Annotated in this window: 107 protein-coding genes (2 of these 107 cut by a window edge); 35 read left to right on the forward strand and 72 right to left on the reverse strand. The window is 50.0% G+C overall.

Features of this window, described 5'->3' with window-relative positions; genetic code table 11:
• Together IFO68_RS02165 and mrcB are read right to left on the reverse strand one after the other, a co-directional pair.
• On the reverse strand, positions 1-111 hold the beginning of the coding sequence (locus IFO68_RS02165; protein ID WP_192014221.1) for an NUDIX hydrolase. The gene continues 423 nt to the left of window position 1, outside the view; the window shows 111 of its 534 coding nt (coding positions 1-111); it begins with the start codon at positions 109-111; the stop codon falls past the left edge of the window.
• A gap of 70 nt (positions 112-181) precedes the next feature.
• A complete protein-coding gene (gene mrcB / locus IFO68_RS02170) occupies positions 182-2557 on the reverse strand; it encodes a penicillin-binding protein 1B (protein ID WP_192014223.1) in 2376 nt (791 codons plus the stop codon).
• A gap of 196 nt (positions 2558-2753) precedes the next feature.
• Here mrcB and IFO68_RS02175 point away from each other — a divergent pair, with 196 nt between their 5' ends.
• Positions 2754-3209 (forward strand): exoribonuclease R, encoded by a 456-nt coding sequence (locus tag IFO68_RS02175; RefSeq protein WP_192014225.1) that lies wholly within the window; start codon positions 2754-2756, stop codon positions 3207-3209.
• A 120-nt stretch (positions 3210-3329) separates the two neighbouring features.
• On the opposite strand, the gene IFO68_RS02180 is transcribed toward IFO68_RS02175, so the two are convergent.
• From IFO68_RS02180 to IFO68_RS02205, 6 genes are all read right to left on the reverse strand, one after another.
• Complete coding sequence (locus IFO68_RS02180) at positions 3330-5051, reverse strand: phospho-sugar mutase (RefSeq protein ID WP_192014227.1); 1722 nt, start codon at positions 5049-5051, stop codon at positions 3330-3332.
• 298 nt (positions 5052-5349) lie between these two features.
• The gene (gene astB / locus IFO68_RS02185) at positions 5350-6684 is read right to left on the reverse strand and encodes an N-succinylarginine dihydrolase (protein ID WP_192014229.1); all 1335 of its coding nucleotides are present in this window, start codon (positions 6682-6684) and stop codon (positions 5350-5352) included.
• Positions 6685-7300: 616 nt separating this feature from the next.
• Positions 7301-7645, reverse strand: a complete 345-nt coding sequence (locus IFO68_RS02190; protein ID WP_192014546.1) for a DMT family transporter — start codon at positions 7643-7645, stop codon at positions 7301-7303.
• A gap of 129 nt (positions 7646-7774) precedes the next feature.
• The gene (locus IFO68_RS02195) at positions 7775-8161 is read right to left on the reverse strand and encodes a hypothetical protein (RefSeq protein WP_192014231.1); all 387 of its coding nucleotides are present in this window, start codon (positions 8159-8161) and stop codon (positions 7775-7777) included.
• A gap of 197 nt (positions 8162-8358) precedes the next feature.
• On the reverse strand, positions 8359-9324 hold the full coding sequence (locus tag IFO68_RS02200; RefSeq protein ID WP_192014233.1) for a cation diffusion facilitator family transporter: 966 nt from the start codon (positions 9322-9324) through the stop codon (positions 8359-8361).
• 94 nt (positions 9325-9418) lie between these two features.
• Positions 9419-10027 (reverse strand): DNA-3-methyladenine glycosylase I, encoded by a 609-nt coding sequence (locus tag IFO68_RS02205; RefSeq protein ID WP_192014235.1) that lies wholly within the window; start codon positions 10025-10027, stop codon positions 9419-9421.
• Positions 10028-10372: 345 nt separating this feature from the next.
• On the opposite strand from IFO68_RS02205, the gene IFO68_RS02210 reads away from it, so the two are divergent.
• Positions 10373-10660, forward strand: coding sequence for a hypothetical protein (locus IFO68_RS02210; RefSeq protein WP_192014237.1), 288 nt, complete (start codon positions 10373-10375; stop codon positions 10658-10660).
• A 275-nt stretch (positions 10661-10935) separates the two neighbouring features.
• Here the strand turns inward: IFO68_RS02210 and IFO68_RS02215 are convergent, their stop codons facing one another.
• From IFO68_RS02215 to phhA, 5 genes are all read right to left on the reverse strand, one after another.
• Positions 10936-11292, reverse strand: a complete 357-nt coding sequence (locus tag IFO68_RS02215) for a hypothetical protein (RefSeq protein WP_192014239.1) — start codon at positions 11290-11292, stop codon at positions 10936-10938.
• Between the two features lie 161 nt (positions 11293-11453).
• Entirely contained in the window at positions 11454-12647 is a 1194-nt protein-coding gene (locus tag IFO68_RS02220) for a cystathionine beta-lyase (RefSeq protein WP_192014241.1), read from the reverse strand.
• A 126-nt stretch (positions 12648-12773) separates the two neighbouring features.
• On the reverse strand, positions 12774-13538 hold the full coding sequence (locus IFO68_RS02225) for a hypothetical protein (protein ID WP_192014243.1): 765 nt from the start codon (positions 13536-13538) through the stop codon (positions 12774-12776).
• A 410-nt stretch (positions 13539-13948) separates the two neighbouring features.
• Positions 13949-14290, reverse strand: coding sequence for a 4a-hydroxytetrahydrobiopterin dehydratase (locus IFO68_RS02230; protein WP_027254207.1), 342 nt, complete (start codon positions 14288-14290; stop codon positions 13949-13951).
• The gene (phhA, locus tag IFO68_RS02235; protein WP_192014547.1) at positions 14283-15095 is read right to left on the reverse strand and encodes a phenylalanine 4-monooxygenase; all 813 of its coding nucleotides are present in this window, start codon (positions 15093-15095) and stop codon (positions 14283-14285) included. The genes IFO68_RS02230 and phhA overlap by 8 nt, the downstream gene beginning before the upstream one ends.
• Positions 15096-15611: 516 nt before the next feature.
• Between phhA and IFO68_RS02240 the strand changes: the two genes are divergently transcribed.
• The 4 genes from IFO68_RS02240 to IFO68_RS02255 all read left to right on the forward strand — a co-directional run bounded on the left by IFO68_RS02240 (position 15612) and on the right by IFO68_RS02255 (position 20558).
• Complete coding sequence (locus IFO68_RS02240; RefSeq protein ID WP_192014245.1) at positions 15612-16742, forward strand: homogentisate 1,2-dioxygenase; 1131 nt, start codon at positions 15612-15614, stop codon at positions 16740-16742.
• Between the two features lie 54 nt (positions 16743-16796).
• Positions 16797-17819, forward strand: a complete 1023-nt coding sequence (locus IFO68_RS02245) for a fumarylacetoacetate hydrolase family protein (RefSeq protein WP_192014247.1) — start codon at positions 16797-16799, stop codon at positions 17817-17819.
• A gap of 12 nt (positions 17820-17831) precedes the next feature.
• Entirely contained in the window at positions 17832-18470 is a 639-nt protein-coding gene (gene maiA, locus IFO68_RS02250) for a maleylacetoacetate isomerase (RefSeq protein WP_192014249.1), read from the forward strand.
• Positions 18471-18542: 72 nt separating this feature from the next.
• Entirely contained in the window at positions 18543-20558 is a 2016-nt protein-coding gene (locus IFO68_RS02255) for an acetoacetate--CoA ligase (RefSeq protein ID WP_225445004.1), read from the forward strand.
• Positions 20559-20643: 85 nt separating this feature from the next.
• Here the strand turns inward: IFO68_RS02255 and IFO68_RS02260 are convergent, their stop codons facing one another.
• From IFO68_RS02260 to IFO68_RS02270, 3 genes are all read right to left on the reverse strand, one after another.
• Complete coding sequence (locus IFO68_RS02260; protein ID WP_192014251.1) at positions 20644-21117, reverse strand: NYN domain-containing protein; 474 nt, start codon at positions 21115-21117, stop codon at positions 20644-20646.
• Positions 21118-21265: 148 nt separating this feature from the next.
• Positions 21266-22114 carry an S-formylglutathione hydrolase gene (fghA, locus tag IFO68_RS02265; protein ID WP_192014253.1) on the reverse strand — a complete coding sequence of 283 codons (849 nt, stop codon included), beginning with the start codon at positions 22112-22114 and terminating at the stop codon, positions 21266-21268.
• 75 nt (positions 22115-22189) lie between these two features.
• Positions 22190-23338 carry an S-(hydroxymethyl)glutathione dehydrogenase/class III alcohol dehydrogenase gene (locus IFO68_RS02270; protein ID WP_192014255.1) on the reverse strand — a complete coding sequence of 383 codons (1149 nt, stop codon included), beginning with the start codon at positions 23336-23338 and terminating at the stop codon, positions 22190-22192.
• Between the two features lie 142 nt (positions 23339-23480).
• Between IFO68_RS02270 and IFO68_RS02275 the strand changes: the two genes are divergently transcribed.
• The gene (locus tag IFO68_RS02275) at positions 23481-24383 is read left to right on the forward strand and encodes a LysR family transcriptional regulator (RefSeq protein WP_192014257.1); all 903 of its coding nucleotides are present in this window, start codon (positions 23481-23483) and stop codon (positions 24381-24383) included.
• A gap of 30 nt (positions 24384-24413) precedes the next feature.
• On the opposite strand, the gene IFO68_RS02280 is transcribed toward IFO68_RS02275, so the two are convergent.
• Entirely contained in the window at positions 24414-25187 is a 774-nt protein-coding gene (locus IFO68_RS02280) for a helix-turn-helix domain-containing protein (RefSeq protein WP_192014259.1), read from the reverse strand.
• 126 nt (positions 25188-25313) lie between these two features.
• Here IFO68_RS02280 and IFO68_RS02285 point away from each other — a divergent pair, with 126 nt between their 5' ends.
• A complete protein-coding gene (locus tag IFO68_RS02285) occupies positions 25314-26576 on the forward strand; it encodes an MFS transporter (RefSeq protein ID WP_192014260.1) in 1263 nt (420 codons plus the stop codon).
• Between the two features lie 325 nt (positions 26577-26901).
• On the opposite strand, the gene IFO68_RS02290 is transcribed toward IFO68_RS02285, so the two are convergent.
• Both IFO68_RS02290 and IFO68_RS02295 read right to left on the reverse strand, forming a co-directional pair.
• Positions 26902-27492 (reverse strand): helix-turn-helix domain-containing protein, encoded by a 591-nt coding sequence (locus IFO68_RS02290; protein WP_192014262.1) that lies wholly within the window; start codon positions 27490-27492, stop codon positions 26902-26904.
• A 395-nt stretch (positions 27493-27887) separates the two neighbouring features.
• Positions 27888-29129: an MFS transporter gene (locus IFO68_RS02295; RefSeq protein ID WP_192014264.1), complete on the reverse strand. Its 1242-nt coding sequence runs from the start codon at positions 29127-29129 to the stop codon at positions 27888-27890.
• Positions 29130-29243: 114 nt separating this feature from the next.
• Here IFO68_RS02295 and IFO68_RS02300 point away from each other — a divergent pair, with 114 nt between their 5' ends.
• Positions 29244-30137 carry a LysR family transcriptional regulator gene (locus IFO68_RS02300; RefSeq protein ID WP_192014266.1) on the forward strand — a complete coding sequence of 298 codons (894 nt, stop codon included), beginning with the start codon at positions 29244-29246 and terminating at the stop codon, positions 30135-30137.
• Positions 30138-30435: 298 nt separating this feature from the next.
• On the opposite strand, the gene IFO68_RS02305 is transcribed toward IFO68_RS02300, so the two are convergent.
• The 6 genes from IFO68_RS02305 to IFO68_RS02330 form a co-directional block, all read right to left on the reverse strand.
• Positions 30436-31047: an FMN-dependent NADH-azoreductase gene (locus tag IFO68_RS02305; protein WP_192014268.1), complete on the reverse strand. Its 612-nt coding sequence runs from the start codon at positions 31045-31047 to the stop codon at positions 30436-30438.
• A gap of 331 nt (positions 31048-31378) precedes the next feature.
• On the reverse strand, positions 31379-31810 hold the full coding sequence (locus tag IFO68_RS02310; protein ID WP_192014549.1) for an acetyltransferase: 432 nt from the start codon (positions 31808-31810) through the stop codon (positions 31379-31381).
• A gap of 222 nt (positions 31811-32032) precedes the next feature.
• A complete protein-coding gene (locus tag IFO68_RS02315) occupies positions 32033-32521 on the reverse strand; it encodes a GNAT family N-acetyltransferase (protein WP_192014270.1) in 489 nt (162 codons plus the stop codon).
• 114 nt (positions 32522-32635) lie between these two features.
• Positions 32636-33373 (reverse strand): SDR family NAD(P)-dependent oxidoreductase, encoded by a 738-nt coding sequence (locus IFO68_RS02320; RefSeq protein WP_192014272.1) that lies wholly within the window; start codon positions 33371-33373, stop codon positions 32636-32638.
• Between the two features lie 113 nt (positions 33374-33486).
• On the reverse strand, positions 33487-33861 hold the full coding sequence (locus IFO68_RS02325) for a nuclear transport factor 2 family protein (RefSeq protein WP_192014274.1): 375 nt from the start codon (positions 33859-33861) through the stop codon (positions 33487-33489).
• Between the two features lie 628 nt (positions 33862-34489).
• The gene (locus IFO68_RS02330; protein ID WP_192014276.1) at positions 34490-35278 is read right to left on the reverse strand and encodes a bestrophin-like domain; all 789 of its coding nucleotides are present in this window, start codon (positions 35276-35278) and stop codon (positions 34490-34492) included.
• 293 nt (positions 35279-35571) lie between these two features.
• Between IFO68_RS02330 and IFO68_RS02335 the strand changes: the two genes are divergently transcribed.
• The 3 genes from IFO68_RS02335 to IFO68_RS02345 all read left to right on the forward strand — a co-directional run bounded on the left by IFO68_RS02335 (position 35572) and on the right by IFO68_RS02345 (position 39349).
• Entirely contained in the window at positions 35572-36561 is a 990-nt protein-coding gene (locus IFO68_RS02335) for a CobW family GTP-binding protein (protein ID WP_192014278.1), read from the forward strand.
• Between the two features lie 65 nt (positions 36562-36626).
• Positions 36627-38009, forward strand: coding sequence for a TldD/PmbA family protein (locus IFO68_RS02340; RefSeq protein WP_192014280.1), 1383 nt, complete (start codon positions 36627-36629; stop codon positions 38007-38009).
• The gene (locus IFO68_RS02345) at positions 38009-39349 is read left to right on the forward strand and encodes a TldD/PmbA family protein (RefSeq protein WP_192014282.1); all 1341 of its coding nucleotides are present in this window, start codon (positions 38009-38011) and stop codon (positions 39347-39349) included. The genes IFO68_RS02340 and IFO68_RS02345 overlap by 1 nt, the downstream gene beginning before the upstream one ends.
• A 158-nt stretch (positions 39350-39507) precedes the next feature.
• Here the strand turns inward: IFO68_RS02345 and IFO68_RS02350 are convergent, their stop codons facing one another.
• On the reverse strand, positions 39508-40134 hold the full coding sequence (locus tag IFO68_RS02350; protein WP_192014284.1) for a LysE family translocator: 627 nt from the start codon (positions 40132-40134) through the stop codon (positions 39508-39510).
• A 232-nt stretch (positions 40135-40366) separates the two neighbouring features.
• Here IFO68_RS02350 and IFO68_RS02355 point away from each other — a divergent pair, with 232 nt between their 5' ends.
• Positions 40367-40858 carry an Lrp/AsnC family transcriptional regulator gene (locus IFO68_RS02355; RefSeq protein ID WP_218386993.1) on the forward strand — a complete coding sequence of 164 codons (492 nt, stop codon included), beginning with the start codon at positions 40367-40369 and terminating at the stop codon, positions 40856-40858.
• Between the two features lie 237 nt (positions 40859-41095).
• Positions 41096-41365, forward strand: coding sequence for a hypothetical protein (locus IFO68_RS02360; RefSeq protein WP_192014286.1), 270 nt, complete (start codon positions 41096-41098; stop codon positions 41363-41365).
• Positions 41366-41415: 50 nt separating this feature from the next.
• On the opposite strand, the gene IFO68_RS02365 is transcribed toward IFO68_RS02360, so the two are convergent.
• The 9 genes from IFO68_RS02365 to IFO68_RS02405 all read right to left on the reverse strand — a co-directional run bounded on the left by IFO68_RS02365 (position 41416) and on the right by IFO68_RS02405 (position 49529).
• Entirely contained in the window at positions 41416-42423 is a 1008-nt protein-coding gene (locus IFO68_RS02365) for a substrate-binding domain-containing protein (protein ID WP_192014288.1), read from the reverse strand.
• A gap of 17 nt (positions 42424-42440) precedes the next feature.
• Positions 42441-43373 carry a ribokinase gene (gene rbsK, locus IFO68_RS02370; RefSeq protein WP_192014289.1) on the reverse strand — a complete coding sequence of 311 codons (933 nt, stop codon included), beginning with the start codon at positions 43371-43373 and terminating at the stop codon, positions 42441-42443.
• Positions 43374-43634: 261 nt separating this feature from the next.
• Positions 43635-44516, reverse strand: coding sequence for a ribose ABC transporter substrate-binding protein RbsB (rbsB, locus tag IFO68_RS02375; protein WP_192014551.1), 882 nt, complete (start codon positions 44514-44516; stop codon positions 43635-43637).
• A 73-nt stretch (positions 44517-44589) separates the two neighbouring features.
• Positions 44590-45573, reverse strand: coding sequence for a ribose ABC transporter permease (gene rbsC / locus IFO68_RS02380; protein ID WP_192014290.1), 984 nt, complete (start codon positions 45571-45573; stop codon positions 44590-44592).
• Positions 45570-47075 (reverse strand): ribose ABC transporter ATP-binding protein RbsA, encoded by a 1506-nt coding sequence (gene rbsA, locus IFO68_RS02385; protein ID WP_192014292.1) that lies wholly within the window; start codon positions 47073-47075, stop codon positions 45570-45572. Before rbsA ends, rbsC begins: the two co-directional genes overlap by 4 nt.
• A 25-nt stretch (positions 47076-47100) precedes the next feature.
• On the reverse strand, positions 47101-47520 hold the full coding sequence (rbsD, locus tag IFO68_RS02390) for a D-ribose pyranase (protein WP_192014294.1): 420 nt from the start codon (positions 47518-47520) through the stop codon (positions 47101-47103).
• A gap of 438 nt (positions 47521-47958) precedes the next feature.
• Positions 47959-48207 carry a hypothetical protein gene (locus IFO68_RS02395; RefSeq protein WP_192014296.1) on the reverse strand — a complete coding sequence of 83 codons (249 nt, stop codon included), beginning with the start codon at positions 48205-48207 and terminating at the stop codon, positions 47959-47961.
• Positions 48208-48288: 81 nt separating this feature from the next.
• Positions 48289-48738: an acyl-CoA thioesterase gene (locus IFO68_RS02400; protein WP_192014298.1), complete on the reverse strand. Its 450-nt coding sequence runs from the start codon at positions 48736-48738 to the stop codon at positions 48289-48291.
• A gap of 263 nt (positions 48739-49001) precedes the next feature.
• Positions 49002-49529, reverse strand: coding sequence for a CbrC family protein (locus IFO68_RS02405; protein WP_192014300.1), 528 nt, complete (start codon positions 49527-49529; stop codon positions 49002-49004).
• 432 nt (positions 49530-49961) lie between these two features.
• Between IFO68_RS02405 and IFO68_RS02410 the strand changes: the two genes are divergently transcribed.
• On the forward strand, positions 49962-51026 hold the full coding sequence (locus IFO68_RS02410) for a bZIP transcription factor (protein ID WP_192014552.1): 1065 nt from the start codon (positions 49962-49964) through the stop codon (positions 51024-51026).
• A 156-nt stretch (positions 51027-51182) separates the two neighbouring features.
• Here the strand turns inward: IFO68_RS02410 and IFO68_RS02415 are convergent, their stop codons facing one another.
• Positions 51183-52634 carry a hypothetical protein gene (locus IFO68_RS02415; protein ID WP_225445005.1) on the reverse strand — a complete coding sequence of 484 codons (1452 nt, stop codon included), beginning with the start codon at positions 52632-52634 and terminating at the stop codon, positions 51183-51185.
• A gap of 186 nt (positions 52635-52820) precedes the next feature.
• A complete protein-coding gene (gene hppD, locus IFO68_RS02420; protein ID WP_192014302.1) occupies positions 52821-53900 on the reverse strand; it encodes a 4-hydroxyphenylpyruvate dioxygenase in 1080 nt (359 codons plus the stop codon).
• Between the two features lie 433 nt (positions 53901-54333).
• Here hppD and IFO68_RS02425 point away from each other — a divergent pair, with 433 nt between their 5' ends.
• Both IFO68_RS02425 and IFO68_RS02430 read left to right on the forward strand, forming a co-directional pair.
• Positions 54334-55296: a CHAD domain-containing protein gene (locus IFO68_RS02425; RefSeq protein ID WP_192014303.1), complete on the forward strand. Its 963-nt coding sequence runs from the start codon at positions 54334-54336 to the stop codon at positions 55294-55296.
• A 147-nt stretch (positions 55297-55443) separates the two neighbouring features.
• Positions 55444-55782 carry a hypothetical protein gene (locus IFO68_RS02430; RefSeq protein ID WP_192014308.1) on the forward strand — a complete coding sequence of 113 codons (339 nt, stop codon included), beginning with the start codon at positions 55444-55446 and terminating at the stop codon, positions 55780-55782.
• Positions 55783-55929: 147 nt separating this feature from the next.
• Here IFO68_RS02430 and IFO68_RS02435 read toward each other — a convergent pair whose 3' ends face one another.
• Entirely contained in the window at positions 55930-56418 is a 489-nt protein-coding gene (locus IFO68_RS02435; RefSeq protein WP_192014310.1) for a glutathione peroxidase, read from the reverse strand.
• 145 nt (positions 56419-56563) lie between these two features.
• Between IFO68_RS02435 and IFO68_RS02440 the strand changes: the two genes are divergently transcribed.
• Positions 56564-57151, forward strand: coding sequence for a hypothetical protein (locus IFO68_RS02440; protein ID WP_192014312.1), 588 nt, complete (start codon positions 56564-56566; stop codon positions 57149-57151).
• 387 nt (positions 57152-57538) lie between these two features.
• Here the strand turns inward: IFO68_RS02440 and IFO68_RS02445 are convergent, their stop codons facing one another.
• From IFO68_RS02445 to IFO68_RS02460, 4 genes are all read right to left on the reverse strand, one after another.
• Entirely contained in the window at positions 57539-58558 is a 1020-nt protein-coding gene (locus tag IFO68_RS02445; RefSeq protein ID WP_192014314.1) for an adenosine deaminase, read from the reverse strand.
• 137 nt (positions 58559-58695) lie between these two features.
• Positions 58696-59229: a molybdopterin adenylyltransferase gene (mog, locus tag IFO68_RS02450; RefSeq protein WP_192014316.1), complete on the reverse strand. Its 534-nt coding sequence runs from the start codon at positions 59227-59229 to the stop codon at positions 58696-58698.
• Between the two features lie 104 nt (positions 59230-59333).
• The gene (locus IFO68_RS02455) at positions 59334-60029 is read right to left on the reverse strand and encodes a pirin family protein (RefSeq protein WP_192014318.1); all 696 of its coding nucleotides are present in this window, start codon (positions 60027-60029) and stop codon (positions 59334-59336) included.
• Between the two features lie 53 nt (positions 60030-60082).
• Positions 60083-60529 (reverse strand): DoxX family protein, encoded by a 447-nt coding sequence (locus IFO68_RS02460; RefSeq protein WP_192014319.1) that lies wholly within the window; start codon positions 60527-60529, stop codon positions 60083-60085.
• A 286-nt stretch (positions 60530-60815) separates the two neighbouring features.
• Here IFO68_RS02460 and IFO68_RS02465 point away from each other — a divergent pair, with 286 nt between their 5' ends.
• The gene (locus IFO68_RS02465) at positions 60816-62039 is read left to right on the forward strand and encodes an MDR family MFS transporter (protein ID WP_192014321.1); all 1224 of its coding nucleotides are present in this window, start codon (positions 60816-60818) and stop codon (positions 62037-62039) included.
• A gap of 33 nt (positions 62040-62072) precedes the next feature.
• Here IFO68_RS02465 and IFO68_RS02470 read toward each other — a convergent pair whose 3' ends face one another.
• From IFO68_RS02470 to doeB2, 4 genes are all read right to left on the reverse strand, one after another.
• Entirely contained in the window at positions 62073-63437 is a 1365-nt protein-coding gene (locus IFO68_RS02470) for an NAD-dependent succinate-semialdehyde dehydrogenase (protein ID WP_192014323.1), read from the reverse strand.
• Between the two features lie 18 nt (positions 63438-63455).
• Positions 63456-64727, reverse strand: coding sequence for an ectoine hydrolase (doeA, locus tag IFO68_RS02475; RefSeq protein WP_192014325.1), 1272 nt, complete (start codon positions 64725-64727; stop codon positions 63456-63458).
• On the reverse strand, positions 64724-65983 hold the full coding sequence (locus IFO68_RS02480) for an aspartate aminotransferase family protein (protein WP_192014326.1): 1260 nt from the start codon (positions 65981-65983) through the stop codon (positions 64724-64726). Before IFO68_RS02480 ends, doeA begins: the two co-directional genes overlap by 4 nt.
• Positions 65984-66088: 105 nt before the next feature.
• The gene (gene doeB2 / locus IFO68_RS02485; protein ID WP_192014328.1) at positions 66089-67261 is read right to left on the reverse strand and encodes a N(2)-acetyl-L-2,4-diaminobutanoate deacetylase DoeB2; all 1173 of its coding nucleotides are present in this window, start codon (positions 67259-67261) and stop codon (positions 66089-66091) included.
• 314 nt (positions 67262-67575) lie between these two features.
• Here doeB2 and IFO68_RS02490 point away from each other — a divergent pair, with 314 nt between their 5' ends.
• Positions 67576-68682: an anhydro-N-acetylmuramic acid kinase gene (locus IFO68_RS02490; protein ID WP_192014330.1), complete on the forward strand. Its 1107-nt coding sequence runs from the start codon at positions 67576-67578 to the stop codon at positions 68680-68682.
• A 60-nt stretch (positions 68683-68742) separates the two neighbouring features.
• Here the strand turns inward: IFO68_RS02490 and IFO68_RS02495 are convergent, their stop codons facing one another.
• Positions 68743-69126, reverse strand: coding sequence for an MAPEG family protein (locus tag IFO68_RS02495; RefSeq protein WP_192014332.1), 384 nt, complete (start codon positions 69124-69126; stop codon positions 68743-68745).
• Positions 69127-69375: 249 nt separating this feature from the next.
• Here IFO68_RS02495 and IFO68_RS02500 point away from each other — a divergent pair, with 249 nt between their 5' ends.
• Both IFO68_RS02500 and IFO68_RS02505 read left to right on the forward strand, forming a co-directional pair.
• Complete coding sequence (locus IFO68_RS02500; protein WP_192014334.1) at positions 69376-71964, forward strand: hypothetical protein; 2589 nt, start codon at positions 69376-69378, stop codon at positions 71962-71964.
• Between the two features lie 234 nt (positions 71965-72198).
• The gene (locus IFO68_RS02505) at positions 72199-72861 is read left to right on the forward strand and encodes a GIN domain-containing protein (RefSeq protein ID WP_192014336.1); all 663 of its coding nucleotides are present in this window, start codon (positions 72199-72201) and stop codon (positions 72859-72861) included.
• An 86-nt stretch (positions 72862-72947) separates the two neighbouring features.
• On the opposite strand, the gene IFO68_RS02510 is transcribed toward IFO68_RS02505, so the two are convergent.
• The 8 genes from IFO68_RS02510 to IFO68_RS02545 all read right to left on the reverse strand — a co-directional run bounded on the left by IFO68_RS02510 (position 72948) and on the right by IFO68_RS02545 (position 81690).
• On the reverse strand, positions 72948-73568 hold the full coding sequence (locus tag IFO68_RS02510; protein ID WP_192014338.1) for a LysE family transporter: 621 nt from the start codon (positions 73566-73568) through the stop codon (positions 72948-72950).
• Positions 73565-74812, reverse strand: a complete 1248-nt coding sequence (locus IFO68_RS02515; protein WP_192014340.1) for a propionate CoA-transferase — start codon at positions 74810-74812, stop codon at positions 73565-73567. The genes IFO68_RS02510 and IFO68_RS02515 overlap by 4 nt, the downstream gene beginning before the upstream one ends.
• Positions 74790-76073: an FAD/NAD(P)-binding protein gene (locus IFO68_RS02520; RefSeq protein WP_192014342.1), complete on the reverse strand. Its 1284-nt coding sequence runs from the start codon at positions 76071-76073 to the stop codon at positions 74790-74792. Before IFO68_RS02520 ends, IFO68_RS02515 begins: the two co-directional genes overlap by 23 nt.
• A 10-nt stretch (positions 76074-76083) precedes the next feature.
• The gene (locus IFO68_RS02525; protein WP_192014344.1) at positions 76084-76995 is read right to left on the reverse strand and encodes a PLP-dependent cysteine synthase family protein; all 912 of its coding nucleotides are present in this window, start codon (positions 76993-76995) and stop codon (positions 76084-76086) included.
• Positions 76996-77879: 884 nt separating this feature from the next.
• The gene (locus tag IFO68_RS02530) at positions 77880-78263 is read right to left on the reverse strand and encodes a DUF1090 domain-containing protein (RefSeq protein WP_192014346.1); all 384 of its coding nucleotides are present in this window, start codon (positions 78261-78263) and stop codon (positions 77880-77882) included.
• A gap of 683 nt (positions 78264-78946) precedes the next feature.
• Positions 78947-79798 carry a GNAT family N-acetyltransferase gene (locus tag IFO68_RS02535; protein ID WP_192014348.1) on the reverse strand — a complete coding sequence of 284 codons (852 nt, stop codon included), beginning with the start codon at positions 79796-79798 and terminating at the stop codon, positions 78947-78949.
• A 104-nt stretch (positions 79799-79902) separates the two neighbouring features.
• Positions 79903-80376: a GNAT family N-acetyltransferase gene (locus IFO68_RS02540; RefSeq protein WP_192014554.1), complete on the reverse strand. Its 474-nt coding sequence runs from the start codon at positions 80374-80376 to the stop codon at positions 79903-79905.
• Positions 80377-80781: 405 nt separating this feature from the next.
• A complete protein-coding gene (locus IFO68_RS02545; protein ID WP_192014350.1) occupies positions 80782-81690 on the reverse strand; it encodes an aldo/keto reductase in 909 nt (302 codons plus the stop codon).
• Positions 81691-81802: 112 nt separating this feature from the next.
• Between IFO68_RS02545 and IFO68_RS02550 the strand changes: the two genes are divergently transcribed.
• Positions 81803-82210, forward strand: coding sequence for an XRE family transcriptional regulator (locus IFO68_RS02550; RefSeq protein WP_192014352.1), 408 nt, complete (start codon positions 81803-81805; stop codon positions 82208-82210).
• Positions 82211-82278: 68 nt separating this feature from the next.
• Here the strand turns inward: IFO68_RS02550 and IFO68_RS02555 are convergent, their stop codons facing one another.
• Positions 82279-84648: a Lon protease family protein gene (locus IFO68_RS02555; RefSeq protein WP_192014354.1), complete on the reverse strand. Its 2370-nt coding sequence runs from the start codon at positions 84646-84648 to the stop codon at positions 82279-82281.
• Between the two features lie 320 nt (positions 84649-84968).
• Between IFO68_RS02555 and IFO68_RS02560 the strand changes: the two genes are divergently transcribed.
• Positions 84969-86636 carry a P-loop ATPase, Sll1717 family gene (locus IFO68_RS02560; RefSeq protein WP_192014356.1) on the forward strand — a complete coding sequence of 556 codons (1668 nt, stop codon included), beginning with the start codon at positions 84969-84971 and terminating at the stop codon, positions 86634-86636.
• A gap of 379 nt (positions 86637-87015) precedes the next feature.
• Here IFO68_RS02560 and IFO68_RS02565 read toward each other — a convergent pair whose 3' ends face one another.
• From IFO68_RS02565 to IFO68_RS02575, 3 genes are all read right to left on the reverse strand, one after another.
• Positions 87016-87411 (reverse strand): hypothetical protein, encoded by a 396-nt coding sequence (locus tag IFO68_RS02565; protein WP_192014358.1) that lies wholly within the window; start codon positions 87409-87411, stop codon positions 87016-87018.
• 92 nt (positions 87412-87503) lie between these two features.
• On the reverse strand, positions 87504-87989 hold the full coding sequence (locus IFO68_RS02570; protein ID WP_192014360.1) for a hypothetical protein: 486 nt from the start codon (positions 87987-87989) through the stop codon (positions 87504-87506).
• Positions 87940-88278 (reverse strand): hypothetical protein, encoded by a 339-nt coding sequence (locus tag IFO68_RS02575; protein WP_192014362.1) that lies wholly within the window; start codon positions 88276-88278, stop codon positions 87940-87942. Before IFO68_RS02575 ends, IFO68_RS02570 begins: the two co-directional genes overlap by 50 nt.
• 906 nt (positions 88279-89184) lie before the next feature.
• Here IFO68_RS02575 and IFO68_RS02580 point away from each other — a divergent pair.
• On the forward strand, positions 89185-89478 hold the full coding sequence (locus tag IFO68_RS02580; protein ID WP_192014364.1) for a hypothetical protein: 294 nt from the start codon (positions 89185-89187) through the stop codon (positions 89476-89478).
• A 338-nt stretch (positions 89479-89816) separates the two neighbouring features.
• On the opposite strand, the gene IFO68_RS02585 is transcribed toward IFO68_RS02580, so the two are convergent.
• A complete protein-coding gene (locus IFO68_RS02585) occupies positions 89817-90266 on the reverse strand; it encodes a DUF3850 domain-containing protein (RefSeq protein WP_192014366.1) in 450 nt (149 codons plus the stop codon).
• The gene (locus IFO68_RS02590; protein ID WP_192014368.1) at positions 90263-90481 is read right to left on the reverse strand and encodes a hypothetical protein; all 219 of its coding nucleotides are present in this window, start codon (positions 90479-90481) and stop codon (positions 90263-90265) included. Before IFO68_RS02590 ends, IFO68_RS02585 begins: the two co-directional genes overlap by 4 nt.
• 167 nt (positions 90482-90648) lie before the next feature.
• On the opposite strand from IFO68_RS02590, the gene IFO68_RS02595 reads away from it, so the two are divergent.
• The 4 genes from IFO68_RS02595 to IFO68_RS02610 all read left to right on the forward strand — a co-directional run bounded on the left by IFO68_RS02595 (position 90649) and on the right by IFO68_RS02610 (position 94679).
• Positions 90649-91338, forward strand: a complete 690-nt coding sequence (locus IFO68_RS02595; protein ID WP_192014370.1) for a helix-turn-helix domain-containing protein — start codon at positions 90649-90651, stop codon at positions 91336-91338.
• 333 nt (positions 91339-91671) lie between these two features.
• Positions 91672-92466, forward strand: a complete 795-nt coding sequence (locus IFO68_RS02600; RefSeq protein ID WP_192014372.1) for a nicotianamine synthase family protein — start codon at positions 91672-91674, stop codon at positions 92464-92466.
• Positions 92456-93790, forward strand: coding sequence for an opine metallophore biosynthesis dehydrogenase (locus tag IFO68_RS02605; protein ID WP_192014376.1), 1335 nt, complete (start codon positions 92456-92458; stop codon positions 93788-93790). The genes IFO68_RS02600 and IFO68_RS02605 overlap by 11 nt, the downstream gene beginning before the upstream one ends.
• Positions 93783-94679 (forward strand): DMT family transporter, encoded by an 897-nt coding sequence (locus IFO68_RS02610; RefSeq protein ID WP_192014378.1) that lies wholly within the window; start codon positions 93783-93785, stop codon positions 94677-94679. Before IFO68_RS02605 ends, IFO68_RS02610 begins: the two co-directional genes overlap by 8 nt.
• A 76-nt stretch (positions 94680-94755) precedes the next feature.
• On the opposite strand, the gene IFO68_RS02615 is transcribed toward IFO68_RS02610, so the two are convergent.
• Together IFO68_RS02615 and IFO68_RS02620 are read right to left on the reverse strand one after the other, a co-directional pair.
• Positions 94756-95199, reverse strand: coding sequence for a GFA family protein (locus IFO68_RS02615; RefSeq protein WP_192014380.1), 444 nt, complete (start codon positions 95197-95199; stop codon positions 94756-94758).
• Between the two features lie 41 nt (positions 95200-95240).
• A complete protein-coding gene (locus IFO68_RS02620; protein WP_192014382.1) occupies positions 95241-96818 on the reverse strand; it encodes an ATP-binding cassette domain-containing protein in 1578 nt (525 codons plus the stop codon).
• Between the two features lie 196 nt (positions 96819-97014).
• On the opposite strand from IFO68_RS02620, the gene IFO68_RS02625 reads away from it, so the two are divergent.
• Together IFO68_RS02625 and lhgO are read left to right on the forward strand one after the other, a co-directional pair.
• Positions 97015-97224 carry a hypothetical protein gene (locus tag IFO68_RS02625; protein WP_192014384.1) on the forward strand — a complete coding sequence of 70 codons (210 nt, stop codon included), beginning with the start codon at positions 97015-97017 and terminating at the stop codon, positions 97222-97224.
• A complete protein-coding gene (gene lhgO / locus IFO68_RS02630; RefSeq protein ID WP_192014386.1) occupies positions 97217-98458 on the forward strand; it encodes an L-2-hydroxyglutarate oxidase in 1242 nt (413 codons plus the stop codon). Before IFO68_RS02625 ends, lhgO begins: the two co-directional genes overlap by 8 nt.
• 1303 nt (positions 98459-99761) lie before the next feature.
• On the opposite strand, the gene IFO68_RS02635 is transcribed toward lhgO, so the two are convergent.
• The 5 genes from IFO68_RS02635 to IFO68_RS02655 form a co-directional block, all read right to left on the reverse strand.
• On the reverse strand, positions 99762-100640 hold the full coding sequence (locus tag IFO68_RS02635) for a 6-carboxytetrahydropterin synthase (RefSeq protein ID WP_192014388.1): 879 nt from the start codon (positions 100638-100640) through the stop codon (positions 99762-99764).
• A 123-nt stretch (positions 100641-100763) separates the two neighbouring features.
• Positions 100764-101489, reverse strand: coding sequence for an outer membrane beta-barrel protein (locus IFO68_RS02640; protein WP_192014390.1), 726 nt, complete (start codon positions 101487-101489; stop codon positions 100764-100766).
• Positions 101490-101622: 133 nt separating this feature from the next.
• The gene (locus IFO68_RS02645; RefSeq protein WP_192014392.1) at positions 101623-102003 is read right to left on the reverse strand and encodes a SpoIIAA family protein; all 381 of its coding nucleotides are present in this window, start codon (positions 102001-102003) and stop codon (positions 101623-101625) included.
• Positions 102004-102157: 154 nt separating this feature from the next.
• Positions 102158-103711, reverse strand: coding sequence for a long-chain-fatty-acid--CoA ligase (locus tag IFO68_RS02650; RefSeq protein ID WP_192014394.1), 1554 nt, complete (start codon positions 103709-103711; stop codon positions 102158-102160).
• A gap of 147 nt (positions 103712-103858) precedes the next feature.
• Complete coding sequence (locus tag IFO68_RS02655) at positions 103859-105877, reverse strand: alkaline phosphatase D family protein (RefSeq protein ID WP_192014396.1); 2019 nt, start codon at positions 105875-105877, stop codon at positions 103859-103861.
• 290 nt (positions 105878-106167) lie between these two features.
• On the opposite strand from IFO68_RS02655, the gene IFO68_RS02660 reads away from it, so the two are divergent.
• Together IFO68_RS02660 and IFO68_RS02665 are read left to right on the forward strand one after the other, a co-directional pair.
• Positions 106168-107085: an AraC family transcriptional regulator gene (locus IFO68_RS02660; protein WP_192014398.1), complete on the forward strand. Its 918-nt coding sequence runs from the start codon at positions 106168-106170 to the stop codon at positions 107083-107085.
• A 116-nt stretch (positions 107086-107201) separates the two neighbouring features.
• Positions 107202-109325 (forward strand): TonB-dependent siderophore receptor, encoded by a 2124-nt coding sequence (locus IFO68_RS02665; RefSeq protein WP_192014401.1) that lies wholly within the window; start codon positions 107202-107204, stop codon positions 109323-109325.
• Between the two features lie 124 nt (positions 109326-109449).
• Here IFO68_RS02665 and IFO68_RS02670 read toward each other — a convergent pair whose 3' ends face one another.
• From IFO68_RS02670 to IFO68_RS02680, 3 genes are all read right to left on the reverse strand, one after another.
• Positions 109450-110979, reverse strand: coding sequence for a tripartite tricarboxylate transporter permease (locus IFO68_RS02670; RefSeq protein ID WP_192014403.1), 1530 nt, complete (start codon positions 110977-110979; stop codon positions 109450-109452).
• A 2-nt stretch (positions 110980-110981) separates the two neighbouring features.
• Positions 110982-111455: a tripartite tricarboxylate transporter TctB family protein gene (locus IFO68_RS02675; protein ID WP_192014405.1), complete on the reverse strand. Its 474-nt coding sequence runs from the start codon at positions 111453-111455 to the stop codon at positions 110982-110984.
• Positions 111456-111560: 105 nt separating this feature from the next.
• Positions 111561-112541 (reverse strand): tripartite tricarboxylate transporter substrate binding protein, encoded by a 981-nt coding sequence (locus tag IFO68_RS02680; protein ID WP_192014407.1) that lies wholly within the window; start codon positions 112539-112541, stop codon positions 111561-111563.
• A gap of 268 nt (positions 112542-112809) precedes the next feature.
• Here IFO68_RS02680 and IFO68_RS02685 point away from each other — a divergent pair, with 268 nt between their 5' ends.
• Positions 112810-114471, forward strand: coding sequence for an ATP-binding protein (locus IFO68_RS02685; RefSeq protein ID WP_225445006.1), 1662 nt, complete (start codon positions 112810-112812; stop codon positions 114469-114471).
• Positions 114468-115178 carry a response regulator gene (locus IFO68_RS02690; RefSeq protein WP_192014409.1) on the forward strand — a complete coding sequence of 237 codons (711 nt, stop codon included), beginning with the start codon at positions 114468-114470 and terminating at the stop codon, positions 115176-115178. The genes IFO68_RS02685 and IFO68_RS02690 overlap by 4 nt, the downstream gene beginning before the upstream one ends.
• Positions 115179-115233: 55 nt before the next feature.
• Here the strand turns inward: IFO68_RS02690 and IFO68_RS02695 are convergent, their stop codons facing one another.
• Positions 115234-115343, reverse strand: the 3' portion of a protein-coding gene (locus IFO68_RS02695) for an SDR family oxidoreductase (protein WP_192014411.1). 643 nt of this gene lie beyond the right edge of the window; 110 of the gene's 753 nt are visible here — the last part of the coding sequence; its start codon lies off the right edge, out of view; the stop codon is at positions 115234-115236.

Genomic DNA, 115343 nt, shown 5'->3' on the forward strand with positions numbered 1-115343 from the left:
CATCAGAATATTGTCACCGTCCAGGATTATTGCTCTGGCTGCTTCACGGTAAAACATCGAACCACTTAAATCAGAGACATCAGGATGAACCGTACGCTTGAGAAGCCGCATAAAAGAGTACTCTTCAGATATAAAAACGGGTCGGCATTGTAACCGACCCGCTGATGATTTCCAGTCACTGCTACCAATTAAAGATCGAGCGAATAATGGTAGAGACTTTATTTTCACAGCCTTGCGACTGACGGCCGTCTTTGTCCCAGACAGGCAACTCAACCTGGCCGATGCAGGCCTGTGTCAAACCGCCTTGCTGGTTAACCTGATAGGCAACATCCGTAATATTCTTCGGTTCCTGCAGCTTGACCGGTTCAGGATCACGACGCTGGATGTAATCCGCATACAGACGCAGCGGGCCTGAGGAGCCTGTCAGTTTGACATTTTTATTGTCATCCCTGCCCATCCACACTGTCACAACTTCACGGCCATCAACGCCTACATACCAGGAGTCCCGGCCTTCATCAGAGGTACCGGTTTTACCGGCCAGCTTCAGTGACGGAAGAATCGAGTCCAGATAACGGGCTGTGCCTTCAGAGACCACTTTCTGCATTGCATACATGGTCAGCCAGGCAGATTGCTTGGAGACCACCTGTTTCGCGGTCGGCAATGCCTGATAAATCATCTCACCATCGCTGTCAGTCACAGCACTCAAGGCTGTCAGTTCGCTGCGACGGCCTTCATTGGCAATGGTCTGGTACATTTGCGTTACTTCATACGGCGACAAAGTAAAGGCGCCCAGTAAGATTGCCGGTACCTGAGGGATCTGACCACGATCAACGCCAAGATCAACCAGAGTATCCACCACGTTGTCTAAACCAACCGACATCCCCAGATTCACTGTAGGTATGTTATAGGAGCGTGCCAGTGCCTGAACCAAAGGCACTTCACCACGAAACTGGCGATCATAATTACGGGGAGACCAGGTTTTCCCTTTTTCATCGGTAAGCGTAAGCGGTTTGTCATCCAGATTACTGGCCAGAGTGAATCGCTCTGGTCGTGCCAACGCCGACAAGTAAACCGCTGGTTTCACAACCGAACCGATCTGACGGCGGGCATCAAGTGCGCGGTTGAACCCTTCAAATTCAGGACGGCTGCCGCCGACCATGGCGCGGATTTCACCGGTCTGGCGATCTGCAACTACCATAGCGGTTTCAAGCTGTTTGCCGTGCTGCTTCTTGAGAGCCGACATTTTTGCCCGCACAACGCCCTCAGCACTGGCCTGGGAAATAGGATCCAGTGTGGTATAAACGCGTAAACCCAGACCCGGTTTGTAACCCTGGCTGACACGTTTGTTCAGCTCTTGCTTCAATAAGCTAAAGAATGCTGGCTGCCTGCCGGCGACATGTCCTTTTGGCTGTAAGTCTAAATCTTGCTTGATGGCTTTTTTATACGTCTCATCATCAATCTTCTGAGTATCGTGCAGCAGGCTGAGCACCAGATCCCGGCGCTCTTTCGCACGCTCCGGATAACGCCAGGGATTATAATAAGACGGGCCTTTCACCATGCCGACCAACAGTGCCTGCTGATCAATTCGCAGTTCTGACAGCGGCAAACCAAAGTAGAAACGGGCACCCAGAGCAAAACCGTGCACCGCATCCGAGCCACTTTGTGCCAGATAAACCTGATTCAGATAGGCATCGAGGATTTCATCTTTGTTGTAGCGATAATCAATGATTAACGCCATATAAGCTTCTTTAAACTTCCGCCACAGACTGCGTTCGCTGGATAGAAACAGGTTTTTCGCCAACTGCTGAGTTAGCGTACTGCCGCCCTGCACGGTGCGTCCCGCTTTCATGTTCGCCAGAAACGCGCGCCCGATAGCAACCACAGACACACCGTCATGGGTATAAAAATCACGGTCTTCCGTTGCGAGCAGTGCATCAATCAGCGTAGAAGGCAACTCTGATTTCGGTTTATACAAACGCAGCTCGTTAGAGTCCGTTTCCAGCATACCCAACATTTGCGGTTCAACAGAAAAAATACCGTATTCACGATGCGTGTTCGCATCGGCAACACGTTTAACCGAACTGTAGTTAAACTCAGCAATCACATGACGTGCTTGTTGGGGACCACTGCGTGACTGAAAGGGACGACGAATGAATTCCACTTTCAGGCGGCTGGTGCTGTACTCACCCACCCGGGTCGGCTTGCTGACTTTGCGGTAGTTCAAGGCTTTCAGCTCTTTCACTAAATCTTCATATCGCACCTGTGCTCCAGGTTCCAGCACCAACTCGCGGGCATATACCACAGAGGGTAGCTGCCAAAGCTGACCGGCAAATTTATCCGCTATCTGTTTATTAAGCGTCCAGCCCAGCCCACCTAAGGCAATCAGGCTGCCAACCAGAATAAGGGCAAGCAGAATTTTCCACTTGCTGCGGCGTGGTGGCTCGCCCCCATCAGAATTCTTACCCGGCAAATATCGGGCTGAAGTATGGGCAGATTGTTGTTCAGACTCTGTCATTACCTTCATCTTCGCTAACTGCTGAATATGCACACTCAGCATAATTTGATTACTTTGTGGCATGCAAGATAGCTAAATTTTGCTCATTTTTTGTCAATCCTGTGTCAACTAAATGACGCCAGACCGCATGTATAAAGGGCTTCACGGCTGTAACTGAATGACAGCGGTAGTAATTCTTCACATCATCACGCAAAATACAGGCCATTAGACATTGCAGCCTTACCGGAGAAAGAGAGCGATGCAACGGGATTACACATTAAACTGTCTGCTCACTATGCCCCGCCACGAATTGGAAGAGTTCAGCCAACGCATCCTCAGCCGTATGGTCCCTGAGGATGTCATGGAAGAGTTGTTCACCTTTGAGCCGGAGGAAACCCAGACTGCTGACCGCCAGCGTGCTGCCCAGTTTGACGCCATGCTCCGAATGTCAGCGATAGCTTTAGGGGAAGTGTCTTCCGCCTTTTCCGGCTCTGAACAGGCAAAACAGAATACCGAGAGAATGACACGGCTGCTGCTCTGGCATTTTTATGCCATGGCTTTCCAGATGGAAGAAGTCGTCACTCTGGAGCAACATTGCCAGGAAGTAGAGAAACTGCTGAAGAACGCACCGTCAGACACCTTCGGCTGGATTACAGCACTGACAGAGCTGCTGCACCGTTATGCCAGCCTGAGCGGACACGCGTCAGACTCATAGCCTGCCAGGCCAGTCATTGGCGTAAGCAGCACCTGTATCGCACCTTGCTTTGTGCCACAGCTATCAATAAAAACGCCAGCGGCAAAGCTGGCGTTCTTCCATCCAGACAGCAGCAAATAATTACCTGTCGGTCAGACCCGTCAAGCTGTTCTGATGACGATGCACCAGTTCGTCCATACTGCTTTGAGCACGCTGATAGGCATGCTCCAGAGTGTCGATCTGATCAATGACCTCAACCACCTCGTAGTAGCATTTCAGCTTAGGCTCTGTTCCTGAAGGGCGGACGACCACTCTGGAATCATCTTCCAGGAAATAAATCAGCACATCACTGGCGGGCAAATCGATCGTCTCAACTGAACCATCGGCGTTATAACGTGTGGAGGATTTCAGATCATCAATACGCACAACATTGCGCCCGGCAATTTCCTCAGGCGGTTGCTGACGCAGGGTGTCGCCGATTGGCGGGGAATTCGGTGACAGAGCAATGCTGACCTGTGAATTGAGATACAGACCGTGTTCGCGATAAATGGCTTCGAGCTGATCCCACACGGTGCGACCTTGTAAAGCCAATTCAGCCGTCATTTGTGCAAACGCCAGCATCGCGGATAAACCGTCTTTATCCCACACCATATCGCCCACGGTATAACCGAGTGCTTCTTCATACGCAAACAAGAAACAGCTGTCTTCACGCTGCTTCTCCATCGCAATATTGGTCAGCCATTTAAAGCCAGTGAGTGTCTGGTAGTAATCAGCACCGACACGCGACGCCACTTTTTGCAACAGGCTGGAAGAGACAATAGTGGTGCCGACAAGGCTTGTTTCAGGATTCGCTCTGGTCAGCAGATAGTGCCCCAGTAAGACACCAACCTGATCGCCGGTCAGCATTTTATACTGACCTTCAGAGGTGCGAACCGCCACCGCAAAACGATCAGCGTCCGGATCGTTAGCACATGCGAGCGTCGCTTGGTGTTTCTCCGCTTCCGCAATAACCAGATCCATGGCGCCCGGCTCTTCTGGGTTAGGAAAATTTACCGTCGGGAACGTCCCGTCCGGCTCTCGCTGAGCGGCGACACTGTATACGTGAGTAAATCCGGCGTCCGCGAGCAGAGTTTCTGCCATTTGTGCGCCCACGCCATGCATCGCAGTGTAAGCGATGCTGACCGCATCAGGTTTGGCATGATTTTGCAGTAATGCACTTTGTTTAATCGATGCTCTGTAATCGTTATAAAATTCATCACCCAGCCAAACCAGTAACCCTTGATTGCCGGCGTCATTGAGATCCATCAGATCAAGTGGCTGCAGCGCTGCTTGGTCGATGGCGGCAGCAATCCCTTTATCGTGAGGGGGAATAATCTGTGCGCCATTGCCCCAGTACACTTTAAACCCGTTGTAAGCCGGCGGGTTATGGCTGGCTGTCACGACAATACCTGCGGCCGCCTTTAAAGCTGTGACACCGTAAGCCACCAGCGGGGTTGGCGCGACCGTGACCGTCAGGTAAACCTTGATGCCCTGCGCCGTTAATACTGATGCAGCATCATGGGCAAAGGTTTTTGAATCTGGCCGGCCATCATAACCAATAACAACGCCTTGCTGGGTCGCCTGAGGCACGGTTTGCTGTAAATACTGCCCCAGCCCGGTCGCCGTTTCCTGAATAACCAACCTGTTCATCCGGTTGGGGCCCGCACCCACTATGCCCCTTAAACCCGCGGTACCAAAGGCGAGACGACCAGAGAAGCGTTCGGTCAGTTCCTGTTCATTACCGGCATCAATCAGGTTCTGTAACTCGTCCCGGGTGGCAGGGTCCGGATCTCTTTTTAACCAGCGTGTTATCAACTCTTTCATTCTCTGTCTTCCTAATTGCAGGGTCTGAAAACAAAATATCACAAATGATAGTTATTCGCATTTTAACTGCTTTTGATGTTAACTGTCTGCGCGATATTCATACCGTCCCGGCATCAAAAAGATAGCATCGCCATGGTGAAGAATAACCAGGAAATAGTCGGAATGGCATCACTCTGTCTGACAAGTATAGAGGGATACACAGCTGATGGTGTCAGATTTAAGCGAATGATAAAAAAGAAAAAAGCGGCAGCCTGAATGGCATACCGCTTTAGCTTGGAGAAAACACTTTAACTGAAGCTTAGCGCTGGAACGGGTAAACCGATCCCAAAGCCAGAATCTGGGTCAGTTCATCCAGTGCAGCACGGGATTCATCCAGTAACTGAGGATCAGCCAGATCAGCTTCAACCATCTGATCACGATAATGCTTGTCAACCCACTGATTCAGTCGGCCGTATAAACCATCATTCATCAGGGTTGAAGGATTCACTGCACGTACTTCCTGATCATTAAGCACAACACGTAAACGCAAGCACGCAGGGCCACCGCCGTTAGCCATACTTTGTTTCAGGTCATACACTTTTACCTGATCAATACCGCGTTGGTCTGCCATCAACTGCTCGACATAACGCCAGACATTATCGTTCTTGCGACATTCTTCCGGCAGAACCAACAGAGTTTCACCGTTAGGTGTTTCGATCAGCTGAGAGTTAAACAGGTAACTGGTTACAGCATCATCAACAGACACAGCGCTGGTAGGGACTTCAATAATGTTGAAGCCTTCGCCCATTTTCTCTTTCAGAGAGCGGTAAGTGCCCTGCTGATCTAAAAATGCCTGCTGGTGGCAGAACAGGATATTCTTGTTACCCACTGCGATCACGTCGTTGTGGAATACACCCTGGTCGATCACATCCGGGTTTTGCTGCGCTATCACCACTTTAGCCGGATCCAGCTGATGCAAACGGGCAACCGCTTCGCACGCTTCAAACGTATGGCGGGCCGGGAACACTTTTGGTGCCGGGTGGCGGGTATCGAAAGCGTGACGGCCAAAGACGAAAAACTCAACGCCGTGCTCACCGTATTCATTGCAGAAACGGGTATGGTTCGCCGCACCTTCATCACCAAAGTGTTCTACCGCTGGCAGTGCCGAGTGGTGAGAGAAGTATTCAGGATCGGCAAAGGTGCTGCGCAAAATGCGGCCTGTTACTTCATGCTCAATGGAGCGGTGAAACTTATTGGTCAGGTTTGCCGGTGTGAAATGGATCTTGCCGTCGGCGGTATCTGCCGATGGCGACACAGTGGCTGCATTTGCGGTCCACATACTGGACGCCGAACAACACGCAGCCAGCACTTTAGGCGCTTGTTTCGCAGCCTGTTCAATAATTGACTTGTCGCTGCCTGTGAAACCCAGGCGGCGCAGAGTGTGGACGTCTGGACGCTCTTGCGGTGCCAGCACACCCTGCAACATACCCATGTCGGCCAGGGCCTTCATTTTGTCCAGGCCTTGCTTGGCAGCTTGTTTCGGATTAGATGGCGCCGCCTGATTTTTGGCAGACGCAACATTACCATACGACAGACCACTGTAGTTGTGCGTAGGCCCTACCAATCCGTCAAAATTCGCTTCACGTGCTTTCATAGACTTTCCATCTCAGTTTATCTCGGGCTAAAGATAACAAAGCTTTTACATTAGCAACAAGATCCAGATAAATGTCTAACCAAATGTTATAAATTAGATATTATCACCAATTTGCAGCATGGCTATTCATCGCTCTGGCGTCGTTTGGTGCTGTGAAAGCCCCGGTAAACAGACGCAGCGTTTACAGCCGGTGTGTCTGTACTTTGCAGGTACTTTTCAGATGACAATGAAATGGGATCAGGTAAAACAGGGCGTGCAATCACTTACCCGGCTCAACTTCCCCCTCTGTGAGCAGCCCCCCTTAAGCGACAACCGTTTTCACGTGATCCATGTACAAAACTGGCGCAAATCCATACGGTCAGCCGTTCATTGCTTTAAAAGCATAGACTGTCTGTGGCTGGACAGCATTCAGCCACAAGCCATCTTGCTGGGGCAGGAAAAAAACAGCTTCAGGCCACTGCATATCGAATACATAATTACGCACTTTCCACTGGTGAAAAGTGCGATATTTTTCTTATTCTTTCTTTTGATTTTGTGTGGCTGATCAGGTTTATCAGCCCGGCCAGCCATGCAGATTGATACCACTAAGCAACAAATGCCATGTGATAGCGGATTATCAGTGTGCTAAAGACTTGGAAAATACATTGATGATGAGTGTGCCGGCCATGATAAATGCAATGCCGAGCAAGGCGTACAGATCCAGTTTTTGTCCGTACCACAACCAGCTGATCAGGGCGACCAGAACAATTCCGGCACCACACCAAATGGCATAGGCCACACCAATGGGAACAACTTTTACCGTCACTGAAAGCAAAAAGAATGCAGCACCATACCCGGTTAATACCACTACGGTGGGCACAAGTTGAGTAAATTGCTGCGTTTTAGGCAGCATAGAGGTTGCGATCACCTCACAGACAATCGCCATAAATAATGCCAGCATAGGTGGCAACGCAGAAATCATATGTAGCATGATCAACTCACTTTAATAAAAATCAGCCCATTCTACACACGAATTACCTGCGTTCCATGACATTACAAAAAAATGTTTTGCCTGGCCATCACTGGTACCAGAGCGATAGCACAAGTGTCGTTAACTTTCCCATTCAACCACATGGCCATCGTCATATACACCATCACTGTAAGCCGGGGTGTAATTGATGAAAATGTTGTTCTGCGCAATCGGCAGGGTACGTGACAGACTGCTGGCTATCAGCTCCAGCATGGCTGCAATTTGCGCTTCGGTATTGAAATTGGGGGCAACCATATCCACAAGAACAGGATGCGAATTTGATGGTTGCTGATTCGCCAGTTGCCCGCCATGTACGAAATGGCCCGCAGGTATGTACTCCCACACAATCATAATGTGCTGCTGGGGAATCTGGGTGGCGTCGGCAATGGCCTGGGATAAAATACCCAAGGCAACGTTTACTTCAACATCGCCCGCAAAGGGTAATGATTTTATACGAATAAGCGGCATACATCCCCCGGTATCTCATTAGCCAGTCTGCTACCAACCAGCCGTGAAGGTTCAAAAAAAGCCAAATATACAGCCGGTTAGATGACACGCATATTCGGTATTTTCATTTTAAGCCTAGTGAGATCACTGCAGTAAAAGAGAATCACAAATGAGACGGGAAGATAAAAAAGTACCAAAAGGCTCAAGGAGCGGCGCCCTCAGCGATCTGGTTTCTTCTTCTGCTGATGAAGCTGTTCGTCCAGCGAGCACGGGTTCACCAGTCTCTCTTCACAGGTATATGGTTCAATATGAATCACCACATCAATGACATTGTCCATCTTGGTGATAACGCTCTGCTTGAACCGCTCGCTTATCGCATGGGCATTCTCAATCGACATCTCTGGATCCACCAGAATATGGCAATCCAGTAACAAGCTCCCCCCCGTCTGGCGGCTGCGGATCGCGTGGATTTCACGAATATCTTTGTCTTCTTCAGCCATGTGTACCAAGCGTTTTTCCACTTCTTCACTGCCTCGGGCATCGGTCAGTTCATTAAAAGCCGGCCAGATGATCTCGAATGCCGCTTTCAGAATCATCCCCGTCACCAGCAATGCCGCAATTTGGTCCAGATATTTCAGAGAAGGGAAAATGGCATTGGTAATCACAGCGACAGCAACAGGTACAGAGCTGAGCGCATCACTGCGATGATGCCAGGCATTTGCCCTTAAAACCGCACTATGGATGTGCTTCGCTTCACGCATTGTCCAGCGGTACAGGAGTTCTTTCATCACAATCGCAGCAACAGCAGCATAAAATGCCAGCATTCCTGGCGCTGGTGGAGGTGTGTCGCTGAGCGTTTCAATTGAGTCCCAACCAATACCAATTCCAACCAGTGCCAGCATTAGCCCGATAAAAACATTAGCCAGGGTTTCAAATTTACCATGGCCGTAGGGATGACCGCTGTCTGCTGGTGCCATCCAATATCGGGAGCCCAGCAAAATGACAGCATCTGTTAGTAAATCAGAAAAGCTGTGTACCCCATCCGCTACAAGTGCCTGGCTGCCCGCAAACTTACCTATGCCAATCTTTAATACCGCCAGAAAAACATTCAGAATCGCGCCCACCAGGGTCACGGTCCGAATGGTTTTTCCCTTATCATGATGCTGATCTGAAGGCTCTGGCATACTCATTCCTGCTGCTGACTCCGCACAACCACTTTATTGTCTGTCCTGTCTTTTCATTGACATCGAGAATAAGAAGACGCATTGGATGCTTGTTTTACTGGGTGTTGCTGTTGGCTGCTGCTCCCTGGCTCATGACGGCGCGCTCGTAACAATAGCAGTCAACCAGATGATCATTCACCATACCTACCGCTTGCATGAAAGCATAACAAATGGTCTCACCGACAAACTTAAAGCCTCGCTTTTTGAGAAACTTGCTCATGGCTTTTGATTGCTCACTACTCGCAGGCACCTGATCAATACTCTCCCAGCGATTATTGATCGGCACGCCATCCACAAACTGCCACAATGCAGCCGACAAACTGCCAAACTCTTTTTGTAACGCCAGCGCGGCGTTAGCATTGGTAAAGACAGAATTGACCTTGCCCCTGTGCTTAATAATGTCAAACCCGGTAAGAATTGCTTCTGCTTCTTCATCGCCCCATTCTGCTAACTGCTTAATGTCAAAATCGGCAAAAGCCTGCCGGTATGCCTCTCGCCGTTTTAGTATGGTATACCAGCTTAAACCAGCCTGAGCACCTTCCAACGTAATGAATTCAAACAAGATTTTGTCATCCGTTACAACCAGCCCCCACTCTGTATCATGGTATTCCCGCTCAAGAGGCTGATGCATGGCCCATGCGCATACTTTCGATTCCTCGATCATTAAATATACCCCTTGGCAATAAAAATGAACATGTGATTAAAACAACAACTGAGAAGATAACCGTTATACATCCAAGCACCGAATTCTTTATTCGTTATTATGATTGTATTAAAAAATCAATAAAAGCGATATTTCTTAGCAAGATACGTTTAAAGAACACTCAATAAGAAACACTGTACATATCACTTTCTATACCGATGACAAAATAGGGCAACAAAATTTCACAAAAATATCGCTTAAGTCACAATATCAAATAAATCCCATCAAAGAATTTGAATTTCATTGTGGGTATTTCATAATAGTCGCGTCAATATTCAGATATTGACTCGACAATAAGGACTGGAAATGAAACACATCGTTGATTTCATCGAGCAACTTGAAAGAGACGAACACTCTTTCACCATTTGGGTGTATGCCCGAAATGGAAAATTTAGTCCATTTGCCGAAAAAGGAAAAACATCCACAACAAGAGCGCTTCAGAAAGCAATTGATCAGAATTTACAAGTCGTTGTAGAGCTGCATACACCAGCTGAACACAGCAGTTACTTAATTCTGACTGAAGTACACATTGTTGTGCCGGTGCTGTTCCACCAAGGACAAGTCCATTCAATGGGTAAATCCTTAGCGGCATAAACGCACCAGAATTGTGGAAAAACAAAAAGAAGAACTTGGGCTAGGTTTATTTCTTATCCACATTATTCCCGATGCGTTCTAAAACAGACCGAAAGGTCTGTTTTTTTGCCCCATATCTAACCAAACGGTAAGATATATATTTCACTCAAACAAAAAACTTAGGTAATAAATTTATTACTAACGGTACGTAACGGCAACAATGTATATAAACCATTACTTTACTCTCCTGTGACAGGAAACAATCCGAGAGATGTCCCTGTTTCCGTCACATAAAGTTAATATGTATTTTCCTTTGCCGCTTTAGGTTCACCTGCCAATATGTGGCTACTTTCCATGAGCCGTCGCTGGCCATCATCACACGCCGTTTTACCGTCATCCCAACCTTCGTTATAGCGGGTATCAGAATTATTCAGAGCAATATCTTTCATATATTCAGTATCAACCACACCTTTCAGACTTAATGCACTTTCACAGCCTTGGTTAAACCCAAAGTGATAAATGCTGTCATAAGGTTCTTCATTAACATAAGCCTTAGGGAAAAGTGTGTACTCACCTACACCATATTCTGAATCCATGCTGGTACAACCCGCCAGTACCCATGTCCCAAACAATACTAGAGATAATTTTTTCATGGCCTTTCTCCTTTTCGTTCAGCCACAAGTGACCCAATCAGGTCGTCTGAATAAATTTTAGCCTATTTCAGAAACTTACCTAAAATGTGTTCAGTATTTCTCAACAGCCAGAGACAGAAAAGGCCACATCAAGTGGCCTGTCATCATGAAGGTGAGGAATCTTACTCAGCCGTCAGAACTGCGTTCAGCCTTTCGAATCCTTTTTCCAGATCCCGAATAAGATCATCGCAATCTTCTAATCCGATATGAAGACGTAAAATCGGACCTGCAAAAGCTTTTTTCTTCGCGGTACGCAGTTTATTAACATCTTCACTGGCCAGGATCAGACTTTCGAAGCCACCCCAGGAATAGCCCATACTGAAATGTTCCATGCCATCCAGCAATGCTGTCAGTGCTTCGGTATTGCCCCGGTTAAGCACGACAGAAAATAATCCGTTACACCCTTTAAAGTCCCGAAGATAAAATTCATGCCCTTCACAACTCGGCAGTGCCGGATGGCGTACATGATCAACTTCTGGTCGTTCAGCCAGCCAACGGGCCACTTTCAGGCTGCTCTCCTGATGCTGACGCAGACGCACGCCCAAAGTACGCAGTCCCCGCATCGCCAGATACACGTCATCGGGAGAGGTACACTGTCCCATCAGATAGCTGTGTTCACGTAACTGATCCCAGCAACGTTCATTGGCCGTTGCTGTACCTAACATCACATCTGAGTGCCCGACGATATACTTAGTCGCAGCCTGAATGGAGATATCAACACCATGTTCAAACGGCTGAAAATTGATAGGCGAAGCCCAGGTATTATCCAGCATGACAACAATATCGTGCTCATGGGCGATACGCGCAAGTGTAGGGACATCCTGCACTTCCATGGTGATGGAACAAGGCGACTCTAAAAACAACACTGTAGTATTCGGGCGGATTAAGTCCCGGATTCCTTCGCCAATTACAGGGTCATAATAGGTGGTTTCGACGCCCATTTTCGCAAGCACTTTGTCGCAAAAATCCCGCGTTGGCTCATAAGCGCCATCGACCATCAGAACATGATCGCCCGTTTTTACAAATGACAGAATGGCATTAGAAATTGCAGCTGTACCACAAGGATATAACGCACAACCCACACCGCCTTCCAGCTCAACCATGGCATCCTGAAAAGCAAAATGCGTATTGGTGCCGCGGCGGCCATAAAAAAGCGCTTTATTCGCCCTGTTGGCGGTGGCGTGCTTCATCTCTGCGACGGAATCAAACACTATGGTGGAAGCGCGGCTAACCGGGGGGTTCACTAATTGCTGAGTCCACTTTTTCGAGCGGCCGGCGGTGATGATTTTAGTATCTAATGCTTTCTTTTCTGCCATGCTGTTCCCAATGCCTGTCATTCATCCATTTAACCGATAAAGCCATTGCAATCGCAATGGCTTCTTACATCACATGACGTTATCACACTTGCCTTGTGTTTGGGTACAGCGCAGTGACTGTGTCAGTTATCTTATTGCCGCATAAGATATATCATTCGCGATTGGCGCTGGCGCAGTCTGCGGGCGCGGCTGAGGTTTAGGTTGAGGCATCACCACAGCCTCTGGATCCACCATCTCAAGATGTGCACGATAATTCAGGCATTCGCGCATCACTTCTTGTTCATCAGCCACTTTCGCTGTCAGTACTGTCAACAACACGGCTTTATAGGCAAAGTGTCGATGTAACTCTATGGCCAGATTGGCAGAACAGGGTTTGTCGCCTAACGGACGCAGAACCTGCAACGCCTGCCGCTTCGGGTAAAGCTGAAAAACATTGTGATTGATGCCATTTGCTTCCCTGATCTGGTTTCTGATCTCGCATCGCGACACCGGACTGTAATACCCGTAGTCTTCTTCACCGGCCACACGCTTAAGATAGGCGTAATGCAGATGGGTCATGGTGCCATGCAAGGCGGGCAGGCTGAGAAAGATAATGTCTTCATAGTCTTCACCCAGGGTTTGAAAAATCCCCCGTGTTTGCGGCACAAAGCCATGGTTGAGCAAACAGGTGATAGACTTCAGGCCTGCCATATATTGCGTCAGCACCGCCAGCATAGCCGTATAAAGTTCAGGTGGTTCAGTGATATTTTCGCGGATATTTTCGTGAAGTGTCTGAAGTTTGTACTCCAGAAACTGTACAATCTGATGGTTCAGCTTCATCTCTGCGTCATACATAGCGCCGCCCCCATTTCTGTTATTGTCCGGATCATACCGACCCGTGATACGCCACATTGCTTTACCGGTATTCCTCTTCCTGTCAAATCGCAAAACCAGGACAAGAATGTGATCTTTATCATGCAAATAAAGTGCCGGGTAACGGTTACGGGGAAGCGAGCCTGTTTCAGGTGTGAGCTGTAAATTTTTGTGACTTGCGTCGCATTTTGCAAGGCGAAATGCAAAACACGGTCCAGGCAGGAGCATCAGAGGTACAGCAAGACTTTCTATTCGCGCAGTGTGGATCAAGATGCCTGCTGAATCGGTACACAGACAACTTCGGACAAAAATTCAGCACACCAAAATGTCAATAAACCTGACACAGCAAAACCGTACAACCTGTAGCATAAAACAAAAAAAGCGCCGGCAATCCGGCGCTTAGCGCTTATTCATTACTCACTGACGTGTTTTGCGAATCAATAAGGTGTTTAATTTTCAAACAGACGATCTGTTTTCGCGGCACAGATAAAGTCGTTTTTATGCAGCCCTTTAATTGAGTGACTCCACCAGTTTACCGTCACTTTACCCCACTCAAGTGTAATGGTTGGGTGATGGAATTCTTCTTCAGCCATCTCTGCCACCTGATTGGCAAACGCCCAGGCCAGCTTAAAATTCTTAAACTTATACGCCCTTTCCAGTTGTTTGATACCCTCAACATTGAGCACCTCCCACTCTGGAATCGCTTTCGTCAGCTCAACCATTTCATGGTCTGTCACCATAGGGGCGTCAATTTGACAGGCTTCACACTTCAATTCAGTTAAATCAGACATATTCCCCAACTTGCTCCTTGTTCTTCGGCGGGTACAAAGGTGCATGCAAACCCAAAGACTGGGCCTGATGAACCATACTCATGATGTCTTGATGTGCCAGCTCAAACAGTTGCTGTATACCATCAATCTCAAAATAAATCGGTTGCATGATGTCAATACGATACGGTGTGCGTAACACATCAACAGGATCAAACACTTTGTAAATCGGCTTATCGCTGGTCATCGCATATTCGGTTTCGCCCGGTGAAGACAGAATACCGCCACCGTAAATCCGGCGCTCACCGTGCTGGCGCATCAGACCAAATTCGACCGTAAACCAGTACAAACGCGCAAGATAGACCCGCTCTTCCTTGGAAGCAGCAAAGCCTAAACGACCATAGGTATGAGTAAATTCTGCAAAGGCCGGATTAGTCAACATGGCGCAGTGACCGAACACTTCATGGAAAAAGTCAGGTTCCTGCAGGTAATCAAATTCTTCACGACTACGCAGGAATGTGGCCACTGGAAACTGTTTATTTGCCAGCAGCTTGAAGAAGCGGTCAAAATTAATCAGCGCCGGCACTTCAACACACTGCCAGCCTGTGCTTTTCATCAGCACCTTATTCACTTCCGCCAGTTGCGGTACACGATCAGCAGGCAGATTCAGCAGTTCCAGCCCTTGAATATATTCGTCACAGGCCCGGCCTTTTATACAGCTAAGCTGTCTTGTCACCAAATCGTGCCAGATTTGGTGCTCATCGTCAGACCAGTGAATGAAGCCGTTTTCATCCGGCTGTTTCGATACATACTTTGTCGCTTTGCCCATAAAACAACCTTCTATGTCTCTCTGCCTTGCCTTGGCAATCATCAGCTCAACGGTCTGTTTCTCCGGCTCAACCATTGGCGAGCTGCGAATAAACAACAGATAAGTCTGGAGCTGTCCCTTCTCGTTTAAGGGTAGGCGTTTTAGGGATCGCAATGGAACCACCTGAGTGGAATCGCACAACCCATACAGTGTAACAATAATTTTACATACCCCTGATTGCTCAGCTCCTGTCAGGCCAGATTGAAAAAACGAAGCAGAGCACCGACTTAGACCATCAATAAGAACATACAGTTATGTAAAAAAAACCGCACACTTTGCAAAAGTGAATATTGCTTGAGGGGTTGCTTGTTAAGTCGCTCTCAACCAGAGTTAAAGCAGAAGGTTAACACTATGTTAAGCCAGATATGCCGATACTCGGCCATCAGAGTTTTCAGGGCGTCTGGCACACAAGGATAGGGACAGTGGGTTTGTCGCTGCAGACAAACGCAGGCTGTCATCGTCAATGAGGACCCAAAGATGCGTCACTGGTTTCAATTTCCGATTATAGAAGGTAAAGCCTCACGTCAGGCCCACTGCGACTTGCCGGAAGGTACGTATGAACGTGAATGCGGTAAAGAAGGCTTCTTTGGCCCTGCAAGCCACATGTATCACAGCAATCCGCCTACAGGCTGGGTAGAGTGGGACGGCCCCTTGCGCCCCCGCGCCATAGACACGACCCGCCTTGAGCAGCCGGGTGAATCGCCCTGGGATGCCTCTTTGGTACTGTTCAACAACCAGTTGAAACTCAGAGTCTGGAATACCACCCAAAGCATGAACCATCTGGTCCGTAATGGTGATGGCGATGAAGTGCTTTTCATTCATCAGGGCAGCGGCCAACTGTATTGTGATTATGGCCACCTGACCTTCACAGAAGGTGACTATATCACCATTCCCCGCGCCACCAGCTGGCGCATAGAGGTCGACGAACCTGTCTCGATGCTGTTGATTGAAGCGACCAACGGCGGATACCAGATGCCGGATCGCGGTCTGGCAGGCCAGCATGCCGTGTATGACCCGGCGGTACTGGAATACGCACGCATTGATGACGCCTTTCTCGCACAGCAAAATAATGATCAGCGCTGGCAGGTCAGGCTCAAAGCCCGCGATCAGATGAATACCATCACCTACCCGTACAACCCTCTTGATGCGCAAGGCTGGAAAGGGAATCTGACCGTCTTCAAACTGAACTGGCGTGATATTCGCCCGCTGATGAGCCATCGCTATCACCTGCCGCCGTCAGCACATACCACATTCGTCGCGAATGGTTTCGTCATCTGTACTTTCGTGCCTCGTCCGATCGAGTCTGATCCGGGCGCATTGAAAGTACCTTTCTATCATAACAATGACGACTACGATGAAGTGCTGTTCTACCACAAGGGTAACTTTTTCAGCCGCGACAACATTGAAGCCGGCATGATCACCCACCACCCCTGCGGCTTCTCGCACGGCCCGCACCCGAAGGCTCTGGCGGCCAGCCAGTCGCAGCCGAAAAAAGAAACCGATGAAGTGGCGGTGATGATCGACACCCGATATCCGCTGGAAGTCGCGGATCTGCCGGAAGGCGTTGAAAACAAAGATTATGTCTATTCCTGGATCAACCGTAAGTGATCAACAGGCGAAAAAACAAGCATTAGATTTACATTGTAAAGTAAGGAGTAAAACGTGAAATTAGCTTCTTTAAACCAAGGCCGTGACGGACAACTGATTATCGTTTCACGTGATCTCACTCAAGCCGTACATGCACACGACATCGCGCCGACGCTGCAATTTGCTCTGGATAACTGGGATCAGGTCGAAGCGGATCTGCAACATCTGTATCGCAATTTGAATGACGGCATTGCCAATGATGTCTTCCCGTTTAACCCGGCACATTGTGCCTCTCCGCTGCCACGGGCTTTTCAATGGGCGGACGGCAGTGCCTATGTCAACCATGTGGAATTAGTCCGCAAGGCACGCGGCGCAGAAATGCCGGAAAGCTTCTGGACCGATCCCCTGATGTATCAGGGCATGTCAGATGGTTTTCTTGGCCCGCGTCAGGACATTGAAATGGCCGATGAAAGCTGGGGAATCGATTTTGAAGGTGAGATTGCGGTTATCACCAATGATGTACCAATGGGAACACGCACTGAAGAAGTACACGGCCACATCAAATTGCTGATGCTGGTCAATGATGTGTCGCTGCGCAATCTGATCCCCGCGGAGCTGAGCAAAGGCTTTGGTTTCTTTCAGTCCAAACCGGCTTCGGCCTTCTCTCCTGTGGCTGTCACACCGGATGAACTGGGCGAAAGCTGGCATGACTACAAAGTGCATCAGCGTCTGAGCGTACACCTGAATGATGAGCTGTTCGGTGAACCCAATGCTGGTGTGGACATGACCTTCAACTTCGCAGAGCTGGTGCAACACGTGGCGAAATCCCGTCATATCTGCGCGGGCACCATTATCGGTTCCGGGACTGTTTCTAACGTTGATCGCTCCAGCGGATCCTGCTGTCTGGCCGAACGCCGTATGCTGGAAATTATCGATCAGGGACAAGCCGTTACGCCTTTCATGAAGTTTGGCGACAAAGTCAAAATTGAAATGTTTGACGACAACGGTGACTCCATCTTTGGCGCGATTGAACAGACAGTGGTGAAATACCAGCATCAGTACGATCCTGCCGATCTGAACCACCACCAGCCAGTTTAACCAGGAGGCCGGATGACGCTTTATGACTATTTCCGCTCATCCGCCGCCTACCGGGTGCGTATTGCGCTCAACCTGAAAGGGTTGAGCTATACCAGCCACCCGGTGTCTCTGGTGGATAAAGCGCAACAATCACCGGCTTATCAGGCCATCAATCCGTCTCAGCTGGTGCCGACACTGGATACGGAGACTGGCCAGCTCAGCCAATCACTGGCCATTATAGAATGGCTGGAAGACACCCATCCTGAGCCTGCTCTTCTGCCCCGCGATCCGTGGCAAAAAGCACAATGCCGCGAACTGGCACTGAGTATCGCGTGTGATATTCACCCGGTTAACAACTTGCGCATCCTCAACTATTTAACGCAGGACTTGGGTGTGAGCCAGGAAGATAAGCTAACCTGGTATCACCATTGGCTGCACCAGGGCTTGTCTGCGCTGGAAGCCAGAGTAGCGGCAAGACAAACTCACCAGCCCAGTACCTTCTGTTGTGGCGACACGCCCTCGCTGGCCGATATTTGTCTGGTGCCTCAGCTTTATAATGCGCGCCGGTTCGAGCTTGACTTGTCCCCCTACCCGACGCTGGTCAGAATCGATGCTGCCTGCCAAAAACTGGCTCCTTTTGAGCAGGCTCACCCGGATAATACGCCACAATAAAAGCATCAAGGCGGCATGCAGGACGCCAGGTCTGCGATAAAGACGTAAGCCATCACGATAAGGACGATAACGATGAGCATGCAAGACCATCATCTGGAAGAAGATCAAGCGCCAATTCTCTGGCAGCCGACCAAAGACAGTATTCATGACAGCTTGCTGTACCAGTTCATGGTGAATCTGAGCGAGCAGGAAGACACCCTTTTTCACGACTATCAGCAGCTTCACCATTGGTCTGTCACGCACAGTGAACAGTTCTGGGATCGTCTGTGGGACTTCTGCGGCGTCATTGGTGACAAAGGCAGCAGAGTGACAGACTGCCCCCCAGGCAGCACAGAGCCGGCTAAAGACACCCTCTGGTTCCCGGATGCCCGCCTGAATTTTGCTGAAAACCTGCTGGCCTACGCCAAACAGGCACCGGAAACAGCGGCTATTGTGTTTCATTGTGAAGGACAGGCAGAACAACGCCAGCAGCTAAGCTGGCAGAACTTGTACGATCAGGTCTCCCAACTCAGCCAGTATCTGCGCCAGCAAGGCATCTCACAAGGTGATGTCGTGGCCGGTTATCTGCCTAACCTGCCACAAACGCTGATAGCCATGCTCGCCACCAGCGCAATTGGGGCGATCTGGACTTCTACCTCGCCGGACTTTGGGGTAGATAGCGTGGTTGAGCGCTTCGGCCAGACATGCCCGAAACTCTTGTTCGCGGCCGATGGCTATTTTTACAATGGTAAAAGTCACAGCTGCATCGACAAAGTCAATGCCATGCTGACAGAACTGCACAGCGTAGAGAAAGTGGTGCTGATTCCATTTACTGACATGCCGCCGCCTGCTGCAGAGCCGTTAACTGAACGCTATCAATACTGGGATGACGTGCTAGCCACGTGTCAGCCAGCGGCAATCCTGTATGAACAGGTTGAGTTTAATCATCCGCTTTACATACTCTATTCTTCCGGCACCACGGGAAAGCCCAAGTGTATTGTTCACAGTGTCGGTGGCATTTTGCTGAATCATCTGAAAGAACACATGCTGCACAGCAATGTCAATAAAGGGGATCGCCTGTTCTATTTCACCACCTGTGGCTGGATGATGTGGAACTGGATGGCCAGCGGGCTGGCGGCTGGTGCGACCCTGGTGCTCTACGAAGGTTCTCCTTTCTATCCGGACGGTAATGTGCTGTGGGATATGGCCGATCAGGAAGGCGTTACCCTGTTTGGCACTTCAGCCAAATATCTCGAAGCACTTGAGAAAAAAGGCTACCAGCCTAACCAGACCCATCGGCTGTCTGGCCTGCGAACCCTATGCTCTACCGGCTCTGTGTTAGCGCCGGAACAGTTCGACTATGTGTATCGTGCTGTCAAATCTGACTTGCAGTTAGCCTCTATTGCCGGTGGTACTGACATTTGTGGCTGCTTTGCGATTGGTAACCCTCTCAGCCCTGTGTACCGCGGAGAATGCCAGGGTCGTGCATTAGGCATGGATGTACAGGTTTATGATGACAACGGAAAGCCGGTGATTGACGCTCAGGGCGAACTGGTGTGCTGTAACAGCTTTCCGCATCAGCCTGTCGGATTCTGGAACGACGAAGCGGGTAAACGCTACCACAGTGCGTACTGGGAGGTTTATGCCAACACCTGGCACCACGGTGATTTTGTTCAGCTGACCCGTCACGGCGGCTTAGTCTTCTTTGGCCGGTCCGATGCGGTGCTCAATCCGGGCGGTGTGCGCATCGGGACAGCGGAAATCTACCGTCAGGTCAATCCGATGGACGAGATTACCGACTCCATTGTGATCGGACAAAACTGGCAGAATGACGTCCGTGTAGTGCTCTTTGTTCAGCTTGCCGAAGGACAACAGCTCGACGACACGCTGCAGGCCCGGATTCGTCAGCGCATCAAAGAGCATTGCTCGCCACGTCATGTCCCGGCGGTGATTCTGGCTGTCACCGACATTCCGCGCACTAAATCAGGCAAGCTGGTTGAACTGGCGGTGCGTAATGTGGTGCATCAGCAGCCGGTGAAAAACGTCGGCGCGCTGGCCAACCCGGAGGCGCTGGAACAGTACAAAAATCGTCCAGAGCTGATGCTGTGATCACCCCTGAACATCACTCTGGAAACAAAAAACACGCCTGTAAACCGGGCGTGTTTTTTTATCATCAACCAGTGAACCTGGTTTACTAAAGTAGCAACGCATCATCAATGGGAACGAATGTACTGGCTTCGTTAATCAAAGAGGCTGCCGTCAAGTCAGGCACACCAAACAGCTCAACCTGCTTACCTTTATCAACTCGCAGTTTATTCAGCAACAGATCAAAATCGCCATCACCGGATACCAGCACCACCACATCGGCCATGCCCGTGAGCTCCAGTGCATCAATGGTGATGCCAACGTCCCAATCACCTTTTGCCGAGCCGTCAGAGCGCTGAATAAAAGGCTTCAGTTTAACCTCAAAACCAATGGCCCGCAGGATGTTCTGAAACTCTTGCTGCTTACGATCACCACGGTCAATGGCATACGCGAACGCGGCAACCACTTCCCGGTCTTTGGTCACTTTGGCCCAGAAGGCGTTGTAGTCAAAGTTTCGCTGATAACTCTGCCGGGATGTGTAATATACGTTTTGCACATCCACAAATATGGCCACTTTTTCCATTCAGTTACGTCCTGATTAATGAAAGTTCGCTGCCTGAATCAGCAGCGTTTGGGCAATACTACCTTGTAAGGAAGTCAAGGCATAGCAAACCGCCTGATCAGGGTACGCTGAAAACGTACCCAGCAGTGGCTCGCGCTGTCATCAGGCCTTAGTTGCGGCCGGTCAGCAGATAACGGGCATGAAAGCGCAGATGATCTTCAATGAAGCTGGCAATGAAGTAGTAACTGTGGTCATAACCGGGCTGCATGCGCAGTTCCAGCGCGGAATCATGCAATGCGGCGGCGGCTTGTAACGCCTCAGGGTGCAGCTGCTCTGCCAGGAAGTTGTCTGCATCGCCCTGATCAACCAGCATAGGCAGCGAAGCCTGTCCCTGACGTAACAGCTCACAGGCATCATACTGACGCCAGTCTTCTTTATTGTTGCCCAGATACGCCTGAAAGGCTTTTTGCCCCCAGGGGCACACCATAGGATGGCTGATTGGACTGAACGCCGATATCGAACAGTACTTATCGGCATTTTTCAGCCCTATAGTCAGGGCGCCATGCCCCCCCATACTGTGACCCGATATCGACTTCAGGCTAGATACGGGAAAATGGGCCTCAATGAGCTCAGGCAACTCCTCCACTATGTAATCGTACATCCGGTAATGCTTGTCCCATGGCGCCTGAGTCGCATTCAGATAAAAACCCGCGCCTTTACCCAAATCATAGTTATCATCATCCGCCACATCGTCACCGCGCGGGCTGGTGTCCGGTGCAATCAGGGCAATGCCTAATGCTTCCGCTACACGGAACGCTCCTGCTTTGTGCATAAAGTTTTCATCGCTGCAGGTCAGGCCGGATAACCAGTACAGTGCCGGCACCTTATTGGATGCACTGGCCGACGATGGCAGGTACACAGCAAAACGCATCTGGCAATTCAGCGACGATGATCTGTGAGTATATTGCTTATGCCAACCGCCAAACACTTTGTTCTGACTGAGATTGTCGAGGCTCATAGGTGAATCTCTCCGTATTGGTATCACCGCACCTTGCCGTGCGGTGTGATCGTTAACTTAGAGTAGCAACAGCAATTATTTATCCATATGGACGACACTGCGAATACTCTTGCCTTCATGCATCAGGTCAAACGCCTCATTGATTTCATCCAGTCCCATGGTATGGGTGATGAACTCCTGCAGGCCAAATTCACCCGCCAGATACTGTTCAACAATGCCCGGCAATTGCGAGCGACCTTTCACACCACCAAAGGCAGAACCGCGCCAGACCCGGCCAGTCACCAGCTGGAACGGACGGGTAGAGATTTCCTGTCCGGCACCAGCCACACCAATGATCACCGATTCGCCCCAGCCCTTGTGGCAGCATTCCAGCGCCTGACGCATCACATTCACGTTACCGATACACTCGAACGAGAAATCCACGCCGCCGTCTGTCATTTCAACAATCACTTCCTGAATCGGTTTGTCAAAATGCTGCGGGTTGATCACATCCGTCGCACCCAGTTGCTGTGCCAGCCCGAACTTACTTTCATTGATATCAATGCCGATAATACGGCTGGCGCCGGCCATGCGCGCACCGATAATGGCCGATAAGCCAATGCCACCCAGACCGAAAATTGCAACCGTATCGCCTGCTTTGACTTTCGCCGTATTGAGCACAGCGCCCATACCTGTGGTCACACCACAGCCCAGCAGGCACACTTCTTCCAGCGGTGCCGCTTTGTTCACTTTCGCCAGAGAAATCTCGGGCAGCACAGTGTATTCCGAGAACGTGGAGCAACCCATATAGTGATAAACCGGCTCCCCATTGATAGAGAAACGCGTGGTGCCGTCCGGCATCAGACCTTTGCCCTGGGTTTCACGCACGGCCTGACACAGGTTGGTTTTGCCCGAGGTACAAAATTTACACTCACCGCACTCAGCAGTGTACAGCGGGATCACATGATCACCCACGGCGACGCTGGTCACGCCTTCACCCACCATTTCAACAATACCACCGCCTTCGTGGCCCAGAATCGCCGGGAAAATCCCTTCCGGATCATCACCTGATAACGTAAAGGCATCCGTGTGGCAAACACCTGTCGCCACAATGCGAACCAGCACTTCACCGGCTTTCGGTAACTGGACGTCGACTTCTTCCATTTTCAGCGGTTCACCCGCAGCCCAGGCGACAGCCGCTTTTGATTTGATTGAGGTTTGACCGGGTTTCAGTTCCAGCGTCATGAAATCTTCCTTATTGTTGAATGAGATACACAGCTTTCATTCAGTATATCTCTGAACATCCCAGAAATAATTACCGATTCTGGCAAATCATTTTTACGGTTGTGTAATAATCAACACTTTGGAATCAAGCACGGAATACACCATGGCAAACTGGGAAGGCGTCAGTGAATTCGTCGCCGTGGCAGAATCGAGCAGTTTCACACTGGCCGCCAGAGAACTGTCCACCTCGGTGGCTCAGGTCAGCCGCCGCGTCGCGGCGTTGGAAGATCGGCTCGCCGTCAAACTGCTCAACCGCACCACACGTAAAGTGACGCTGACGGAAGCCGGAATGCTGTATTTTCAGCAATGCAAACATTTGGTGGACGGACTGGAACAGGCAGAGCTGGCTGTCACGCAGATGCAAACCACTCCAAAAGGCTTGGTGCGCGTAACCGCCCCCGTCACCTACGGCGAGCTACACCTCGCGCCCCTGATCAATCAGTTTTTAGAACAATACCCGCAGGTCGACGTCGAGTTGGTGCTTACCAACCAGAAACTCGATCTCATTGAATCCGGCGTTGATCTGGCCATACGCTTAGGGCGGCTGGAAGATTCCACGCTGCTGGCCCGCAGGCTGTCGACCCGGCAATCTTACGTCTGTGCCAGCCGCGATTACCTCGACAGGCACGGCGAACCCCATACTCTGTCGGAGCTGAGTAAACACCAGTGTTTAGTTGGCTCAGTGGATGTCTGGCGCTTCAAAGACAAACAACAATCCAGAGCACTGCGTATTTCAGGCCGGCTCAAGTGCAACAGCGGCTTTGCCCTGCGTGATGCCGCGAAACGGGGGCTGGGCTTAATCCAGTTGCCCGATTATTACATCCAGCAGGATCTGGAATCCGGCGAGCTGATTGAAGTGCTGGCCCAGTACCGCGATGACAAAGAAGGCATCTGGGCATTGTTTCCGTCCAGCGTCCGGCTGTCACCGAAAGTAAGGCTGTTGGTGGATTTTCTGGTGAAGGGCTTGAGTAAAGGCTCATCACCCGATAGCCTTTCACAACACTGAAGTCGGATTGCACTGCGCCTGACAACAGTATCATTGAACTGCATCGGTCAGGTTGGGAATGTCTGGCAGCTTGTCATGAAAAGCTCCCTTAGCCGCCATAAAGCCAAAGGTATAAGGGGCAACTTTCAGACCTTCCCGGGCCCTGACATCCTGACTTTCGCGCAGCTTATTGAACATCCAATCGTCTAACTTATGCATGACTTCCAAAAACTCATCGTGCGTCAGCTCTGCTTTTAACGTCATCAGAAAGGCCTGATTGTCTTCAGCAGGGAGATCAATCACCCGCGCCTGAAGGCGGTTCAGCACCGTTCGGGTGAAATAGATAGGAAACCGGGCCCCTTTTTCAAAAGACGTGTGGCTCGGGACTAATAACTGACAGGTTCGGTTCGCTTTGATCTCAATCAGCTGAATGGATTCCAGTTTTCTCAGATACAGATGAATTGAGGGCTCATTCAGGCCATAGCGTTCAGCAATCTCACTCACTGTCCGGTGTTCAGTTAACTCAGACCAGAAAGTAAATAACGCCGGACATTCATAAAAGGCCTGATCCTGCGCAGGCGTGAAAACGGGAATGGTGTAGATATTTTTTTCTGCTTCTTCAAGCAACTTCGACAATGGGAAGTTCAGCAAACGACTGATACGAATCAGCCGCTGCATCGACAGGGGCTGCGCGTGATTCAGCAGTCGCTTCACACTCACTTCAGAAATTTCCAATGCATCTGCTAAGTGCTGATAGGATATTTTCCTTTTCCTGAGCTCCTTTTTCAGCAAAGCGCACACTTCTTGCGACAACCTGTCATCCATTTGGTGTTCTCCGAATCACATCCCGACACTCAAAGCATCATAATACGACCCTTCATGAGATTACATTGAAACAATGAATCAATATGAGATTCTTTGCGAACATTCAGCATCACAGAGAACATCAGCATGAGCAAAAAAGGACTGACACGCCGATTCGGGATTCAACAATGCCTCCACTGGACGATTGTGGGCATCATGATTCCGGTACTGATACTGATTTTCCAGTCGAGAGGACTCAGCCTGATGGATATCGGGATCGTCATGGCGGTCTGGATTGGCAGCACCGCCCTGCTTGAAATCCCTCTGGGCGGCGTCGCAGATACCTACGGGCGCAGGAAGACTTACCTTATCTCGCTGCTGGTCAACATTCTGGGCTGCATCGTGCTGTACTTTGCAGACGGCCTGCCCTTCATTCTGATTGCAGCCATGCTGCTGGGAACAGCAAAAGCCGTCTATTCCGGTACGCTTGACGCTTGGTTTTACGACAGCTTCCGGCGCCAACCCGGCCAGCAATCTTTTCATTCCGCGATTGCAACCATTCATGTGTTCGTCACGCTCGGACTGGCGGCTGGCTCCCTGATCGGTGGCTGGCTGCCCGACTTTGCATCTCGCTCATTCCCGCCGCCATCAAGGTTCTCAGGGTTAAATATGTATGATCTGAATATCGTATTGGTTGCCATCGCCAGTCTGGTTCTGATAGTGATCACGCTGGCACTGATTCTTGAAGAGGATCAACCTGTGCCTTCACCCGCAGATCAGCATCAAACCGATGCTTTCCAGACAAGTTTGCAAGCCATCAAAACCGCTTTCCGCCATGCGGTGCTTCGCCGGCTGATGCAGACCACGCTGGTGTTTGGCATGGTCTTGAGCGGGATTGAAAACTACTGGCAACCTTATCTGTCAGAACTCATCCATGGCACAGATTATGGGGTCACCTTTTTCGGATGCCTCTCTGCCCTTTACTTTCTGATGTCTGCCGGTTCGTCAATTTTGTCTGTCCGATTACTCAAAATTCTGAAAGGATCACACAAAACCCTGATGTTCTCGACCCGTGTCGCCGCGGGCATCGCGTTCATTGCCCTGGCCAATACCTCGCAGCCCATTAGCTTTGCTTTGTGTTACCTGGTGTTCTTCTTCCTCTTCACTGCTGGTAATAATTCTGAGCGCGTCTTGCTACATGAACAGACAGAAACGCGTGTCCGATCAACCATGTTGTCCATCAGCTCTTTTATGATCACTTGTGGCGGCGTGCTCGCATCGCTGTTTTTCGGAATGATTTCAGAGCATTACGGCATTTCTGCCAGTTGGACCCTTGGTGGTCTGCTGCTTGTCGCGTCTTCTGCGCTGTTTCTCTTCATGCCAGAGAAACTGGCGACTGAAGTGGCATAGGGACAGCGAGTACATGTCTAAACATTGTGCGGGTATGTCGCGCTTGAGTTCAGTGGCAAATTCAGCATTTTTCGAATGCTCGCCGGATACGTTTTGCTGGCACAATGTATGGTCCGCCCCGTTTTTGTTCTTTGGCGTGATCCGGGTCGGTTGTCGGCACTTCCGGCGCCGACAACCTGAAAATTCGTTCTGAATTTTCCCCTCGAATTTTAAACATTTGGGGTTCTGGTTCATTATTGGACAGACACGATTTGAAACTCTTGTGTCAAATCTTTCAGATAAAATTAAAAAATTGAAGCTTTGAACGTTTGTTAGCAGTTTTCTATCATAGTGGCATAGGGTGCAGTTCAGCGTGATCTGTAGTAATTTTTATCCCTTTATCGACTTTGATGATCACACCATCACCTACTACTAATGTCGTCTCATCTAGTTCTACCTTCACACTACCCGTTACAACCGAAGCTGTGTCTGTCCCCCAAAGTTCATCAGATTCGACTTCAAAAGTGATCCCTTCCGGCACAAATATTTCTACATTACCGCTATATAGTTGATAGTTATTTTCATCAGAGCTTTCTATATGATCAGCACTAATTTCTATATCAAAAGCCATTGTAGGCTGCACAATAAACAATATACCACTGACAAAAATGACAATAATTAAAGACCACATTGCAGCCAGTTTCGTTTTGATATTTATCTCGAATGAATTTCTCTTGGTCTCTTCGTGTACAAGTAGTTCATTGGCGTCTAATTCAAAACAAGCCGCTAATGCCTTCACTGTTTCAGGTGAACCTGTACCTTCTTTCTCAACTCGTTGAATTGTTCTTAAACTTAAAGCACTTACATCAGCTAAATGTTGTTGACTCCATGCCCTTGATTTACGTTCATTTAATATTTTTTTAGTATTAACCTTCATCACACATCCATCCAACATCTCATTTTGAGGCCACAGCGTATAATAACTCAAAATTTCATATACGACAGTTTAATGCCAATAATACGTCAAGGGTGTGACAAGCTGCTAACGCCGCACTCAGCCGCAGCTTGCTTTACGCACTGGACAATGCCTGCTTGATACACCGAACCCTGGATTGTGTGAGGATTGGGCCTCAAATTCATGCTTCAAATGCCTCTCTAAATAACCAAGGAGATTCGAATTGCAATCTTTTCACGCAGGTAATGTGGTTTTATTGTAAGTCTGAGAAATACCATTATTGGTTGTTTCGAAGTTTTTTTGTGCAGCGATTATAGACCCACTGAGGAATTACGATAAATAACATCGCATCCCTCGAATGTAGAAATCAAAATAAATCACCGCCCCTTTCTCAAAGAAACCATAACCTGAGCCAGCCCGACCAAAATAGCCGAAATCAGAAACGTAACCCCAAAAGCAGTGGCAGGTTGATTCTGAGTTGCCGGAAAAAAAGTTGATGTAAAAAGGTAGAGCCATCCCATGACCGAAGCCCCAGCCATCAGGCCGAGATTCCGGGAAAAATGAAGCAATGCTGACGTCACTCCTTTTTGCCCTTCCTTAACTTCTGTCATTACAGCCGTATTATTGGCGGCCTGAAACATGGCATAGCCAGCGGTAACCAGAATTAAAGCAAATAGATAGACAGGGACAGAAGTCCAGAATGCGCTGGCGGAAATCAGGAGGCAGCCCAAAAGCATAATCCAGAGGCTGACACGAACCACAGTTCCTGACCCCAGATGATCCGTGAGCTTTCCAGCGGGAGCACCAGTAAGAGCAGAAACAATCGGTCCGACCGACAAAATAGCGCCAATTTGCGCTGGTGAAAGCTGCAGGCCATCAGTGAAGTAAAACGGGCTCACAACCATGGTTGACATAATGATGGCCGAAACGCAGACATTCGCAGTCAGGCTGCCTGCCAATGCCGGATTTTCAGAGAACTGAGCCAGAAAACGTCCTGACTTCACCAATTTGAAGGGCACAGGCGCATTGTCTGGTAACTGCCGGGCCAGTAACAACAAAGCAAAAATACAAAATGGCACGCTGACATAGAACAGCGCATGCCAGTCAAAATGCGAGATCAAATAGCCGCCCAAGACCGGCCCGAGTGCCGTCCCGATTGCAGAGGTTGTGCCTAAAATCCCCATCGCGGTCCCGGTTTTGGTTGCAGGAATAAAGTCACTAACAAAGGTCATCGCCAGGCTGATAAATATCGCGGCCCCAATCCCCTGGACCAAACGCGCCGCGATCAGCTGTGTCAGGCTTTCCGACACAATGCAGGCAATGAGACCGCAGAAAAAGAGGCCGATACCAAAAAGAAACAGTCGCTTCCGGCCAAAGCGATCACCCCATATGCCGGCAATTGGCATAAAGCATGTCATCGCCAGCAGATAAACCACAACCAGCCATTGCACCTCAGACATTGGCACTGAAAAACTGCTGGCCAGCCTGGGCAAAGCCACATTGACGATACTGATATTTAACGAAGAAAGTAGCACAGCAACGGCTAACCCCAGCAGTGAGAACCAGTTTGTCATCGACAGATTCTCTGCCTTTTCTGCCTGTGAAATTTCCGCTTTCATGAAGAACACTCCAATTTGAGACCCGAGATAAAAGCCATCTTAAAATCTGACCTTGTTTTGCGGAAGACGCATCATTTACACTCATTGAATGCATAGAACGCTATAGGTAGACAAATGAAAGCGATCGACTTGAATCTGATTCCGGCCCTGAATGTCCTGTTAGAGGAACGCAACGTTGCCCGCGCAGCAAAACGGATGAATTTAAGTCAGTCTGCAATGAGCAGAACGCTGGCACGATTGCGCATCACCATGGACGATCCGGTGTTAGTCCGGGCCGGACGTCATCTGGTCCCTTCTCCCAGAGCGCTGGAAATTCAGGCGCAGGTCAGCCAGCTGACCATGGATGTCAGAGCCATTCTGACCCCTGCTGTGCCCGTCAACATTGCCAGTCTGGCGCGAACGTTTACGCTGTTCGCCAGCGATGGATTTGTGGAAAGTCTGGGTGGGGCGCTGGTGAAACGCATGACAGAAGAAGCACCACGGAGCCGTGTTCGTTTCATCAGCCAGTCTTCACCACAAGGCGCGGGGCTGCGGGATGGCAGCATAGATATTGAAATCGGAAAACTAAGGGAAACCACCCATCCGGAACTCAGAGTACGACGATTATTTGAAGATCACTTCATCGGTGTGGTGGCCGCACAACACCCCCTCAGCCAGCGTCAGGTAACCGCTGAGCAATACTTCAGCGCCGACCATATTGGCGTGACCAGAATGGACGCAGACAAAAGCCACCTCGAAACCCTGTTGAACGAATCCGGACAACGGCTCAACATCCGTGCCTCCGTCAGCAGTTACACCAGTGCCGTCACGTTAGCCAGCGCCACCGCCTTAGTTGCCACTGTCCCCGCCAAGCACACACAAAGCTTCCGGCAGGGGATGCATTGTTTTCAACTGCCATTCACCGTGCCGCCGATTCCAATATCCATGCTCTGGCACCCCAGAATGAATGCCGATCAGGCCCACGGCTGGCTGAGAAAAACAATCGTCGACATCAGTCATGAGCTCTGAATCTGAGCACCATCACCACGCCGCCCAAACCTCATTCAGATCAAAGCGGTATTTATACGCCATCACCACATTGTGGCCCTGAAAATCGTAATCTTTTTTCGCTGAGTATCGGGCTGAAGTGGCGTAGGGAGATTTTTATTTACACTTGTTCAGCTGAGAGATCCTAAGAGCAATTTGATACCTGAGCCGCGGCTCTATGGGTATTTTCGCCTATGCAACACTCACAGCTTGGCGTTATTTACAAGATCAGGAACGATTAAAAATAATTTACTCTTTGTTAGCATAAAGTATCACCTATCTAAATATTCATATTATCAACTAAGGAGATCGCTTTAGGGACAGCGCATTCACTGGTAAGCGGATCGTGCGTGCCATCTATTCGAACGAATTTCAAATCTGTAATACCAATATATTGAAACGCATATTTTATATAAGGTGTAAACTGATCATGGCTGACAAGCGGTCCATATGAAAAGATGCTTCCGCTTGCCACTACGATATATACCGTTTTATTTGGAACCAACCCCACCTTACTGCCCGCTGCGTCTGTAAACTTGAAGGTCCGCCCTGCCCGAGTGATATGATCAAACCAAGCTTTCAATACTGATGGCAATCCCAAATTCCAGATCGGTGACGATATGACTATCAAATCACTTTCGAACAAGTTATCAATCATTCGATCCGAAAGTTCTACGGCTTTTGTTTGTCTCTCTTTCCGTTCATCTGGTTTTGTTAAGAATGCTTCAACTGTACAAGCATCCAGATGCGGCAAAGGTTCTTGAGACAGGTCAATAATTTTTTCATCTATACCTGGGTATTTCTTTTTCAGCCTGTCGACGAGATAGTCGGAAACTTTTCTCGACGCCGAACCGTCAATATTTGGGCTTACTTTAATGTGTAGTAAATTCATGTACTTATCCTTTGCAATTCAGAACTCAACTGTAGTTGTTGTTCACACATACTTTTGTGCTGACTGCACTTTATTCGGATAACAAGATAAGCTATTCATGAAGGTAATTATTGAATATTTCCGACATCCACCGATTCGGATGTTTAGGGTATGGGGCACATCAATCGACGCTGTAGACTAAATCAGCGTATACTTTTCTTACGGCCAGCTCACTGCTCCTAGAACATGACTCAAGACTACATCAGTGAAAAAAGAGAGCGACACAAGCGGTTCTCTTTTCACTACATAACCGGAACGAAAAGCCGTCTCCGTATCTGGCCTTGGTAAATTTTTACAACGCCAAATGCAACAGCGGATAAGGCTTGCCCTGCCCGTCCACTGATGAACGCCCCGTTATTGAAAAACCCATATGCAGGTAAAAACCCAGTGCCTGCTTATTTTGTTCATTCACGTCAACCTTCGAAGCTCCCTGCACTTTGATTGCATGGGCCACTAACAAAGCACCAATGCCTTTTCCGCGTACATCAGGTGAGATGAACAACATTTCAATATTGCCATCATACACACCGCAGAACCCCAGTATTTCACCCTTGCCATTTCTAGCGCACTTTAAATCAACAGCATCAAAGTATTGATCCAGAATTAACGGTTTTAACTCCTGCAGATCTTCCTCCAACAAAAAATCATGGGTTGCTCTCACTGACGCCTCCCAGATGTCTATCAAACTAAGGTGATCTGCTTTTTCTACGATCTCTATTTTCATCATTAAACCCAGTTACACATTTCACGCTAAAATAAGCGACATCTGATCCCACAGGGCCGAAAAACCAATCAATCAATCAACCAACCAATCATCAATAGCAGGAGCTTTAACTTAGCCCCACCAAAACCGATAAAAAACCGATAGCTTCAATCGTAAATCCACCAGAGAACGCACTACTGGATGTCTGGATTTTTCATTCTCGGAATGTCGCACTCTGTTAGATTAATTCTGCTTCTTACCTGTCAGGCACTCCGCTACGTTGAGCTCATAGGTTGTGAACCTATCGCCTATCATTTCCGTTGGGAACACGCTTTGGGATATTTTACGTAAGAACTCATATTCAGGGCGAGTGTGCAATAAGTGGATATAAACGACTTCATGGCCAAAATCATGAGCCCATGAGATTAGCGATCTAAAAACCATTTTCCCTATGCCCCAACTGCGGTCATCAACGACTATAGCTATCTCATGCCCAAGCTCTGATAATTGAATTCCACACCAACCGACTAGCTCGTCATCGACGATGATGGCTCTTACTATACAACCTTCAAGATCATCAATTTCGATCTTGTCGCAAATCCACTTTTCTGCAAGATCGGAATCAAACTCATCATGGGTAATGAGGTGCTTTCTGGTACTCGCTTTATTGAGTATGGGAATGAACTTGTCTGATTCTATTTCATCAAGAGACACGTACTGAAGATTACTCATTAGTCACCATTTCGCCTAAAGAATGACACCACCGTCTCATCTGCTTTGCCACACACTCGTAAAGCCAGATAAAAGCAGTCGGCTGCGCGACACTTATCATTATCTGTTAACCGCTTATGTCAACGATAACCCACCATCTACGACCAGCGTATGCCCCACAATGTAGCTGGCTTTCTCAGATAATAAAAATTCGATAGCATTGACGATTTCGTCAGTATTGGCAAAACGCTGAATCGGCACAACGTTGGACACATCTGCCCGGATATTGGGAGCATCAATCTGCCGCTCCTCCCAACGAGGCGTCCATGTTACACCGGGAGCAACGGCATTAATACGAATGCCTGAGCTTATATTTTCCAAAGCCAATGAACGAGTTAGCCCTTCAAGTGCGTGTTTGGCTGCACTGTACATTGAAGCATTCGGCGTTGGTCTCAATCCATTTACTGAGCTGACATTGACAATAGAAGCTCCCGTATTCATCAGACTGATTTCGTGCTTTAAACACAAAGCCTGCGACCAGAAATCTACCGACAGCGTTTCTCTTAACAATGAGGTATCAACTTCATGGAAATTTCCTCTTGAGGAAAGAGCGGGTGATGCATTATTCACCGCAACATCCAATACGCCGTACTCAGCACTGATATGACGGAACAAATTTTCAAGATCGGACTCAACGGATATATCTGATTGTTGATGATCAACAACGCTCAACTCAGGAAATATTTCGAGTACAGTTGCCCAGGTTTCTTGTGAACGAGAACATGTAATCACCTTATACTCTGACTCGACCAGTCGCCTGACGGTCTGAAGCCCAATTCCCTTTGTACCTCCTGTTACTAAAGCAATTTTCATTTTTGAATTCCTTTTCATATATTTCGATTAACGGCTAACACCTTATCAGGCGTTGCTACACACTCGTAAAGCCAGCTGAAAACAGTCAACTGCGCGACTCTAATCTTTAACTGTTACGAGATAACGGTCGACTGCGCTGAAATGAGCTGCCACTTGTTGTTTTGCTTTAGCCAAACGCGAGAGAAAGCAAAAACACCATTGGCCTTAGCACCATCATATTTCCCTTTAATGTCTGCGTTTACATGAACCAAAGCGATATTTCCTTGTGGTACTACCTGAAAATCACGTAATTCGATTGATTCAATGCTTAACAAACCAGAACGGTGCAAGGCGATATCATCTTGCTTTGATACCCGTTGGCCAAAGTGATTAATGAATATCAGGGCATCTGATAGCAAATCGGTTAATGCAACAGTATCTGAGCTGAGCATTGAAGCCTTTAGTTTTTCCTCAACAGCAAAAATTTCCTGAACTATGTCACTTTCCATACGAACTACGTCCTATTCATTTCTTTGTATCACACAGCCAGCACGCGTGGCTTTGTAGTGAAGACGATGATGCGCCGAGCCTGTTAATTCGAACTCATTCGGCATATCTACCCGTCCCTTAATCAAGTTCCAGAATGCATAAGCTTTAGCTGTAAGTGTGTATTGAGCAACATGCCGGTTCACGCCGCTGCCAGACTGATCATGTCCGCACACCATGTGCACATAATAGAATATTTTCAGTGAGTAATTCACTGAAACAGACAATCTCTGTCTCGTTAATACCAGACTATTGAATATTAATTAAAGTAATCCCCCAAATCAGGGAAAAATTCAGGACGAATTTTAGGTTGTCGGCGCCGGGAGCGCCTACAACCGACCCGGACAACACCAGAGAACCCAAAGGCATTTCTGGATACATTTGTGCCGGCAAAGAGTATCTGGCGCGCATCCGAAAATGGTGAGACTCTCTCCAAAACAAAGCGCGACATACCAACGCGATTCAATATTTGCACTCTTTCAACTGGCTGGCTGCCGACAGAAAAGGCAGTGAATAGAATAAGAAAGAAAACACGAAACATCGGCGTATTGGATCAGCCAGAATATGACAACACAATCACCTTACCAGACATTAATTACCGCTCTTGTTACCTCCCATACCGCTCTGAAGATCAACCATCGACTGCTGACTCACCTTAATCAGGCCATTTTGAGGCCGGTTGAGATCAACCACCAGCGTGACGAGGACCGCGAAAGCAAGCAGTAACGGGATCACCGCAATCAACCGTCGCTTACCGGAGTAACCCACTTGCGTGCCCAGCGCAATCATCGCAAGCGCTGTAATGGCCGCCAGCGCTACCCAGATACTGGCAGGAATCCGGCTTCGCAATGCCCCTGTTACTCTTTTTTCATGCATATCGATCAGATCATTGGTCGCCTGAACCATCAGCGAACTCAATGGGCTTGGATTTGCAATGGCAGCAGTTGAAACTGCATCCCAAAGCTGGCGATGGATTGCGAGTGATTCTCTCAATGCTTCATTGATATCACTTCCGCTGGCCGCTGCGAGTCGAATCTCGACATAAGATTTGAGCAAATCTTTCACAATACTTTCAGATGACTCATCCAACAGATCAGCCCGAAGATAGGCAGTGCCGATCACATTGGCTTCCTCAAGCACATTGTTGCGTCGAATTTCGTGCTGAGAGGAGGCAATGGAAAACGTAAACGCGAGCACGAACGCCAGCATCCCAAGCAGCCCTCCAACCATAGACCCAAGCGGACCGGGAACTTCCTTATCTTTCCGGGCAAAAGCATGACGGCCAAACTGAAAGCCAATTTCGCAGAACAGCAACATCAGCAAAGCAATGCCGACAAAGATCAGAGTGATCGGCAGGGATTCAAACAGCTCGCCATTCATGGGCCACTCCTGACGCGGGTGCGACTGAATACCGCAGCCGGGGCAACTGAATTTGCCACCGGCTGTTCTATCATCATTATTGATTAAGCATATGTCGCAAATTCCAAAGGTAGCAAAAGGATTTCACCCGGGGTGACCGGCACACAAACACACTGACCGACCGTCCATTTTTGCTTCACTCAGCAGACAGGATTGACCCAAAGCCTAAGAAACCCACACAGTTTCCTTCAATTCACGGCCTGCCATACAGTATGATGACCAGTAACTTAGTTATGCGGTAAGACGGATTCTCAATGACTATCAGCAAACCTATTCCGACCAATATCATCACTGGCTTTCTGGGAGCCGGTAAAACCACAGCCATTTTATCGCTGCTGGCGCGTAAACCTGCCGATGAGAAATGGGCCATTTTGATCAATGAGTTTGGTAACGTAGGTGTCGATGGAGCCATGCTCGACCAGCAGGGTGCCATCGTCAAAGAAGTACCGGGCGGCTGTATGTGCTGTGTCGCCGGACTGCCGATGTCGGTGGGCATCAATGCCCTGCTGGCCCAAAAGCCGGATCGCCTGCTGCTGGAACCCACCGGTCTGGGCCATCCGAAAGAGATCATCAATAAACTGACCTCCGACAGCTATGCCAAATACATCGATCTGAAAGCGACGATCACTCTGGTTGATCCGCGTCAGTTTTCAGACAGCTTATATACCGATAACCAGAATTTTCAGGATCAGATTGCGCTGGCCGATGTGCTGGTTGCTAACAAAATCGATGCCTGTAGCGATTACGATCTGCTGATGTTTGAGCAGTACGCCAGCGAGTGCGAACCAGCCAAACAGATGATCACTCAGGTTGAGCAAGGGCAACTTGATCTGTCTCTGCTGGAACAGCCTCGCATTGCACGTCAGGCTGCACACAGTCATCACCATCATCATGACGATGCGGCCGCGCCCCTGCCGGGCTTAGAGCTGGCCCCCGGTGAAACCTTCATCCGTAAAGAAAACCATGGTCAGGGCTATCACAGTTGCGGCTGGTTCTTTGCGACTGACCTGCACTTTGATTTTTCCCAGCTGTTTACCCTGTTTACTAACCTGAATGCCCAGCGCGTGAAAGCCGTGGTTAACACCGAACGCGGATGTTTTGCTTTTAATGTGGTCAATCGGGTAGTCTCGGTGAATGAACTCACTCTGGAAGGGTTTGAGTCCCGCATTGAAGTCATTGATAAGGACATACTGCCTTGGGATGAATTAGAAGAGATTCTTGTCTCTTTGACAAAAAAAGCCTGATACCGACTATTATTCATCAATGCTTTGGGATCAACTTGCCACCTGAATTTACGCAAGGAGCAATTATGCTAAACCCATCAACGGCGAAAGCCGTCATCGACCATGCGCTGTTTCTCGGCGCAGACTTTGCCGAACTTTTCGTCGAGCACCACCAGTCGGGCTCTGTCGAGTTCAATGCTGGTGATGTCGATAAAATCAACGGCGGTATCGATTTTGGCATCGGTATCCGACTCTTCTTTGGTCACAAAGTGCTGTACGGTTACACCAACAGCACTGAAGAAGAAGAACTGAAACGCGTCACCAGCCTGCTGGCTGCCAAAGATAACCGCGATCAAATCATGCAGGCATCCGCACTGAATTTCAGCCGGCTGACAGACAGACATCCAGTGCGCCAGCCTTTGTCGCAGGACGCCAATCTGGAAGCCAAAATCGCCTTCCTGCGTGCCACCGACAAAGCGGCCCGTGCAGAAAACGACAAAATTGCCCAGTTCATCGGCCGTATTCTGCAGCGTCAGCAGCAGGTAGAAATTTTTAACTCCAATGGCCTGCACACCGGTGATACCCGCCATTACACCCGCATTGCTGCTACCGCTGTTGCGCAAGATGGTAGCGAGCAGTCTACGGGTTTTGAAGCACCGGGGGCACTGACCGGCTGGGAATTTAACTCCCGCATCGATCCCACATCTCTGGGCCAGCAAGTAGCAAAACAGGCGATGATCAAGTTGACGGCAGATAACTGCCCGTCTGGTGAAATGCCGGTGATCATAGGTAATGGCTTTGGTGGCGTGATTTTCCATGAAGCCTGCGGACACCTGCTTGAAACCACCTCGGTAGCCAAAAAAGCCTCGGTTTTCCATGACCAGATGGGCGAAATGATTGCTAACCCTGTGGTCAGCGCCGTGGATGACGGCACCATGGAAAATGAATGGGGTTCCATCAACATTGATGACGAAGGCATGGCAACCCAGCGTACTCAGTTGATCAAAGACGGTAAGCTCACCAGCTTTATGGTCGACCAGATGGGCGCCAAGAAAACCGGTTTTGCGCCAACGGGTTCCGGCCGCCGTGAATCGTATAAGTTCGCGCCTACCTCCCGCATGCGTAACACCTTCATCGAGCCGGGCGACAGCAGTCTGGAGGCGATGATCGCCAGCGTCGAAAAAGGCATTTTCGCCAAGAAAATGGGCGGCGGTTCCGTTCAGCCTGGCACTGGGGAATTCAACTTCGCGGTGCAGGAAGCCTATTTGATCGAAGACGGCAAAATCACCCGTCCACTGAAATCAGCGACGCTGATCAGCACAGGGCCGAAAGTTCTGAAGGAAATCAGCATGGTCGGCCAGGATTTCGAACTGGCAGCCGGTATGTGTGGCTCGGTCAGCGGCTCAGTGCCGACGACAGTTGGTCAGCCAGCACTTAAAGTAGACAATATTCTGGTGGGAGGTAACTAATGGCGGATCAACAAACCCTGCAACACGCCATGGAACAGGTACTGGATCTGGCCACCTCTGCGGGTGCCGAAGCGGATGTCCTTGCCAGCAGCAGCCATAACCTGTCACTGAAAGCCAATAACGGCGAACTGGATGAATACAAAGTCACCTCCGGCCAGGTGATTGGCGTACGCGTTGTCAAAGACGACAAAGTCGCCACCAGCTACTCGGAATCCCTGCATCCGGACAGCCTGAAACTCATGGTTGAGCAAGCACTGCAAAGCGCGCAATTCACCAAAGCAGACTCCCACCAGCGGATCCAGGCAAAGAACAGCCGCTTAACCACTGACTCGCCTGAAATTTATCAGCAAGACGATGTGGATATCGAACAGAAAATCGCTCTATCGCTGGCGCTGGAAAAAGGCGTGATCGAAAAAGGAGCCAAAAGTGCGCCTTACAATGGTTTTGGTGAATCAGACAGCCTGAGTATGCTGGCCAATACCCATGGCGCATTCTGTCAGCATCAGGAGCGTTCCACTTTCTGTTACACCTATGCCCTGATTGATCAGGATGGCAAACAAGCCATGCATGGTGGCATGTCATCCGGACGTCGCTTTGCCGAGCTCGACCCTGACTATTGCATCAATCACGGTGTCGACACGGCGCTGGCACTGCTGGACGGCGGCCCTATAGCGACCGGCAAGTATGCGGTGATCTTTAATCTGAGTGAACTGAGCAGCCTGTTTGGCGCCTTTGGCATGTGTCTGTCCGGCCAGTCGGCCATGAAAGGCATTAACCCGTGGCGCGACACCCTGCATAAGCAGGTCGCCAGCTCACTGCTGACGGTCAGTGACATGGCCTATGTAAAGGGCGGCTCTGCCATCAAAGCCTTCGACAGCGAGGGATTTGCCACCCAGGACACGATTCTGATCGGTGAAGGCCAACTACAAAGCCTGCTGCATAACAGCCACACCGCCAGCTATTTCGACATTACCAACACAGCAAACGCTGCCCGTTCGGCCAAAGGTGGCCTGGGTGTTGCTTCGCGCCATCTGGTGATTGCCGAAGGCCAGAGCAATGACGCCGAAGTGACCGCAGGTGAATACCTGGAACTGGTTGAGCTGCAAGGCGTACACTCAGGCGCCGATGCCATCAGCGGCGACTTTTCTTTCGGTGCCAGTGGCTTTCTGTGCCGCGACGGCAAGCGCATCCAGCCTGTGCGCGGCATCACAGTTGCCGGTAACTTTTACCAGATGATCAAAGCCATCGACGCCGTCGGTAATCAGCTTGAAAATGACTACGAGCGCGATTTCTTCGCACCCAAAATTCGTTTCAGCGGATTGAGTATTGCGGGTAAATAATCAGACTGGTTAAACCGTAGGCTTATTAAAATGACCTCATCAAATGGATGAGGTCATTTTTTATGCTCAACCAGCTTTCCTGTTTCCTCAAAGCCAGTGCTTACCTGGCCCAGTTTTACCTGACCCAGAGTTTACCTGACATATAGCGGGGCTGCGCTTCAGACCATACGCGCCGCCATACTGACAGCTGCCAAAAACATAATGACCCCCGCCCCTTTAAACAGCCAGCTCTGTGCCTGAGAGCTGGCGAGAAAACGCCGGATTTTCAGCGCACCAACGATAAATACCGCGCCGACAAAGACAAGAACCAGTATGGTCAGCGGCACTAAAAGCAAACCCCAGGTTTGGAACGACACAGTATCCAGCGTGATAACCAGCGGCAGAATGGCCAGATAGAATGCGATAGTTTTCGGGTTACCCAGAGTAATCGTTAAGCCGGATAGCCAGGCTGCCGTCAATTCCCGCTTGTTTGTCTGTTTATCTATGTTGATGGCTTCCGGGTTGTGATTCCAGAATTGCCAGGATAACCACGCCAGATAGAGGGATGCACACCAACTGACTGCTGTGAACAAGCCGCCGTAACTATGGGCAACAACAGCAAGGCCAAACACGGCAAAGGACAGGTAAATTAAATCCCCCAGAATTAACCCGCTCAGCATGGTAAACCCGGTGACCGCACCGCCACGTACACTGTGCGCAACCAAGGCTGTCATGCCGGGGCCTGGAATCGCTGCCGCCAGCATAAGCGCTGACATGTATGCCAGGATTTGTGTTGTCTCTAACATGAAAATATCCTTTAAATCAATTGTCTTTGTGTTTATACAGCTTCTGGGATCTGCTGAACTCTGCTTAATAATCCTGCGTGACTCGCGACGCAATAAGCCGCCTCTCTGTCCGGTCATTCACACAGAGTGAAATAGTATGCATTTTATAATAAGAAATGTGTTACCTATATCGCTTAACATTCGGGCTTAAAAAGGTAGAGTCTTGCTTAATACACACATTTAGAGAAAGAAAATGGCAGACTGGATGCTGAATCGGACAGATATTAAAATTCTGACACTTTTGCAAGACGATGCGCGCATCACCAATCAGGCGCTGGCAGATAAAATCGGGCTGTCGCCTTCTCCCTGCTGGCGCAAAGTCCGTAAGCTGGAAGACGATGACATTATTCAGGGATACAGGGCTGTTCTGGACCGGAGGAAGATTGGCCTGGGTGTGATGGTATTCGTTCGGGTGGCAATTGACAGTCACAGCGAATCGGAAGCCAGAAAGTTTGAGGAAGAAGTAACCGCACTGGACGATGTCGTTGCCTGTTACAGCATAGGCGGCGATGCCGACTTTCTGATTCAGGTTGTTTCCCCCGATCTCGATTCCTACGCCGACTTCGCGATGTCAACCATACGGCGTTTACCTGGAATTAAAGAAATGCAGAGTATGTTTGTACTAAAAGAGATTAAGCCGTTTAGCGCATTTCCAATTAAAAATGTTCAAAACGCAACAGGATAGACGCTGTTACCAGTCGGCTTCCGCTTCTGTCCGCTGTTCTTCTTTCAATAGACGGGAACAACAGAGGATTTTTTGAAGTAAGCCGCAAAAATGCCGGAACAAAATAGAAACCAAGTTTCATATGATTCATTGTTCTCAGTGTTTCACGTTAATTGTTCTTTCTTTTTAAGAAAGTTACCAACAACGCTCTGATTATTTGTGATGAAATCAAAATAATCCACTACATTGAGGTGATTTATGGAAAGCTTACTCTCTCTTTTCTTTCGGGGCTATCTGATACTTGGCGCTGCTGCAACACTGTATGTCATCGTTTACTTTTTTCTGTCCGGTTTAACCCTCTTCGATCAGGGTAAAAAACGACCGATGCCATTACGCTATCAGTGCAGCTACATCTTTATTATGTGCCTGATGATGCCGGTGTTTTATCTGATCTTTATTGAAGAGATTTTGTCACTGCCGAGACACTATCAGGCACAGAAACAAAAAACAGCTAAATCGTACCTGTAATCAGGCTGATGATGCCATCCTGCCTGATTCCTCTGAGCGCAATACAATGGTCAGTTTACGACTCGAAGTACACTTTTTCGTACCACCAGCGTCGGTTCCAGCCGCACTACTTGCGGCTCGGTAATTTCTTTATTGATCCGCTTGAGCAAGGTCTCAACAGCCGCCTGACCTAAGCGGTATTTCGGTTGATGAATAGTGGTCAGTGATGGCGTCATAAATTTTGCGATATGTATGTCATCGTACCCGATGAGCGAGAGATCCTCCGGGATACGAATTCCTTTTTCATGGGCGGCATTAATGACCCCCATCGCCATCATATCGTTAGACGCAAAAATAGCGCTGGGCAATGAACCGCTGGCAACAATCTTGTTGAAAGCAGAGTAACCGCCTTCACATTCAAAATCTGACTCCACAATCCAATCGCGCTGAACCGCCAGCCCGGCTTCATTCAGTGCATGCTTAAAACCCTCATAGCGGAACTGTGCCTGATGTTTCATCAATGGCCCGGTAATACAGCCGATCTCACGGTGTCCGCAATCAATCAGATAGCGGGCGGCCAGATAACCGCCCTGGTAAGAGTTGTCCTGAATTTTATCACTGGTAAAGGACATTGGCCCCCAGTCCATCACCACCACAGGAATATCAGGATAGCGTTCAAAAACGTCTATCTGCTCACCTTCCAGTGTCGAACACATTAACAGAAGTCCATCGACCCGCTTTTGCAGCAGCGTATCTATAGAAGCCTTCATGCGCTCACTGTCTCCTTCTGTGTTACACAAAATCAGGTTATAGCCTTTCTGATAACAGCTGCGTTCCACCCCTTTGACCACTTCGCCGAAGAATGGATTGGTGGAGGTCGTCACCAGCATGCCGATAGTTTGGGTGCGATTAACTTTGAGACTGCGGGCCAGCGCAGAAGGTGCATAGTTAAGTTCTTTAGCAGCCCGGTTCACGCGCTCTGCGATTTCGTCGCTGACAAAACGGGATTTGTTGATCACATGGCTCACAGTTGAAGTCGACACGCCTGCCAGTCTTGCAATATCTTTCATTGTGGCCATGTATTTTTCCTGTGTGATTAATCAATGACGGCGAAGCGCTCTGCCAGAAAAGCATCTACCTCTGCACGCGTCGGAATTGACGTCTGGGCACCAAAGCGGGTGACTGAAATGGCAGCAGCAGCGTGTGCAAAGCGAATAGCTGATTCTAAAGACATGTTTTCCAATAAACCAGTCACCAAGGCACCGTTAAAGGTATCTCCGGCCGCCGTTGTATCCACAGCATCCACCCTGTACCCCGGAATGAGCTGACCACGGCCTTTCTGGCTCAGCCAGACTCCCTTAGCACCCAGAGTTATCAGCACAATGTCGATGCCTTTAAGATGCAGCTCGTCCGCCGCAAGCTGAGCAGTCTGATCATCCGTGACTGGGATACCAGTCAATACTTCTGCTTCTGTCTCATTCGGGGTGATCACATCGATACAGGACAACAAACTGTCTGACAATATTCGTGCAGGTGCGGGATTTAAAATGACATTGGTTTGATGGGCCTTTGCTTCACGCGCTGCCCGTTCAATGCCCTCAAGCGGTGTTTCCAGTTGCATCAGCACAAACCGCGCTTCACGAATCCGCACCATATCTGGTTCAATCAGATCAGCCGTCAGGCATTCATTGGCTTCAGGTGACAGACAGATCGTATTTTCACCACTGGCGGATACCTGAATCATGGCAATGCCGGTCGGACAATTCGGTTGTATTTTTACCCCGGCGACATTGATGCCGTCATGCTCAAAGCTTTGCCGGATAGCAATGCCAAAGGCATCATCGCCAACGCAAGCAATGAAGCCAGTATCCGCATTCAGCCGCGCCGCCGCAACCGCCTGGTTTGCCCCCTTCCCACCGGGAATGACCTGATAATCACGGCCATGTAACGTCTCACCCGGACGCGGAAAATCGGGCACCCGCAATACATGGTCAGCATTGACACTGCCTAAAACCACTAGTTTATTCATAGAATTATCCTTGGCCGCTCATAAACCCACTAGAACTCTTACTTTGTTCCTCCCCTTTTCAAGAGGAACATCAAAACTGCTTTTTAGTCCCTCCCCCTTTTCAAAGAGAAGGCTAGGAGGGGTTACTCGGGCACAAAATTCAAACCTGTGCACATTTCACGAACCCCACCCTAACCCTCCCCTTGCCAAGAGGAGGGAATATTCACTGCTGCAACACGCTCATGACCATCCCTCCGCGCTTCATAAAGGGAGGAAAACACGTTATTGCTTCACGACCACTTTCAGCGGCACCGGAATGTATTGCTCAACCGACTCGCCTTTCAGCACTTTCACCGCCGTTTCCACCCCCAGTGCGCCAATTTGATCCGGCTGCTGGGCGATGGTAGCCGCCAGCTTGCCGCGGTTCACCGCCGCAATGCCGTCGTCTGTACCGTCAAAACCGACAATCATCACTTGCTTGCCGGACGCCTGCACGGCGCGCAGCGCACCCAGCGCCATTTCATCGTTCTGCGCAAACACAGCCTGCACATCCGGGTTCGCTGCCAGCAGATTTTCCATTACGTTCAGACCTTTGGTCCGGTCGAAATCCGCAGGCTGGCTGGCCAGCAAATCCATCTGGCTGCTTTTCACCGCTTTCATGAAACCTTCACCCCGCTCGCGGGCTGCAGACGTACCGGCAATCCCTTCCAGCTGAATGACTTTGGCCTGCTCACCCACTTTCTCCATGATGTATTTGCCTGCCATTTCACCACCGGCTACGTTGTCCGAAGCAATATGACTGACCACCTCACCCCGGCTGGCACCGCGATCCAGCGTCAGGACAGGGATCTTGGAACGGTTTGCCATACGAATCGCATTCGATACGGCATCAGAATCTGTCGGGTTGATCAGAATGGCTTTCACACCGCGAATAGTCAGATCTTCCACATTCGACAGCTCTTTACTCGGATCATTTTGCGAGTCCAGCACAATCAGGTCGTAACCCAGAGCTTTTGCCTTGGCTTCCGCGCCGTCTTTCATGGTCACAAAGAAGGGGTTATTCAAGGTCGAGACCACAATCGCCAGCGTGTCCTGTGCCTGTGCAGACACAGAAACGGTGGATGTCAGAAGTGCTGCAGAGATTAACGTTACCAGTTTTTTCATCATGATTATCCTTCGTGTAGGGGGAGCCGGTACACGTCATCCGACTCTCTTGTTGTCCGTAAATCCTCTGGATTTACTTGTTTTTATTGTCCACCAGCACAGCCAGCAAAATCACAACTGCTTTGGCAATCATCTGGTAGTAAGAAGACACATCGAGCAGGTTCAGGGCGTTGTTCAAAAAGCCGATGATCAACGCACCAATCAGGGTGCCCATAATCCGGCCCTTACCGCCCATCAGGCTGGTGCCGCCCAGCACTACAGCCGCAATGGCGTCGAGTTCGTATCCCATGCCTGCCGTCGGCTGTGCTGACGACAAGCGGGAAGTCACGATAATGCCCGCCAGTGCCGCCAGCAGACCACAAATCGCGTATACGCCGATTTTCACCCGGTCCACATTAATACCGGACAGACGCGTGGCCGATTCATTACCCCCCAGCGCATAAACATAACGGCCGAAACGGGTGTGATTGAGCAGGTACCAGACGGCAGCAAAAACCACCACCATCAGCCACACCGGCACTGGGATGCCCAGCACATAGCCAGTGCCGAACCAAGCAAATGCATCCGCGGTGTCCGTAAAGCCGGTCGAAACCGGACGGCCATCGGTATACACCATGGTGACACCGCGCAGCAGCGTCATGGTCACCAGCGTGGCAATAAACGCCTGCACTTTGCCTTTAGCAATAATGATACCGCTGATAGCCCCGAGCGCCGCACCGGCCAATAAAGCAGTAGGTACCGCAATCAATACCGGCACTTCAATAGCGATCAAGCTGGCTGCAAAGGCACCACAAAGCGCGAGGACTGAACCGACGCTCAAGTCGATCCCCGCCGTCAGAATCACCAGGGTCATACCCACAGCGATAATGGCGTTCACCGAGGTCTGGCGCAGAATGTTGAGAATATTATCTGCGGTGAAAAAGTTCGGATTCAGAAAGGACACCACAGCAATCAGTAACAGCAGGGCAATCAGCGATTTCTGCTCAATCAGCCAGGCTTTACTGAACCACTTTTTCTCGCGGGCTTCGGTGGGTTGACTCAAGGTTTTGGTACTCATGCTGCTTCCCCGTTGATAGATTTGCCGACAGCACAGGCCAGCAGTTTTTCCTGATCGGCATCTTTAGCATCAAATTCGCCGCTGATCCGGCCTTCGTGCATCACCAGAATCCGGTCACTCATTCCCAGCACTTCCGGCATTTCGGAAGACACCAGAATGATGCTCATGCCTTCAGCTTTGAACTGATTGATCAGCTGATAGATTTCTTTTTTAGCGCCAACATCGACGCCCCGTGTCGGCTCATCCAGGATCAAAACTTTTGGCCGGGTCATCAGGCCTTTGGCTATTGCCACTTTCTGCTGATTCCCACCCGACAGGTTACCGATGATCTGATCCCGGCCCGGCGTTTTAATGTTGAACAAGCGGATAAAATCCTCCACAGCGATAGCTTCATCGCCATGCTGAATCTGAACGCCTTTACTCAGTTGTGCCAGCGCGCACAGGGACATGTTCTCCTTCACCGACAGGCCCAGAACCAGACCATCGCCTTTGCGATCTTCCGAGATGTAAGCGATGCCATTGGCCAGTCCGTCCTGTGGGCTGACAGGATTAATGGTTTTGCCGTTCAGGTTGATCACGCCCCGCTCGCTGGGCAAGGCACCGTAAATCACCTTCATCAGTTCGGTTCGGCCAGCCCCCATCAAACCAGAAATGCCCAGAATCTCACCGCGTTTGAGGGTAAAACTCACCTCATGTACGCCCGAGCCAGTCAGGCCGATCACTTCAAGACAGGTTTCGCCATGCTTCACATCAATGCGCGGATACTGCTCTTCCAGTTTTCGGCCGACCATCATTTCAATCAGGCCGTTTTCGTTGGTGTCGGCTACCTGACATTCCCCGATGAATTTGCCGTCCCGCAGTACGGTGATGTCGTCGCAGATTTCGAAGATTTCTTTCAGGCGGTGCGAGATATACACAATGCCGCAGCCTTGCGCGCGCAGCTCACGGATCACCGCGAACAGAGAGGCGGTTTCGGTATCCGTCAGCGCGTCGGTCGGCTCATCCATAATGATGACTTTCGACTCGAATGACAGCGCCTTGGCAATCTCAACCATCTGCTGCTCACCCAGACTCAGATCACCCAGTAAGGTTTTCGAACTGTGTTTCACATTCAGCCGGGCCAGCAGCCGGTTTGCTTCAGCGTACATCCGGCCCCACTGAATCCGGCCCAGCGGACCCGTGAATTCACGGCCGAGAAAGATATTCTCGGCAATCGTCAGTTCAGGGATCAGGTTGAGTTCCTGATGGATAATACTGATGCCCGCCTGCTGGGAATCCCGTGGCCCTTTGAACGCTGCAGTCTGGCCCTGATAGTGAACGCTGCCCGCATCTTTGCTGTAGATACCGGTCAGCACTTTCATCAGGGTCGATTTCCCGGCACCGTTTTCTCCCATCAGCGCCATCACCCGTCCCGGATAGACATTCAGGCTGGCTTTATCCAGCGCCTTCACACCCGGAAAGGCTTTTTCAATCTCACTGAGTTGTAAAATGGCTTGCGTCATACGACGTCCTCAATGGTTACTGTGGTCAGAACACCACACCGGCCTGAAAAATCACGTTTGCATACGGGGTGCATTCACCCGTCCGGACCACAGCCCGGCTGTTATGCGTTCGCTGCTTGAACACTTCGTGAGGCAGATAAGTCACCGTAATGTCTCGGCCAATGCGCGCCTGTTCTTCCTGAAGCAATCCCAGCAGCGACGCATGAAGTGCCGGACTCACTTGCCTGAACTCTTCGGCCATCACCACACCTTCAATTTGCGACTCAGACAAGAAGGTTCGAACGGTTTCAATGAAACCGGGCACACCATGAGTGAGTGCCAGATCGATCCGCTGAACGGATGCCGGAACAGGTAGTCCTGCATCACAAATCGTCACTTCATCGGTATGTCCCAACGTCGCAACCAGATAGGACAGTTCCGCGTGCAGTAGAGTGCTTTTTTTCATTCTTCATCACCCTGGCTTGGCAAGCACTGGCTTAAAATCATCAAATAGCGATAAAAATCGCCTAACGTCGTCAAAAATTCGGTTTATCTATCTCAACACAGGCAATAATGCATTTTCGATATTCCGGCATTTTTATGGTTGGTAAAAAGCTATCGAAACGTTTCGATGAATTCTAATCAAGTTTGACTTCTTTGCAGCAGGCGAAAAGATGAACTGTGATTAGGATCGTCAGAATTATCAGTAAGAGACACTGAAAAGGTGATCTACATCGCGGTAGGATGGGGAATAAAGGATAAACAAAACAGCCAAAAGCAGAGACATCCGGTGCCTCTGTGCTTATAGACAACTGATATTATATGGTATCAACGAAGTATTCAGAGGACGGTACTGGCACTCTCTGGCTCGACGATTTTTTTATTGCTGCGGCTGAAACGCTTTTCAACCGATTGCAGTCTCGGGATCGAGCAGGTAATACACGGTAGCGGATGCGGAGCCCAGTTCAGGCTCAAGATAGTTCTGCACACTTTCAATCGAATCCGCCTCCCAGATACAGCGACAGCAGTGATCGTCTCTATCCAGTAATACCGTTTGTAAACGCATGCCCGCAGGGGGCTGCCCCAGTGCCGGGCCGGCTTTTTGCGAAAACGTGTCCAGATCCGTGATCCTGTGCTCTGTCGCAATAAACATAAAAGACTCCTTATTCGCCCTACTTCTGATTATAGAGGCTGAATAAGGCGTCTTTCGTTTCATTCAAAGTCATTGGTCAGATCAGGCGCTTGCCGGTAATTCCTTACGCGCTTCGATGGCTTCGATGGTGTCTCGGAGTTTAGGAGAGATTTTGGCTTTGCTGTTGTTTTTGAAATCAAACATCACAACCTGGGCTGTACCACGGGTCGTAATCGCCCCCATTTTCTTACTGAAAATTTCGTACTCCATAGTAAAACGGTCATCTTCAATTTTGCTGACGCGGGAGCCGACCAGCAAAGTATCAGGATAAGTAACAGGCAGGCGATAACGGGCGCTGGTGTCACTCAGTACCGGGCCGATACCGGTGTCTTTGATGTCGTCCATCAGCGCGGCTTCTTTGAAGTAATCCAGACGGGCGGTTTCAAAGTAACGAAAATAAACCACATTATTGACGTGATTCAGGGCGTCCATCTCCCCCCAGGCAACCGGAATTTCAGTAACCACAGGGTACTGTTGAAGAATTGCGTCCATGATGGCTCCTCAAAGGCAAAATACGTTGTGTTAGAGCATTTAATCTAACTGTTTTGCAACATTACCACAACATCGAACCACAGAAATGAGAAGTAGACAATAGTGCTTCACTGGCCTTATCGGTTGCCGCGATCGGCATGACCCCTCCCCTTGAAAAGAGGAAGGGATCGTACTGAGTGTGCTAAAGCAGCGAATATTCCCTCCCCTATACGAAGGAGAGCGAGAGGATCAGGCTGGAGCTGTTCAGAACGCCGTATTCACAATCAGAGAAAATCCATGCCGTAGAGAATGTCGCCACAATGCCGGCATCTGAACTTATACACCGCCGGGTTACCGCCTTTTTCATAGGTATCCAGGATGTCCTGCCATAAATTCGCTTTAAGCATGTGACGGCTCAAAAATGCCTTTAGTGCCTGTCCGCTTAATGCTTTGAGTTCATCATGCTCGGCAAAACCGTGGAATTCGCAGGCATCACCACAATGATCAAGCCAGACTTCCTGACGCCAGGACTGATAACCAGGCGTGCGCTGGCAAACCTCAGCAATCACTTCCCGCTTCAGGCCAGCGCCGTCCAGCGGAAAATCATCAGAATACGAGGCTTTGAATTCTCTGGCTGCCGAGCCATCAGCGATGCACCATGGGCACAGCCATTCAACATCCCGCTGGGAATAAATACTGCCGCTGTACAGATAGCCTCGCGCCTCGCCACAGCAATCGCACACTTTCATGCTTTTCACTACAGCACCAGTCGCCAGCGGATCGGGGTGATAGGTGAATTTCGGAAGAGTCACTATTTGTATTCCTTTGTCTTAACCGATGGTTTTGTAGCCATTCTTGTCATACACACCAAAGTGAAGAGCCACTCTGGCATCAATCTTATGCGGCAAGATCAGGTTAAGATTTAGCGACAAAGTAAGGTTCAGGCCCTGCGAAGCACCATTTCCGAAGCACGATCACTTTTTGAGCAACGCAGCAATAAAGCCCTGAACGCTGAGATGAACAAGCTTTCACCAGTTATGACAGCGCTGTGCAAATTTCCGGCTCAAGGCACGCGCAACCCCCTTTTTCATGCCGCGTGACCCGGATTTTCCGGTATCCTACCCCGCTAATTAATCACTCTCTTTTTGGGCTGTAAGCCCTGCCGGCATTAAAACACTATTATGGTTTCAGACAACGCTCTACCCGGGACAGGCACTGTTCGCTTTCCGAAAGGCCGGTTCGCCATGTGGACGGTATACAGCTTTACCAGCGCTTCCATTCTGGCTTCCATCATTTTTTCACTGTTGCTATTTTTGTCTATCGACGACAACCCTGTGATGCAGATCCTCTTTGGCGGTCTGGCGGTTATTTTCGAACTGGGTAAATTCTTCGCCTGGTATGAATTTGGCGAACGCCGCGCCAGACGCAGCTACTCAGGGGCCACCTGCGCGTTGGCTTTTTATTCTGTACTGGCGGCGATTTCCATCGGCGGTTCAGTCGGCGGCATTCAAAGTGCCACTAATCAGGCTCAGAGCCATGTCACAGTACAGCAGAGCAAAATCAACGCTTACAACATGCAGATTGACGCCATTGAAAAGCAGATCGATCTGAACAATGAGGCGGCGCAGAAGTACATCAGAATGGAGCGTATCGCCACGGGTGTCACCCGTATTCAGCGAGAAAACAGCAAGCTGCGCGAGCAGCAGCAAGCGCTGGCAATGGAGCGGGACAACCTGCCTGTGGTCAGCCAGGGCTCAGTGCTGGGTTTAATTGACGGTCTGGCAAAAACCCTCAAAGTCAGCAATGAAGCAGCGCAGCTCGGGCTGGTGATCTTTCTCTCTGTTCTGCTGGATTTCTTTGCCGCTTTCTTTGTCGGATTGATCGGTGAAGAGCTGCGTTTTCGTCAGCAATTTAACCAACGCCATGCCATTTATGTCTCAAACACGACTGTCAGGCAATCTGCCGCAGGGTCCAACCCGCCAGGACCTGAAAATAGCCCAGCAAGTGATTATACAGGCACAGCCAGTATGGCAACCTTAGCCATTGAAGCGGCCCGCGAATCTCAGTCTGCAAGCGCCGAAGAAGCGCCCTCCCTGTCGCCCTACGATCGCGTGGTAGATGCACTCACGTCTGATTCCGTCAGCTGCTCAAAACGGGCCATTATACGGGCGCTGAAGCTCTCAGCGGATGACGTCGATGAGGTGTTCCACCGCATGATGGGGGAAGGCCTGGTCAGTAAGAAGCCAAACCACCATTTCCAGTGGCACGGGCTACAGGCTCAAACGGACACTGACGGTCAGCAGGCCTAGTGTCTCAATTGGCAGTCGGACCAACCGCTAGCCAGAGATTCTGTCACCCAAAGTATCAGTTAATAGAGCGGGCGCCCAGGTGCCCGCTTTCTGTTTCGCCAGCACAGATCAGCCACTCTGTACACATCAGATACTCTTACTGCCACCGGCGATCAGCTAAGGTTGCTTAAACAGGGTCTCAAGCAGAAAAGGTTCATCAAAATGACGCTTGCCGATAAACGCGGTCGCATGATGGCCCAGCTGACGCTGAGTCCCCGGCGATTTAACCCCGAGCGGCCAGAGATAAAACCGCTCTGCGCGTACACTGGCCGGTAACATCGCCTGCGAATTGAACAGGCTCTTATTGTGGCTTGTTGCTGCAGGTAAACTGCGCAATTGATCGTAAGGCAATACAGTCAATACGCGTGCCCGGACATCATGCCGCAGCCATTGCACATCTTTCACCATATGCTCGCCAGAGGATAAGGTCACCCCCAGCTTGTCTGTCTGATGCCCGGCATAGACTTGCAGGGTAACAGGCCATTCCGCTTTGTTGCCCGGCGGAGCAAAAGTGAGAGCCGGTGACAGGGCAAACACCATGTGATAACAGCCGCAATGGTGAATACTGTCCAGAATGTAAGGTTGTCCGTCAGCATCCAGCGTTAGCCTCAGCAACACCCCATCAAACTGACCTGCATACGGATCAACCCCTGAGCGTGCGGTGCGGTTGGCGAACCACAGCGTGTAGTTCAGCTGCATCAGGGTCTGTCCATAAAAGCGGGTATAGCTGACATGGGTATACAGGGTCGGCTTCTGGGGAACGACCCCAGGCTGACTGGGGGTGACATAACGGACCTGACCGGGAAAGTCATCCCGCGAGCGGGTTTCAACCTGAAAAACCGGCGCGTAAAAGCTAAGCAGACTTTGCTGCTGCTCTGCGCTTAGCAGCGGCCATGACAGTGCCGACCTCTCCCTTGCCTGACGAAACCACGCCTGTATCTGCAAGCGGTTAAGGGATGGCCTGTCATCTGGCGCGTAACGGATCGCATAACCCTCAACAGGTTGGATAAAATGGCTGATCAGACGCCGCTTTTCTTTGTCCATCGAAGGTCTGGCAAAATGTTGTGTGACCGGGTACAGCCCCAGTACCCGTTGCCAGGTCGCGTAGCCGGATGGCAACTGAGGCGGCTCTGTGATGAGCGCTGACCACAGAGCGGGCTGATACAAGCTGCGGCCGACCAGCTGCTCTGCACACAGATCGAGCGGCTTTAACCCATAAGCGGTGTTATCTGGCAGGTTCTGATATTCCGCCTGCCGCTGTACGGCGGCCTGATGTGACACATAGTCCAGCCATTGGCGTTTGCTTTCGCGATCAGTCAGCTCAAATAGCCAGGACAGACTGAAACGGTCGAAAGCCAGGTGCGGAAATCTCGGGTCCCATGTCAGCTGCGCATCTTGTACGCCCTGTTGCTGAACAGTACGCTTAAAGTCCGTGAGCAGATCAACACAGTCGGCTTGTGAGCGTGTGTAGATTTGCTGCTGGGCAGGAATAGAATCCGGGATCGGCTCGGGCAGGGATGTACAGGCTGTCATCAACAGGAAAGACAACAGAGTCAGCACACGCATCATATCCCCTCTCCTGATAATCCCAGCGTCGATAAATAACTGAACCCGACTCCTGTAAGTGAAGCAGATAATCGCCTGGTTTGGTGTCTGCCGGCTATGAGAACAACGCAAGAAAACCAAAAGAAAAAAGCCCGCACCTGGCCGTGCGGGCTTGCTCATATCTTTGTTTGTGTCAGTGAGCGGATAAAGTTAAGCGTTATCCGGCACCTGAATTACACCACGGCGGATTTGATCCAGTTCAATCGATTCAAACAGCGCCTGGAAGTTACCTTCACCGAAGCCTTCGTTGCCTTTACGCTGAATAATTTCAAAGAACACAGGACCAATAACGGTATCGGTAAAGATCTGCAGCAAAATGCCGGTTTCATCACCATCAATCAGGATTTTCAGATCTTGAAGTTTCGCCAGATCTTCCTGATGACCAGGAATACGCTTATTCACCCCTTCATAGTAGGTATCAGGGGTATCCATGAAGGCCAGACCGTTCTTTTTCAGCCGTGTCACCGTCTCGAAAATATTGTCTGTGCTCAAAGCGATATGCTGGATGCCTTCGCCATTGTATTGATCCAGATACTCTGCAATCTGTGATTTATCGTCACTGGATTCATTGATTGGAATACGGATTTTTCCGCATGGCGCCGTCATAGCGCGAGACAGCAGGCCAGTGACTTTACCTTTGATGTCAAAGTGGCGGATTTCACGGAAGTTGGCAATACGCTCATAAAAGCCCGCCCACAGATCCATGTTCCCTTGCTTCACGTTGTGAGTCAGGTGATCCAGGGTATGTAAACCGGCATCCTGATTAGCCAGGCGTTCCTGATAATCCGGGTAATAGTCGAAGTCGATCTCATAGATATCGTGCTCACCATAACGATCGACCAGATAGATCAGAGATTCGCCGATACCGTACACGGCCGGAATATTCAGTTCCATCGGACCGGCCTGAGCTGGACAAGCTGTCGCCCCGTTGTCCACCGCGTGTTCCAGAGCCAGCGTCGAGTCTTTCACACGAAATGCCATCGCGTTAACGCTCGCACCGTGAACACCGGCAAAACCGGCAGCCTGAGAGTGCTGTTCACCGTTAATGATAAAGTTAATGTCACCCTGGCGGTATAGCCAGACTGATTTATGTTTATGCTTGGCAACTTCAGCGAAGCCCATCAGCCGGAACAGGTTTTTGAGATTGGCAATACCCTCTGGCGTCGGTGCGGTATACTCAACAAACTCGAAGCCGTCCGTGCCCATAGGATTTTTCATCATTTCACTCATCCGTATATCCTCACATATTGGTTACTTTGCTGACGCCTGTTCAGCGATTCCTTACCTATAGAATTAGCACCACAGAGAGGGGTTGAGAAGCCAGTTGTAAAACTAAGGTTAACGCAATGTAAAAATAGTTTGTAAAGCCAGCTTGCCAGCCATTTGAGCTCAATGAGCACCCCATCCATTACAGGTAATGAGAACAGCGTAAGAACCTGAGACACCATGAAATCAAGCCATTTCATAAAATTGAAAAATAGTGTAGAAAGCTTTACATAGGCGTATGCGCTGGAGTACTGCTCTGAAGTGATTGCGTAGCAACCTGCATAAGAGAAGCAACCAACTCTTCGCGGCAATCACAACCGCGAGACTGTGTTGCCGGCTCTGTCGAGATTCGAAAGATAAACAGCCCCTGACTATGGTTATGGAGGAGGTCATTGTAATGAGCGTAAATAAAAGGGATAAACTGCGTTTACCGCAGCGGAAAAAAACGTCAGTTGCCCTGAAAAAAGACAGCGCAATTTACTTGCCGACTTATCATTTTCTGAAAAGCGAATTTCAGCATGCCCGACGCCACGAGGCAGGGCTGATCCGCGATGACGATACAGAATTCCTGCACCAGTACCGTGTGTCACTCCGGCGCTGTCGTGCCTTGCTCAGCCTGCTCAGTGCCATTTTCCTGCCGCAGCAAAAACAGATGATTCAGAACGCCCTGAAAACCTTGATGCAGAAAACCAATGAACTGCGGGATCTGGATGTGTATTTAGGCAACATGGAACCTTATTTCGATGCGCTGGATCATGAGTATCATCAGGGGTTGATCCTGTTCTTTAACGACCTGCAGGACAGGCGGATAGTGTTGCAAAAGCAAATTAAAGAGTGGCTGAAATCTGCCGACTATCAGCAACAATGCGCCCAGATAGTCGGGTTACTGGATGAGCTGACCGTGAAACCGACAGATGCAGGAAAAAAGCCCAGCCTGCCGTTTGCAAAAAAATGTATCTGGAAACACTTCAATAAAACACAGAATGTCTGTCAGTCCATCGGTTACGCCAACCCGGACGAACACATTCACGAGCTCAGAATTTCCTGCAAAAAGCTCCGTTATCTTCTGGAGTATTTTGCCCCGATTTTTCCGCGCAAAGTCATGAAAGATCACATCAAGCAGCTGAAAGCGCTGCAGGATTCCCTTGGTTACTTTAACGACAGTGCGGTACAGATGGATTTTCTCAATCAGTATCTTGAGCAGCAAAAGCCAGGATCAAAACGCCATAACGCAATCTCGCGTTTACTGACATTCAGCCAAAAGCAGCATGCCGATCATAAAATCAGTGTTATCGATCATGTCAATCAGTATGCCTTTGCTGCTCCTCAAAAATCCTTTGAAAAGATATATAAACCCTGAACAGGACATCGGACGGGAGATTTTTTGCGGCATCATGCACATTTCATAAAAGCTTCATTAAACAGCAATACAAGCTGAGAGACCAATCACGCTTTATTTTCAGCGCTTTGCTATTAATGTATGAAACACAAATGAAAGGAAGTGCGTATGAAATCAATCAGAACAATAACACTGACTCTCTCCTCCCTGTTTGCACTGTCTGTAACCCCCCAGGCTGCAGCGGCCGATGCGCAGCAAGCCTTTATGAACGACTGCCTTCGCACTTATCAGAATGAGTCCTTATGTCTGGGTTACGCCCTGGGTGTTTTTAACACCATTTCAGCCATTCAATGCAGCCAGCCAGAGCAGCACCCTATTCATTCCTTAACTCAGCCCGGCACCATGCAGACGGAAGGTGCAAAGCGCGTTCGCCTGTCGATTGAAGCCATGCAACCGGCACTGAGCAAAATCAGCGACTGCCGGGCCAATGCGCCCGCTTCAAGCTGACCAGACAGTCTATAGCTGGCCTGAGAGCCTTTAGCGAATCAGAAAGCCTTTGCTAATCAGAAAACCTTGAGCGATGCCGGCCAGTTTGCTACTGGCCGGAATCAGTTTTCACAACAGACTGACGCGATCTTAGTCTCAGCCTCTGTCTCAGATATCCGCTTTGATGGCAGCTTTAATATCCGCTTCCAGCGCCTCTGGCTTAGTCAGTGGCGCGTAACGTTTAATCGGCTGGCCATCCCGGCCAATCAGGAACTTGGTGAAGTTCCATTTGATATTTTTTCCCAGCAGGCCAGGTAAAGCGCCGGTCAGATAGGCAAACAGCGGATGACTGGTCGCTCCTTTGACATCCACCTTTTCAAACATGGGAAAATCAACGCCATAGTTAATTTCGCAAAACTCACTGATGGCTTCGCTATTACCCGGTTCCTGCTGACCAAACTGATTGCAGGGAAAACCGAGGATCACCAAACCCTGCTCACGGTATGTCTTATAAAGCGACTGCAGGCCCTGATATTGCGGCGTAAAGCCACATTGACTGGCGGTATTCACCACCAACACAACTTTCCCTTTGTAAGTGCTTAATGGCAGTAGCTCGCCTTGCAGGCTGGTGACTGAAAAATCGTAAAATGCCGCCATAACTCTGTTCCTTACCTGTCATGCTTCAAGCATGGTGTCTTTGTGTGGCCAGTTTATCAGGCACAGCTGTTCAACTGGGAATTGTTCTTTAAAACCGTATACTGGCCCCCCACCACATCTGAAACGTAACTGCCAGGGAACCTCAGTGTCTTCATTTAGCCAGCAACTGACCGCTATGGGCCTCAGAAGCTTAGACTTTAACCAGGCTGAAAACGCAAGCTTAGACGTACTGCTCAGCCAGCTTGAAACAGAATTTTCCTCACTGCAGCAGCAACGGCCAAACAGCAAAGGCGACGATCTTTTACTGGGGATGATGACCAAAACGCATTTATCTGCACTTGAGCAATATCAGAGTACGGAGAGCCAAAGTCATGCAATGAATGATCTGTTCGTGCAGCAACTTGGCAAGGAACATGCGGCACGTTTCGACAACCAGCATCATGGCCATTTTCTGCTGGTCACACGCCTGTGGATGCTGGTACTCGGTTATCAGCAGATCGATCTCAGCTATGCGGCCGATCATGCGCTGTCCAGCGCTAGCCTGCTGTTTCCGGATGATGCCACAGGGCCAAGCCACAGCCGCGCTGAGCAAACCCGGCGCCGCTTTATGCAGGCCTATTATCAAGGTAAAGCATCAGCCCGCGACAATGCGAGGGGCACAGAGCAGAATACGTCCTCTGTCAGTTTCATAAACTCACTCAGAGGCTGGTTTCAGCGTATATTTCATCGGTGAAACTGAAAACATACGGCAGATCCCGAAAACCCGGTGTTTACGCTGAGATAAAAAAGTGAAAAAACAGCAAATAAATCATGTTAAATCATACAGCTAGCAGGCTGGCTGCTGTTTTTATGTCTTTGCTAATAAAAAAGTTATCCGCCTAATGTTTTGACAAGGTTGATGTTTAACATTTGACTATACATTTTTTACAAAAGTGATCGTTGCGCGTTTTTTAATCACCCCTATAATACCGCCTACGCTTTAACCAAGTATGTTGTTCCTTTAAAACTCCTGCAGCTAAGATGCCCTGAACGGAAAAAGCCGCCAGGGTCTTTAACGCAGTTTGAGTTGATTTATTTCCCCCGCCTGTCATGCCTTTGACAGGCGTTTTTTTTATCTGTTTTACAGTATCGGATGGAGCTGCACAGACAGGTAATGCTCCAGGCGCTCCTGCAACTGCGCTTTTTCTTCATCCGGCAAAAAGCTGGCCCGGATAGCGTTGGCGGTAAATAAAGCCATTTCTTCTTTTGTTACCTCAAACGCCTCGGCTACAGCCAGAAAATTGTCCGTCATGTAACCTCCAAAATAAGCCGGATCATCGGAATTGATCGTCACGCACACGCCTTTGCGCAGCAGCTCTATGATGTTGTGATCCGCCATGTGATCAAACACCCTGAGTTTAACGTTCGATAAAGGACAAACAGTCAAAGGCATCTGATTGCGGATCAGTTCATCCACCAGCGCCGGATCCTGACTACACTGCACGCCATGATCGATTCGGGACACCCGAAGCAGCGATATCGCATCACGAATATGACTGGCCGGCCCTTCTTCGCCGGCGTGGGCGACAGTCAAAAACCCGGCATCGTGCGCTTTTTCAAACACACGGCGGAATTTTTCCGGCGGATGGCCATTCTCAGAAGAATCCAGCCCAACACCAATAATGTATTCCTGATACGACATCGCCTGAGCCAGAGTTTCAAACGCCGCATCCTCACTGAGATGGCGCAGAAAGCACATGATGAGCCGGCTTGAAATCGACAATTTTTGCTCCCCGTCGGCCAATGCCCGGGTAATGCCGGCCATCACTGTCTGAAATGTCACGCCGCGCTCAGTGTGGGTTTGCGGATCAAAAAAGAGTTCGGTATGCATGACATGATCCTGCTGACAATGCAGCAGATACGCCCAGGTGAGATCGTAAAAGTCCTGCTCGGTCTGCAGGACAGCCGCACCGAGATAATACATATCCAGAAAAGACTGAAGATCATCAAACTGATAGGCGGCCCGGGCTTCTTCAACACTGGCATAGGGCAAAGGGATCTGGTTGCGTTGCGCCAGTTCAAACATCAGTTCTGGCTCTAATGTCCCTTCAATATGGACATGCAGTTCAACTTTCGGCAGGGTTCGGATGAAGCTTTCCATTGCACTGACCTCTTAACTCTCTACACAGGTAATTTGGGGATAGTGTTTAAAGTGTAGATTGCAAAATCAGTAAGATGGAGAAGAAGGGAGATTTTCCCTGCCGGTGTGACGCAGTGACCAACAGGGAAAACAGCGGCTTATTTCTGTTTTGGACGGAACACCTTAATCACGCTTTCATCGCTTTCCAGATAAGGCCCTTCCATCAGATCAATACAATACGGGATGGCCGGGAATACCGCGTCCAGACATTCACGGATAGACTTAGGTTTACCGGGAAGATTCACGATCAGCGTATCGTCGCGCAGTCCTGCCGTCTGGCGTGACAAAATAGCAGTTGGCACAAACTTCAGAGACTCGGCCCGCATCAGTTCACCAAAGCCAGGCATCATGCGATCGCACACAGCTTCTGTCGCTTCAGGGGTAACATCACGTTTTGCCGGGCCAGTTCCGCCGGTTGTGACTATCAGGCAGCACTCTTCTTCATCAGCCATGCGAATTAAGGTGGACTCAATGACATCACGCTCATCAGGAATCACTTCGTAGACAGGTTCCCACGGTGAAGTCAGATACGCTTTCAGCGTCTCAATAATCGCCTGCCCGGAAAGGTCTTCATAGACACCCGCACTCGCCCTGTCACTGACGGTGACAATCCCAATTTTCGCTGTTGTCATTTTTTCTCCTCAGGCCAAAGCCTTGTCATTGCGAACTGGCCACATCACGAACAGATAAGCGGCCCCTGCGCTAGTGTAAGCAATCTTTACCGTTCCGAAAACCTTTAGGGTAAGTCAAACACCAGAGCTGTGACCGAAACATCGCCCTGATTGGATACAATCAGCTCAGGCTGATGATCCACCTTCAGTCCGTCCCCTGGTGATAAGATCTCACCTTCTACCGTCAGCTGGCCTTTGATCTGATGCAGATAAAACCGGCGGCCGGCCTGCTGTGTCAGGATCAGAGATTCACCTGCCGCTAAAATCAGCTGGCTGAGCCGGGCATCCTGCTTAATGGACAACGTGCCGTTCTCACCGTCCGGCGTGATCACTGGGGTCAAGCCTTCACGCTGACCAAAGTCTTTCTGCTGGTAGCCCGGCTCGCCACCAAGCTGATCCGGCTGAATCCAGATTTGCAGAAATTTCAGTGTGTCTTGCTGCGACGCATTGAACTCGCTGTGGTATATCCCTTTACCGGCCGACATCAGCTGAAATTCACCCGCCGGTAAACGCTTGATGTTACCTGCGCTGTCTTTATGGGCAATTTCGCCTTCCAGCACATAGCTGATAATTTCCATGTCTTTATGACCATGGGTATCAAACCCGGCACCGGCGCGGACGGTATCATCATTTATCACCCGCAGCGCCGAATAGCCCATATGCTCAGGATCGTAATAATGACCGAACGAGAAGGTATGACGACTATCAAGCCATCCGAACGAGGCTCTGCCACGCTCTGCAGCACGTCTGATTTTCAGCATAATGTCACCTCTTAAATGATGTCGATAAAGGAATAGTCAGGCTGAGCGCGCCCTTAGCGGACGCGTTTTGCCAGCAGTGAGTCAGCCGACAATTTGCCTGCTCCAGAGAAAACCAGTGATACCGCGATTGCCAGCAGAGACAGACCAAACTCGTAGCCGCCGTTAGACATAAACAGGCCATTCGGTAAGTGAACGCTCACAATAGCCACCACCATAGTGATTGCCAGCACCAAAGCTGCCGGACGTGTCAGTAAACCGATCAGGATAAACAGACCGCCGAAGAACTCACCGCTACCGGCCAGAAACGCCATCAGCATGCCAGGCTCCAGACCTATAGAAGCCATCCACTGGCCCGTGCCTTCCAGACCATAGCCACCGAAAGCACCAAACAGTTTTTGTGCGCCATGGGCCATGAAAATGATACCGGCAGGCACACGCAGCGCCAGAGGGGCAACACTGTCTGAAGACGTTAACAGGCGTTTAATAAAAGAAGTATTCATAAGGGTTTCCTCAAAAAAGTTGAACAATAATAGATATTCAAAGCTGTCATCGTTAAAAGTGACAGAAGCTGTGCTGATTGCTCATGCACTGGCCTTAGCCCTGTCTTCCTCGATTGAAAGCAAGTGTAGTGGCAGTCAAAGCCAAACAACACCGGTTGAAATTGAGTAACTAATTCGAATAAATCGAACAATAGAATAATTTGCTGCCTGAATAGAAAAATTACAGACAAAAATCAGGGGCTATGACACTATGAACGGCTTGATAGTTCAAAGGAAAATCAACGACATGGAGTTGTCTCACGTACGCCGTTTTTCGGCACCTATCTGGGCCGTATTGATCGGCACTCTGCTGACCCGCGCCTCCTTTTTTATGGTCTGGCCCTATATGGCCGTGATGCTGCACCGGAAATTTGGCCTGTCTGAAATTGAAATTGGCACCATAATGAGTCTGGCGGCACTCGGCGGCGCCGTTGTCGCCCTGTATGTGGGCTATCTGTCTGATAAGCTTGGCAGGAAAAATTTACTGATCATCAGCTGCCTGGCCCATGTCGCGACATTTATTATTCTGGCCGAGGCAGATCAAAGCTGGCTGTATGCCGCCGGGGCGCTGATGGCAGGCATCAGCCGGGCTATGCTGGAACCGCCGGCACGGGCGATGATTTCGGACTTACTGCCTGAAATTCCCGTCAGAGAAATGGCGCACCAGGTCCGCTATTACTGCATCAATCTGGGTGCGGCTTTTGGGCCGCTAGTGGGCTTACAGCTTGGCTTTACCGGCGAACAGTCCTCTTTTTATCTGGTCGCGCTGGCTTACTTGATCTACAGCGTGTGTTTTATTCTGGCTTTCTGGCAGATCCGCAACACCCCGCAACCGCCCAAAAACGAGCAGAACTTCAGCCAGACACTGAAAGTATTAGCGCGAGACAAGGCATTCATGGTGCTGATTCTGGCCAACACCCTGGTGATGTACGCTTATCTGCATCAGGAAACTTCGCTGGTGCAGTATCTGAATGGTTTGGGCGATAAAGTCATAGCACTTTACACCAGCATGATTTTTGTCAATGCCAGTGTGATCGTGTTACTGCAATTTCCACTACTGAAACTGCTCAGTAGCTGGTCGCTGTATCGCCGTGTATACCTGGGCGTTGCCCTGTTTGCCAGCGCCTTTGTGCTGTACGCCAGTTTCCCGCTTGATGCCCCTGAGTGGTACTGGCTGCTGGCCACCTTTGTACTGAGTCTGGGCGAAGTGATTCTGTTCCCGACCTTCAATCTGCTGATTGACAGAGCGGCACCAGATCATCTGCGAGGGGCATACTTCGGGGCGGGAAATCTGACGTCTATCGGCGTGAGTTTATCGCCATTGGCTGGCGGTATTATCTTGTCGTTATACGGTGGCCCGGCGTTGTTCCTTTCCACCGCCTGTGTGCTGGTTCTGGCAGGCTATTTATACCGCTGCTCTGCCCGCTTACAACAGCAAAACAGCGATCCGGTACAAGCGACTCAGTCATAGCAGCTTGTACCGGCAGTACGCTTTCAATACCCGTTATTTCACCCAAACCTGCTTGGCATTCACAAACTCGTGAATGCCTTGCGGCCCCAGTTCCCGCCCGTAACCCGAGCGTTTAATGCCGCCACTCGGCAGGCGGGGATCTGTTTTCACAATACCGTTCACGGCAATCTGACCCGCCTGCAATTCGCGAATAAAACGCTGAGCCTGTGCCGGGTTAGCCGTCCAGACCCCGGCCCCCAGTCCGTACGCGGTATCGTTAGCCAGCCGCAGAGCATGTTCCGCATCATCCGCTTTTACCAGCACCATCACTGGGCCAAAGGTTTCTTCCCGAAACGCGCACATCTCAGGTGTCACGTCTGCCAACAAGGTCACCGGATAGAAATAACCCATCCCCGGTTCTGGCTGGCCGCCCATCAGGCACCGTGCACCTGCGTCTATTGTTGCCTGCACCTGACGATGCAGGTTCTGGCGCAGATCATCACGGGCAAGCGGCCCGATATCCGTGTCTGGCGAAGAGGGATCGCCGACTCTCAGCAGCGTCAGCCGTCTTTCCACCAGCTGGGTGAAAATGTCATACACAGGCGCTTCAACAATAATCCGTTTGGCCGCAATACAAGACTGACCGGCGTTGATAATGCGTGACAGTGTCGCGACATCAGCGGCCGTTTCCAGATCAGCATCAGCCAGTACCACCAGAGGATCGGAGCCGCCCAGCTCCAGCACTGCCGGTTTGATCTCACTGGCTGCAGTCGCGGCAACGTTCGCACCTGCGCGGTCTGAACCGGTAAACGAAACCGCCGCAATGTCGGGATGGCGGATCGCCTGCTCGGCAAGTTCATTGCCAACCGGCAGGTTGACCATGATATTGGCGGGCGCACCCGCCAGTGCAAACATTTCTGCGATCGCGCGGGCACAACCTGGTACATGCGGATCGTGCTTCATTACGCAGGTGTTTCCGGCCATCAGCGCCGGTGCCAGAAACCGGAAGGCCAGCCACAGCGGTGCATTCCAGGGCAAAATTCCTAACACAGTACCTAAAGGCTGATAGCAGACATAACTGTGGCTGGCATCAGACGGCAGGCTTTGATCTGCCAGATAGGATTCAGCATGCTCGGCATAATGCTCCGCACACCAGGCCGCTTTTTCCACCTCAGGACCGGCTTCCTTCACCGGCTTACCCATTTCCAGTGTCATCAGTTCGCCCAAGCGGGTTTTATGTTCCCTCAACTGTTCTGCAACGCGGCGCAATACTTCGCCGCGCGCGGCAAAGGTTAAGCGCTGCCAGTCAGGCTGCGCTGCTCTCGCCGCTTTAATCTGGCTGGCCAGCGCATCGGCATTCAGCGTCGGGAATTGCTCAATCAGTGTGCCATTGGCCGGATTGATCGCTTTTAAAGACATATCTCCCCCCTTAAACGGCTATCCGTTAGCCTGTTGCTGTTTGCCTTTACGGGCTTTATCTATGGATGTCGCTTTGTCAGACGACACGCTGGAAGTGGCGGTTTCAGGCTTGGCCGGTTTGCCCTGATCGGGCAACACAGTGAAGTCTTTCGGCAGAGTGAAAAAAGATTCACAGCCATCTGCGGTGATAACTATGGTATCGGAAATACCACAGGTCTTATCGCCATCCACTCCCCACATCCAGGGAATGATGTGGAACGTCATACCTTCTTGCAGCACAGTCGACTCCCCCTGTTTCAGGCTGACAATATAACCCTCGTCCCAGCTGGGCGGAAAAGCGATACCGATAGAATAGCCGGAGCGGGTGATCAATCTGGCCCCCACATCATTGTGTGAAATGATATTGCGGATCAGGTTATCCGCATCCGACACCGTCATACCGGGCTGGATATACGAATGCAGCGATTGCAGCGCCAGCTTCATGGTTTCCTGCGCTTTGTACATGGAATCGGTCAGTTCACCTAAAATCACAGTGCGCATCATAGCGGTGTGATAGCGACGATAGCAGCCTGCCACTTCAAGAAACACGTGCTCGCCCGGTTGCACTACCCGTCCTTCCCAGGTTGCATGACCTATCATGGTTCTGGGCCCGGATGTCACATACGGCATCACAGCAGGGGGCTCCCCGCCTGCTTTAAACATCGCCGAGCTGATGGCCGCTCCGATTTCGTTTTCTGTTACTCCAGCCTGACAGGCCGCAATGCCGGCTTTCATACCGGCTTCGGTGGCAATCGCCGCTCTGCGCATCAACTCGATTTCAACCGGCGATTTGCAGATACGCCCCTGCTCGACGATGCCGAAGCAGTCCAGCAGTTTTGCTTCCGTCAGTGTGGTGTGAATAGTGTCCTGCTGATAGGCCGGAAAGAAGTAGCTGTTTCTTTCGTAGCCGATACGTTTTCGCGACAGTCCGAATTCCCGCAACGCATCCACCAGCATCTGAATCGCATCTCCGGTATCGGGATAGGGCCGGGTCCGTTCAATCCAGGTCCGGGCAAAAATGTTCGACTCTTCCATCGCCCGGGTAATCATGAAGGGCTCATCTTCCAGCGGCACAACCAGCGCCTGAAAAAAGGAATAGCCGGTTGTCTGGTAATCGGTCAGGTACATGATGTTTTCCGGATCGGTGATCACCACCGCATCCAGGCGGCGCTGAGCAATACGTTGCCGCAACTCGCCCAGACGTCGCTCATATTCCTCAAAAGGAAACGTCATATCGTCGCGTCTTTTCATACCGCCTCCCGGAGCACGTTCTGCGTCACTTCCACCAGAATGGCCAGCCCTGACTGCAAGTCGGCTTCCGGCGTTGTCAGTGGCGGGATCAGCTTAATCACCCGGCCGCCGCTGCCGCAGGCTGAGACCAGCAGCCCTGCTTCGAAACAGCGCCCGACAATGGTTTTCGCCAGCTCGCCAAGACCCACATCCACGCCATACAACATGCCTTTGCCGCGCACTTCCACCCCAGCCAGATCCGCCAGCGGCGCCAGTGCCGCGTGCATCATCTCGCCTTTTTGCTGCACCTCTTCCATCAGGTGACTGTCTTCGAAATAACTCAGCGCTTCGCAGCCCGCCACAAAAGACAAACACTGCCCGCGGAAGGTGCCTGTGTGTTCACCCGGCGACCAGTGTTTATCCAGCTCGGGTTTCACCAGATTCATCGCAATCGGGGTGCCCATACCGCCCAACCCTTTTGCCAGACAAACGATATCAGGGTCGATGCCGTAATCATCGAAACTGAAAAACGAGCCGGTTCGCCCCATTCCGGCCTGAATATCGTCCACAATCAGCAATGCACCGACCGATTTCGCCAGCGATGCCAGCCGCTGCAGCCAGGCTTTATCGGCAATGTTCACGCCCCCTTCGGCCTGCACCACTTCGACCATAAACGCCGCCGGTGGCGTGACGCCGCTTGAACCGTCCTGATAGCTGTCTTCCAGCAATTCCAGCGCCTGCAGGGCTTGCTCTGCCGCTTTGCCTTGCGCGCCGAAAGCGGTATGTGACACATGAGTCAGCGGCACACCTGCCGCGCCCCGGAAGTACTGATTCGCCGTACAGGCCAGTGCACCTAAGGTCATGCCATGAAAACCACGATGAAAAGCGACGATCTCATGACGTCCTGTGACCCGTCGCGCCAGTTTCAGCGCCGCCTCGACGGCATTGGTGCCGGTTGGCCCCATAAACTGCATTTTGTGGGGCATGTTGCGCGGCTCAAGAATGACGTGATGGAACCGTTCCATGAACCGGCGTTTCGCGCTGGTATGCATATCCAGACTGTGTGTCACGCCATTACGCTGGAGATATTCGATCACCGCCTGTTTCATACGTTCGTTGTTATGTCCAAAGTTCAACACCCCTGCACCGGCAAAAAAGTCGATGTACTCTTTACCCTGCTCATCTGTCTGCCTGGCATTGAAAGCCGTATCAAACACAACTGGGTAGACCCGGCAGTAAGCCCGGATTTCGGATTCGCGCTGTTCAAAAATGCTCATCGTACATCTCCTTGTGCTTTAAAATCTCTGGTGTGAACAGGGCTGTTGCGCTGTGCTGATTCGCTCAGCCAGCCTTCAACAGCCCTTTGATTTTTTTTACCCTCTCTACCCTGTGTAGTTCGGTAATGGCGCCCCCGCAAGCCTTGCATACCAGCGAACGACTTTTTCGAGCAGTCGGTCATTAAAATCGTAGTGTGGGCTGTGGCAGGGATACTGATGGACAGGCTCGCCATCGTCGGCCCCGATCAGGGCAAACGCCCCGGGCACCTGCTGCAGGTAATAGCTGAAATCTTCCGAGGCCATCACAGGCAGTGAAATGGCATGATCAAGCTGCTGATCCTGATCTGCCAGCCAGGCCGTACGGGCTTTTTCGGCCTGTCTGGCATGATTGATCGTGGCACTGTAACGCGGCTGGATCGCCACCTCGCAGGCCACGCCATAACTCATGGCAGTGTGATGGCTGATCTCTTCGATCAACTGATTGATTCGGGTTTTAGTCTGATCGTCAGGCACCCGGATACTGCCACTCAGCACCGCCTGCTGTGGGATCACCGTCAGGCCACTGGCGGCCTCTATTGAGGTCACACTGACAACAGCGGCATGCTGAGGCGGTAAGCGGCGACTGATAATCTGCTGCAAATTGAGGGTAATTGCCGACGCCGCCAGCACAGGATCGGCGCAGAGTTCCGGCTGGCTGGCATGGCCGCCGCGCCCTTTTACTGTAATGGAAAAAGTAGCATTACCGCACATCACCAGCTGATCCGGGCAAATCATCTTGCCAAACGGGATCGCCGGCCAATTATGCCAGCCGAAAATTTCATCCACCCCTTCCAGTGCCCCGTCTGCAATCATTTCCCGAGCACCGTGCCCGCCTTCTTCCGCAGGCTGAAACAGAAAAGTAACGGGGCCAGGCAACGTCTCTTCATGCTGTTTCAGCCAGGCGACTGTTGCCATCAGGGCCGCCGTATGGCCATCGTGACCACAGGCATGCATACAGCCCTGCTGCTGTGATGACCAGGTGCGGCCGCTGTCTTCATCAATCGGTAAAGCATCAATATCGCCCCTCAGGGCAATGTGGCGACCGCCAGGATTGCCAGACGCAATATGCGCCAGCGTGCCCGTTTGTGCGCAAGGTCGCCAGTCGATACCCATTGCGGTCAGACGATCACGAATGGCAGCGGCCGTATGATGTTCCTGCCATCCCAGCTCAGGATGGCGGTGTAAATCCTGCCGAAAGGTTTTTGCCATCGACAGATTCTTTTGCCAGAAGTCGGACATAAAGATTCCTGCTTGAATACTGAAAAGACCAAAACAAATTTTATTTATTATTTCGGTACTTACCAGCAAGCCTAGTCAGGATGGCCCGGTTTCTCAATGTTGATGATTCTGGACTGCACACAGGCTTCACACGGTTATTCCCTGTACAGACGGCCTGATTTTCACCGCACACAGTTGTAAGCCTATTCACAATCTGTCATTCAATACGGTACAGGAAGCGATTTTTGATATCGTGTTTATCGCCAGTCTGGGACACTATGCGCCATAGCAAGATTTCACTGAACAGTGATCGACCAAAGAGCGGGAGAACAGGAATGACTCAGGAGTTGTATATCGGCGTCATGTCAGGCACCAGCATGGACGGCGTAGACACGGCATTAGTGTCTATAGACGGCGACCGCATTCAATTGCTGGCCCATGATGATTATCCCATGCCTGATCCGCTCAAACAGCGTTTGCTCAGTGTCTGCATCGGGCAGCAGACCACCCTGGTTGAAATCGGCGAGCTGGACCACCTGCTGGGCCATTTATTTGCCGATGCCGTCAATGCCCTGCTGAAAAAGTCCGGTTACCGGGCCGATCAGATCCGCGCTATCGGCAATCATGGCCAGACTGTGTACCACCAGCCCTTAGGCGATGCACCGTTCACGCTGCAAATTGGCGATGCCAATATCATCGCCGCGAAAACCGGTATTGATACCGTTGCGGATTTTCGCCGCAAAGACATGGCACTGGGCGGACAGGGCGCGCCACTGGTTCCGGCTTTCCACAGGACTATTTTCCAGTCGTCAGATTCCAGCGTGGTGGTGCTGAACATAGGTGGGATTGCCAATATTTCCGTGATTCGCCCCAACGAAAATGTCCTTGGTTTCGACACCGGTCCGGGAAATATGCTGATGGATGCCTGGTGCGAACGGCACACAGGTCAGAAGTTTGACCGCAACGGCAACCTGGCCAGACAGGGCAAGGTGGACGAGGCTTTACTGAACCGCTTGCTCAGCGAGCCGTATTTTGCGCAGCCTGCACCCAAAAGTACCGGCCGGGAGCTGTTCAATCTGCCCTGGCTGGACGCTAACCTGATCAGTAGCACTGTCAGTACGCCAGATGTGCAACGCACCCTGTGTGAATTCACCGCAGTGACCATTGCCCGCGAGGTCGGGCGCTTTAAAACAGGCCCTGCTCCCCAGCTACTGGTGTGCGGCGGCGGTACGCGAAACCCTGTGCTGATGGCGCGCCTGACAGATTTGCTAAACGACTGGCAGACCGCACCAACCAGCGATTTTGGCGTCGACAGCGATTACATGGAAGCCATGGCCTTCGCCTGGCTGGCGCAGCGTCGCATTCATGGCCTGCCGAGCAATTTACCTGAAGTGACAGGCGCCAGCCGGCCGGCATCGCTGGGTGTGCTCTATTTCGCTTAATATGTTGTTTACTTTGAGTATTTTTAAAAGGGGACTGCGCGCTATAGCAGCCCCTTTGATTCAGCCAAAAAGAAAATACAGCAGATTCAGAACCGCCAGCGCAATAATCGGCCAAAGCGTCAGTTGCATACCCAATATCCGCCCTTTCAGGCTGTCGGCTAAGATGCCACGGCCATGAATCACCCGGCCTGCGGTGAAAATCAGCCCAATCACAGCAATCAGCCAGTTCGCACCGCCGTTATCTTCGAGCAGAAACAGCAAGATCAAGGTGATTGGGATGTAATTTGCCGCGTTAGATTGAGCAGAACAGGCCAGTTGCAGATCTTTTGCTTCGGTCCCCCCGTCGCCGTAACCAATCTGATGCCTCCTGCGTGCCTTAATCACCTGCATGGATAACCAGCACAGCCACAATGCCAGCACGGCTGCAAAAAAACTTGTTGTCATACCCTGAACGCTCCCGGTTAATTACCAAAACTTTCATAATCTTACACCATGATTACCGTTTTGCATCCTCGCGAAACCTGCACATTCTTATTCTCGCGACACCCATTTTCTCCGGCGCTGATGAAGGTCAAGCTAGACAACACTAAGCTAACAGTCAGAAAGCAAGAAAAAGTGATTCTGTGCTGATACAGAGTCGCGACACCTTATTTTTAACCGCGGAGCGCGGTGCGATTGACTTGGGGGCTGAACATGATGAACAAATCATGGGAGTGCGCGTGTGGGCTGATTGGTATCAGCCTGCTGGCTGGCTGTGGTGGTGATTCCAAACAGCCTGTCGCGCCGGTAAAAACCATACCTTCCTACACCATCACCGCCATTGACGGGTATCTGCAAAGTGCCCGGGCCTGGGTGGACGTGGGGCAGAATTTCCGCTTTGAATCCGGCGATCGCCAGGGGACAACCAACGCGTCGGGTCAGGCATCAATCGCTCTGAACGGGCTGGAAAACCCATCGCAATACGCTTCTTTCGTCCTGGCGATTGCCGGACAGACAGTGGATCTGGACAATCCGGGCACACCGGTCAGTCACAGCTTTTTAATGTCGGCCCCGATCGGCTATACCACTGTCACCCCGCTCACCAGTATTGTGCATCTTTATATGTATGAAGGGCTGGGCGAGTCGACGGCGATTTCTGCCACCGCCCAGTCGCTGGGTATCGGAGCCAGTCAGGTGATGGGCGATTACATTGCCAATGGCCTGGACGATATTGCGGTCAAAGCGCGGGCCATTGTTCAGCTGGGCATCTTGCTCAAACAGGAAGTGAGCAGTGAAGACGAGCTCGCCGTCCCGCTGGCTGAGTTCCGCCGCTTGCGTGATGTCTTGAAGCAGCTGGATACCCATCATCACCTGGTGTTTGATGTCCATAACCGCGTCGTGCTCGACGGCAACAATCTCCCCATAGTGGTGGATGATGCAGCCTTAAAAACCGACAGTGACGGCGACGGTGTCATCGATGCCGCGGATCCTTTCCCGAACGATCCCAATGAAAGCGGCGATTTCGATTATGACGGTCTTGGCGATAACCTTGATCCTGATGACGATAATGACGGCCTGACCGATGTGCAGGAAGAGATGCTGAAAACGGATCCGTTCAATCCCGATACCGACGGTGATGGAGTGAACGACAGCGAAGATGCTTTCCCGACAGATAAAAACGAAACCGTCGATACCGACGGCGATGGTATCGGTGACAATGCCGATCCTGACAATGATAACGATGGCGTCAGCGATGAGTACGATGAAGATCCGCAGGATCCCACCAAGCTCAGTTGCCAGTTTGATGCCATTATTTCCAACTCGTTCGAGCTGGACGCCAGCAAAATGCACAACATCATTCTGCAATGTGGCGGCTACCTGCCGCTGGGCAGTAACGATGTTAAAGCACTGACCGCACTGCGCCGCAGCCGTGTGATGGAAGCCGATACAAGCTATGGCAGCCAGTCAGAGTCTGGTTCCACTGAAGCCTATGAATTTGAAGACAATGGCACAGCCGTGCGTTATCTGAACGGCGTCGCGGCCGGAAACTACACCTGGAGTATTACCGGCAGCAACGAGAAAGACGGGTTCGCCTCCGGCATGATCAAGCTGTTCAACAGCAATGGCGATGCCGAAGTCTGGGCGATGCTCAACAAAACCAGCGAGCAGAACCTGTTTATCGTCTTCTCACAATACGCCAGCAACGGTGACAACATCATAGATACACAAGCCCTGTGGCAGATGCGCAGCCTGGATTACCGTCAGTCCGGCGATACTGTCCCTGCCAGCAGCGCAACCCTGTCGCCCTGTACGACAGGTGATTCCGTGATGAGCGACGATAACGCACCCACAGTGGCAGCTACCAAAGCCCAGTTTGATACTGCCGTCGAGACGTGCAAACAAAGTACCTCAGGTGGTGAGCTCACCCCGACGGTTGATCATCTGGCCAGCCAGTCCTTCCTGTGGGGCAAACCGGGTGATGATCTGGGCAGCCGCTACACCTTCCTGACCAACAGTGACGGCAATCAGGGCTTCGGCTATCGCCTGACAGGCGAAAAAGCAGAGAGCTATCAATGGGAAATCGATAACAATCTGCTGACCATTCAGGGCCGTGATATCCCCAATGCCACCAGTTGGACGCAAACCTTCTCTCTGCTGGCAGAAGCTGAGGCCAACGGTGAAACCGGCTGGAAAGTCTTTACGGTGAATGAGCAATGGGTCAAGGACAATACACCAGAGGGAATTACCGAGGAACAAGGTGCGATCGGCTCCGGTTCGCTGGTGCAAAGTGCCCTGCCCGGCCGTTTACTGACCCAGTGTGATAACTTCAACACCGGCTGGAATGACAGCACGCAAAGCCCGACCGACAGCGGCGCGACACCGGCCGACTATGATCAGGCCATCGCAAGCTGCGGCACACCCTGGACAGCAACACCTCTGGCCTTTACCGGTAATATGCTGAGTACCGCTTTGCTGACGCAGGATAACGGTCACAGCCTGGCGTTCAGCGGTGTGCCGGCAAGCAATGCAGACGGCCTGCTCTCCGGCAACGGTACTTATAACGTGCCGAATGCTGACCAGCCAGAACAGCCCCTGACAGAAGCATTCAGCTGGATAGTGAATGCCAAAGGACAACTGGTGATCCACTTTACCGACAGCGATAAAGTCATGACCTGGCAACTGCAGGATGGTGATGGCCTGAGCTTCTCAGCCCTGGGCTTTATGGAAAACCCGGACTGGCAGCTAAACCCGGATCATGGTGTCATTCAGCAAACCCGTTTTACTGTGTCCCGAATGATGTAAAGCGTGGCGGCAATAACAAAAACAGTCGGTAATAAGAGAAAACAGGTGGCGAAGTTTGCCACCTGTTAGTTTTTTCGACTAACAATTAATATCAATACCCTGAGGAACTGTGAAACGAATCAGCGCCAACCCGCATACAGCCTGGATTACAGACCTTGATGCATATTGGCACGACTATTGATTAGATAATCTCACTTTCCACAAACCGGATGTGATGATTCGATGAAACCGACGATGAAAAAAGTGATTCTTCCTGCTGCCCTGGCTGGTATTGCGCTGTATACCGGTATCATAAATTTCAGCTTTGCCGACGAGCAGACACGCACAGAATCTGTCCGTGCATTCAATAAGCTATCTGTCGAAAAAGGCCTGGAGGTCAGCGTGCATTGCAGCGACAAAAATTACCTTGAAGCCACAGGTAAGGCTGCTGCCTTGGAAAAGCTGACGGTGACTGAACAGCAGGGCACCCTGCAGATCAGCAATCGCTCGGGTGACGATTGGGAGAACATTGAACCGCTGACTGTGCATATTTACACTTCACAACCCCTTCAGCGCCTTGACGCCAGATTTGGCATTGATGCTACCGTGGACGGCTGCGCTATCGCCAGCGACAGTTTCGCAGCCACCGGGGAAATGGGCAGCAAACTGGTGCTGAGCGGCAGCACAGATACGCTGACACTGGCTCTGGCCATGGGTGCCACACTCGATCACGCCGCCCAGCCCCTGCATGTTAACCAGGCCACGGTTGAACTCGGTATGGGGGCCAGCGCCAGCCTGTGTCATGCCAAATCGGTTTCAGGCAGGCAGTCTGCCGGCACCCGGTTATCCGTATCACCAGACACCCAAACAAAAGTGAACGGCAGCTACGGCACAAGCATTGTATTTGATGCATGTTAACCGGGTATCAGAAACATTCAGGGTAGATCCTGAGAGACCTGCCCTGATTTTATTGAAAAAATAAACCGCGTATCTCGAAGTACTTTTTAGCTTGTAAATACCTGGAGGAACATTCTGTAGGCCATATATAAAATGACTAACGCCGAACACCGACAGAACCAATGCAGTTTGGGGCGCAAAGCTTCTCTGAAAAACCGAAGACTCACCACCGAGCAAATAAAACCATACCAACCAGCACTGACCAGAAAAGTAACCATAGCCACCAGAAAATAAAAATGGGGTTCATGGTTTTTCTGCACAGCAAAAGAAACGGCACTGCTGATGAACAAAAATGCTTTCGGATTCGATAACTGAACCATACACCCGGACAGGAACCCACAGCTCTGATCTCCCTGATCCGACACCGCGTGCGCCTGAACAGGCTGCGCCGTTGACAACTTAAATGCCAGGTACAACAGGTAACATCCGCCAAAAATGTGAATCACATTCATGAGCGAGCTATTTTGTGACAATGCAGAAAATCCCAGTACGGAAAGCGATGCAAAAATGAGGTTGCCAGTTGCAATCCCTAAAACGCTCGCAAAGGCTTCTTTTCTTGAAAAAGTCAGCGCACTATGGGTGGTCACAAAGAACGCCGGACCCGGGCTCATCACACCAACCAACAGCAGCGTTGTAAAGGATACTAATAACGGTAACCACTCTGTCACACATGACTCCTTATATAACAGATATCCTGATGTTGTCGGGGAGTAAAACACACCCGCTCAAGTTGGTCTGTTTCGAACTTATTCCGATAACAAAAGGTTATTTTTTGTATGGACTGAGAAATATCAATAAAGCCACCAACGCCAAAGAATGTTTCTCCCAGCTTTGCAATATTGACTCGTCCCAATCGGTCAACTTCACCCAAACCAAGCACTGCGTGGTCAATTTCGCCATTCCAGATTTTCTGAAAGATCTCGTTTTGTGTGTATCTTTTTTTTCCACCACGACTCATTCCAAATCCATCACCGTCGTAGAGCACCCCGCCCGCAACACCTGATTCAATGAGTGCATCAAACTGACAGTCAGTATATTGATGAACCTGATTCACTGCCGGCACAGGTAATCCGATGCCAATAATTAGCCGTTCATGGGCCGTAATACGCTGCGCGAGCTGGCGACTAATTGAAGCTGAATCCAGACAGTGCCGATAAAGATTTTCATCATTCAGATGATATCTGCCCGGTAAATAACTCACTATATGGAAAGCATCAGGGGCAATAAAGACTTCATCAAACAAATCTCTCGAACAAACTTTCTCCGGGTCATTGACAATCCGATCCGGCACTTGAATCGCTATCTTTGTCTGATTCGATAAGGCGCATCGTATCACAGATTCTAAATCTAAATCGATAGGCTGCGTTTCAAGAACAATATCTCCACTTTGAGTGAAGCCGGCCCCCCGCATGATGACCAGATCGCTCTCAGGGAGTGTATACGTTAGAAAATTGCCTGTGTTGACCACAGGCATGAAGTTAAACGGTGCGCCGGAACTAATACAGCTTCCTTTTACAGATGGATCAATAAACGTCCCCATCCCAATGTTCGTTGAATATTGCCGATTGGGTTCACTCATTAACTTGGCAAGAACCCCCTGAGGCAAGTTATGAACCTCGCCTCTTTCAAGCGCTAAGCTACAATTAATTTGGCGCGTTGCACCAAAATACCCACCGATTACCCAGTCAACATTGTTTCCCTGAAGCAAAGTATTCAAGCCACCCTGCCAGCCAGCCCCCGGCAATGATGCGCCAATAAAACCATATTTCTCGGCGTAACGACCATTCCAGGCCGTGAAGTTGATCAGTTGAATCAAATATTCCGGAGAAATAACACTCCCGAACGATGCGATATCAATTGTCTTCACACCCTTCAGAAGATTCCTAAATCTATTTACATCCTGTATAAACACGGTTTTTTCCTTTTTCTGAGCGATATATTTCCCTGACAACGAGTTCAGCATCTCTTACTGTGAGTGATGTCGCTTCTGTAAAAAACCGACATCCGTTCACCATTGGCCCTAGAATATAAATATTTCGCTCGTCTTTCACTCGACAGTTGGCATCGACCTCAATTCCGGAAATAAAACTCTTTGGCAATTTGCTATTTGAGATGAACTCAGGGGATTCAAAGGAATTAAAGCCCATCAGTGCATATTTTCCTGAAGTCAAAATATCGAAAGGTTTCTTACACATCCGAAGTTGCCCCTGGTCTATCAGGTTCACTAACTTCGAGGCATTGACATGCGGAAACATCGCACGTGTATTAATAATATTCGCCCGATTTTCATGTAAACGCTTTTTACAGTCGATCGCAAGTTGCGCATACACATCAACATACTTAGACGTCGCATTATAAATCATCTCTTGCCAGAGTGGTGTGTGCTCAGAGACATATTGTAATTCTTCAGACAATGTCACCTGATTATTCAAAACAATCTCTCTTTCCTGCGTATTTTTGAGCGTTGATAAAAACCTGGAAAATATTTTATCAACGGTTAGGTTCCCAATATCAACACCATCAAACAGAGAAGGTCCACCTGATGTAAAATCACTTCTGATTCTGGGGAAACGACCGGTTAAAGAAAAACAATCAATGGTTAAGTCTGGCCGATACGCACTCACAAAGAGAATCATATCAATCGCACTCAACCCTGAACCGTATATTTCGATCTTTTCTCCTTTGGGAACAGCATTGATTTTATCAAACAGCACATCATTCAAGAGATCACCGCCAAACCCAATGGACACGACCGTCGCAGAAACCTGATGCTTTATCCCCTGACAAACAATATCACCATACTCATTGACTGCACTGGCTTCAGGGTAATACTCAAATGCTATCCCTCTTGATTCTAGTGTCGTGATCATTAGGTCTTTGACTTGCTTGAGATAGCGACCATAAATCGCTCTGGGAATAAAGTCTTTCTTCGTATAATCATAACCTGCATGAGATAACCACTCGTAGATATCGACCACATGATTAAACTGTTTCAGAGAGTCCAGCCGTGTATTTAAAATAAATTCTTCTGGAGACGCTTTGTAGGCATAACCTATCTGGTTGTGATCACCACTAAACACTTTCACTGTTGTGAAAATATCATGAGGTAATTCCAGTAAGTGCATCAGCACAGAGATACACCCAGCCCCACCGCCAATTATTCCTAAGTTCATTTGCTTGACCTCAAATTCCAGTTGACAGATATCGCTCAGTTTGGCTCGCAGCAATGGTTAAGATCTTTTTCCCTGCATTCTCTTTTCTGGCAGCCAGCTCTAGAGCGCAATGGATAGACGCGCCTGATGAAATACCCAGTAATAGTCCTTCCTCGCATATCACTTTTCGAGTCATCGTTATCGCATCATCACCCTCGATCACATAGACTTCATCAATAACTTCCCGATCGACCGTTTTCGCGATGATTCCCGGCCCGATCCCCAAAACACCATGATTCGAATTGACTTCTGAGAAAGATGTCCGACCACTAAGAACGGCTGCACCTTTCGGTTCAATGGCAATTACTTTTGTCTGGTGATTATGCTGCTTAAGGGTATTTCCGATGCCATTACAATGTCCGCCAGTCCCCACCCCGGCAATAAAAATGTCAGGCGTACCATCAAAGAAATCGATGATTTCCCTTGCCGTCTGAACATGTGCGAATGGGTTATTCTGATTATTTCCCTGATCAACCAGGAAATAATTTTCCTGGCTCGCGAGTTCAATGGCACGAGACACAGCGCCTTGATAGTTCAATTCAGCAGGCGTCAACTCAATTTGAGCACCCAGAAGCTCCAAAAGCTTTTTCCGCTCTTCGGTAACATATTCTGGCATGACAATAATCAGTGGCAGACCCATCGAAGCACATATCCCGGCCAAAGAGATACCCGTATTCCCCGTCGTCGCTTCAACAATCGTCGTATTGCGCTGAATTGAACCATCTGCAATCGCTGCATCAATCATCGATTTCGCCGCTCTATCTTTGATTGATCCCCAAGGATTCAGAAATTCCAATTTAATATAGATATCGGCATATAAATTTTTTGTTAAACTTTGAAGTTTAATGATAGGCGTATTACCAACTAGATGTGAGATATTCATTTCATTTCCTTATTTAGACAAAGACACCCTAAATTTATTGATAATCACGTCAAAACAATCACATGCAACATTTAATTATAATATAATCAACCAGATGTAAAATGGCCGTATTGAATTAGCGAAGAGGCATTTAACCCGACTGAAATAACACAAGATCTCAGTAAATGATCAATCTTGAAAATTGAAATAATAAAAAACAATAAGACAGAACAAAGCTTTTTATAGATTCATAATCATGAAAAACTTTATCCATCAACCTTTGAAACAAAAAAGACAAAATTCATACTGATGATATGAAACAAGATTCTAATAGATATTATTTTTCACATCAACATTAAAAACAACATTTCTATTTATTATCAAAACAGTCAAATAAGATAAAAGATATACCCTGCAAAAATAGAGTACCAGAATATGACTTAATTCATATCCCTGAGATGTCACTCATATAGTGCTTGAACAATATGAAAAAAAATTGACAGCATTCATAAAATAAAAACTCAATAATAGTAATTGATAAACTTGATATCTCTATGTTGAGTCGTTAATCAAAAGGGGCGTCCTAGTCTTCACTTTAGCTAAGAAAATACACCCAGCCCGTCATTGCCGCGCAGGCGGCAATCCAGATAACGAGTGCGATATCTGAAGTATTGCTGGTTTGTCGCGCTTGAGTTCGGGGCTCCTCTCAACATCTTTGTGCGCGCGCCAGTGACTTTATGCTGGCATTAGAGTTACCAGAAATGCCTTGGGGTTCATTGCTATTGGACGGGCAGATTGCAGGCGCTTCCGGCGCCGACAACCTGAAATACATCCATGTATTTTTTCCCTTGGGGAGTGGATTTATTGAGGTCAGGTTATTACAGTACAGGCTCTGTAAGCTGATCCTATTTATTCAGCTCACTTCTTGCTGCGGAAAGTTCTGCCTCTGCTTCTTGCAGCTTATTCATTCTTTTCTCAATTTTATTGGCTCTGCCAGATTCCTGGGCGTCTTTCAGTTCAAGCGTGCGCTCAGCAACTTCCTGTTCTTTTTCATTAACTTTTGCAAGTCTTTCGCGCATTAATCCTTCATCCGTACAATGATCCTGTACTTCTTTTAGCGCTTTTTCCAGACCGGCGACACGATGAGTATTGTCATTACTTTTCGCATATTCGATTTGCTGCTGTATCTCATAAGCTTTGGCGTCGCACCCTTTGAGAGGTTCCTGAGCCAGGCTGGGAAAAGTGGCAATTGTAGCCAAAAAACTGAAACCGATGATCTTCTTTAACATAAATGTCCTCCTATAGAATTTATGCATTATCCATATAAAAGATAGGGATTAAAAGCAATTATTCTGGAGTGTTGGATAATATGTTTGTGCATGAAAGTATGTCGCGCCTGAGTTTGAGGCATCTCTCAGCCTTAAGAATCGTACTCGCTGTATGGATTCCCGCCTGTCGCGGGAATGACGGATTGAAAATGTATATCGGTGGCACAACCCAGGGAAAAAATTCAGGACGAATTTTTAGGTTGTCGGCGCCGGGAGCGCCTGCAACCGACCCGGACAGCGCCAGAGAACAACAAGGCATTTCTGGGTACTCTGTTTGCCCCAAAAGAGTACCTGGCGCGCATGAGAAAATGCTGAGTGAAGCACAGAACGCAAGCGCGACATACTCAGCCAGCCTTAAGAATCGTACTCGCTGTATGGATTCCCGCCTGTCGCGGGAATGACGAATTGAAAATGTATATCGGTGGCACAACCCGAGGGAAAAAATTCAGGACGAATTTTTAGGTTGTCGGCGCCGGGAGCGCCTGCAACCGACCCGGACGGCGCCAGAGAACAACAAGGCATTTCTGGGTACTCTTTTTGCCCCAAAAGAGTACCTGGCGCGCATAAGAAAGTGCGGAGTGATGCTCCGGATTAAAAGCGCGACATACCATCAAACCTGTTTACCCGCCTCACACAAGCCTGACTCACCCAATCTCAAACGAGGTCACACCAAATAACCGCTCCAGCGGTAATGCCGGTTGCTCCCCGGTGTACATACGCGCGGTACCAAACGACACCGCCATGTCGTATTTTTCCGCCAGTGTGATGGCGGCCTGATTGATTTCCGGAACATCAAGAAAAAGCGGTTGTGAGGGTTCTATCGCTGATTTCAGGGCGACGAATAGACGCTCGGCCAGATCGGTATTCTCTGCGTACAGCGGGCCGATTTTATAGCCGTTGCGACACTGGCGGATCACGCCTATACCTGCCAGCATGCCATTTTCCAGAATGCCTAATGCATGGCAGTCTGGCTGGGTAATCCAATGTTGCAGAAACTCGGGTCTAGAAGCAGGAAAGAAAAGCTGATCGTAAGCAGCGACGGTTTCAAACGGCAGTGCTGTCAGTACCACAATCGCGTGATCCTCGGGTGATTGTCCGCCGCTGAGCCCTTCATAACGCAGGTTGCTGTATGCCAGTTGAAAGCCGGATTTCTTATAATTGTCCTGCTGTTCCACCACCCCATCCAGGCCGATGTTGCAATCTTCCAGGTGCGCCAGTGCCGCATTCCATATCTGTACGCCATAGCCCTGACCACGGTATTCTGGTTTGACGATATAAAAGCCAATAAAACCGAAAGACGCATCGTAGCGAATCGCCGAAATGGTCGCTATCGGTTCATCATCCAATACACCGACCAGAAAACCGGTTTTGTCGGCGTAGTAGTAAGAGTCGGCATCATGCAGGCCGGGATTCCAGCCTTCCTGCGCAGCCCATTCGACAGCAATGCTGACTTCGTCCGGTTTCATGGTTCTGATTTCGTAGTGTTTGCTGTCCATGCGCATCCCTCTGGCAGATAGATGATGTGATTAAAATATAGTTTGAAATCAGCAAGAACGCTGTCGCATCACCCGCTTGTTTCAGTCAGTCTGCGCTGTGGGAGTTATAGCACCATTCTCATAATATGCTGCGGGCCAGCGGCTCCACCGAGATAGAGCTCATGGGTATCGATAAACCCGCCCTGCTGATAACAATGTCTGGCTGCAGGGTTTTTACAGTTCACTGTCAGATAAATCTGATCAAAACCGGGATAAGCAGATAGCAGAAACGCTTTCAGGGCCAGAACCGCACGCTTGGCGTAACCTTTGCCCTGATGGTGATGATCGATAAAGAAAGCACGTAAACCGAGCGCCTCTGGATGGGCGAAGTCGTATCTGTGCCCGTACTGCGTATCGATCAGAAAAAAGCCGACAACCGTGTTGCCATCCAGAATCACGTGCGGGTGGAGCTTATCATCGATGTTAACCAGCAGCTCTTCCATTGTACCAACGAATTTCACCTGCTCTGTTGCTACCGACAACTCAGCCACCTGCGGTAAATGCGCAGGGGTCATCCCTTGGATATCAATCTCTTTCATGGCTCGCGACTCAATCAAAAACAATCCGTTATAGCCCTGATAGTAAGGCGTACGGCTCGCAAATTCCGAACATCAATTCCCGAGAGGTTGAGCCAGATCCCTTTTTTCAGTCTGCCAGGCATTATAGTGGAGTAAGGTCGAATGCAACGGAGTGACATTCTGCACCCCAACAAGTGACAGTGTCACTAGATAAAGTCACTCAATATCGTGGCATCGATCGTTTTCAGTATAAGTAGTCTTTTTACAAGGAGTGATTTATGGCTAAACGAGTCTCGAACAAGCGCATCAAAGAAATCCTGAAAGCAGCCACTGAGAAGAAAAATTAAGCGGCTAATCTTTTAGCGCGATAAAAACCACAACCCCGCCAGATGCGGGGTTGTGTCGTTATGGCCGAGTGAAAACGGGTTACGGCACACCATGACCTTTCGACGCCACCCACACACGGAACCATTGTTCGCGGCTCAGTTCAAATGCCAGCGCGGCGATAGCATCTTCAACCCGCTCAATTTTACCGGAACCGATAATCGGCAACGGCTTAGACGGCAAACGGCGTACCCAGGCGTAGATCACCTGATCAATGGAACTGGCGCCGATTTCCTGGCGGATCGCTTCCAGTTCGCTGCGAACACGGCTCACCTGCTCTGACTGCCCATTAAAGATCTCACCGCCGGCCATGCAGGACCATGCCATCGGCCTGGTGCGTTTCATCTGCAGTTGATCCAGCGTGCCGTCATGGCAAACCTCGAAGTTGAGCGGATTGATTTCCACCTGATTGGTCACCAAAGGCGCATCCAGACGTGACTGCAGGAGATCAAACTGTGCAGGAGAAAAATTCGACACCCCAAAGTGGGCCACTTTGCCCTGCTGTTTCAGCGCCGCAAAAGCTTCTGCGACTTCGTCGGCATCCATCAGCACATCCGGGCGGTGAATCAAGAGGACATCTAACTGTTCAACGCCCAGACGTTGCAGTGAATTGTTCACCGACTCAGTAATATGCGCTTTACCTGTGTTGTAATGGTTGATTCTCTGCTCGGGATACTGGCTGCCGCACAGCTTGATATCGCATTTAGAGACGATCTGAATCTGCCCGCGCACACTGGGATCCAGCGCCAGCGCTTCACCAAACAATTGCTCACAAGTGTAACCGCCATAAATGTCGGCGTGGTCAACGGTAGTAATGCCCAATTCAATATGCTGTTTCAGGAAGGTCAGACGTTCCTGCGGGGTCATGCCCCACTCCGCCAGACGCCAGTAGCCCTGAACCAATTCAGAAAGCTGCGGCCCTTTTGGCGTCAGTTCGACGTTTGCCACCATGGTCCATACTCCTTTATTCATTGCCCGAAATAATTCGCTGAACGTATCCTAGGCTGGATCGTCCCCTCGGGCAATGATATAACCCACAAGTTTCGAACCAGAGTACGAGTCTATGTCATTTGCTCAACGCTTGCGCAGCCTGATTGGCGAAGAAAGTATCAGTGGTTTTGCCCGCCGGGTTGAGCTGAATGAAGCCTTGATCCGCAAATACCTCAACGGCAGCGAACCCAGCCTGCAAAAAGCCAATCAAATTGCGGTGAAAGCCAATTGCTCACTGGAGTGGTTAGCCACCGGCTGTGGTTACCTGTACCGGCAGGCAGAAGTGGTCGACAAAGAGGCGTTGGCGGCAGCCTGGGAGCATGTCACAGGCCAGCCTTTTGACGGTGTTCGCGCAGAAGAGTTAATCAAAGTGCTGGCGGGTTATCAGTTTCTGCGCAGCCACAAGAAGACAGACGGCTTTCTTGATGTTCAGGCCATGGCGACCTTTCTCTCTGTCGCCCGCCAGCGCGAACCTGTATAGCCGAAAAAAATGCCATCCGGCTGGATGGCATTCTCTGTTTCCGATAACAGGTTTCCTGTCACACGGTTTTATTTGCGCATCGCATTGAGCTTATTTTGCGCAATGCCCAGTACAGATTCCGGCGGGTAATTATCGTCCTGCCAGTCACCGGCATCTTTGCCGGTGAGCAAGCTGATCGCCTCACTGACATGGGAAATCGCCCAGATGTGGAAATCGCCTTTTTCAACAGCGGTGAGAATGTCTTTGCGTAACATCAGGTTATGGGCATTCGACAGCGGGATAATCACCCCCTGGTTGTTATGCCGCCCCTTGATGGTACAGACATCAAAGTAGCCTTCAATTTTTTCATTCACACCGCCAATCGGTTGCGCCTGACCAAACTGATTCATCGAGCCGGTAATCGCAATCGACTGATTGATCGGGCAGCCGGAAAACGCAGAGATAATGGCACACAGCTCGGCCATCGAGGCACTGTCGCCATCCACGCCACCGTAAGATTGCTCAAACGTCAGATGTGTGGTCAGCGGAATGCGTGCGCTCTTGCCAAACAGCGACGACAGGTAAGCGGTCAGTATCATCACGCCTTTTGAGTGAATACGCCCGCCCAGCTTCACGCTGCGCTCGATATCCATCACCTCGCCTTCCCCCCAAGAGGTGGTGGCCGTGATCCGGTTCGGTAAGCCGAAACGGTGATCCGAGGTCGATACCACGGACAGACCATTGATCTGACCGATAACATCACCCTGAGTATCAATCAGGGTTGTGCCGTTCCTGAAGGTATGCAGCATCTGATCCTGCAGGCGGCTAACCCGTTTTTCCTGTCGCAGCAAGGCCTGTTCGACATGGGCGACACGGATCATATTGGCATTGGCGGCTCTGGCGGTGTAATTGGTCTCGCGCAGCAGATTGGCGATATCCGCCGAGTGCAGCGACAGTTTGTTCTGATCCTCTGCCTGGCGGGAGCTGTATTCTATGATGCGGGCAATGGCTTTACGGTCGCAATGCAGCATGCCGTTATCGTGCACGATGCTGGAAATAAAACGCGCATACTGCAGCTCAGACTCATCGGTGCGTTCCATTTCATCTTCAAAATCCGCGGTCACACGGAACAACTCACTGAAGTCGGGATCATAATGAACCAGTAACTGATAGGTCTGATAATCACCGAACAGGATGATTTTGACATCCAGCGGAATGGGTTCAGGCTCCAGCGAAATCGTCCCCGACAGCGTGACTTCCCGCTCCAGCGAACTCAGATTCAGCTTGCGTGAACGCAATGCCCGTTTCAGGCCGTCCCACACATAAGGGCGCTCCAGCACTTTCACCGCATCCATCAGCAACACGCCGCCATTGGCACGGTGCAGGCTGCCGGAGCGAATCAGCGAGAAATCGGTAAACACAGTGCCTTTGTAGGTCGCGTTCTCTATGTAGCCAAAGATGGCGTGATAGTTAGGGCTTTCTTCCACCACAATCGGAAAGCGTTCAGTCTCCTGGCTGACCAGCACATTAACCTGATAACGACGCGGCATTTTCTTATCCAGCGCGGCATAAGACAGCGCGACCTGATCTTCACTTTCTTCTAAAAAGATATCGAGGTTTTCCAGAATGTCTTTCTGCATCGCCGTGAGATAGTCTTTTATCTCAGTATGACCGCGGTACTGCTTTTTAAGCGGTTTAACAAAATGCGAGACAACTTCCAGCGCCACTTCTTCATTGAGCTTCTGGATTTTATCGGAAAACTCTTCTTCCCAGTCAGTGAGCTGGCGCGCAATGCCGCGCAGTTTCACTTCCAGCGCCGTGATAATCGTTTCGAATTTTTCCTGCTCTTTTTCAGGCAGCGCGATAAAACTTTCTTCGGTGTGCGGCTCTTCACCATTCATCGCAATCAGCTGATAATCGCCCTGAGTCGTCAGGGTCAGACTCACCTTTTGCTCTTTCGCTTGTTCGGTTAAATTGCCCAGGGCGGTTTGCTGTTTCTCCGCCAACTGATTTTTCAGCTGTTCCGAGCGCGAATAATACATTTCGTTATCGAACGCCAGCGGCAAGGCTTTCACCAGGCGAAGCATCAGCTTTTCAATGTCTTTTTTGAACGGCATCCCCGTGCCGGGCTTTAGTTTCAGCAGTTTAGGGGTACGTGTTTCTTCAAAGTTGGCGACATAACACCAGTCATACAGTGGCGTGGCATCCCCGTTCGGATCATGGCGGTTCAGATAACGCAGTACCATAGTCCGTTTACCCAGCCCGTTCCGGCCGATGGCATATATGTTGTACCCTTTTTCTTTAATCGACATCGCGAACTCAACCGCCTGCTGAGCGCGCTCCTGCCCCACAATTTCGTTCAGGGGTGCTAAATGTTTGGTTGATGAAAATTCGGCATCCAGCCCGTTTAAGGTGCAGGTGCGGTACAGGGTATCTGCTTGTAATGATTTCATTGTCATACCCTTCCCCTTATCTCTCCACTGATAGTCATTTCAGTGTAGCCAGCAATTAGTTACTTTTTAGTGACTTAGCTTGGTTTTAAGGAGTTAATCGTTTGATTGGTGGTTTTTTGTGCGATGGGAGGGGGTATTGCTAGCCTTAACGTGAGTGAAAATGTATGTCGCGCTTTAGCTTTTGTGTAATCCTTGTCCATTCAAGAGGTAGATTTACACCGATATATGTCCCATTTTAAAATCAAACAATTTGACATATTGATTGAAGGTAATAATTTTATATTGCTATAGGAAATTAATTTCAACTCTGTTTTAAGGAACGACATTTGGCTAACCCAATAATAATCAAGAACCACTTGAAAGTTGGCGACCTTGATGCAGAAACTGATACTAGCCTACTTGAAACATGCTTCATCGATAAAGGCTATATATATCAGTTAATGAATGTAAGAGATCCTCTATCTATTGTATTGGGTAGAACCGGTGCAGGAAAAAGCGCTCTAATTTATAAAATTTCTCAATTGGCTGAAAAATCGAAGAAAATAGACCCAAATGATATATCTGTAAGATTTTTAGAACATTCAGACATAATCCAGTTCTTAGATATTCTAGACGTCAACTTAGACCTATTTTATCGCCTTCTATGGAGACACATTCTTATCGTAGAATTACTTAAACTACGATATAACATCCAAAATGAAAGTGATAACCGTAATTTTTTTGATAGCATTAGCGATTACTTCAGAAGAGATACGGTGAAGAAAAAAGCGATTGAGTATTTTAGAGAATGGGGTGACAAGTTTTGGTTAGACACTGATGAGCACCTGAAAGTTATAACTCAAAAACTAGAAAATGATACTAAAGCGAATCTAGGAGCAAAATACAAAGGTTTATCTTTTAATATCAGCGGTGCTGAAAAACTATCTGACGAACAAAAAATAGAAATTAAACAAAGAGCAAGCCAAGTAGTAAGTGGATTACAAATAAAAAAACTAAATGAGATGTTAGATCTTATAGCAGAACATTCCTTTAATGATCCTCAACAAAAATTTTATATCGTTATTGACCAACTTGATGAAAGCTGGGCTAACACCCTTACTAGGTGCAAGTTCATAAGAGCACTAATTGAAGAAATTAAAACTTTCAGAAAAATTGAAAATATAAAAATAATTGCAGCAATGAGAAAAGACTTACTTGATCTAGTCTTCGACAAAACACGAGGGGCAGGATTTCAAGAAGAAAAGTATGAATCATATATTTTACCCATACAATGGACACGAGATGAACTCACCGAGTTAGTTGAGAAGCGTGTAAAAGAAGTTTTCAAACGCCAGTACACTAATGATGATGTTACATTTAAAGATATATTCCCATCAGCAACAAAAGGAGGAGGACAGTTAGCCATTGACTTCATTATGGAAAGAACACTTTTCCGGCCTAGAGATATACTTCAATTTATAAACGAATGTTTTAAAGTCGCATACGGGCGTGAGCGAATTTCGTGGCGGTCAATTTATGCAGCTGAAGCTCAATACTCAGAAAAACGGTTAAAGTCACTTAAAGAGGAATGGGGGGAGGTTTACCCTTCCTTTGATGAAACGGTAGAAATATTGAGAGGGCTACAATCTTCATTTAAACGTTCTGACCTTTCTGATACTCGTTTAGAACATATAATTACGGACTTATATGACCAAAAAACAGATGATCCCTGTGTACTTGAAGTAAAAGAGTATTTTAATACTTCTGGAGAAGTTAAGCAGGCTGAGATATTAAATAAAATCCTAATTTGCTTATATCGTGTTGGAGCTATTGGGATCAAAATTAGTTCATTAAGCACGTTTATGTGGTCTTTTTTTGACCAAGGTACAGTAAGTAGAGGTGAGGTAAGGCGAGCATCTCAGATTAAAGTACATAAAATGCTCTACCGTGCCCTAGATATACAAGTAACAGCTTCAGAAAGGTTTGAAGCGATAGAAGCCGAAGAATCGCATTGAATTACCACTTAATATGCTACAAGTTTGTTAATGATTTAGACTCACGCTTAAAGTGTGGGACTTTTCCCATACAACAAATCCATTAACTGCTAAATGAACAAGACATTTAACTAATAAATGCCTAAAAACGGGCTTGAAACCCAATTCTTCCACTTCCCAAGGGAAAAATTCAGGACGAATTTTTAGGTTGTCGGCGCCGGGAGCGCCTACAACCGGCCCGGCCACACCAAAGAACAAAAAGGGGTTTTCTGGGTACTCTTTGCCCCAACAAAGAGTACCTGGCGCGCGTACTCAGATGCCAAGTGAAACACCAGACTCAAGCGCGACATACCCTCAGAATCAGACATATCTCACCATAGAGGAAATGGTCAAAGGCTTATTAAGCCAACGCATCATCCTGATGTTTGTACAAAATGGTGAGCGCAGGAAAATAAACCAACAAATACAGCAACGTCAGTAACAGTACTTCCATGCCTGACATCAATGCAAAATCTGTCCACATTGAGTCAGCAAAACTGAATGCACCCACCAAGGCCGTATTGAAGAAGACAAACTTCAAGACTGCACGGCTTTTGAAAACCATCTTGCGATAGGCGTATGCGTACAGACACAGGAACATCATAGCGCCGCTTGCCAAGCCCCAAGCATCAACGAACGAATTTGATTCCAGAAGTAACAACTGCGTGTTCTTAAACATGAGCAGGTTAATGCCAATACTCAGGGCTGTCAGTACCAGTAGCACCCAGAAAAACACTTTCGCCTTTGTTCGCTTCATCTTCAACACCAATAACCGCGCATAGTTTTGTTTCCTATATACAAAAACCCCAGAGAATCTCTGAGGCTTTTGGACATTACGAGCAACATGACTTACTGAGAAATAAAGCTTTCTCTTAAAGACATTGAATCAAACGGGTAGTAGAAATCATCTGATAAGGACAACCGATTAATTTCTTCTTCCGGCAACGATTTCACTATGGTTTTCGCTTTGCCATCAATGGGGCTATTCAGTGCAATCCAGTCTTTGATGCCTTCAAGATCGCCCGTCTCCCCTGCTTGCTTCACCAAAGCCCAGGAGTATTTTTCTCTTGCCTCTAATGTGCAACGATCAACCGCCCTTTTAGATACTTCAAAAAGAACCGCACGTTTCTGATCTGAACTGAGTGAGTCAAACCAGGTATCCTGAACAGCATCTACTGGCCTATTTTTCATTTTCAGGCAGCGAGCGGTTTGCTGGTTCACTTCCTGAAATGCTTCCTCAAGTGTATAGCCCGCGTTCGCCACAAGTGGCAGCAGCAGCAATGAACTAGCGGCTAGCTTTTTCAACACACGACCAAAATTGTCTTTCTTTTCCATTCGTTTCAAACGCCCTTGATTCTGCAATCATGTTTACTCGGTTTCTGGTAATTGTCGGCACAGCAAGTAATGCATCAGCGAACACATCCCAATCGTACTGTGCAATCGTCTCAATTCGCTTATGAGGTTTCATTTTCTTAGAAAAAATCTCTACAAATGGAACCGCTACGGCAAAAGTGGCAAGAATATCGCCAAGTTCAAGCTTGTCATTTATGCTCTGAATGTCTCTGACGCTTTCAGCGGACAATTCCAAACTATCAATCTTGCAATATTTAGTAAATGACGACATAAAATCCTCTCAAAAAAAGAAAATGATATCAATCATTTATATCGTTCGATAGATGTAAAATTAGCGCTTTATACTGTCAAAATGTATTTTTTGCCCGATATATCAACTTTAAATATTTTCTGGCAAAACATTCGCCAGCCCACCATTTATATTCAGCTCACCTAATATACCTGCAGCGAGAGATCTACAGTTCACCTCAACAATATTTGGATTTACTACCAAAGCGGAGCGGCATGTTCAGTTCGTCGTTCTACTGATTCAGTGGCGTTTTACTTTTCATACCTTAACCAGAAATAAAGGCAAAGATGCCAAATGAACCACCAAACTCAAGCGCGACATACTGTCAGATTCAGACAGAACAACGAACAACCACACTCGCTGAATAGATTACCGCCTGCGCGGTAATGACAGGCCGGGTGTATTTTCTTAGCGAAAGAGATCGACAAATCCAGGGAAAAATTCAGGACGAATTTTTAGGTTGTCGGCGCCGGGAGCGCCTACAACCGGCCCGGACCACGCCAAAGAACAAAAAGGGGCTTTCTGGGTACTCTTTGCACCAACAAAGAGTACCTGGCGCGCATCGCACAATGCCAAGTGAACCACCAGACTCAAGCGCGACATACAAGCTAAACCTCAAAAATTGCGCTCGCCACATGGATTCCCGCCTGCGCGGGAATGACGGTAATATATTGAATCATAAATAATTTAACTGGGTTTATGGCTATACTTTTAAAGCAGAAATGAGAAGTTTGATGCTTGCCACTCCCCCAGGGGAAAATTCAGGACGAATTTTCAGGTTGTCGGCGCCGGGAGCGCCTACAACTGACCCGGACCACACCAAAGAACAAAAAGGGGCTTTCTGGGTACTCTTTGCCCCAATAAAGAGTACCTGGCGCGCATCGCACAATGCCAAATGAACCACCAGACTCAAGCGCGACATCCTTCCAGATTCAGACAGAACAACGAACAACCGAACTCACGGAATGGATTACCGCCTGCGCGGTAATGACAGGCCGGGTGTATTTTCTGAGCGAAAGTGATCGACAAACCCAGGGAAAAATTCAGGACGAATTTTTAGGTTGTCGGCGCCGGGAGCGCCTACAACCGGCCCGGACAACACCAAAGAACAAAAAAGGGGCTTTCTGGGTACTCTTTGCACCAACAAAGAGTACCTGGCGCGCGAACTCAGATGCCAAGTGAACCACCAGACTCAAGCGCGACATACTTTCAGATTCAGACAGAACAACGAACAACCACACTCGCTAAATAGATTACCGCCTGCGCGGTAATGACAGGCCGAGTGTATTTTCTGAGCGAAAGTGATCGACAAACCCAGGGAAAAATTCAGGACGAATTTTTAGGTTGTCGGCGCAGGGAGCGCCTACAACCGCCCCGGCCAACGCCAAAGAACAACAAGGGTCTTTCTGGGTACTCTTTGCCCCAACAAAGAGTACCTGGCGCGCATTAGACAATGCCAAATGAACCACCAAACTCAAGCGCGACATACCCTCAAAATCTAAAATAACGCAAAAAGAGAATCACGACTCCACCGGAAACTTCTTCAAAAAATGATTCGCCTCATCAACCCAGCAGCGGCCTGCCTGCACGGTGCGTTTCGCCTGGTTGTCTGTGCTGCCTGCTTTCTTGATGAGCTGGTAGGCCGCTTCTGTGTAATCGCAGTGCTCTTTTAAGCGATCACGCAGATAGCCAATCAGGCGAATACCCAGCAAAGGGGTGGTGTTTGCCAGCGATAATACACACCAGCCATCTTCAAGGCCGACCGTGTTGCCGTGCTCGACATGGGTAATGAGTGAGTTCATTTCCTGTCCTGTGTCCTCGCCGTTTTCGTCGAGTTCGCGCAGAATAAGCACATCGCCTACGGCATATCGCCGATGATTGAGGCACACCTGATGCGTTTTGCGTCCGGCCAGTATGTCGGTGAAATCAGCAGACTGAATGCTCAGTTCATGGAGAGTGATATTGCTCACGCCTGCCCCTCCATCTTGTTGCGGGCTGCATTGACAGGATATTGCCATTTTCGCGTTACCTGAGTTGTCAGGCTCTGATGAGGGCGCTTGTGCTCGCAAGAAGGCATACTTTGGCCTTGCGGCACAAGCAGAGTACGGAAATGAAGGTCGGTCAGACGCCGAATCTCCACTTTTGCGATGCAGGGTACATCTAACGCTATTTGATTCCTTGCCATGAGTGGTATCCTTACGCGTTGGTTTTGCGCACTTTTTGCCAATTTTGCGCTGATTTGTTGAATACGCACAGTGTTGATCCTCAATCGAATGCAGTCAATAACTTCTGTCATTTTAAGTTAACTTTTGACGATCATTTTCGAGTTTGATCACACTGACTGGACAGTACATGAGTAAAAAAATCCTTATTTTTGACTATCTGAAAGGTCATGACTTTACTTCGAATTTGAGAGACTTAACCCATTGTGCTTCCTTTGGTGAGATGGCCACACTATTTGATGTGCCAAAAACCACCTTCAGCACCTGGAATACGCATAATCGTACCTCTCACGAGCTGGTTGTCCGCACGCATTTGCGTACCGGCATCCCTGTTCATCAGTTAATTCTGCCGTCTGATTATCCGCTGGAAACGCTGCATCACTCATTGACGGACAGCAAACACGCCAGCCATAGCGTTATTGCGGAAACGTCAAATGAGTACAGAACAGAACGACAAACGACTAGGATTGCCACGGCATCGGACGCTGTCGTCACTTTGTCCAGCTACAGCCTGAGCAATGGAAAGTTACTCAGCACGGGCACACTGCCCTACGCTAAGCGCATTTTTCAATCCTGGAACCTCAATGCCGCCTCCACCATTGAAGTGGAAACCCATGAAGGACGGTTCCTCGTTGATAAAAGCCAGAATGATGCCGTAAGCGGTGATTACCTGATTGACATGGACGGCCGCCTGTCGATTAACCCTATCCAGCGGTTACCGAACAAGCTGGCGGTGACGTTTGGTCTCACCCGTCTTGAAGTAGACGACAATGAGATCAAGGTGATCGGCCGCGTGGCTGTGAGTTTGAAAAAGCAGTGAACGCAAAACACACTGCCAGCATTCTGTGTCGCAACCTTCGGCCGACACAGAATGTTTGTTACCCAGTCAAACCTCCATCAACCCTTTGACTGACGTTGAGTGAGGCTGATTAAGTAAGATAAGACGCGTTAAAAGATAAGACCCCACAGCCACACGCTCGGCAATCATAAGTGCTACCTGCTTACTGACACCATTCTCTGATCGCATAGCCGATCTTTGCCTGCAAAATCACTTGAAATATGCCTCTTACTGGATTAGCGTAAGCCGCAATTGTTATGTTATAACAATTGTTTTAGCGCCGAGCGCAACCCTGTCACCAACACGGACGAGAGAATGACAACACTCAATGAAAAGTATGCACTGCTTTCATCTCTGATTGCCTGCGAAGCACAATTATCGGCCCTGACGGAGTACAGCCTGGAAAGCTGCGACTGCTACACACTGGTTCAGGAAAAACTGGACGGTGTGTGTGAGCTCATCACTCACACTGACAATCAGCGGATATGGCAACATTTTGCGCATTGCCCTGAGGTGGATCGTCAGATCAAGAAAATCCGCGAAACATCGATCAAATCTTTGTGTGCTCTGGAAAAGCATCAGTCCAGATGTGCCGTCGATCACCCGTACCAGTTTACCCATTATTTGAATGCGCTGAATGACAGTGCCCGAAAAGAAACCCAATCGGTCAATATCCACCGCGACAGCAGAGTGCTCTTTATCGGTTCCGGCGCGTTTCCGTTGTCGGCGATGACCATTGCTACGCTGACAGATGCCACGGTGAAAGGCATTGATATCGACAAAGATGCTGTCGCTCAGTCGCGACGGCTGAATACCGCGCATTTGCGTATTTCTTTCGAAAGTACGGATCTCATTACCTGCTTAGAGCTGTTTCGCCCAACACACATAGTGATTGCCTCGCTGGTCGAGCATAAATGGGAGGTGTTGTCGGTGCTGCGTCCCTATCTCACCGCAACGCAGCAAGTGTTGGTTCGATACGGTAACGGGCTGAAATCGGCATTTAACTACCCGTTCAATCCCGACATCTCGTTAGGCTGGCGTGCTCAGCCTGTGGACTGCGGCTCTATGCTGTACGACGTCATGCTGATGGAAAAAAACAATGCAATCTGAAACTGAAAACGTCCTGCTGTTCGGCAGTGGCCCGGCTGCCATGCAACTTGCTGTATTACTTAAGCAAATGCCAAGCCTTTATCTGGGTATCGCTAACCGGCCGTCTGACAACTGGCAGCGCTGGCGAGAAAGCTACATCCGGCATGGCTGTATTCTGAGCAAAGCCGCCAAACCCTCGTTATCTGCACTGTCAGGCTATGTCCAGATTAACCGCAGTTACTCTTGCCCTGATGACATTGAGCCAGTCTGGCAGACTTTGGTACTGGCGGTTCCCTCTGATGCCTATCTCACTGTGCTGCGTTCATTGCCTGAAAAGGTGCTGATAACACTCAGGCGTGTCATTTTGTTGTCCCCGTCTTTGGGATCCCAGCAAATCATCCGGCATTGGAGTGAGTCACAAGGTCTGTCACTCGATATTGTTGGTTTTTCTACTTATTTTGCCGCGACCAAATGCCAGACAGACCAAAACGGGGGCAGGATACCGACGCATGTCATCACTAAAGCCACAAAGAAAAAGGTGTATCTGTCATCCAGCCAGAGTAACCCTCCTACTCAGAGCGTCTGGCATCGCCGCATTGAAACCATGCTTGCCAGCATAGGTGTTGACTATGCCTGGTTAAACGACAGTATCAGTACCGAAGCCCGGAACATTACTTCTTATGTACACCCTGCACTGTTTATCAATGACTTTTCTCTGGAGACGATCACTCATCCGCCAGCTATCCCCGTTTACCTGTACAAACTGTTTCCGGAAGGGCCAATTACTGGTGCAGTGATTCGGCGGCTGGTCGACTTATGGCGAGATATTTCTGTGATTGTCAGCGCGCTTGGTGGCGAAAGTATCAATCTGTTGCAGTTTCTCAATGACGATAACTACCCGGTCAGAGAGGAAAGTATCCCCAGAGAAAAAATCGACCAGTTTACTGATCTCAGTACAATAGAGCAGGAATACCTGATGTACATCCGCTACACCGCCATTCTGATCGATCCCTTCTCCACACCTGATGAAACCGGCCGCTATTTCGATTTTTCCGCGGTGCCGTTTCCTCGTGCACGTGTTGAATCCGGTCAGTGGTTTCTGCCGCGTATCCCCGCTGAAGATATTCGCCTGCTGTACCGCCTGAGAGAAATCGCCCGGCTGATTCATGTTGAGACCCCAACCGTCAGCGAGCTGATTAATCACTTCGAAACATGGCTGCAAAACAAGCCATACATTGCTATTGAACCCGCAGCCTTAACCCGAGAAGCCCGACAAGATCTGGCCTATCTGTTATGGCACAACCCTGAGACAAACTCTGCAAAGGAACCTGAATGCTATGAATAATGGCGTATTGTTAACCATTGGCTCTGCGTTCATTTTCAGCATTATGAACGCACTGGTGAAAGCCGCCAGCGACACTATCCCGACTGCTGAAATTGTGTTTTTCCGCAGTATTATCGGCACTGTACTGATACTGCTGCTGATGAAACACAGCCGCATCAGATTCTCCTCTAAAGGTATACCGCTACTGGTATTGCGCGGTGTTTTCGGGGCGCTGTATCTGCTGGCTTTTGTGTATACGCTGGCCAATATTCCGATGGCGGACGCTGTTATTCTGGCGTATCTGTCACCTTTCTTTGTGATTGTCTTTTCGCGACTGATACTGAAAGACAAGCTTCCGCCCCGCTCAGCCTTATTGTTACTTGCTGTTTTAACAGGCGCAGGGCTGATCATTAATCCGCTGGACTATGAATCTTATAATCTTTTTGCACTCGCCGGTGTGGCCAGTGCTGCCTTCGCTGCAGGCGCTTCAATTACCATCAAACAATTAAGCCAGCGCCACCATACTTACGAGATCGTTTTTTACTTCCTGTTCGTTGCCACGCTCATTTCAGCCATTCTCATGGCCGATAACTTTGTGATGCCTCAGGGTATTGCCTGGCTGTATTTAATTGCGATCGGAGTTGTGTCTCTGCTTGGTCAGATTTTCCTGACCCAAGCCTTTAGCCACGAGAATGCAGCAGTGGTTGCCGTTACCCGGTATATCGGCATTGTCTTTAACATTCTCTGGGGCCTGATGTTCTGGCAGGAAATTCCGGACAGTCTGACCATTGCCGGAGGCGTGATTATCGTGATCGCTTCTATTTTGCTCAGCAATCGCAAGCCAGTGACGGAAAAAGCGGATATTGATGAAGTTAAGGGATCGCAACAAGAAAAAGCCACCGTCAGATAAGCCGGTGCGCACAACGAACCTCTTTGGTGGGTGATATCATCCCGAGCCGGTATAACCGGCCCGGGATGGTTGTCGCTTAAGGGGCGTATTTGGCGAAGACTTCTTCTTCGGTCAGATTTTCGGTGTTATTGCTGAAGGCATAGTAAGCCGGTTTTTTGTCGATGAAGATTTGTTGATCCATCTCCAGCTGACTTTCCTGATCAAGCAAACCTGCCGGTACCATGTACTGTCCTGTTGGCTTGAGGAAATAAAACAAATGGCTGCCACAGTGTTTACAGAACCCTCTTTCCCCCCAGTCAGAGGAAGAAAAACGACTGATGTTTTCTTCACCGGTGAAACTCACTTCAGTGCCAGCAGCTACCGATAAATACGGCCCGCCGCTCCACTTTCTGCACATGCCGCAGTGACACGCCTCTGCATGCAAAGAGCCGCTGGTTGATTTCAGCCCGACTTTGCCGCACAAACAATGGCCGCTCAGGCTATGCGGCGATGAGGTTGGCGACGATGGCGTTTGTGACATAATGTTCTCCTTATCCATAAGCCTCAGATAGCATAGCCGAATTATCTGGAAAGATCCCAGTGCTGACTCACACCACACGCATCAACAAAGTCCTGATCATGGCTGACCAGAATGAAGCTGCCCTTATGCTCACTCAGTGCCTGCGCCATCATGGATTTTCCGTCTAAATCAAGATGATTGTCCGGCTCATCCAGCAGCAATACCCCTTCCTGTTGCTGATGACTCACCACCAGCATCGCCAGCCGCATTCGTTCACCGCCGCTCAGGGTCGACATTTGCTGCCCGGCTCTTTCACGGCGAAAACCCATGCACGCTGCCAGAGTACGTAACTCAGCAGCAGTATAGGCAGAGCACAGACGTGTCAGGTTATCAATCAGGCTGGCCTGCAAATCAAATAAAGAGAAATGCTGTTCGAGATAACAAAGCGGCCCGTGCCTGTGAATCTCACCCGACTTGACTGGCATATCGCCCAGCAGCGTTTTCAGCAAAGTCGACTTACCTGTGCCATTACTGCCGCGCAGGTGAATTTTATCGCCATACCAGACGGTTCGGCTGATTGCAGGCAACTGTCCCCGGTGCAGGCCCAATTCAGTGATCGTCAGTAAACGCGCACTTCGCTTGTTCGCACTGTTGGTACTGAAGCTCAGCGGCTTGGCGGTATCCACTTTCTCCTGCAGCAACTTCAACTGTTGCCGCGCATGTTCAAGCTGCTGATGTTGCTGATGCTTTCTGGATGATGCCGCGCTTTCTGCGGCATTTTTCTGATAATCGAGCAGCAAGGTGGACTGACTGCCAGTGTGCCTGTCCCGCTTACCGGCCGCGGCTCGGCGCTGCGCTTTTTCTTCACTACGCTGATGCTGACGATTGATAGCGCTGATTTGCTGTTTTGCTTTCGACAGTCGTGTTGCCAGTAACTGGGATTCATGATGTTTCTGTTGCCGGTATTGCACAAAATCTGTGCCATAACAGGCTAACCCTGTGTGGCTGAGTTCAACAATGCGATCCGCGTTTTTCAACAAGGATTGATCATGGCTGATCAGCAATATGCCGCCCTGAAAACAGGTAATTTGCTGTGACAGCCATTCTCTTCCATGCCGATCCAAATGGTTTGATGGCTCATCAAGAATGAGCAGTTCAGCATCACTGCGAAAACAGAGCCACAATCGCAACCTCGTCAGCTCACCGCCGCTCAGGCTGGTGCAAGATTGCCCGGGATCGGACGGTAATCCCAGCTCAGCCAGCTGGCGGGACAGGGCAGCAGGCAAATCCCATTGGTCGCCTACCGCCTCGAAATCGGCCGTATCGCAACTGCCAGCGGCTATACGTTGCAACGCTTGCAGACAGCCGTCCACACCCAGTGCTTGTGCGACAGAGCTCAGCGCCGACAAGTCGCTCTGCACGGTCAGCTGAGGTAAGTATGCGATGTTTGAGTGCCTGATCACCCGGCCTTCATCTGGCTGACGAGCTCCGCTTAACAGTGCGGCCAGCACAGATTTGCCACTGCCGTTACGGCCTACCAGTGCCGTGGTTTCACGGTCTAAAGTGAGTGATACATCAGAAAACAGCGGCTCCCCGTGGGGAAGAAAAACAGTCAGAGACTGAGCTTGCAATAATGTCATAAAGACCTCCGGCGCAAGCGCAGGGAGAGACATTACCGTCAGAAGACATTGCTTTTTTGCAGACAGATCTGAGTAGCACAGCCGATCACAATACGGTGATTCACAGTCAGTGACTGCTCAGACAAAGACGGTTAACGCCCACTAACCCTGCGGATCCAAAAGAAAAAGTTCAAAGGATGTCAGGGGTTAGTGATCCATGCAGGCGTTAACTCCAAATGAGGTGATGGCGGCTATTAAACCACCAGAGCGGGCGTACCGCAAGCTGAGAGGCCAAGAAAACTGGCCTTATAAATGCAATTTATCCTTTTGCTACTCTGCCTGCTTGATGTTTAAATATCTTATAAATCAGGATGATGTCGGCCTGATCTGGCCTAAGTTAGATTTGCAAAGGATCCGCGATGAATAAGAAATACGATTATCTGGTGATTGGCGGGGGCATACTGGGCGTCGCCACGGCCAATGCTTTATTACGCCGGCATCCTGCCAGCAAGATTCTGCTGATTGAAAAAGAAAGCACGCTCGCGTGTCATCAGACCGGCCACAACAGCGGTGTAATCCATGCCGGTGTGTATTATGCGCCCGGCAGCCTGAAGGCACGGTTTTGCAAAGAAGGCGTGCAACGTACTGTGGATTTTTGCCGCCAGCATGCTATTCCGGTCGACAACTGCGGCAAATTGCTGGTCGCCACCAATGAAACGGAAGTGTGCCGGATGCAGGATCTGCTGGCACGTTGCCGTGAAAACGGTATTGAAGTCGAAGCGCTGGATCAGGCGCAACTGCAGGCAAGAGAGCCGAACATTTGCGGTCTGGGAGCGCTGTTTGTCCCATCGACCAGCATAGTGGATTACCGTCTGGTTACAAAACACATGGCCAGTGATTTTACTGCCTCTGGCGGCGATACGGCCCTTGATACCCAAGTGACGGACATTACAGAGCACAGCGATCACATAGAACTGACCTGCTGCCACAGCCACGCAGCGAGTGCCGGTTCTTTTGCTGTCAGTGGCCGTTTTCTGGTGTGCTGCGGCGGACTATTGGCCGACCGCCTGACCAGAATGATGGGGCTGGAGACAGATTTTCAGATCATCCCCTACCGCGGAGAATATTACCGCCTGGCAGCCAGACATCATCAGATCGTCCGTCATCTTATCTATCCGATCCCAGACCCTTCTCTGCCCTTTTTAGGTGTTCACCTGACACGCATGATAGATGGCTCGGTGACGGTTGGCCCAAATGCGGTACAGGGATTTAAACGCGAGGGTTACGGGCGATTTAATTTCAGCCTGCGTGACAGTCTGGACATGCTGGCTTTCCCCGGTTTCTGGCATGTCACCGGTAAGCACCTGAAAACCGGATTGCGGGAATTCAAAGATGCCTGGTGGAAAGCCGGATATCTTGAGCGGGTACGTAAGTACTGTCCGGCCCTGGCGCTGAGCGATCTGGAACCCTACCCGGCAGGTATTCGTGCTCAGGCCGTACTGAAAGACGGCACGTTAGTTCATGACTTTCTGTTTGCAGACAGCCCGCGCAGCCTGCACGTTTGTAACGCGCCGTCACCGGCAGCAACCTCCGCGATGCCGATTGCCGACTACATTTGCGATAAAGTAACTGAAATTCAACGAAAAAGTGAAGCGGGCTGAGAATGTAATGAGTGCCACAAGCCCAGGGGAAAATTCAGGACGAATTTTCAGGTTGTCGGCGCCGGGAGCGCCTACAACCGACTCGGACCACACCAAAGAACAAAAAGGGGTTTTCTGGGTACTCTTTGCCCCCACAAAGAGTACCTGGCGCGCATTAGACGATGCCAAATGAACCTCCAAACTCAAGCGCGACATACAAACTAAACTTCAAAAATTGCGCTCGCTGCATGGATTCCCGCCTGCGCGGGAATGACGGTACTATATTGAATCATAAATAATTTAACTGGGTTTCTGACTGTACTTTTAAAGCAGAAATGAGAAGTTTGATGCTTGCCTCTCCCCCAGGGAAAAATTCAGGACGAATTTTTAGGTTGTCGGCGCCGGGAGCGCCTACAACCGCCCCGGACCACACCAAAGAACAAAAAGGGGTTTTCTGGGTACGCTTTGCACCAACAAAGAGTACCTGGCGCGCATTAGACGATGCCAAATGAACCACCAGACTCAAGCGCGACATACAAGCTAAACTTCAAAAAAAGCGCTCGCCACATGGATTCCCGCCTGCGCGGGAATGACGGTAATATATTGAATCATAAATAATTTAACTGGGTTTCTGACTGTACTTTTAAAGCAGAAATGAGAAGTTTGATGCTTGCCACTCCCCCAGGGGAAAATTCAGGACGAATTTTCAGGTTGTCGGCGCCGAGAGCGCCTACAACCGCCCCGGACCACACCAAAGAACAAAAAGGGGTTTTCTGGGTACTCTCTGCCCCCACAAAGAGTACCTGGCGCGCATTAGACGATGCCAAATGAACCACCAGACTTAAGCGCGACATACAAGCTAAACCTCAAAAATTGCGCTCGCCACATGGATTCCCGCCTGCGCGGGAATGACGGTAATATATTGAATCATAAATAATTTAACTGGGTTTCTGGCTATACTTTTAAAGCAGAAATGAGAAGTTTGATGCTTGCCACTCCCCCAGGGAAAAATTCAGGACGAATTTTCAGGTTGTCGGCGCCGGGAGCGCCTACAACCGCCCCGGACCACATCAAAGAACAAAAAGGGGTTTTCTGGGTACTCTCTGCCCCCACAAAGAGTACCTGGCGCGCATTAGACAATGCCAAATGAACCACCAGACTCAAGCGCGACATACAAGCTAAACCTCAAAAATTGCGCTCGCCACATGGATTCCCGCCTGCGCGGGAATGACAGTATGATTCTGATTTAAAGGATTTCCCAGCAGCGCGGGCGCACTGCTGTTTAAGGCATGCTTTGAGGAAAATAACCGGTTATCCGGTACGATTACAGACTCGCCATCGCACCTTTGCCAACGCCTTCATAAGCGACGACGTCCAGCGTCTGATGCTCACCAATGGCAGGTTTCACAGCAGCAGCGATATAGTGTGCCAGCAGCTCTATGGTGGTATCTGTGCCAATCATTTCCGTCTCACTTTTGGCGATCGCAAGCTCAAACAGCCCCTGCGGCGCGGTATAACGGAAAGCGTAATGGGTGTCATCACCAGCACCTGCGGCGTGCTCGCTCAGATTCAGCTCAGAAATGCTCACCTGATCTTCTTCTGTGCCCAGATAGATATCCGTCCAGCGCTTTGCCCAGTCGGCTTCCAGCTTAGGATCACGCTGGCCATCGACATACAGTTCAATCGGTGAACGATGGCCATGTGCTATGCGCTGACAGTTGCCGTCATGCTTTTTCAGGCCGTGGCTGTAATGATAAAACGCGCCATCAATCTTCTCTGGGCGTAATACCAGCTCAAGACCCTGGACATTGTCCGGCAGCTTACCAGACAGCACCTGATGCAGATGCCGGGTGACTGTCTCTATGGTGATGACGTCAGCATCCACCAGGCAATAAGCCTCTTCCGGACAATGCAAATGGATACTTTTATCGCCACGAAGCAAATCCAGGGTCGCATAGCCCGGCTGAGTCGCGGCCATCCTGACTGAAGCATGTGCTGTCGGCACCAGCAGGCGGTGATCGACATACTGATCCACCAGCTGTTTAATCTGCTTTTTAACGCGGCTGAAATCCAGCACCATGCTCATTTCATTCAGCTCGCCAGACATCACCACATCCAGAATCCAGCTTTCTCCCACCATACCTCTGGCCGGGCACAGATAAGAGGCATCAATAACGGTGAGATCTCTGACAAATAGCTTCACGCTGACGTCCTTACAGAAATGATTGTCGTTTTCGGAGCTGGGCATTATACGCGCACAGCCAAAGGTGTAAACCCAAAGCCGCCGGCATCATCAAGCAGATGGCCAGCTGCGTACAAACAATTTTCAGTAGCGGTAGTTCGCCGCCAGAAACAACGAGCTGACACCGCTCTGCTGAGATTCAAAGTTCACTGTATTGCCCTGATCGTCCTGCCCTTGCCAGTTTTTCAGCTTGCTTGGCAGCACTGTGTGTCTGAAACCGGCTTCGACTGTCATGTCAGTTGAGACGCGCCATGCCAGGCCGGTTTGCATACCAATCACAAAACCACTGGTTTTATAGTCGCCATGATAACTGGAATCGGAGCTGACACTGGCATAACCGAAGTGCAGGCCGACATACGGTGAAAAGTCTTTGTTATACAAGAAAAAATAATCTGTGCCGAGCAAGTTCAGATTGGCAATATTGTCATATTTCAGCCCTGATGACGGAAACTGACTTTCCGCTACATGTCGTTCAAAACTGTAGTAAAGCCGGCTGCGACCTTCGGGTGTGTAGTAGCCAATATCCACGCCCCAGAAGCCATTGGCATCAGCGTCATCAGAGGATGACGACACGCCGGCTATCGTTGCTGTATCTGTTAACCCCATCAGGCTGACACCGCCTCGTAAGCCGAAGAAATAACGGCTGGCTTCTTTGTCTGCTTCCTGATCGGCCTCTTGGCCCGATGGCAGATCCGCTACGGCCTTGGCGGCAGTCGGTTGCGGAGTTGCCGCTATGGAGCCGGCACTGGTAAGACACCCAAATAACAAAACAGAAGAAAAAGGTAAAAAGGAAAAGGTTCGAAACTGCAAAGCTGCCTCCCTGTTTAAACAGCCATAATGGGGACTTCCCCCGAGCATGAATACTGCTGCATCATAGCAACTCCCTGCTTTGCAGACGAGCGAAATCCCAGCAAAAACAGCAACAAACACTAAGCGTTTATTTTCACTCTTCCCTTAACCAGGCTAATGCGTCAAACGGTGTATCGAAACATTTCACTTCACCCGAGATAAACCAAGTGCCAATTTTGGCCACTATGTCCATCCAGCGCTGGTTGCCATAAATGGCGATCCGGTGAAACTTTTTACCGTGTTTCAGGCCAAGTTTGAGATCATCCCATGCCGCCTGCAATTCCCAGCCTTCAAACTCTGAACCATCAAAATAGACATTAACCTTAGGATTCGCGACACCTTCAAGGGCATCGTCGATCAGTGGGGTGATCCTTTCATAATCCTGATGAGTGAGCTTACCGACAGCTTTCAGTTCCATAAAAAAGTTATCGCCATCTCTGTCCACCTCAAACAATAATCCGTGAGTCGTATTCATAGGGCCTCCGTTTGTCGTTAATGAATAAACAACTGGCTTAGGGTTAAGGATATTCTGGATAAGTGTAGCTGTAACAAGGGAAAACAGGAGATTATGACCAACAGGGAAAATGCAAACACCGGGCTGATTACCCGGTGCTTGATATTGATGAGGATTAAGCAGTTTTTGCGGCCTGCCGCACTTCGGCCCTCAGATCTTTCTTGAGGATTTTCCCGGTCGCATTCATTGGCAGTGCCTGACGAACCTCGACCATGCGCGGGTATTTATAAGCGGCAAGCTGTTCTTTACCCCAGGCTTTCAACGCTTCTTCGGTGACCTGCGCGCCTTCTTTCAGTACCACAAAGGCTTTCACTTCTTCGCCATACTGATCACAGGGCACACCGACGACGGCTACCATAGCCACGTCAGAGTGCGTCATGAACACTTCTTCAATTTCACGCGGATACACGTTAAAGCCACCCCGGATAATCAGATCCTTGACCCGGTCGACAATGAACAGATTGCCCTTTTCATCAAAACGCCCGACATCGCCCGTGTAGAACCAGCCATTGCGCAGGGCTTTCTCATTCTCTTCCGCCCGGTTGAGATAGCCTTTCATGATGTTATGACCACGTATGATGATTTCGCCCGGTTCACCCTGCGGCAGTGGCTGGCCATTGTCATCAACCACACGCACCTCAACGCCCTGAATCGGTTGTCCGACTGAACCCGGAATCCGGGGCATGTCCAGATGGTTGAAACTGGCGATAGGGCTGGTTTCCGACAGACCGTAACCTTCAAGAATCGGGACGTTGAATTTCTCTTCAAAGTTACGCAGCACTTCTACCGGCAACGACGCACCGCCACTAACACCGATACGCAGCGAAGACACATCGTTGTCTGCTTTGCACAGGTTCATTCCGATATACATAGTCGGTACGCCGGCAAATAGGGTGACTTTGTGTTTTTCAATCAGCCCTTTCACCAGCGCTGGGTCAAAACGGGGCACCATCACCATGGTACAACCCAGGCTGACGGGGGCATTCATATTGACTGTCTGGCCGAAAGTATGGAATAGCGGCAGAGTCAGCAAGTGTACGTCGTCGCCGCGCATTTCCATCAGATTCTGCGCCACCAGAGCGTTAGTGTACTGATTGCTGTGCGTCAGCTCCGCCCCTTTGGGTTTACCCGTGGTACCTGAGGTATAAAGAACCACCGCCGTATCATCCGCTTCACGGGGCGTATAATCACACACAGGTGACTGATCTTTCATGAAGGATGTCAGAGTCGGCAGCCCCTGGTAATCCATCGCAGACTGATCGGCCGTCATCACTACCATGTGCTCGCAGCTATCGACCTGATTAAAGGCTGCCACACCGGCCTGCGCCATTGGCAGTCCTTCCACGCCTTCAAAACAGAAGTAGAACTTCGCCGCTGAATCTTCCAGATGGAATGTAATTTCGCGCTCACGTAACAGTACGTTGAGCGGCACAGTGACTGCGCCTGCTTTTTGAATGCCGTAATACACCAGCGGGAAGAACGGCAGATTGGGACAGCTCAGTGCAACCCGATCACCTGGCTGTATGCCCTTGGCCTTCAAGCCATTGGCGATCTGGCTGGCAATGGCATTGAACTGAGCATAAGTGATCTGAGTGTCACCAAAAATAATAGCGACTTTGTCAGGCTTGGACACAGCATTACGCTGTAAGGCAGCGGCAAGGTTCAACATGGTGTTTTCCTTGTGTTGAGTTCTACACAACGTTTTATAAAGACAAGCTCCCTGCCTGTCTTCTCATTTGAACCATAGAATTAAACGTACGTTTGACCTGAGTCAACAACGCGGCGTCTCTGTGTTAAAAATATGTGAAGCACCCGACTATGACTCATTATTGCCAGGTCTTGCTGTTGCTTTTTCACCCGCGCCTGAATGCCGTTTCTGTTCCTGCCGGGTCGGAGGAAACCCGATGGACTGCCCTTCAGCGGTCAGAATCGCAATGCGCTCAGGCTGGCCGTCATCCTTCAGCCACAACTCGCCAATACAGCTGCTGTTGACTAAGCGGCCATGTCCCGGGGTGTCCGGATCCCGCTTGTAAATCTTCATGCGTTTACGTTTGGTAAACCAGTTGAGCGGGGAATGCGGACTGTACAACAGCCTGTCCATTCGCTCACAAACCCGTAACAACTTTTCCGGGAAGGTATTTTTAATCCCGCTGGCGGTGATCTGATAAATGTTCGGACTGTTGCGGCGAAAACGCAGCTGAACATCGTAGGCAAACGAGTAATGTACATCGCCGGAAATGATCACGAAATGGGTCGGTGTTTTGGTATGGGTAAATATGCTCAGCAAAGTATTGGCGGCCCCTGGATGGGCCATCCAGTTCTCTGCATCCACCACCAGAGGTTTACCGAGTAATGTCATGATGCGCTGCAAGGTTTCTATGAACTTCACGCCGAAGATGGGCGCGGGTGACACTATGATCACCGCTGGTTCATGAATCAGCGCCTGTTGCATCTCTGTCAGGGCTTCCCAGTCCATCAGACCGGACGGTTTATTCATTTTCGATTCTGAATGCCAGCGCCGGGTTCGGGTATCCAGCACCAGCATCTTGGGTTTTGTCTCTACCTGATAGTGCCAGTGCTCGAAATCATACAGGTGATCTATCATGGCATCATGAGAGGCAGTATCCGGCGCTGAGAAATAGGTGCGGGCCATCGCCATAAAAGTGTCGTCAAACTGTTCAGGATCATTGCCCCAGCCCTGGCAGAGCCAGTATCCGAACAGGCTGTTGCCGATAATGCGCTTTGAAAAGGCATGCTGGTATGCCGCCTGTTCCCAGCCGACAGTCAGGTTCCAGTCGTCAGTAACATCGTGATCGTCAAAGATCATATAAGTGGGAATATGGGCCACCAGGCGCTGCACCTTAACCAGCCCGCTGATGAATTCCTCAATTTCCGTTTTTTCCTGTTGCCACAACTGCTGCCATTTGTCCGCCAGCACTTGTTCACCACACTGAAACCCCTGTTTCTCAAGGCGGTCAGTCTCCACCAGCTGCCAGACATTCGGCGACCAGACCAGCAGGTACATCGCCAGAAATTCACTCAGGCCAATCAGGTGGTTTTCACACTCATTGGCCGTGAAAACCGGGCGTTGTTTGGCCGGCAGCCAGCGCAGCATACGGGTGTCTGACAGCCAGTTGCCAGTCGGCTCGTACACAGGCAGAACCTGATCCCGGCCATAGAGCTGGTGATGACTGGCGCGTAGCGCCGATAACGAAGCATAAGGGGCATCGGTGAAGGTTTCATCGGGTAATCCGAGCAGGTCGATCACCTGACTGATCGCATCTAACGTCGGCCCGGCAACATGATCGGCATAGATCTGATCGCCACTCATCATCAGTAATGCCGGACGTTCACCCAGCGGCAGTGTTGCCACTTTCTCATCTGCCGCTACCAGGCTGTCTTTACCGGGAAAATGCGGATTACGACAAGAGCCATGCTGAATATAGTCAGCACGGGATTTAATAGTCAGCGTCAGCCGCTCCTCGCCCGGATAAAGCAGCTCAGGTAACAGAGCAGCCAACGCCCCCTTTTGGGTGTCTATGTCGTAGGCCAGCTCGGTATCCAGCGGAAAATCGCCCGAGAATTGTGCCATTACCACCCAGGCCGACTGCCCTATCCGGATCTGCTGTTCGCGGGTAAAGTCTGCCTGAAAGAAAGGCGATGCTTCTTTGCCCTGAAAAAGCAGAAACTGGCCTTCCAGCGGGGCGGATGTCACCATCCACAGCGTAATGACCCTGGCATTACAGCGGCGCAAAACCGGCCCTGTCAGAAATAAAGGCAGCTCATGTGAGCGAGTAGTGTTGTGCGTGTTATTGTCGGGGCTGTTAGCTGTCATTTATCCGTGTCACCTGTTACCTGCAATGTCACTCTGTCTATCCGAAATCACCTGATACAAGCTCAGGCGGAACGGATATATTGATGAATTCATTCTACTTCGTACACCTTCGGCTGTTGCCAATAGAATGTCAAAGGTCAATTCTCATCGACACTGATACCCTGACGGTCAGCACTGTGACGCTGCGCCCTATTTGGGCAGTAAAGACGATCTGCTCAACTACCGGGCAAAGTGCTTCAGTGTTACTATCTGTGACCATTATGGAATGACAAAGACACTGAACCGTCGTAATGAACACACCAGCCAGCCCAAGTCATACACCCAAGCCGCATCATTTCACGCGTATTCAACGGGTACTGGATTACATCCACACCCATTTGGATCAGCCGTTGAGTGTGGTGGAACTGGCGGAGCAAAGTTGCTGGTCGCGCTGGCAGCTTCAGCGGGTGTTTAACAGCGAAACCGGGCTGACACTGGCGCAGTATGTGCGCGAGCTGAAACTCAGCCGGGCTGCGGAACAACTATTATCAGGCAATGACAGAATTCTCGACATCGCGCTCTCCTGCGGCTTTAACTCCGAAATCAGTTTTATCCGCGCTTTCCGGCAAATGTTCGGCTGCGCGCCCGGCAGCTATAAAAAACGCGGGCTGCTGACAGGCCTCAGAACCCCTTTGCAATCGACCAGGCCGGTAACTTTAGCCCCTGAGATCTCACAGCGTCTGTTACAAATCCGTCTTGAGCGCCGCCCAGCCTTTCAGCTCTGCGGCGTGAGCGGAAAAATTCATGGCCTGTTCGCCGATAACCCCGATTACCCGAAGACAGTGCCCGCGATCTGGCACCAGTTTCATCAGCAAGTTACCGGGACAGGCACCATCAGCCAGATAGGTGTGATTGATACCCAGAGCCAGTCGGGTGACGCATTGATTTACTGGGCTGGCATACCATCGGAACAGGCGTCTGATGCGGTGCTACATACTGCGGCTGAGACTCAATGCCTGAATGTCCCCGAGCAGCTTTACGCCGTGATTCCCTACTCCGGGCCTATCCATCAGCTGGATAAAGTGCTCCATTGGTTCATCGCCGCCTGGTTGCCTGAGTCCAGTTTCAAAGGCATAGATGGCTATGAGCTGGAGATTTATCCGCCGCAATTTGATGTCGCCAACCCAGCTCACCGCATGGAGTACTGGATGCCGGTTGAGCCTGCCTGAAAAATCACGACCACAAATCTCAAGATGCACCAAATTGTTAATTTTCCTGCCGCAAGTTCCTTAGAATGCAATTGATAACAATTAGCATTCACATATTGCAGCAGAGGTTTATTTTGATGTATCGCACTTTCGCTCCTTCCTGGCTGGCTATTTCCATTGCCTCATCCTTCAGCGTATCGGCTGTCGCCCAGACAGACACCCAGACAACCCACGTAGATGACACCATCACGGTGTTAGGTGAGACCTATCGCAACACCGCCACCAAAACCGCACTGACCGCCGAAGAAACCCCGCAGGCTATCTCGGTTATCGACCGCGAGACGCTCGATCTGCGCGGTGCCAGCTCGGTGAGCGAAGCCTTACGCTATGTGTCTGGGGTCAATACCGAACTGCGCGGCGGGGCGGTCACCCGACTGGATCTGTTCAATATCCGGGGCTTCATCAACTATCAGAATTTCTACGACGGTCTGCAGTTGCCCTACCTCAGTGGCTGGAACCTGCAAGGCCAGGTGGATGCCTTTGCCGTGGAGCAAGTGGAAGTATTTAAAGGCCCGACCTCTGTGCTGTACGGCAATATCCCGCCGGGTGGCATGGTTAACCTGATCGCAAAAACACCACAGAAAACCCGGCAAACGGATATCGAAATCAACACAGGTACCAACAATCTGATGCAAGCCAATATTGATACCACGGGCCAGTTGGAGAACAGCGATGTCAGCTATCGCCTCATCGCTCTGGCGCGGCAAAGGGACAGTCAGGCAAATACTGCCGAAGATGAGCGCTATATGATAGCCCCTTCCATTGACTGGCAGGCTTCTGATGACACCCTGATCAACCTCAACCTGTATTATCAGAACGACCCGAGCGCAGGCATTTACACCACAGTGCCGGCAAAGGGTTCTGTGCTGCCTAACCCGGAAGGCAAGTTATCTCCTGACACTTTCACGGGCGATAAAAACTGGAATGATTTCGAACGTGAAGTACTGATGCTCGGCTACAAAGTGCTGCATGATTTTAATGACGACTGGACGTTACTGCATAACCTGAGATACAGCGACGCCAGCCTGCATCAGACAAACACCTACAATGGTGCCTTAGCCGCAGATAACCGGACACTCAGCCGTAATGCCTATCAGACCGATGAGGAGTTAGGATTCCTGACCATGGACAACCAGCTCACAGGCAAACTCCATTGGGGGGCTGCCGAGCATAATGTCCTGATGGGCCTGGACTACCAGTACATGGACTCTTCTGTGGTGTATCAGGACACCCTGGATTTCAGCGTGCCGAGCATTGATATGTTCAACCCGGACAACGATCAGATTGACCCCAACAATCCTGGCTTTAACTACAGAGCCAAGCACAATATCAATACCTCTCAGCTGGGTGTGTATCTGCAGGATCAGATCCGCTGGAATAAGCTTATTTTACTGGCAGGCGGGCGGTATGATCATTACGAACTTGACCAGAAAACCGACGGTGTAATATCCGGCGATATTGAGCAAGACAGCTTCTCCGGCCGAATCGGCGCGCTCTATAATCTGGCCTACGGTTTTGCCCCCTATATCAGCTATTCGGAAAGCTTTGAGCCAGTAGCCGGACAGGACAGATTCGGCAAAGTGTTCGAGCCTTCTGAAGGCCAGCAATGGGAAGCCGGGGTAAAATACCAGTCTGCCGATAGAACCCAGTCCGCCAGTCTGGCGGCCTACCAGTTGACCAAACAAAATGTAGTGACCCGAGACCCCAATGGCAGTGCCTATGACAAGATCCAAACGGGCGAAGTCCGCACCCGTGGGCTGGAGTTTGAAAGCTTCTGGCTGCTGAATGACAATCTGGATATTGCGCTGAACTACACCTATACCGATGCGGAAGTAACGCAGGACAATACCGGCATCGAAGGAAAAACCCCGGTGTGGATCCCCGAGCAAATGGCATCACTGTGGGCTAACTATTACATCTACAACGGCCTGTTAAGCGGTACTGTACTGGGTGCTGGTGTGCGTTATGTCGGCGAGTCTGAAATCGATGCGCAAAACACCGCCAAAGTCCCTGACTACACCTTGTTTGATCTGTCTGCCCGCTATGATTTAGGCGAGTTAAGCGCCAGCCTGAACAACGTGAGCGCCACCGTCAGTGCCTCAAACCTGTTCGACAAGGAATACTACACCTGTTTCGATCAGAACAACTGCTGGTTGGGTACCGAGCGCTCGGTTGAAGCCAAAGTCGCATTCAGTTTCTGATAGTCACTCTTTGCTGCTGGCCTGAATTCTGACTCCAGAGACCAGAAAAAGCAAAGCCGCACGGTTCCAAGAACGTGCGGCTTTTTCTTCACTCTATTTATCCGGTCATCTGTCCGGCTTCAGCTTACACCTGCTGCGTCTGCCCTTTTGCAACGGCTTTGCGCTTATCACGCCAGGTGCTGAACAGTGGCATCAACAACGCCAGCACTGCCAGCACCATAATGGTTAATGTCATTGGACGTTCTACCAGGAAAGCGAAAGAACCATCAGACAGTGTCAGCGAGCGGCTGAGGTTTTTCTCCAGTATGTCGCCTAGAATGAATCCCAGCAGCATAGGTGCCATAGGGAAGTTGAGCAATTTCAGGAAGGTCGCAATCACTGTGATCAATACCATCATCTGGATATCAAAGGCATTGAAGCTCACCAGATATACCCCTGTGATGGAGAAGAACAGAATCAACGGAATCAGGATCGGACGCGGGATCACCAGCAGCCTGGAGATGTACGGGATCAGCGGCAGGTTCAGAATCAGCAGCACCAGGTTACCGAAGTACATTGAGATGATCACCGACCAGAAGACATCCGGATTATCAATGAACAGGCGCGGACCTGGCTGAATACCATACGCAATCAGTGCACCCAGCATAATAGCGGTTGTGCCCGAACCGGGAATACCCAGTGTCAGCAAAGGGACGAAAGAGCCGGTAGATGCTGCGTTGTTCGCTGACTCAGGCGCAGCCAGACCCCGTAACGCGCCTTTGCCGAATTTTTCTTTCTCTTCTTTCGGCGCCAGATTACGCTCCATACCGTAGCTCAGGAAAGAGGCAATGGTGGCCCCGGCGCCAGGCAATACACCAACCAGGAAACCAAAGACTGAAGAACGCGCTACCGTTGGTGCCACATGCTTCACTTCTTCCTTGCTGAGTTTCATGCTGCCCAGATTGTTCATGTCCATCTGCGCATCTTCATGCCGGTGCTCACCCCGCAGAACCGTCATCACCACTTCGGTCAGCGCGAAAGTCGCCATAGCCAGCAGCAGGAAGCTGATACCGTCAATCAAATCGACATTATCGAAGGTAAATCGCGGCACGCCTGTCATGACATCGTTGCCGACGGTCGAAATCATCAGGCCGAAGACTGTCATCATCAGGGCTTTGAGCACCTGGCCTTTGCCGGAGAAAGCGGCCACCGCCGTCAGGCCCAGAATCATCAGCGCAAAATAGTCGCTGGACTGGAAACTCAGTGAGACTTTGGCCAGAGCAGGTGCTGCAAAGAGCAAAATGATGGCACCAATTGTTCCGCCAGTGAAAGAGGAATACGCGGCCAATGCCAGGGCTTTACCTGCCTGATTTTTCTGCGCCAGCGGGAAACCGTCAAAGGCTGTAACCACTGTGCTTGAACAGCCCGGCGCATTAATCAGTATTGATGAGGTTGAACCACCAAAGACAGCACCGTAGTACACACCGGCCATCAGGATAATGCCAGAAGAAGGATCAAGACCATAAGTAATAGGGATCATCAGTGCGATGGCAGAAATCGGGCCAAGACCCGGTAACATACCAATGAATGTCCCGGCAAAGCAGCCAACCACCACCATCATCAGATTGAAGGGCATAATTGCCGTCGACAATCCAGTCATCATTCCATCGAACATAATTAACCCCCGAGAATACTCGTTATCAGTCGGCCAGGGGCCAGATAGATGTCAAGCAACTGCGTCAGCAAGAACCAGAAGCACACGGCAAATGGCACAGACGCCACCAGCAGAACCTTAGGACGACGCTCACCCAGCAACCAGTAGCCTCCCATCAGAAAGATCACTGTCGACAACATGAAACCAATCCATTCAAGGGAAGCGGCAAAAATCAGCATCAGCAACAGCAGTTTGGTGATCAGAACAAAATCCAGTCCCCGTAAATCCAGTTTGTCATCCTGACTGCGGCTAGCCGTTACCAGTTGGCATAACGCCAGCACAATGCCAAGCCCTGCCAGAGTCAGTGGCAAAGATTTCGCATTGAAAGGCTGATATTCATCGCCGGGGAACATCTCAATTCCGCTGCCGTAGTAACCGTAAACGATGGAAAAGCACAGAAACACCAGTCCACCGATATGATCTTTCGTTATAGTCATGGTCATCCTCACCACTATCGGTTTGACCCGGCCCCAGACTCAGGCCGGTTTGTTACTACGCGCACCACCCAGTCAGGCGGTGCGCAACATGTCATGCAGACAGGATTACTTCAGGAAGCCCAGTTCACGCATCAGATCGCCGATTTCTTTTTCCTGCTGTGACAGGAAGGCAACGAACTCTTTACGAGGCTTGTAGATTTCAGTCCAGCCGTAACGGTCACGCACGGTTTTCCACTGCTCTGTGTTGTACATCTCGCCCAGTACCTCGGCAAACTCATCCGCTTTTTCATCACTGAGACCCGGTGCGGCAAAGAATCCACGCCAGTTCACGAAGGTTGCGTTATAGCCAAGCTCCTGCAGAGTCGGTACTTCCGGCGCTGAAGGAGAACGTTGATCACCTGTCATCGCCAGGATGCGGATTTCACCGGCATCTGCCAGCGTCAGGGCTTCACTCAGGCCCGTTGAAAGCAGTGTGGTTTCGCCAGACAGCAAACCGGCCATGGCTTTACCACCAGCATCATACGCGAGGTACTTCAGACGGCGCGGCTCACCACCACCGGCTTTGAACGCCAGTGCGGCAACCAGGTGATCCATGCTGCCGCGTGCAGAGCCGCCCGCCACTGTGATACTGCTGGGATCTTTTTTGTAATCGTTCACTATGTCAGTGAAGCTGGTGTATTTAGATTTAGCCGGCACCACAAATGCAGCGTAGTCACCCACAGTGGCGGCTACCGGGGTCAGATCACGGAATGACTGAGGGAAAACTTTAGACAGTGAGCGAATCACAATAGGGGTAGAGTTAACCATCAGGGTGTCTGTGGATTGCTCAGCGGTTTTAATCAGGTACGCAATGGCTTTACCGCCGCCGCCACCGGACATGTTCTCGTAAGAAATGGTGTCAACCAGATCAGATTTTTTCAATACTTCACCGGTACCGCGTGCTGTGCTGTCCCAACCGCCACCAGCACCGCCAGGTACCAGAAAGTGAATGGAATCAACTTTAGCCTGAGCACTGACACTCAATGCAGAAGCCATGATTGCAGCAAGTACGGAGACACGTTTGCGGGTAATTAACTGAGTAAGCATACCTTTTCCTCGTTATTAGATTGGGGTCCATCGCCCGACCTGATTTACCGCTATGGCTCAAACTTATTGTCTGCCTGCGGCTTCAGGTTCTGTTATTGCTTAACTACTAAGTCAAGGTATGCCACGTTCAGAAACATGAAAAGATTGTAAAAATAATGTGAATATCGGGCGTAAAATACATTAAGTTCATATTGTTCACAGCATTTCGGTGCCACTGACGGTACACTGTTTCACAGATGTTACAAAGGTAGACGGAACACCTTCTCACATGACTAAGTTGTTGTCTTTGCGTCATTTTCGACTCAAAACCCGGATGGTCTTAATCCTGGGTTTTATCGCGATCCTGCAAGCGGGAGCGCTCGGCCACTTTACTATTCGCTATCTCGACAGTGTGTTACATGAACAAATTGGCCAGCAGGCGATACGGGTAGCGAAAACCATTGCAGCCTCACCCGATGTGATTCGCGCCGTATCAGACAGAGACACCGCATTTTTGCAGCCACTGAGCCTGAAAATGGCCCAGGCCGCCCAGGCAAGATTTGTTGTTATTGGCGACAGCCAGGGCATTCGGCTTGCCCACCTCAACCCGCAGCGTATCGGCAAATCTATGTCGGATGACGACAGTGACGATAACAGCCAGGCGCTGATTAACGGCCAGGCGTATGTCGCACTGGATCAAGGCAGTATCGGCTGGTCAATGCGTGGCAAAGCCCCTATTTTCAGCACAGATGGTGCTCAGATCATCGGCATAGTTTCAGTTGGCTATTTGCTGACCGAAGTCGATGCCATTGTCAGCCGTCATCAGCTTTCCATGATTGTTGCCAGTACGCTGGCCTTTCTGTTCAGCGTGATCATGGCACTCTGGTTTGCCAATCATTTCCGCAAAGCCATTTTTGATTTGGAGCCTGAGCAGATTGGCCGGCTGTTTCATGAACGCAATGCCACGCTTGAAACCGTGCGTGAAGGCATAGTGGCCATTAATCAGCACGGTATCATCACCACCTTTAACCATGCCGCCATCAAAACATTGCAATTGCCGGCTGACGAAAAATACATTGGCCGTCATATTCATGATGTGTTACCCGACAACGGAATGCTGGATGTACTGGAAAGCGGCGAGCACCATTTTGACCAGGAAATCTGGCTGCATGACCGCAACCTGATCGCCAACCGTTTTCCCATGGTGCAGGACGGTGAAGTCACAGGGGTGGTATCCAGCTTCCGGCTGAAAAATGAAGTCGATCTGGTCAGCCGTAAACTGACCCGTATTCAGCAATATGCCGATAGCCTGCGCAGCCAGTCCCATGAGTACAATAATAAGCTGCACACCATAGCCGGTCTGATTCAGATTGGTGCGGTTGAACAGGCGCTGAAGGTAATCGGGCAGGAAACATCCAGTCATCAGAGTTTTATTCAGACCATAATGAAAGCAACCTCAGACAGCATTCTGGCCGGGTGCCTGCTCGGTAAATACAACAGGGCCAGAGAACTGAACCTGGAACTGGCCATTGACGACGACAGCCAGATGTCGGACATACCGGCCTCTCTGCCCCGCGAGCAATTAGTCAGCATACTGGGTAACTTAATAGACAATGCGCTGGAAGCAACGCTCAGGCACCATGGCTCGGGCGGTATGGTACTGCTCAGCATGAGTGACTTAGGTAAAGAGCTGATTTTCGAGGTCAATGATCAGGGACCTGGCATTGCCGAAGGGGAACAAGATAAAATTTTTACCCGTGGTTACACCACCAAGGACGTTGAAGGACACGGCATCGGACTGCATTTAGTCAAACAACTGACAGAACATCTCGGCGGCATCATTACCGTCGAACCCGCTGAACCTTCCGGCAGTCGTTTTACTGTGTACATTCCCAAATCACTGCGTCGTTCAGACAATGCAACAAAACATGGACAAGAGGAACAACAATGACAGCACCCATTACTGTCGTCATTGCAGAAGATGATCCGCAAAATGCGGAAATACAGCGCCGGTTCGTCGAAAAAACACCGGGCTTTCAGGTTGTAGGCATAGCCCATGGCCTGGATGAAGCCAGGGATTTGATTGACGTGTTCCAGCCTCAGTTACTGTTATTGGATAATCAGTTCCCGACCGGAACCGGGCTGGAACTGCTCAGGGAACTGCGTGCTGAAAGCTGCCATACCGACGTGATTCTGGTCACGGCGGCCACTGAAGTCGATACCCTGCGCACCGCGATGCGCAGCGGGATATTTGATTACATTTTAAAACCTGTGGTGTTTGAAAGACTGCAGTCGGCGTTATTCAATTTCAGCGCTCACCTGGACAAGTTGTCTGACATGCACTCACTGGTGCAAAGCGATGTCGATGGTTTGCTGCAGCCCACCTCTGCCACTGATCAGCCCGCGCCGCAAACGCCGCCAGCCACGGCCTCACGGTTGCCGAAAGGTATTGATGGCCTGACGCTGGATAAAATCCGCAGCGTATTCACCGATCCGAACATTAATCTCAACGCCGAGCAGGTGGGTCAGGAAATTGGGGCCAGCAGAACCACTGCCCGTCGATACCTTGAGTATCTGGTCAGTACCGATGAGCTGAGTGCCGAAGTCTCTTATGGCAGCGTCGGCCGGCCGGAGCGAAAGTACCGCAGTCAGCCATAGCTGCTGGCTGCGGCCAGCCCTGCCGATGACGGATATAAGCCGATCTTGACTGTGTTTAACGGCCACCCGCCAGATCGATAAAAGATCCGGTCGAATAAGACGCCTGATCCGACAATAACCAGCAGATCGCTTCTGATACTTCTTCGGCAGTGCCGCCGCGCTGCA

The organism is Photobacterium arenosum (genome assembly GCF_014841115.1).
Lineage (GTDB): Bacteria > Pseudomonadota > Gammaproteobacteria > Enterobacterales > Vibrionaceae > Photobacterium > Photobacterium arenosum.

Excerpts from the sequence above, each read along its gene's own strand:
- mrcB (WP_192014223.1), bottom strand. The coding sequence starts at position 2,557 with ATGCTGAGTGTGCATATTCAGCAGTTAGCGAAGATGAAGGTAATGACA.
- IFO68_RS02175 (WP_192014225.1), top strand. The coding sequence starts at position 2,754 with ATGCAACGGGATTACACATTAAACTGTCTGCTCACTATGCCCCGCCAC.
- IFO68_RS02180 (WP_192014227.1), bottom strand. The coding sequence starts at position 5,051 with ATGAAAGAGTTGATAACACGCTGGTTAAAAAGAGATCCGGACCCTGCC.
- astB (WP_192014229.1), bottom strand. The coding sequence starts at position 6,684 with ATGAAAGCACGTGAAGCGAATTTTGACGGATTGGTAGGGCCTACGCAC.
- IFO68_RS02190 (WP_192014546.1), bottom strand. The coding sequence starts at position 7,645 with ATGATTTCTGCGTTGCCACCTATGCTGGCATTATTTATGGCGATTGTC.
- IFO68_RS02195 (WP_192014231.1), bottom strand. The coding sequence starts at position 8,161 with ATGCCGCTTATTCGTATAAAATCATTACCCTTTGCGGGCGATGTTGAA.
- IFO68_RS02200 (WP_192014233.1), bottom strand. The coding sequence starts at position 9,324 with ATGCCAGAGCCTTCAGATCAGCATCATGATAAGGGAAAAACCATTCGG.
- IFO68_RS02205 (WP_192014235.1), bottom strand. The coding sequence starts at position 10,027 with ATGATCGAGGAATCGAAAGTATGCGCATGGGCCATGCATCAGCCTCTT.
- IFO68_RS02210 (WP_192014237.1), top strand. The coding sequence starts at position 10,373 with ATGAAACACATCGTTGATTTCATCGAGCAACTTGAAAGAGACGAACAC.
- IFO68_RS02215 (WP_192014239.1), bottom strand. The coding sequence starts at position 11,292 with ATGAAAAAATTATCTCTAGTATTGTTTGGGACATGGGTACTGGCGGGT.
- IFO68_RS02220 (WP_192014241.1), bottom strand. The coding sequence starts at position 12,647 with ATGGCAGAAAAGAAAGCATTAGATACTAAAATCATCACCGCCGGCCGC.
- IFO68_RS02225 (WP_192014243.1), bottom strand. The coding sequence starts at position 13,538 with ATGTGGCGTATCACGGGTCGGTATGATCCGGACAATAACAGAAATGGG.
- IFO68_RS02230 (WP_027254207.1), bottom strand. The coding sequence starts at position 14,290 with ATGTCTGATTTAACTGAATTGAAGTGTGAAGCCTGTCAAATTGACGCC.
- phhA (WP_192014547.1), bottom strand. The coding sequence starts at position 15,095 with ATGGGCAAAGCGACAAAGTATGTATCGAAACAGCCGGATGAAAACGGC.
- IFO68_RS02240 (WP_192014245.1), top strand. The coding sequence starts at position 15,612 with ATGCGTCACTGGTTTCAATTTCCGATTATAGAAGGTAAAGCCTCACGT.
- maiA (WP_192014249.1), top strand. The coding sequence starts at position 17,832 with ATGACGCTTTATGACTATTTCCGCTCATCCGCCGCCTACCGGGTGCGT.
- IFO68_RS02255 (WP_225445004.1), top strand. The coding sequence starts at position 18,543 with ATGAGCATGCAAGACCATCATCTGGAAGAAGATCAAGCGCCAATTCTC.
- IFO68_RS02260 (WP_192014251.1), bottom strand. The coding sequence starts at position 21,117 with ATGGAAAAAGTGGCCATATTTGTGGATGTGCAAAACGTATATTACACA.
- fghA (WP_192014253.1), bottom strand. The coding sequence starts at position 22,114 with ATGAGCCTCGACAATCTCAGTCAGAACAAAGTGTTTGGCGGTTGGCAT.
- IFO68_RS02270 (WP_192014255.1), bottom strand. The coding sequence starts at position 23,338 with ATGACGCTGGAACTGAAACCCGGTCAAACCTCAATCAAATCAAAAGCG.
- IFO68_RS02275 (WP_192014257.1), top strand. The coding sequence starts at position 23,481 with ATGGCAAACTGGGAAGGCGTCAGTGAATTCGTCGCCGTGGCAGAATCG.
- IFO68_RS02280 (WP_192014259.1), bottom strand. The coding sequence starts at position 25,187 with ATGGATGACAGGTTGTCGCAAGAAGTGTGCGCTTTGCTGAAAAAGGAG.
- IFO68_RS02285 (WP_192014260.1), top strand. The coding sequence starts at position 25,314 with ATGAGCAAAAAAGGACTGACACGCCGATTCGGGATTCAACAATGCCTC.
- IFO68_RS02290 (WP_192014262.1), bottom strand. The coding sequence starts at position 27,492 with ATGAAGGTTAATACTAAAAAAATATTAAATGAACGTAAATCAAGGGCA.
- IFO68_RS02295 (WP_192014264.1), bottom strand. The coding sequence starts at position 29,129 with ATGAAAGCGGAAATTTCACAGGCAGAAAAGGCAGAGAATCTGTCGATG.
- IFO68_RS02300 (WP_192014266.1), top strand. The coding sequence starts at position 29,244 with ATGAAAGCGATCGACTTGAATCTGATTCCGGCCCTGAATGTCCTGTTA.
- IFO68_RS02305 (WP_192014268.1), bottom strand. The coding sequence starts at position 31,047 with ATGAATTTACTACACATTAAAGTAAGCCCAAATATTGACGGTTCGGCG.
- IFO68_RS02310 (WP_192014549.1), bottom strand. The coding sequence starts at position 31,810 with ATGAAAATAGAGATCGTAGAAAAAGCAGATCACCTTAGTTTGATAGAC.
- IFO68_RS02315 (WP_192014270.1), bottom strand. The coding sequence starts at position 32,521 with ATGAGTAATCTTCAGTACGTGTCTCTTGATGAAATAGAATCAGACAAG.
- IFO68_RS02320 (WP_192014272.1), bottom strand. The coding sequence starts at position 33,373 with ATGAAAATTGCTTTAGTAACAGGAGGTACAAAGGGAATTGGGCTTCAG.
- IFO68_RS02325 (WP_192014274.1), bottom strand. The coding sequence starts at position 33,861 with ATGGAAAGTGACATAGTTCAGGAAATTTTTGCTGTTGAGGAAAAACTA.
- IFO68_RS02330 (WP_192014276.1), bottom strand. The coding sequence starts at position 35,278 with ATGAATGGCGAGCTGTTTGAATCCCTGCCGATCACTCTGATCTTTGTC.
- IFO68_RS02335 (WP_192014278.1), top strand. The coding sequence starts at position 35,572 with ATGACTATCAGCAAACCTATTCCGACCAATATCATCACTGGCTTTCTG.
- IFO68_RS02340 (WP_192014280.1), top strand. The coding sequence starts at position 36,627 with ATGCTAAACCCATCAACGGCGAAAGCCGTCATCGACCATGCGCTGTTT.
- IFO68_RS02345 (WP_192014282.1), top strand. The coding sequence starts at position 38,009 with ATGGCGGATCAACAAACCCTGCAACACGCCATGGAACAGGTACTGGAT.
- IFO68_RS02350 (WP_192014284.1), bottom strand. The coding sequence starts at position 40,134 with ATGTTAGAGACAACACAAATCCTGGCATACATGTCAGCGCTTATGCTG.
- IFO68_RS02355 (WP_218386993.1), top strand. The coding sequence starts at position 40,367 with ATGGCAGACTGGATGCTGAATCGGACAGATATTAAAATTCTGACACTT.
- IFO68_RS02360 (WP_192014286.1), top strand. The coding sequence starts at position 41,096 with ATGGAAAGCTTACTCTCTCTTTTCTTTCGGGGCTATCTGATACTTGGC.
- IFO68_RS02365 (WP_192014288.1), bottom strand. The coding sequence starts at position 42,423 with ATGGCCACAATGAAAGATATTGCAAGACTGGCAGGCGTGTCGACTTCA.
- rbsK (WP_192014289.1), bottom strand. The coding sequence starts at position 43,373 with ATGAATAAACTAGTGGTTTTAGGCAGTGTCAATGCTGACCATGTATTG.
- rbsB (WP_192014551.1), bottom strand. The coding sequence starts at position 44,516 with ATGAAAAAACTGGTAACGTTAATCTCTGCAGCACTTCTGACATCCACC.
- rbsC (WP_192014290.1), bottom strand. The coding sequence starts at position 45,573 with ATGAGTACCAAAACCTTGAGTCAACCCACCGAAGCCCGCGAGAAAAAG.
- rbsA (WP_192014292.1), bottom strand. The coding sequence starts at position 47,075 with ATGACGCAAGCCATTTTACAACTCAGTGAGATTGAAAAAGCCTTTCCG.
- rbsD (WP_192014294.1), bottom strand. The coding sequence starts at position 47,520 with ATGAAAAAAAGCACTCTACTGCACGCGGAACTGTCCTATCTGGTTGCG.
- IFO68_RS02395 (WP_192014296.1), bottom strand. The coding sequence starts at position 48,207 with ATGTTTATTGCGACAGAGCACAGGATCACGGATCTGGACACGTTTTCG.
- IFO68_RS02400 (WP_192014298.1), bottom strand. The coding sequence starts at position 48,738 with ATGGACGCAATTCTTCAACAGTACCCTGTGGTTACTGAAATTCCGGTT.
- IFO68_RS02410 (WP_192014552.1), top strand. The coding sequence starts at position 49,962 with ATGTGGACGGTATACAGCTTTACCAGCGCTTCCATTCTGGCTTCCATC.
- IFO68_RS02415 (WP_225445005.1), bottom strand. The coding sequence starts at position 52,634 with ATGATGCGTGTGCTGACTCTGTTGTCTTTCCTGTTGATGACAGCCTGT.
- hppD (WP_192014302.1), bottom strand. The coding sequence starts at position 53,900 with ATGAGTGAAATGATGAAAAATCCTATGGGCACGGACGGCTTCGAGTTT.
- IFO68_RS02425 (WP_192014303.1), top strand. The coding sequence starts at position 54,334 with ATGAGCGTAAATAAAAGGGATAAACTGCGTTTACCGCAGCGGAAAAAA.
- IFO68_RS02430 (WP_192014308.1), top strand. The coding sequence starts at position 55,444 with ATGAAATCAATCAGAACAATAACACTGACTCTCTCCTCCCTGTTTGCA.
- IFO68_RS02435 (WP_192014310.1), bottom strand. The coding sequence starts at position 56,418 with ATGGCGGCATTTTACGATTTTTCAGTCACCAGCCTGCAAGGCGAGCTA.
- IFO68_RS02445 (WP_192014314.1), bottom strand. The coding sequence starts at position 58,558 with ATGGAAAGCTTCATCCGAACCCTGCCGAAAGTTGAACTGCATGTCCAT.
- mog (WP_192014316.1), bottom strand. The coding sequence starts at position 59,229 with ATGACAACAGCGAAAATTGGGATTGTCACCGTCAGTGACAGGGCGAGT.
- IFO68_RS02455 (WP_192014318.1), bottom strand. The coding sequence starts at position 60,029 with ATGCTGAAAATCAGACGTGCTGCAGAGCGTGGCAGAGCCTCGTTCGGA.
- IFO68_RS02460 (WP_192014319.1), bottom strand. The coding sequence starts at position 60,529 with ATGAATACTTCTTTTATTAAACGCCTGTTAACGTCTTCAGACAGTGTT.
- IFO68_RS02465 (WP_192014321.1), top strand. The coding sequence starts at position 60,816 with ATGGAGTTGTCTCACGTACGCCGTTTTTCGGCACCTATCTGGGCCGTA.
- IFO68_RS02470 (WP_192014323.1), bottom strand. The coding sequence starts at position 63,437 with ATGTCTTTAAAAGCGATCAATCCGGCCAATGGCACACTGATTGAGCAA.
- doeA (WP_192014325.1), bottom strand. The coding sequence starts at position 64,727 with ATGAAAAGACGCGACGATATGACGTTTCCTTTTGAGGAATATGAGCGA.
- IFO68_RS02480 (WP_192014326.1), bottom strand. The coding sequence starts at position 65,983 with ATGAGCATTTTTGAACAGCGCGAATCCGAAATCCGGGCTTACTGCCGG.
- doeB2 (WP_192014328.1), bottom strand. The coding sequence starts at position 67,261 with ATGTCCGACTTCTGGCAAAAGAATCTGTCGATGGCAAAAACCTTTCGG.
- IFO68_RS02490 (WP_192014330.1), top strand. The coding sequence starts at position 67,576 with ATGACTCAGGAGTTGTATATCGGCGTCATGTCAGGCACCAGCATGGAC.
- IFO68_RS02495 (WP_192014332.1), bottom strand. The coding sequence starts at position 69,126 with ATGACAACAAGTTTTTTTGCAGCCGTGCTGGCATTGTGGCTGTGCTGG.
- IFO68_RS02500 (WP_192014334.1), top strand. The coding sequence starts at position 69,376 with ATGATGAACAAATCATGGGAGTGCGCGTGTGGGCTGATTGGTATCAGC.
- IFO68_RS02505 (WP_192014336.1), top strand. The coding sequence starts at position 72,199 with ATGAAAAAAGTGATTCTTCCTGCTGCCCTGGCTGGTATTGCGCTGTAT.
- IFO68_RS02520 (WP_192014342.1), bottom strand. The coding sequence starts at position 76,073 with ATGAACTTAGGAATAATTGGCGGTGGGGCTGGGTGTATCTCTGTGCTG.
- IFO68_RS02525 (WP_192014344.1), bottom strand. The coding sequence starts at position 76,995 with ATGAATATCTCACATCTAGTTGGTAATACGCCTATCATTAAACTTCAA.
- IFO68_RS02530 (WP_192014346.1), bottom strand. The coding sequence starts at position 78,263 with ATGTTAAAGAAGATCATCGGTTTCAGTTTTTTGGCTACAATTGCCACT.
- IFO68_RS02535 (WP_192014348.1), bottom strand. The coding sequence starts at position 79,798 with ATGGACAGCAAACACTACGAAATCAGAACCATGAAACCGGACGAAGTC.
- IFO68_RS02540 (WP_192014554.1), bottom strand. The coding sequence starts at position 80,376 with ATGAAAGAGATTGATATCCAAGGGATGACCCCTGCGCATTTACCGCAG.
- IFO68_RS02545 (WP_192014350.1), bottom strand. The coding sequence starts at position 81,690 with ATGGTGGCAAACGTCGAACTGACGCCAAAAGGGCCGCAGCTTTCTGAA.
- IFO68_RS02550 (WP_192014352.1), top strand. The coding sequence starts at position 81,803 with ATGTCATTTGCTCAACGCTTGCGCAGCCTGATTGGCGAAGAAAGTATC.
- IFO68_RS02555 (WP_192014354.1), bottom strand. The coding sequence starts at position 84,648 with ATGACAATGAAATCATTACAAGCAGATACCCTGTACCGCACCTGCACC.
- IFO68_RS02565 (WP_192014358.1), bottom strand. The coding sequence starts at position 87,411 with ATGAAGCGAACAAAGGCGAAAGTGTTTTTCTGGGTGCTACTGGTACTG.
- IFO68_RS02570 (WP_192014360.1), bottom strand. The coding sequence starts at position 87,989 with ATGGAAAAGAAAGACAATTTTGGTCGTGTGTTGAAAAAGCTAGCCGCT.
- IFO68_RS02575 (WP_192014362.1), bottom strand. The coding sequence starts at position 88,278 with ATGTCGTCATTTACTAAATATTGCAAGATTGATAGTTTGGAATTGTCC.
- IFO68_RS02580 (WP_192014364.1), top strand. The coding sequence starts at position 89,185 with ATGCCAAATGAACCACCAGACTCAAGCGCGACATCCTTCCAGATTCAG.
- IFO68_RS02590 (WP_192014368.1), bottom strand. The coding sequence starts at position 90,481 with ATGGCAAGGAATCAAATAGCGTTAGATGTACCCTGCATCGCAAAAGTG.
- IFO68_RS02595 (WP_192014370.1), top strand. The coding sequence starts at position 90,649 with ATGAGTAAAAAAATCCTTATTTTTGACTATCTGAAAGGTCATGACTTT.
- IFO68_RS02600 (WP_192014372.1), top strand. The coding sequence starts at position 91,672 with ATGACAACACTCAATGAAAAGTATGCACTGCTTTCATCTCTGATTGCC.
- IFO68_RS02605 (WP_192014376.1), top strand. The coding sequence starts at position 92,456 with ATGCAATCTGAAACTGAAAACGTCCTGCTGTTCGGCAGTGGCCCGGCT.
- IFO68_RS02610 (WP_192014378.1), top strand. The coding sequence starts at position 93,783 with ATGAATAATGGCGTATTGTTAACCATTGGCTCTGCGTTCATTTTCAGC.
- IFO68_RS02615 (WP_192014380.1), bottom strand. The coding sequence starts at position 95,199 with ATGTCACAAACGCCATCGTCGCCAACCTCATCGCCGCATAGCCTGAGC.
- IFO68_RS02620 (WP_192014382.1), bottom strand. The coding sequence starts at position 96,818 with ATGACATTATTGCAAGCTCAGTCTCTGACTGTTTTTCTTCCCCACGGG.
- IFO68_RS02625 (WP_192014384.1), top strand. The coding sequence starts at position 97,015 with ATGCAGGCGTTAACTCCAAATGAGGTGATGGCGGCTATTAAACCACCA.
- lhgO (WP_192014386.1), top strand. The coding sequence starts at position 97,217 with ATGAATAAGAAATACGATTATCTGGTGATTGGCGGGGGCATACTGGGC.
- IFO68_RS02645 (WP_192014392.1), bottom strand. The coding sequence starts at position 102,003 with ATGAATACGACTCACGGATTATTGTTTGAGGTGGACAGAGATGGCGAT.
- IFO68_RS02650 (WP_192014394.1), bottom strand. The coding sequence starts at position 103,711 with ATGTTGAACCTTGCCGCTGCCTTACAGCGTAATGCTGTGTCCAAGCCT.
- IFO68_RS02655 (WP_192014396.1), bottom strand. The coding sequence starts at position 105,877 with ATGACAGCTAACAGCCCCGACAATAACACGCACAACACTACTCGCTCA.
- IFO68_RS02660 (WP_192014398.1), top strand. The coding sequence starts at position 106,168 with ATGAACACACCAGCCAGCCCAAGTCATACACCCAAGCCGCATCATTTC.
- IFO68_RS02665 (WP_192014401.1), top strand. The coding sequence starts at position 107,202 with ATGTATCGCACTTTCGCTCCTTCCTGGCTGGCTATTTCCATTGCCTCA.
- IFO68_RS02670 (WP_192014403.1), bottom strand. The coding sequence starts at position 110,979 with ATGTTCGATGGAATGATGACTGGATTGTCGACGGCAATTATGCCCTTC.
- IFO68_RS02675 (WP_192014405.1), bottom strand. The coding sequence starts at position 111,455 with ATGACTATAACGAAAGATCATATCGGTGGACTGGTGTTTCTGTGCTTT.
- IFO68_RS02680 (WP_192014407.1), bottom strand. The coding sequence starts at position 112,541 with ATGCTTACTCAGTTAATTACCCGCAAACGTGTCTCCGTACTTGCTGCA.
- IFO68_RS02685 (WP_225445006.1), top strand. The coding sequence starts at position 112,810 with ATGACTAAGTTGTTGTCTTTGCGTCATTTTCGACTCAAAACCCGGATG.
- IFO68_RS02690 (WP_192014409.1), top strand. The coding sequence starts at position 114,468 with ATGACAGCACCCATTACTGTCGTCATTGCAGAAGATGATCCGCAAAAT.